The 115343-nt window shown below is 50.2% G+C and carries 108 protein-coding genes and 2 tRNA genes (2 of these 110 running past the window's edge); 46 read left to right on the top strand and 64 right to left on the bottom strand.

Annotated features, from left to right (window positions below):
- The 4 genes from gpmI to MET42_RS0103885 all read left to right on the top strand — a co-directional run.
- Positions 1 to 1080: the 3' portion of a 2,3-bisphosphoglycerate-independent phosphoglycerate mutase gene (gene gpmI, locus MET42_RS0103900; protein WP_019881485.1), read on the top strand. It extends 471 nt beyond the left edge of the window; the window shows 1080 of its 1551 coding nt (coding positions 472-1551); its start codon lies beyond the left edge, outside the window; the stop codon is at positions 1078 to 1080.
- Positions 1081 to 1190: 110 nt separating this feature from the next.
- The gene (locus MET42_RS0103895; RefSeq protein WP_232411289.1) at positions 1191 to 2480 is read left to right on the top strand and encodes a murein hydrolase activator EnvC; all 1290 of its coding nucleotides are present in this window, start codon (positions 1191 to 1193) and stop codon (positions 2478 to 2480) included.
- A 264-nt stretch (positions 2481 to 2744) separates the two neighbouring features.
- Entirely contained in the window at positions 2745 to 3953 is a 1209-nt protein-coding gene (locus MET42_RS0103890; RefSeq protein WP_019881483.1) for a C2 family cysteine protease, read from the top strand.
- Positions 3954 to 4096: 143 nt separating this feature from the next.
- Positions 4097 to 4525: a hypothetical protein gene (locus MET42_RS0103885; RefSeq protein ID WP_019881481.1), complete on the top strand. Its 429-nt coding sequence runs from the start codon at positions 4097 to 4099 to the stop codon at positions 4523 to 4525.
- Between the two features lie 9 nt (positions 4526 to 4534).
- On the opposite strand, the gene MET42_RS0103880 is transcribed toward MET42_RS0103885, so the two are convergent.
- From MET42_RS0103880 to MET42_RS0103860, 5 genes are all read right to left on the bottom strand, one after another.
- Entirely contained in the window at positions 4535 to 4789 is a 255-nt protein-coding gene (locus MET42_RS0103880; protein WP_019881479.1) for a hypothetical protein, read from the bottom strand.
- A 29-nt stretch (positions 4790 to 4818) separates the two neighbouring features.
- Positions 4819 to 5238: a secondary thiamine-phosphate synthase enzyme YjbQ gene (locus MET42_RS0103875; protein ID WP_019881477.1), complete on the bottom strand. Its 420-nt coding sequence runs from the start codon at positions 5236 to 5238 to the stop codon at positions 4819 to 4821.
- Positions 5239 to 5300: 62 nt separating this feature from the next.
- Positions 5301 to 5822: a hypothetical protein gene (locus MET42_RS0103870; protein ID WP_019881476.1), complete on the bottom strand. Its 522-nt coding sequence runs from the start codon at positions 5820 to 5822 to the stop codon at positions 5301 to 5303.
- Positions 5823 to 5914: 92 nt separating this feature from the next.
- Positions 5915 to 8497 carry an ATP-dependent chaperone ClpB gene (clpB, locus tag MET42_RS0103865; protein WP_019881475.1) on the bottom strand — a complete coding sequence of 861 codons (2583 nt, stop codon included), beginning with the start codon at positions 8495 to 8497 and terminating at the stop codon, positions 5915 to 5917.
- A gap of 119 nt (positions 8498 to 8616) precedes the next feature.
- A complete protein-coding gene (locus MET42_RS0103860; protein WP_019881474.1) occupies positions 8617 to 9801 on the bottom strand; it encodes a glycoside hydrolase in 1185 nt (394 codons plus the stop codon).
- Between the two features lie 144 nt (positions 9802 to 9945).
- On the opposite strand from MET42_RS0103860, the gene MET42_RS0103855 reads away from it, so the two are divergent.
- Both MET42_RS0103855 and MET42_RS0103850 read left to right on the top strand, forming a co-directional pair.
- Positions 9946 to 12888: an EAL domain-containing protein gene (locus MET42_RS0103855; RefSeq protein ID WP_019881473.1), complete on the top strand. Its 2943-nt coding sequence runs from the start codon at positions 9946 to 9948 to the stop codon at positions 12886 to 12888.
- A complete protein-coding gene (locus MET42_RS0103850; RefSeq protein WP_019881472.1) occupies positions 12881 to 14164 on the top strand; it encodes an HD-GYP domain-containing protein in 1284 nt (427 codons plus the stop codon). Before MET42_RS0103855 ends, MET42_RS0103850 begins: the two co-directional genes overlap by 8 nt.
- 60 nt (positions 14165 to 14224) lie before the next feature.
- On the opposite strand, the gene MET42_RS0103845 is transcribed toward MET42_RS0103850, so the two are convergent.
- The 4 genes from MET42_RS0103845 to MET42_RS0103830 all read right to left on the bottom strand — a co-directional run bounded on the left by MET42_RS0103845 (position 14225) and on the right by MET42_RS0103830 (position 18665).
- A complete protein-coding gene (locus MET42_RS0103845) occupies positions 14225 to 15736 on the bottom strand; it encodes a PepSY domain-containing protein (RefSeq protein WP_019881471.1) in 1512 nt (503 codons plus the stop codon).
- Positions 15737 to 15814: 78 nt separating this feature from the next.
- Positions 15815 to 17881 (bottom strand): TonB-dependent receptor, encoded by a 2067-nt coding sequence (locus MET42_RS0103840; protein WP_019881470.1) that lies wholly within the window; start codon positions 17879 to 17881, stop codon positions 15815 to 15817.
- 73 nt (positions 17882 to 17954) lie between these two features.
- Positions 17955 to 18203, bottom strand: a complete 249-nt coding sequence (locus tag MET42_RS0103835; RefSeq protein WP_019881469.1) for a helix-turn-helix transcriptional regulator — start codon at positions 18201 to 18203, stop codon at positions 17955 to 17957.
- A gap of 63 nt (positions 18204 to 18266) precedes the next feature.
- On the bottom strand, positions 18267 to 18665 hold the full coding sequence (locus tag MET42_RS0103830; protein ID WP_232411285.1) for a DUF2946 family protein: 399 nt from the start codon (positions 18663 to 18665) through the stop codon (positions 18267 to 18269).
- Between the two features lie 98 nt (positions 18666 to 18763).
- On the opposite strand from MET42_RS0103830, the gene MET42_RS0103825 reads away from it, so the two are divergent.
- A complete protein-coding gene (locus tag MET42_RS0103825) occupies positions 18764 to 19660 on the top strand; it encodes a DUF808 domain-containing protein (protein WP_019881467.1) in 897 nt (298 codons plus the stop codon).
- A 47-nt stretch (positions 19661 to 19707) separates the two neighbouring features.
- A complete protein-coding gene (locus tag MET42_RS0103820; protein ID WP_232411283.1) occupies positions 19708 to 22041 on the top strand; it encodes a bifunctional diguanylate cyclase/phosphodiesterase in 2334 nt (777 codons plus the stop codon).
- Here MET42_RS0103820 and MET42_RS0103815 read toward each other — a convergent pair.
- The 5 genes from MET42_RS0103815 to murJ are packed head-to-tail and all read right to left on the bottom strand — an operon-like array spanning position 22013 to position 28185.
- On the bottom strand, positions 22013 to 22330 hold the full coding sequence (locus MET42_RS0103815; protein ID WP_019881464.1) for a DUF1905 domain-containing protein: 318 nt from the start codon (positions 22328 to 22330) through the stop codon (positions 22013 to 22015). The genes MET42_RS0103820 and MET42_RS0103815 overlap by 29 nt on opposite strands.
- Before the next feature lie 20 nt (positions 22331 to 22350).
- Positions 22351 to 22827 carry a signal peptidase II gene (gene lspA, locus MET42_RS0103810; protein ID WP_019881463.1) on the bottom strand — a complete coding sequence of 159 codons (477 nt, stop codon included), beginning with the start codon at positions 22825 to 22827 and terminating at the stop codon, positions 22351 to 22353.
- A complete protein-coding gene (gene ileS / locus MET42_RS0103805) occupies positions 22820 to 25678 on the bottom strand; it encodes an isoleucine--tRNA ligase (RefSeq protein WP_019881462.1) in 2859 nt (952 codons plus the stop codon). The genes lspA and ileS overlap by 8 nt, the downstream gene beginning before the upstream one ends.
- A 52-nt stretch (positions 25679 to 25730) precedes the next feature.
- Complete coding sequence (locus MET42_RS0103800) at positions 25731 to 26624, bottom strand: bifunctional riboflavin kinase/FAD synthetase (RefSeq protein WP_019881461.1); 894 nt, start codon at positions 26622 to 26624, stop codon at positions 25731 to 25733.
- Positions 26625 to 26640: 16 nt separating this feature from the next.
- Positions 26641 to 28185 carry a murein biosynthesis integral membrane protein MurJ gene (gene murJ / locus MET42_RS0103795; RefSeq protein WP_019881460.1) on the bottom strand — a complete coding sequence of 515 codons (1545 nt, stop codon included), beginning with the start codon at positions 28183 to 28185 and terminating at the stop codon, positions 26641 to 26643.
- A gap of 207 nt (positions 28186 to 28392) precedes the next feature.
- On the opposite strand from murJ, the gene rpsT reads away from it, so the two are divergent.
- On the top strand, positions 28393 to 28764 hold the full coding sequence (gene rpsT / locus MET42_RS14325; protein WP_019881458.1) for a 30S ribosomal protein S20: 372 nt from the start codon (positions 28393 to 28395) through the stop codon (positions 28762 to 28764).
- Positions 28765 to 28900: 136 nt separating this feature from the next.
- Here rpsT and MET42_RS0103785 read toward each other — a convergent pair whose 3' ends face one another.
- From MET42_RS0103785 to MET42_RS0103755, 7 genes are all read right to left on the bottom strand, one after another.
- Complete coding sequence (locus tag MET42_RS0103785) at positions 28901 to 30049, bottom strand: 5-(carboxyamino)imidazole ribonucleotide synthase (RefSeq protein ID WP_019881457.1); 1149 nt, start codon at positions 30047 to 30049, stop codon at positions 28901 to 28903.
- Positions 30046 to 30540 carry a 5-(carboxyamino)imidazole ribonucleotide mutase gene (gene purE / locus MET42_RS0103780; RefSeq protein ID WP_019881456.1) on the bottom strand — a complete coding sequence of 165 codons (495 nt, stop codon included), beginning with the start codon at positions 30538 to 30540 and terminating at the stop codon, positions 30046 to 30048. Before purE ends, MET42_RS0103785 begins: the two co-directional genes overlap by 4 nt.
- Before the next feature lie 35 nt (positions 30541 to 30575).
- Entirely contained in the window at positions 30576 to 31697 is a 1122-nt protein-coding gene (proB, locus tag MET42_RS0103775) for a glutamate 5-kinase (protein ID WP_019881455.1), read from the bottom strand.
- A gap of 5 nt (positions 31698 to 31702) precedes the next feature.
- A complete protein-coding gene (gene cgtA / locus MET42_RS0103770; RefSeq protein ID WP_019881454.1) occupies positions 31703 to 32755 on the bottom strand; it encodes an Obg family GTPase CgtA in 1053 nt (350 codons plus the stop codon).
- A 118-nt stretch (positions 32756 to 32873) separates the two neighbouring features.
- On the bottom strand, positions 32874 to 33131 hold the full coding sequence (rpmA, locus tag MET42_RS0103765; protein ID WP_019881453.1) for a 50S ribosomal protein L27: 258 nt from the start codon (positions 33129 to 33131) through the stop codon (positions 32874 to 32876).
- Between the two features lie 28 nt (positions 33132 to 33159).
- Positions 33160 to 33474, bottom strand: a complete 315-nt coding sequence (gene rplU, locus MET42_RS0103760) for a 50S ribosomal protein L21 (RefSeq protein WP_019881452.1) — start codon at positions 33472 to 33474, stop codon at positions 33160 to 33162.
- 135 nt (positions 33475 to 33609) lie between these two features.
- On the bottom strand, positions 33610 to 33954 hold the full coding sequence (locus MET42_RS0103755; RefSeq protein WP_019881451.1) for a hypothetical protein: 345 nt from the start codon (positions 33952 to 33954) through the stop codon (positions 33610 to 33612).
- A gap of 116 nt (positions 33955 to 34070) precedes the next feature.
- On the opposite strand from MET42_RS0103755, the gene MET42_RS0103750 reads away from it, so the two are divergent.
- Positions 34071 to 35480 (top strand): PLP-dependent aminotransferase family protein, encoded by a 1410-nt coding sequence (locus MET42_RS0103750; RefSeq protein WP_019881450.1) that lies wholly within the window; start codon positions 34071 to 34073, stop codon positions 35478 to 35480.
- 101 nt (positions 35481 to 35581) lie between these two features.
- Entirely contained in the window at positions 35582 to 36991 is a 1410-nt protein-coding gene (gene ccoG, locus MET42_RS0103745) for a cytochrome c oxidase accessory protein CcoG (RefSeq protein WP_019881449.1), read from the top strand.
- A 46-nt stretch (positions 36992 to 37037) separates the two neighbouring features.
- Here ccoG and MET42_RS0103740 read toward each other — a convergent pair whose 3' ends face one another.
- Complete coding sequence (locus MET42_RS0103740; RefSeq protein WP_019881448.1) at positions 37038 to 38429, bottom strand: 3'-5' exonuclease family protein; 1392 nt, start codon at positions 38427 to 38429, stop codon at positions 37038 to 37040.
- Between the two features lie 306 nt (positions 38430 to 38735).
- On the opposite strand from MET42_RS0103740, the gene MET42_RS0103735 reads away from it, so the two are divergent.
- Positions 38736 to 39146: a MarR family winged helix-turn-helix transcriptional regulator gene (locus MET42_RS0103735; protein ID WP_232411281.1), complete on the top strand. Its 411-nt coding sequence runs from the start codon at positions 38736 to 38738 to the stop codon at positions 39144 to 39146.
- 119 nt (positions 39147 to 39265) lie between these two features.
- On the opposite strand, the gene MET42_RS0103730 is transcribed toward MET42_RS0103735, so the two are convergent.
- Complete coding sequence (locus MET42_RS0103730) at positions 39266 to 40894, bottom strand: inorganic phosphate transporter (RefSeq protein ID WP_019881445.1); 1629 nt, start codon at positions 40892 to 40894, stop codon at positions 39266 to 39268.
- 153 nt (positions 40895 to 41047) lie between these two features.
- Here MET42_RS0103730 and ppk2 point away from each other — a divergent pair, with 153 nt between their 5' ends.
- A complete protein-coding gene (gene ppk2 / locus MET42_RS0103720; RefSeq protein WP_019881443.1) occupies positions 41048 to 42022 on the top strand; it encodes a polyphosphate kinase 2 in 975 nt (324 codons plus the stop codon).
- A 63-nt stretch (positions 42023 to 42085) separates the two neighbouring features.
- On the opposite strand, the gene MET42_RS0103715 is transcribed toward ppk2, so the two are convergent.
- The 12 genes from MET42_RS0103715 to rlmF all read right to left on the bottom strand — a co-directional run bounded on the left by MET42_RS0103715 (position 42086) and on the right by rlmF (position 55849).
- Positions 42086 to 42313 (bottom strand): hypothetical protein, encoded by a 228-nt coding sequence (locus MET42_RS0103715; RefSeq protein ID WP_228519697.1) that lies wholly within the window; start codon positions 42311 to 42313, stop codon positions 42086 to 42088.
- A 40-nt stretch (positions 42314 to 42353) separates the two neighbouring features.
- The gene (locus MET42_RS0103710; RefSeq protein ID WP_029512310.1) at positions 42354 to 42623 is read right to left on the bottom strand and encodes a hypothetical protein; all 270 of its coding nucleotides are present in this window, start codon (positions 42621 to 42623) and stop codon (positions 42354 to 42356) included.
- 13 nt (positions 42624 to 42636) lie between these two features.
- Positions 42637 to 42849, bottom strand: a complete 213-nt coding sequence (locus MET42_RS0103705) for a hypothetical protein (protein WP_232410995.1) — start codon at positions 42847 to 42849, stop codon at positions 42637 to 42639.
- A 193-nt stretch (positions 42850 to 43042) separates the two neighbouring features.
- Entirely contained in the window at positions 43043 to 44263 is a 1221-nt protein-coding gene (locus MET42_RS0103700) for a nidogen-like domain-containing protein (protein WP_019881439.1), read from the bottom strand.
- Between the two features lie 231 nt (positions 44264 to 44494).
- The gene (locus MET42_RS0103695; protein WP_232411645.1) at positions 44495 to 47050 is read right to left on the bottom strand and encodes a bifunctional diguanylate cyclase/phosphodiesterase; all 2556 of its coding nucleotides are present in this window, start codon (positions 47048 to 47050) and stop codon (positions 44495 to 44497) included.
- Positions 47051 to 47255: 205 nt separating this feature from the next.
- Positions 47256 to 48071 (bottom strand): HD-GYP domain-containing protein, encoded by an 816-nt coding sequence (locus MET42_RS0103690; protein WP_019881437.1) that lies wholly within the window; start codon positions 48069 to 48071, stop codon positions 47256 to 47258.
- A gap of 140 nt (positions 48072 to 48211) precedes the next feature.
- Positions 48212 to 49357: a GGDEF domain-containing protein gene (locus tag MET42_RS0103685; protein WP_019881436.1), complete on the bottom strand. Its 1146-nt coding sequence runs from the start codon at positions 49355 to 49357 to the stop codon at positions 48212 to 48214.
- Positions 49358 to 49601: 244 nt separating this feature from the next.
- Positions 49602 to 50192, bottom strand: a complete 591-nt coding sequence (locus MET42_RS0103680) for a PEP-CTERM sorting domain-containing protein (RefSeq protein WP_019881435.1) — start codon at positions 50190 to 50192, stop codon at positions 49602 to 49604.
- Between the two features lie 237 nt (positions 50193 to 50429).
- The gene (locus MET42_RS0103670; protein ID WP_019881433.1) at positions 50430 to 50915 is read right to left on the bottom strand and encodes a YaiI/YqxD family protein; all 486 of its coding nucleotides are present in this window, start codon (positions 50913 to 50915) and stop codon (positions 50430 to 50432) included.
- Complete coding sequence (locus tag MET42_RS0103665; RefSeq protein WP_019881432.1) at positions 50915 to 52417, bottom strand: DEAD/DEAH box helicase; 1503 nt, start codon at positions 52415 to 52417, stop codon at positions 50915 to 50917. Before MET42_RS0103665 ends, MET42_RS0103670 begins: the two co-directional genes overlap by 1 nt.
- Positions 52418 to 52643: 226 nt before the next feature.
- Complete coding sequence (locus MET42_RS0103660) at positions 52644 to 54842, bottom strand: OsmC domain/YcaO domain-containing protein (protein ID WP_019881431.1); 2199 nt, start codon at positions 54840 to 54842, stop codon at positions 52644 to 52646.
- An 89-nt stretch (positions 54843 to 54931) separates the two neighbouring features.
- Entirely contained in the window at positions 54932 to 55849 is a 918-nt protein-coding gene (rlmF, locus tag MET42_RS0103655; RefSeq protein ID WP_019881430.1) for a 23S rRNA (adenine(1618)-N(6))-methyltransferase RlmF, read from the bottom strand.
- Positions 55850 to 56010: 161 nt separating this feature from the next.
- On the opposite strand from rlmF, the gene MET42_RS14320 reads away from it, so the two are divergent.
- Together MET42_RS14320 and MET42_RS0103645 are read left to right on the top strand one after the other, a co-directional pair.
- Complete coding sequence (locus tag MET42_RS14320) at positions 56011 to 56223, top strand: hypothetical protein (protein WP_157380504.1); 213 nt, start codon at positions 56011 to 56013, stop codon at positions 56221 to 56223.
- Positions 56224 to 56283: 60 nt separating this feature from the next.
- Entirely contained in the window at positions 56284 to 56715 is a 432-nt protein-coding gene (locus MET42_RS0103645) for a lysozyme inhibitor LprI family protein (RefSeq protein ID WP_019881428.1), read from the top strand.
- 141 nt (positions 56716 to 56856) lie between these two features.
- Here MET42_RS0103645 and MET42_RS0103640 read toward each other — a convergent pair whose 3' ends face one another.
- Both MET42_RS0103640 and MET42_RS14765 read right to left on the bottom strand, forming a co-directional pair.
- A complete protein-coding gene (locus MET42_RS0103640) occupies positions 56857 to 57495 on the bottom strand; it encodes a PEP-CTERM sorting domain-containing protein (RefSeq protein ID WP_019881427.1) in 639 nt (212 codons plus the stop codon).
- 210 nt (positions 57496 to 57705) lie between these two features.
- The gene (locus MET42_RS14765) at positions 57706 to 58062 is read right to left on the bottom strand and encodes a hypothetical protein (RefSeq protein ID WP_157380503.1); all 357 of its coding nucleotides are present in this window, start codon (positions 58060 to 58062) and stop codon (positions 57706 to 57708) included.
- A gap of 633 nt (positions 58063 to 58695) precedes the next feature.
- On the opposite strand from MET42_RS14765, the gene MET42_RS0103635 reads away from it, so the two are divergent.
- From MET42_RS0103635 to MET42_RS0103625, 3 genes are all read left to right on the top strand, one after another.
- A complete protein-coding gene (locus MET42_RS0103635) occupies positions 58696 to 60957 on the top strand; it encodes a nitric-oxide reductase large subunit (RefSeq protein WP_019881425.1) in 2262 nt (753 codons plus the stop codon).
- A gap of 26 nt (positions 60958 to 60983) precedes the next feature.
- A complete protein-coding gene (locus MET42_RS0103630) occupies positions 60984 to 61187 on the top strand; it encodes a hypothetical protein (RefSeq protein WP_019881424.1) in 204 nt (67 codons plus the stop codon).
- A 144-nt stretch (positions 61188 to 61331) separates the two neighbouring features.
- Complete coding sequence (locus MET42_RS0103625) at positions 61332 to 61517, top strand: hypothetical protein (RefSeq protein ID WP_019881423.1); 186 nt, start codon at positions 61332 to 61334, stop codon at positions 61515 to 61517.
- A 399-nt stretch (positions 61518 to 61916) separates the two neighbouring features.
- Here MET42_RS0103625 and MET42_RS0103615 read toward each other — a convergent pair whose 3' ends face one another.
- The 3 genes from MET42_RS0103615 to MET42_RS14905 all read right to left on the bottom strand — a co-directional run bounded on the left by MET42_RS0103615 (position 61917) and on the right by MET42_RS14905 (position 63514).
- Complete coding sequence (locus MET42_RS0103615) at positions 61917 to 62189, bottom strand: hypothetical protein (protein ID WP_019881420.1); 273 nt, start codon at positions 62187 to 62189, stop codon at positions 61917 to 61919.
- A 123-nt stretch (positions 62190 to 62312) separates the two neighbouring features.
- On the bottom strand, positions 62313 to 62690 hold the full coding sequence (locus MET42_RS0103610) for a hypothetical protein (RefSeq protein ID WP_019881419.1): 378 nt from the start codon (positions 62688 to 62690) through the stop codon (positions 62313 to 62315).
- A 152-nt stretch (positions 62691 to 62842) separates the two neighbouring features.
- Positions 62843 to 63514, bottom strand: a complete 672-nt coding sequence (locus tag MET42_RS14905; RefSeq protein ID WP_232411278.1) for a hypothetical protein — start codon at positions 63512 to 63514, stop codon at positions 62843 to 62845.
- 125 nt (positions 63515 to 63639) lie between these two features.
- On the opposite strand from MET42_RS14905, the gene MET42_RS0103595 reads away from it, so the two are divergent.
- From MET42_RS0103595 to MET42_RS0103585, 3 genes are all read left to right on the top strand, one after another.
- Positions 63640 to 64356 carry an RNA polymerase sigma factor gene (locus tag MET42_RS0103595; RefSeq protein ID WP_369751513.1) on the top strand — a complete coding sequence of 239 codons (717 nt, stop codon included), beginning with the start codon at positions 63640 to 63642 and terminating at the stop codon, positions 64354 to 64356.
- 52 nt (positions 64357 to 64408) lie between these two features.
- A complete protein-coding gene (locus MET42_RS0103590) occupies positions 64409 to 65257 on the top strand; it encodes a FecR family protein (RefSeq protein ID WP_232411277.1) in 849 nt (282 codons plus the stop codon).
- An 88-nt stretch (positions 65258 to 65345) separates the two neighbouring features.
- Entirely contained in the window at positions 65346 to 67739 is a 2394-nt protein-coding gene (locus tag MET42_RS0103585) for a TonB-dependent siderophore receptor (RefSeq protein WP_019881414.1), read from the top strand.
- Positions 67740 to 67963: 224 nt separating this feature from the next.
- Here the strand turns inward: MET42_RS0103585 and MET42_RS0103580 are convergent, their stop codons facing one another.
- The 9 genes from MET42_RS0103580 to ffh form a co-directional block, all read right to left on the bottom strand.
- Entirely contained in the window at positions 67964 to 68515 is a 552-nt protein-coding gene (locus tag MET42_RS0103580; protein ID WP_232411275.1) for a hypothetical protein, read from the bottom strand.
- Positions 68516 to 68784: 269 nt separating this feature from the next.
- The gene (locus tag MET42_RS0103575; RefSeq protein ID WP_019881412.1) at positions 68785 to 69093 is read right to left on the bottom strand and encodes a hypothetical protein; all 309 of its coding nucleotides are present in this window, start codon (positions 69091 to 69093) and stop codon (positions 68785 to 68787) included.
- A 353-nt stretch (positions 69094 to 69446) separates the two neighbouring features.
- Positions 69447 to 69818 (bottom strand): hypothetical protein, encoded by a 372-nt coding sequence (locus tag MET42_RS0103570; protein WP_232411274.1) that lies wholly within the window; start codon positions 69816 to 69818, stop codon positions 69447 to 69449.
- A gap of 400 nt (positions 69819 to 70218) precedes the next feature.
- Entirely contained in the window at positions 70219 to 70512 is a 294-nt protein-coding gene (locus tag MET42_RS0103565) for a hypothetical protein (protein WP_019881409.1), read from the bottom strand.
- A 36-nt stretch (positions 70513 to 70548) separates the two neighbouring features.
- A complete protein-coding gene (locus tag MET42_RS0103560) occupies positions 70549 to 71724 on the bottom strand; it encodes a hypothetical protein (protein WP_232411269.1) in 1176 nt (391 codons plus the stop codon).
- A gap of 81 nt (positions 71725 to 71805) precedes the next feature.
- Positions 71806 to 71884: transfer RNA gene (locus MET42_RS14760), tRNA-Met, on the bottom strand.
- Positions 71885 to 72010: 126 nt separating this feature from the next.
- Entirely contained in the window at positions 72011 to 72496 is a 486-nt protein-coding gene (locus MET42_RS14755) for a hypothetical protein (RefSeq protein WP_157380502.1), read from the bottom strand.
- Positions 72497 to 72743: 247 nt separating this feature from the next.
- Positions 72744 to 72819, bottom strand: a tRNA-Lys gene (locus MET42_RS0103555).
- Positions 72820 to 72957: 138 nt separating this feature from the next.
- A complete protein-coding gene (gene ffh, locus MET42_RS0103550; RefSeq protein ID WP_019881406.1) occupies positions 72958 to 74319 on the bottom strand; it encodes a signal recognition particle protein in 1362 nt (453 codons plus the stop codon).
- 141 nt (positions 74320 to 74460) lie between these two features.
- Here ffh and MET42_RS0103545 point away from each other — a divergent pair, with 141 nt between their 5' ends.
- Positions 74461 to 75294, top strand: coding sequence for an inner membrane protein YpjD (locus MET42_RS0103545; protein WP_019881405.1), 834 nt, complete (start codon positions 74461 to 74463; stop codon positions 75292 to 75294).
- 135 nt (positions 75295 to 75429) lie between these two features.
- Positions 75430 to 76524, top strand: coding sequence for a porin (locus tag MET42_RS0103540; protein ID WP_232411267.1), 1095 nt, complete (start codon positions 75430 to 75432; stop codon positions 76522 to 76524).
- A gap of 5 nt (positions 76525 to 76529) precedes the next feature.
- Here the strand turns inward: MET42_RS0103540 and MET42_RS0103535 are convergent, their stop codons facing one another.
- From MET42_RS0103535 to pssA, 4 genes are all read right to left on the bottom strand, one after another.
- Positions 76530 to 77198 carry an HAD family phosphatase gene (locus tag MET42_RS0103535; protein ID WP_019881403.1) on the bottom strand — a complete coding sequence of 223 codons (669 nt, stop codon included), beginning with the start codon at positions 77196 to 77198 and terminating at the stop codon, positions 76530 to 76532.
- A gap of 35 nt (positions 77199 to 77233) precedes the next feature.
- Positions 77234 to 78127, bottom strand: a complete 894-nt coding sequence (gene yedA, locus MET42_RS0103530; protein ID WP_019881402.1) for a drug/metabolite exporter YedA — start codon at positions 78125 to 78127, stop codon at positions 77234 to 77236.
- A 91-nt stretch (positions 78128 to 78218) separates the two neighbouring features.
- The gene (locus MET42_RS0103525) at positions 78219 to 79751 is read right to left on the bottom strand and encodes a 2-isopropylmalate synthase (protein WP_019881401.1); all 1533 of its coding nucleotides are present in this window, start codon (positions 79749 to 79751) and stop codon (positions 78219 to 78221) included.
- Between the two features lie 139 nt (positions 79752 to 79890).
- Positions 79891 to 80679 (bottom strand): CDP-diacylglycerol--serine O-phosphatidyltransferase, encoded by a 789-nt coding sequence (pssA, locus tag MET42_RS0103520; RefSeq protein ID WP_019881400.1) that lies wholly within the window; start codon positions 80677 to 80679, stop codon positions 79891 to 79893.
- Between the two features lie 157 nt (positions 80680 to 80836).
- On the opposite strand from pssA, the gene tgt reads away from it, so the two are divergent.
- Positions 80837 to 82027, top strand: a complete 1191-nt coding sequence (tgt, locus tag MET42_RS0103515) for a tRNA guanosine(34) transglycosylase Tgt (protein WP_019881398.1) — start codon at positions 80837 to 80839, stop codon at positions 82025 to 82027.
- 746 nt (positions 82028 to 82773) lie between these two features.
- On the opposite strand, the gene MET42_RS0103510 is transcribed toward tgt, so the two are convergent.
- On the bottom strand, positions 82774 to 83421 hold the full coding sequence (locus MET42_RS0103510; protein ID WP_232411265.1) for a hypothetical protein: 648 nt from the start codon (positions 83419 to 83421) through the stop codon (positions 82774 to 82776).
- 191 nt (positions 83422 to 83612) lie between these two features.
- Here MET42_RS0103510 and yajC point away from each other — a divergent pair, with 191 nt between their 5' ends.
- From yajC to MET42_RS0103455, 11 genes are all read left to right on the top strand, one after another.
- Positions 83613 to 83927 (top strand): preprotein translocase subunit YajC, encoded by a 315-nt coding sequence (gene yajC / locus MET42_RS0103505; RefSeq protein ID WP_019881396.1) that lies wholly within the window; start codon positions 83613 to 83615, stop codon positions 83925 to 83927.
- A 45-nt stretch (positions 83928 to 83972) separates the two neighbouring features.
- Positions 83973 to 85802 (top strand): protein translocase subunit SecD, encoded by a 1830-nt coding sequence (gene secD, locus MET42_RS0103500; protein ID WP_019881395.1) that lies wholly within the window; start codon positions 83973 to 83975, stop codon positions 85800 to 85802.
- Positions 85803 to 85846: 44 nt separating this feature from the next.
- Positions 85847 to 86791, top strand: coding sequence for a protein translocase subunit SecF (gene secF, locus MET42_RS0103495; RefSeq protein WP_019881394.1), 945 nt, complete (start codon positions 85847 to 85849; stop codon positions 86789 to 86791).
- Positions 86792 to 86889: 98 nt separating this feature from the next.
- Positions 86890 to 88161, top strand: a complete 1272-nt coding sequence (locus tag MET42_RS0103490; RefSeq protein WP_019881393.1) for an HlyC/CorC family transporter — start codon at positions 86890 to 86892, stop codon at positions 88159 to 88161.
- Between the two features lie 82 nt (positions 88162 to 88243).
- The gene (clpS, locus tag MET42_RS0103485; protein ID WP_019881392.1) at positions 88244 to 88555 is read left to right on the top strand and encodes an ATP-dependent Clp protease adapter ClpS; all 312 of its coding nucleotides are present in this window, start codon (positions 88244 to 88246) and stop codon (positions 88553 to 88555) included.
- A gap of 328 nt (positions 88556 to 88883) precedes the next feature.
- Positions 88884 to 91139 carry an ATP-dependent Clp protease ATP-binding subunit ClpA gene (clpA, locus tag MET42_RS0103480; RefSeq protein ID WP_019881390.1) on the top strand — a complete coding sequence of 752 codons (2256 nt, stop codon included), beginning with the start codon at positions 88884 to 88886 and terminating at the stop codon, positions 91137 to 91139.
- A gap of 205 nt (positions 91140 to 91344) precedes the next feature.
- Positions 91345 to 91680, top strand: a complete 336-nt coding sequence (locus tag MET42_RS0103475) for a hypothetical protein (RefSeq protein WP_019881389.1) — start codon at positions 91345 to 91347, stop codon at positions 91678 to 91680.
- Between the two features lie 106 nt (positions 91681 to 91786).
- Positions 91787 to 93037, top strand: coding sequence for a TolC family protein (locus MET42_RS0103470; RefSeq protein WP_232411262.1), 1251 nt, complete (start codon positions 91787 to 91789; stop codon positions 93035 to 93037).
- 10 nt (positions 93038 to 93047) lie between these two features.
- The gene (locus MET42_RS0103465) at positions 93048 to 94199 is read left to right on the top strand and encodes an efflux RND transporter periplasmic adaptor subunit (protein ID WP_019881387.1); all 1152 of its coding nucleotides are present in this window, start codon (positions 93048 to 93050) and stop codon (positions 94197 to 94199) included.
- Between the two features lie 3 nt (positions 94200 to 94202).
- Positions 94203 to 97304, top strand: a complete 3102-nt coding sequence (locus MET42_RS0103460) for an efflux RND transporter permease subunit (protein WP_019881386.1) — start codon at positions 94203 to 94205, stop codon at positions 97302 to 97304.
- A gap of 38 nt (positions 97305 to 97342) precedes the next feature.
- Entirely contained in the window at positions 97343 to 97675 is a 333-nt protein-coding gene (locus tag MET42_RS0103455; protein WP_019881385.1) for a P-II family nitrogen regulator, read from the top strand.
- Positions 97676 to 97688: 13 nt separating this feature from the next.
- Here the strand turns inward: MET42_RS0103455 and MET42_RS0103450 are convergent, their stop codons facing one another.
- The 3 genes from MET42_RS0103450 to dapA are packed head-to-tail and all read right to left on the bottom strand — an operon-like array spanning position 97689 to position 100644.
- Complete coding sequence (locus MET42_RS0103450; protein WP_019881383.1) at positions 97689 to 98456, bottom strand: MBL fold metallo-hydrolase; 768 nt, start codon at positions 98454 to 98456, stop codon at positions 97689 to 97691.
- A 12-nt stretch (positions 98457 to 98468) separates the two neighbouring features.
- Positions 98469 to 99725: an outer membrane protein assembly factor BamC gene (bamC, locus tag MET42_RS0103445; RefSeq protein WP_019881382.1), complete on the bottom strand. Its 1257-nt coding sequence runs from the start codon at positions 99723 to 99725 to the stop codon at positions 98469 to 98471.
- A 40-nt stretch (positions 99726 to 99765) separates the two neighbouring features.
- A complete protein-coding gene (gene dapA / locus MET42_RS0103440) occupies positions 99766 to 100644 on the bottom strand; it encodes a 4-hydroxy-tetrahydrodipicolinate synthase (protein WP_029512309.1) in 879 nt (292 codons plus the stop codon).
- A gap of 178 nt (positions 100645 to 100822) precedes the next feature.
- Here dapA and MET42_RS0103430 point away from each other — a divergent pair, with 178 nt between their 5' ends.
- From MET42_RS0103430 to MET42_RS0103390, 9 genes are all read left to right on the top strand, one after another.
- Positions 100823 to 101491, top strand: coding sequence for an RnfABCDGE type electron transport complex subunit B (locus MET42_RS0103430; protein ID WP_019881379.1), 669 nt, complete (start codon positions 100823 to 100825; stop codon positions 101489 to 101491).
- 29 nt (positions 101492 to 101520) lie between these two features.
- A complete protein-coding gene (gene nth, locus MET42_RS0103425) occupies positions 101521 to 102180 on the top strand; it encodes an endonuclease III (RefSeq protein ID WP_019881378.1) in 660 nt (219 codons plus the stop codon).
- A gap of 2 nt (positions 102181 to 102182) precedes the next feature.
- Complete coding sequence (locus MET42_RS0103420) at positions 102183 to 102632, top strand: DUF1841 family protein (RefSeq protein WP_019881376.1); 450 nt, start codon at positions 102183 to 102185, stop codon at positions 102630 to 102632.
- Positions 102633 to 102652: 20 nt separating this feature from the next.
- A complete protein-coding gene (locus MET42_RS0103415; RefSeq protein WP_019881374.1) occupies positions 102653 to 103195 on the top strand; it encodes a sigma-70 family RNA polymerase sigma factor in 543 nt (180 codons plus the stop codon).
- Between the two features lie 25 nt (positions 103196 to 103220).
- The gene (locus MET42_RS0103410; protein ID WP_019881373.1) at positions 103221 to 103469 is read left to right on the top strand and encodes a zf-HC2 domain-containing protein; all 249 of its coding nucleotides are present in this window, start codon (positions 103221 to 103223) and stop codon (positions 103467 to 103469) included.
- 37 nt (positions 103470 to 103506) lie between these two features.
- A complete protein-coding gene (locus MET42_RS0103405) occupies positions 103507 to 103851 on the top strand; it encodes a hypothetical protein (RefSeq protein ID WP_019881372.1) in 345 nt (114 codons plus the stop codon).
- An 18-nt stretch (positions 103852 to 103869) separates the two neighbouring features.
- Positions 103870 to 104748, top strand: coding sequence for a DUF692 domain-containing protein (locus MET42_RS0103400; protein WP_019881371.1), 879 nt, complete (start codon positions 103870 to 103872; stop codon positions 104746 to 104748).
- On the top strand, positions 104748 to 105509 hold the full coding sequence (locus MET42_RS0103395) for a DUF2063 domain-containing protein (RefSeq protein ID WP_019881370.1): 762 nt from the start codon (positions 104748 to 104750) through the stop codon (positions 105507 to 105509). Before MET42_RS0103400 ends, MET42_RS0103395 begins: the two co-directional genes overlap by 1 nt.
- Before the next feature lie 176 nt (positions 105510 to 105685).
- The gene (locus tag MET42_RS0103390) at positions 105686 to 106153 is read left to right on the top strand and encodes a MarR family winged helix-turn-helix transcriptional regulator (protein WP_029512308.1); all 468 of its coding nucleotides are present in this window, start codon (positions 105686 to 105688) and stop codon (positions 106151 to 106153) included.
- 73 nt (positions 106154 to 106226) lie between these two features.
- Here the strand turns inward: MET42_RS0103390 and MET42_RS0103385 are convergent, their stop codons facing one another.
- The 3 genes from MET42_RS0103385 to MET42_RS0103375 all read right to left on the bottom strand — a co-directional run bounded on the left by MET42_RS0103385 (position 106227) and on the right by MET42_RS0103375 (position 110281).
- On the bottom strand, positions 106227 to 106412 hold the full coding sequence (locus MET42_RS0103385; protein WP_019881368.1) for a DUF1289 domain-containing protein: 186 nt from the start codon (positions 106410 to 106412) through the stop codon (positions 106227 to 106229).
- A 68-nt stretch (positions 106413 to 106480) separates the two neighbouring features.
- Complete coding sequence (gene secA, locus MET42_RS0103380) at positions 106481 to 109213, bottom strand: preprotein translocase subunit SecA (RefSeq protein ID WP_019881366.1); 2733 nt, start codon at positions 109211 to 109213, stop codon at positions 106481 to 106483.
- Between the two features lie 135 nt (positions 109214 to 109348).
- Positions 109349 to 110281: a M23 family metallopeptidase gene (locus MET42_RS0103375; RefSeq protein WP_019881365.1), complete on the bottom strand. Its 933-nt coding sequence runs from the start codon at positions 110279 to 110281 to the stop codon at positions 109349 to 109351.
- Positions 110282 to 110389: 108 nt separating this feature from the next.
- Between MET42_RS0103375 and MET42_RS0103370 the strand changes: the two genes are divergently transcribed.
- Both MET42_RS0103370 and MET42_RS0103365 read left to right on the top strand, forming a co-directional pair.
- Positions 110390 to 110836, top strand: coding sequence for a DUF721 domain-containing protein (locus MET42_RS0103370; RefSeq protein ID WP_019881364.1), 447 nt, complete (start codon positions 110390 to 110392; stop codon positions 110834 to 110836).
- Between the two features lie 163 nt (positions 110837 to 110999).
- Positions 111000 to 113030, top strand: a complete 2031-nt coding sequence (locus tag MET42_RS0103365) for a sodium-translocating pyrophosphatase (protein ID WP_019881363.1) — start codon at positions 111000 to 111002, stop codon at positions 113028 to 113030.
- A 65-nt stretch (positions 113031 to 113095) separates the two neighbouring features.
- Here MET42_RS0103365 and ppa read toward each other — a convergent pair whose 3' ends face one another.
- The 4 genes from ppa to gap form a co-directional block, all read right to left on the bottom strand.
- On the bottom strand, positions 113096 to 113644 hold the full coding sequence (ppa, locus tag MET42_RS0103360; RefSeq protein ID WP_019881361.1) for an inorganic diphosphatase: 549 nt from the start codon (positions 113642 to 113644) through the stop codon (positions 113096 to 113098).
- A gap of 71 nt (positions 113645 to 113715) precedes the next feature.
- Complete coding sequence (locus MET42_RS0103355; protein ID WP_019881360.1) at positions 113716 to 114012, bottom strand: YkvA family protein; 297 nt, start codon at positions 114010 to 114012, stop codon at positions 113716 to 113718.
- A 43-nt stretch (positions 114013 to 114055) separates the two neighbouring features.
- Entirely contained in the window at positions 114056 to 114955 is a 900-nt protein-coding gene (locus tag MET42_RS0103350) for a phosphoribosylaminoimidazolesuccinocarboxamide synthase (protein WP_019881359.1), read from the bottom strand.
- 102 nt (positions 114956 to 115057) lie between these two features.
- Positions 115058 to 115343, bottom strand: the end of a protein-coding gene (gene gap / locus MET42_RS0103345; RefSeq protein WP_019881358.1) for a type I glyceraldehyde-3-phosphate dehydrogenase. 776 nt of this gene lie beyond the right edge of the window; only the last 286 of its 1062 coding nucleotides appear in the window; its start codon lies off the right edge, out of view — the gene reads right to left on this strand; its stop codon occupies positions 115058 to 115060.

Here is a 115343-nt window from a genome sequence, read left to right as displayed (position 1 = left end):
AAGAGTGCTCAACCCTATCTGCAAGTACTGGAAGACCACCTGAGCGCACTGGGTGTGGGCAAAGTCGCCACCGTTGGCGGCCGTTTTTATGGCATGGACAGGGACAAGCGCTGGGAGCGTGTATCAGTAGCTTATGAACTGCTGGTTAATGGCACTTCTGACTATGTCGCGCCTGACAGCCTGACAGCTTTGCAACAAGCCTACGCACGTGAGGAAAGCGATGAGTTTGTAAAATGCACCGCCATCCGTGCAGTGGATGCAGCACCGGTCCGGATGGAAGATGGTGACTGCCTGGTGTTTATGAACTTCAGGAGTGACCGTGCCCGCCAGCTGACAGATGCCCTGCTTAACCCACAATTTAGCGGTTTCGAACGTAGCCGCGTGCCGCGCTTCAGCCACTATTTTACGCTGACACAATATGACAAAAACCAAACCTTGGCCGAACCAGTGTTTGCGCCATTTACGGTGCCTAACACCTTTGGCGAATACGTGTCTAATCTTGGGCTGAAACAGCTGCGTATCGCCGAGACTGAAAAATATCCGCACGTGACATTTTTCTTTAACGGCGGCGAAGAAACCGTATTTACCGGCGAAGACCGCATTCTGGTGCCGTCGCCTAAAGTCGCGACTTATGACCTGCAACCGGAAATGAGCGCTTACGAGCTCACCGACAAACTGGTGGCGGCGATTGAATCCCAGCAATACCAGGCAGTCATTTGTAATTATGCCAACGGCGATATGGTAGGCCATACCGGCAACCTGCAGGCAGCGATTAAAGCGGTAGAAACCCTGGACACCTGTGTTGGGCGCGTAGTCGCTGCGGCACAAAAAATGGGCGCAGAAGTTATCATTACCGCTGATCATGGCAATGCCGAAAGCATGTTTGACCACGCCAGCGACCAGGCACACACCCAACACACTACCAACCTGGTGCCGTTTATTTACATTGGCCGGGCCGGGCAGATTACCCCCGAAGGGGCGCTGTCTGATATTGCACCGACCTTGTTGTCATTAATGGGGGTACCGCAACCGGCCGAAATGACAGGTAAAAACCTGATCACCCTCAATGCAGTGGCCTAAACTGGCCCGCTTGGTGCATGCCTGATTTCAGCGTAATTGCTTATCCACAGCCCAAACGACTGTGGGCAGCCTTGGCTGCTTGCCTTGCCTTGTGTGCAAGCGGCTTACCCATGCCTGTGCACGCAGCGGCCAATGACAAAACCGAAACCACCAAGGGCGACCTGGAGCAAGTCAAAGAGAAAATCCAGCAGTTAGCCAATGCACTCAAAGCTTCTCGCGTGGCCAAGCAGGATGCGCATGAGGCGTTAAAAGCCTCAGAAACCGCCATCAGCAGCTCACGTAAAAAGCTGCGCGAAATTCAGGATGCGCAACAGGACAATCGCGGTAAGTTGCAAGACCTGCAAAAGCAATTGTCATTATTGCAGCGCCAGGTCAATCAGCAGCGCCACGCACTGAGCGAACAGCTTAATCAGCAATACCGCCATGGCAATAACAGTCCGCTGCAAATGTTATTACAGCAGCAAGACCCGGCTAATACCACGCGCAACCTGAAATACCTGGGCTACCTGACGGCGGCTCACCAGCAGCAAATCCAATCATTGCAAGACAATCAGGAAGCGATAGACCGCGTACGCTCGGCCACCACAGAGCAACTACACGAAACCGAGCGCCTGGCGAATCAATACAGTGAAACGACGCAAAAACTGGAAGGTGAAAAATCACGCCGGACTGAAGCCTTAAACGAGCTTTCCAAACAAATTGAAACGCAAGAGCAGCAGATGGTGCGTCTGAAAAAAGACGAAGAAGCCTTGTCACAATTGTTCCAGCGCCTGCTGGCCGAAGCGAAAAAGCGTGAGCAGGAAGCGCTGGCCAAAGCCAAACGCGAAAAAGAAGCGGCCGCGAAAAAAGCCGCTGAACTGGCACGCAGCAAGAAAAAATCTGGCGGACGCACCTTTGAACGCGCACCACAGACCAATGTTGATGACAGCGACAGCAGTACACCAAACAACACAGTCGTTGCTAAAAATGAAACCTTACCCGAATACAACGCCAATAAAGAAAACTTCTCGCAATTGCGCGGTCGCTTGCGCTTGCCGGTACGTGGCGATGTCATTAACCGCTTCGGCACCGCACGCGCAGACACGGGCGTCAGCTGGAAAGGCATTTTCATCCGCGCCAAAGAAGGCGGCGAGGTCAAATCCGTGGCGGGCGGCCAAGTAGTCTTTGCCGACTGGATGCGCGGTTTTGGCAACCTGATCGTGATCGATCACGGCAACGGCTATATGAGTTTGTATGGCAATAATGAGGCTTTGTATAAGTCTTCTGGACAAAGCGTCAAATCCGGCGACACCATTGCCGCCGTCGGCAATAGCGGCGGCAATGCCGAAAACGGCGTCTACTATGAACTGCGTCGCAACAGTATTCCTTTTGATCCGCTGCAATGGAGCACTGTGCGCTAGCACCCTCCCCCCGTAAATCAGCGCCCATGTAAATAACCACCTGAGGTAAGAGGTGGTTTATTTTTGTCTACAGGCTATCTCCAGCTAAATACTCAACCCAAAAATGATAAATTAATTTAAATTTAATTATTATTTATTAACATATTCATATACCATCAAATGTCCGGAAAACATCCGGAAGGCGATGGGCGCACCAGCGCTCATGACCCTAGCAATCAACTTAACCTCGTTCGTTTATACAAACAGTCGTTTAGGAGAATAGCCATGGAAGTGAATATTGGAGTCATTAATCCGTATGCCGCCGCAGAAGTGATTGCGCAAAAGAAAATCAACTGGGAGCAAGTCGCCGAACCTGAAGTCATGCTGGCGGAGATTTTAGGCGTCAGCGCAGAAAAAATCTTTGACCTGCGTAACCCCATCCTCAGGCCAGATGCTGAACTTTCCGCCGACGGTAGTCTGAAGGTGCTATCTGAAGCACAAACTGCAGACAGGATTAACCGTTTCTATCAAACCCAAAGTCCTGTTGCCACCAGATCTATCGGTGCACAACGTTTGCGCCTGGGCACCATCAGAAAATCGGTGGTGTTATCTGAGATCATGATTAATACCGCCGTGTTACGCACGGCCATTGCCAGTACGCCATGGACACCTCCAGACAAAGACTGGGTAGATATGGGCGACTACTTTGAAGATGTGGCCGAGCTCAACGACCCAATACAAGGCGTATTGGGCGACTGCTATTTCATAGCCGCCATGGCGTCGGTCGCCTGGGCCAGACCATATGCCATCGTCAATATGACCCGCCCTTCAGCCTGGGGCAATGAGGAACAGCCGATACACAAGGTCAATTTTTATAAAAACGGGGCCGGGGAGGCACAAGCCGTGGAAGTGACAGAGTTGGTGCCAGTCAGCAAGCCTGCGCACAACTGGGTCTACGCGCGCTCACTGGATGCAGGCGAAACCTGGCCAGCTGTGATGGAAAAAGCCTACGCAAAATGGCGGACCAATAATAGTACAGACTTTCCCAACTATCCGGCCATCGCCGGCGGCGACCCGGTGAATGCCTGTGCCGAAATCATCAGCGGTGAAAAGACGTATGTCAGTCATAGTGGCAAAACCGGCGATGATTTGTGGACATTTGTCCGTAGCCATTCGCTTAGCAGACGTACGGTTAACCCGATGGTAGCCTGGACCTATGGCTCCTCCCCCGCCGGGACCAATTACAGCACAGCCAAAGTGGTCGGCAATCATGCGTATTCGATTCTGGGCTGGCAATATGTTGACGGTGAAAAATACATCGTCTTGCGCAATCCGTGGGGCACGCATCATGCCGTGCTGGATACGCTGTCAGGCAACTGGTCTGCCTACCAGATATCGTTCTCGGCCAGTATCCCACTCAATAGCAACGGTGTGTTTGCCATGAAGGCGAGTACCTTCCAGCAATATTTTGCCGGCTCAGGTGTCGTGGTATAAATAATGAAGCATGCCTTTACCAGCCACGTGCAACCAGCGTGGCTGGTAAAGGCCATCATCCCCAGACCATCATTTTGCGAATCGTAACCACCCTGTTACTGCTAACACTGCCATTGCTGCCGGGTAGCGAAAGGAAGCCGTCAATGACACCGCAAATCACACGCTTGATTTACCACTATCAGGGCGCATCCGTGCCACCGCCCTACCATCGCAGCTTCGCGCTGACGGTTGATGCCGAAAGGATCCATTTGGTTATCACCAGCTATGACGAGACACTAGCCGACGTAGAGCAGGAGCCAGCAGCAGATATCATGCTGCAACTGACACAATGGATTCAAGACTACCACCTGGTGGCCATGCCACGGCAGGCCATCCGCCCAGCGCTATCTGCAGATACCGGCGCAGGCATCCATTCATTGATGCTCTATGCCGGGCAGCAAAAGATCATGGATGCCAGTACGGCTAAACACGCTGACAGCACAACTGCAATATTGACCGGGGATGTGGAGTCTTTCGCCAGGCAACTCACGCAATGCGTCGACCACTATGAAACCTATATGCACACGCCCTAATATGGGTGCCTAGCGCGCGTCCTCGGGGATCACCGGCAATGGCATGTTACGCCTGGCTTCGGCATAAATTTTATCCAGTTCTTCTTGCGACATGGTGATACCAGGGACGCGCTCATCTGCGCTAGGCTCATAGCCGCCAGCGGATGAGGGTTCGGCATTTGCTGACGGCTTCACAGCCTGCTCGGCTGTTGAAGCCTCATGCTCACAACCCACCAGGCAAACAGCACACAAAAAAGACAAGACAACGATAGAGCTATATTTCATCACAACATTTCTAACACAATAAAAACGAATTACTCACCCATCACATGCATCAACACGCGACGGCGGGCGGGCAAATGACGGTGCTCAAACAGGAAAATACCTTGCCACTGGCCAAGGGCAACCCGACCCTGCAACACAGGGATGGACAGGCTGGTTTGCGTGAGCGCCGTACGCACATGCGCAGGCATATCATCCGGGCCTTCCACGGTATGTATAAACAAATCATCGCCATCAGGCACTAGTCGATTAAAAAACGCTTCCAAATCAACCAGTACATCACGGTCATAATTTTCATTGATCAGCAGGCTGGCAGAAGTGTGTTGAATATAGAGCGTGAGCAATCCGCTCCCGATGCCGGACTGCTGTACCCATTGCAAGACTTGCGGCGTGATATCGTACAAACGCCGCCCTTGCGCATCGATAGAAAGTGTTTCGTGATGCTGTCGCATAGCGGATTCCCGGAACAAAGAACTAAACCTGCATTATACCGGGTTCAGGTCACGAGCCAGTATTACCAGTAGCGCCAGCCACCGCCCCAATAAGGTCGGTAACCCCAAGGGCCACCGTAGAAGCCTGGGCCGCCATAAAACCAGGGGTCCATGCTACGCAACCTCGCCATGTCACGCTCGCGCTTCAGTTTTGCCTCAGACTCCACGCGCGCTTTTTCGCGCTTGTTAATTTCGTCAGCAATGGCATTCTGTTCAGCCAGCGCGTTGGCCTGCTGCATGTAATTGAGCACGCCTTTGGAGATGCCTTTTTGATGCCAGTCCAGCACATCAGACGGCGTCAGCGAATAGCGTGACTGCGATTGTTTGATCGCCTCAATAATCTCGGCATCGGTTTTGCCTTGCTTGCTCATAGCCACAATCTGCTCCAGGGTCAACGTGGATTGGGCAGGTGGCACCAGCGCAGCAAGCTGCTCAGGCGAAATGCGGTCAATTTGCAAAGGCTGTGGTGGCTGCGAAGCGCAGCCAGCCAGCACGCCCAGCAAAAAAGTCGCAGAGATTAAACGCAAAGATTGTGAATAACGCATAGTGCTTCCATTCTACACCCGATAAAAGTAAAGGGTCACACCCGGTATGACCCTTTTATTGCAATCAAGTTTCAGTGAGCTGATCACTGTGTTTAGCCTTTGCGAAACTGCATCTTCCCGGCCTGGAAGTCGACGCGAATCGTGTCTTTGGCGGCAAACTGCCCAGCCAGAATTTCACGCGCCAGCGGATTCTCGATTTCACTCTGAATAGCCCGTTTTAACGGCCGCGCGCCATACACCGGATCAAAGCCGGCGTTGGCAATTTCAGCCAAGGCGGCATCACCGATCTCCAGTTGCATATCCATCGCGGCCACCCGTTTGGCCAGCAATTGCAACTGGATACTGGCAATCGATTTCACATGTGTTTCGCCCAGAGAATGGAACACCACGACTTCATCGATACGGTTGATGAACTCAGGACGGAAATGCGTTTTCACTTCGCCCATCACCGCCAACTTGACCACCTGGTAATCTTGGTCGGCCATACTTTGTATCATCTGGCTGCCCAGGTTGGAGGTCATGATAATCACCGTGTTTTTAAAGTCCACCGTGCGTCCCTGGCCATCGGTCAGGCGACCATCATCCAGCACTTGCAACAACACGTTAAACACATCCGGGTGCGCTTTTTCCACCTCATCGAGCAACACTACAGAGTAAGGCTTGCGACGGACGGCTTCGGTCAGCGTACCACCTTCTTCGTAACCGACGTAGCCAGGCGGCGCGCCAATCAGGCGGGAGACTGAATGCTTCTCCATAAACTCACTCATATCAATACGCACCAAGTGATCCGGGCTATCAAACAGAAAGTTAGCCAGCGCTTTGCACAACTCGGTTTTACCCACGCCGGTAGGCCCCAAAAACAAGAAGCTGCCATATGGGCGGTTAGGATCACTCAAGCCGCTACGCGAACGCCGAATCGCGTCTGACACCAGGCGCACCGCTTCATCCTGTCCGACCACGCGCTCATGCAAGCGGCTCTCCATATTAAGCAACTTTTCACGCTCACCAGTCATCATTTTGCTCACAGGAATGCCCGTCGCGCGGCTGACCACTTCGGCAATCTCGTCAGCGCCCACTTCGGTGCGCAGCATTTTATGTTTGACCGCACCATTAGCTTCTGCCGTTGAAGCATGCTTTAACTGTGCTTCCAGCTGTGGCAGTTTGCCATATTGCAACTCAGAGACTTTTTGCCAATCGCCCTTGCGCTTGGCGGCTTCCATGTCCAGCTTGATCTTTTCGATCGCCTCTTTAACGCCAGCAGAGCCTTGCACGGCGGCCTTTTCTGCTTTCCACACCTCTTCCAGGTCAGCGTACTCTTTTTCCAGCTTACTGATTTCGTCCTCAATCAGGCCAAAGCGTTTCTGGCTGGCTTCATCCTTTTCGCGACGCACCGCTTCACGCTCGATTTTAAGCTGAATCAGGCGGCGGTCGAGCTTATCCATCACCTCAGGCTTGGAGTCGATTTCCATCTTGATGCGCGAAGCCGCCTCGTCAATCAGGTCAATGGCTTTGTCTGGCAAAAAACGGTCAGTAATATAGCGATTAGATAACTCAGCTGCCGCCACAATGGCCGGGTCAGTGATCTCTACGCCATGGTGCAGCTCGTATTTTTCCTGCAAACCGCGCAAAATGGCAATCGTCGCCTCAACACTCGGTTCATCGACCAATACCTTCTGGAAGCGACGCTCCAGCGCCGCATCTTTTTCGATGTATTTGCGGTATTCATCCAGCGTGGTCGCACCCACACAGTGCAGCTCACCACGCGCCAGCGCTGGTTTCAGCATATTGCCCGCATCCATCGCACCCTCGGACTTACCCGCGCCGACCATGGTGTGAATTTCATCAATAAAGACAATGGTCTGGCCTTCGTCTTGCACCAACTCTTTGAGCACAGACTTTAAACGCTCTTCAAATTCACCGCGGTATTTGGCTCCGGCCAGCAAGGCGGCCATATCCAGGCTCAGTACTTTTTTGTTTTTGAGCGAATCTGGCACTTCGCCATTCACAATCCGTTGCGCCAGGCCTTCGACGATGGCCGTTTTACCGACACCAGGCTCACCGATCAGCACCGGGTTGTTTTTGGTACGACGTTGCAATACCTGGATCGCGCGGCGAATTTCATCGTCACGGCCAATCACCGGATCGAGCTTGCCGGCACGCGCACGCTCGGTCAGGTCCAGGGTGTATTTTTTCAATGCTTCACGCTGGCCTTCAGCTTCCTGGCTGTTAACTGAGTCATTTCCGCGTACCGCCTTAATCGCCTGTTCCAGCGCAACCTTATTCACGCCGTGCTGCTTGAGCAATTTGCCTGTGTGACCTTTGTCATCGGCCAGGGCCAGCAAAAACATCTCGCTGGCAATATAGCTATCGCCACTCTTTTGGGCCAGTTTGTCGGTGACATTTAACAGGTTGTTAAGGTCGCGCGAAACCGCGACATCGCCGCTGTTTTCACTGACTTTGGGCAAGGCGTCAATTGCTTGTTGCAAGCCGGATTTCAGTGCACTGACTTGCGCACCCGCGCGTGACAACAAGGCAGCAACACCGCTATCGTCCTGGTTGAGCATCGCCAGCAACAAATGTGGCGCTTCAATAGTAGGGTGGTCGGCACCCACAGCCATGCTCTGGGCATCGGCCAGTGCCTGTTGAAATTTGGTGGTGAGTTTATCAAAACGCATGCAAACCCTTTCATTATTTAAAGTCATGCCGCAGCGCGCGGCTGGATAACCCTATAATGCGGCGGGTTTTTGCGTTTTCAATAGATACAGATCAAATTGGCGCGACTTTAGTCTGTGGTTTAATGCGTAAACGGCACCAGTTGCAAGCCCTTATCGGCGCTGTTCACTGCCAGCGTTGCTTGCCCTTGCAGATAAAGCCATTGTGGATAATCGAGCTTGCTGCTGTGTACGATCACGACCTGCGCGCCCCAAGTTCTACCGCCGTCTGATGACGCCATCGCCACAATATCAGCGCCATTATGATCATGTTCTTGCCAGGCTAGCCAAACCTGATCGCCGACGCTCAATAGTGCCGGATGACCTGCATTCCTTTTCGTGTCACCAAAGCGTCGCGGCGGCGAAGTCACCCAGGCCTGGCCATCCATACGCGCAATGCGCAAACCAGGTTTGTCACCCGCACCATCAAAATAAGCCAGGTGATAACCAAACCCTTTACCCACCGCCAGGGCCGCGCCATGATGCGGGCAACCTTCTATTTTCCAATGGCCATAACTGGCACGCACCAGCACAGGCTTACCCACAGGGCCAATTTCGGCCATGGCATGATCGCGCTCACTCCCTTCAAACACATGCCGCCACAATACGGCCACAGTACCATCCGGTTTGCTGGTCATGGCAATGCGGCAACATTCACAACTGTTATCGGCCAGCTTCTGCTCAGGGCTAAAGCTTTTGCCTTGATCGGGTGAAACCGTATAATAAATCGCTGCGCCGTCATAGGCTTTAGCTGCGGCTTTGGCTGCCAGCATATCCCGCTTATCCAGCCAGGCAACGGTAATCGTGCCATCTGCCGCCACTTGCAAAGCATCATAACGATGGGTGATTTGTTCACGGTGCTGATGCACGATATAGGGTGCTTCAAACCTTTTGCCGCCATCCAGTGATCGTGCAAACCAGATATTGCCCGCATGGTTCTTTTTCAGCGCCTCGGTCCAGCTGACATAGACGGCGCCATTGGCATCTGCTGCAATATTTGGCCGCGCTTCTGCGTCTGCCGCAATCTGCATCGGCGCAGGATTCACAGCGACTTCGGTGCTAAAATGCTTGCCGGTATCGTCACTGGCCGACACCCAAACCTGCCCCTGTCTGACCTGCGCCAGCAACACACGCCCGGCATGGTCTACCGCAACACTGACGGCCAATTGACTGGCGGATGGTTCGTGATGGGACTCATGTGCTTGCACCACCTGTATCGATAGAAAAAAAGCCAGCCCCCACACCAGATTTGCCCACTGTTTGACCATCAATCGCCAACCCATCGCTTAATCAGAAACACCTTTAAATTTACCTTAATTATCAAACGTTAATGTCGCTAAAGTTTGCTTGCATTCGCGCCGATAACCACTTATCCGCACTACAACGCACACCGGACCGAAACAGATTTAACTATGTCATTACCAACCGTTTTTGATCATCATAGCACAGCATGGTTGCAGCCCCTGGCCGTCACCATGCCGGATACGCCTATGCTGGCCATCAATCGCCGTGCCCAGTGTCTCGCCATCAGCGCCGCAGCAAAAAACCTGCTGGGCGAACTCGCCGACGAGTTGCCCAAAGAGATTCGCCAGATGCTGGTTGAGGCCATACGCGAAGGCAAAACTGAATTAAGTATCAGCACGCAGATTCATGGCGCAAAACGCGATTTCAAATGCCGCGTCTTCTATCCACAATCCGGCCGCCACGCCATTGGCCTGATGCTGGAGGAGGAAGAACGCACGCTGGTCGATCAATTGCTGCACATGCAATCAATTGTGCACTCACTGATCGAGATAAGCCCGGACCTGATTTGCATTAAAGATAACGACAATCGCTGGATGATGGCCAACCAGCACATGCTGAACACCTTCCAGATTGACAGCTTTGACTACCAGTTCTTAAACAATTTGCAAATTGCGGATACCTTGCATCCGGTGTTCCGCAATAGCTTCGAACATCACGAAAAATCTGACCAGCAGGTCTGGAAATCGCGCCAGGCGTACCACAACGAAGAACTGGTGCATTTGCCGCAGGGTGGTTACAAAACGCTGGAAGTGAATAAAGTCGCCTACCACGACCAGAAAGATCAACCCAGCCATCTGATTACCGTCGCGCGTGATGTTAGCGAACAGAAATTCATTCAAACGCAGCTGCTTAACCGCAGTGCGGTATTGGACACGCTGATTTCCTGCGACTGGATGTTGCACTCGGCCGAACGCTGGCAGAGCGTGGCGGAAAATGTCTTGCAGCAATGCTGCCTGTCTTTCCGCTTTAGCCGTGCCGTATTACTGCAACACGAAACCATTTCCAGCCGCAAGAAAACCGACATTCGCTCTAAAGCCTTGTTCCACTGGGCAATGAACGGCTTTCATGCCACCTACGAGCATTGGGAAAAGATTTCTTTCCTGTCGCCTGAACTGCAACGCTGGTATAGCCTGCTGTCCAAAGGCCAGCCGGTGATGTGTGACGCGCTCACGCTGCCAGCGTCAGAACGCGCCTTGCTTAAATCGCATGACACCGTCAACCTGGTGATTGTGCCGCTCATGATTGATGATGAGTGGTGGGGATCCATGGTGATTGAACGTTGTTTCGATGCCGAAAACACCAGCTCACAAGAGCTGGGCTCGTTAATGGCGATTGGCCGTACATTAAGTGTGGCGATTGACCGTGAACAAACCGGCAAACATCTCAAGCTGGCCAAAATCGCCTTTGACAGCACCACCGAAGGCATCATGATTGTGAACCCGGCGGGCGAGCTGGTTGGTATCAACCAGGGCTACACCCTGATCACCGGCTTTGAAGAAGCGGAAGTGCTGGGCACCAAGCCGCAGATTTTCAGGCAGCGTCCGCGTGGTCTGTTTGGTGCGCTCAAACGCCATGGCAAATGGTCAGGCGAAATTGAGAATATGCGCAAGAACGGCGACACTTATACCGAGTGGATGACCATTACCGCCGTGCGCAACCATGCCAATGCCATCACCAACTATGTGGGCGTGTTCGCAGACATCAGCGAAATGAAGCGTTCGCAAACGCAGTTGAACTCACTGGTCAATCATGACCCGCTGACCGGGCTGCCTAACCGCAGGCTGATTAACCATTTGTTTACGCATGCGATTCAGCGCGCCAACCGCAATGAACAACAGGCAGCCGTACTGTTTATTGACCTGGACCGTTTTAAGAACATTAATGACAGCCTGGGCCACTATTGCGGCGACCAGTTATTGCTGGGCGTCACCGAGCGCCTGCGCGCCACCTTGCGTGAGTCTGATATTGTAGGTCGCCTGGGTGGCGACGAATTTATTATCCTGCTGGAAAACCTGCATGGCAAAGCCGATGCCGCGCAAAAAGCACATGACATCCTGGACGCGCTGAGACGCGAGTTCATGATCGACCACCATGAAATTTTTGTTGGCGCCAGCATCGGCATCTCCATGTATCCACACGATGGTAACGATGTAGAAAGCCTGATTAAAGCGGCTGATCTGGCGATGTACCAGGTGAAAAATAACGGGAAAAACCACGTCTCGTTTTATGACGTGGCCCTCAGCCGCGATGCCGTAGAGCACTTCCAGTTGGAAACCGAGTTACGCCAGGCGCTGACCAAAAACCAGCTCAAGATGTTCTATCAGGCACAGATCGATTTAAATACCGGCATGATTATTGGCGCCGAGGCCTTGATACGCTGGATACATCCGGTGCAGGGCATTATTTCACCAGCGAAATTTATCCCGCTGGCAGAAGAAACCGGCTTGATTTTAAGCATAGGCGAATGGGCATTGGCACAAGCAGTGCGCCAGGCACACGCCTGGCACAAGAAGCATCCTGAATTCAAGAAAATTGCCATCAATGTCTCTGGTGTGCAAATCATGAAGAGCAAGTTTGCCGACACCGTGTATGGCATCCTGATGGAAAGCGAGTGCGACCCTTCTATTATTGAGCTGGAAATCACCGAAAGCACGCTGATGCAGCATACCCAGCATGTGGTCGACACCTTTAACCAGTTAAAACTGCTGGGGGTCAGCATTGCCATTGACGACTTTGGCACCGGCTACTCCTCGCTATCGCACCTGAAACGCTTGCCGCTGGACCAGATCAAGATTGACCGCAGTTTTGTCAAAGACCTGCCAGATGATAAAGACGATGCCGCCATTACCAGCGCGATCTACGCGATGGCGACACAGTTAGGATTCACCGTTGTTGCCGAAGGGGTCGAAACCGAAGAACAGGAAAAGTTTTTACAGCGACTGGGCTGCCAGACAGCACAGGGCTATCTGTATGCTTATCCGGTGAACTCGGACGACTTTTTACAGTTACTAGTGTTAAATAATCAAAGAAAAATAAAACGCCATGCCTAATCACGCCTCAGATACCTACTATATCGACATAGACCAGCTTCAGATCGGTCTCTACATCCACCTCGACCTGGGCTGGATGGATCATCCATTTTCGGTGAGCAACTTCAAGATCACGGATGAATCACAGATTGAGACCATCAAGTCCTTGGGATTGAAGCAGCTACGTTATGACCCCAGACGCAGCTCCAGCATGCCACTGAGGATCGCCCCTCAACAGAACGTGGTTGAGTTTCCGCTGAAAAAAGCCGCTTCACCCAAAGTGGAAATCATTGATGCCGCACCGGAGTTGAGCGCCGCGCAGAAGAAACAACTGGCGCTGAGGCAGGCAATTGCGGAAAGCGAACAGAAGTTCATGAAAACCAGCACTGAAGTAAGAAACATTCAGAAGCTGTCGACGGAACATCCCGAGCAGGCCTATGGCATCGCCTCCAGGCTGGTAGAAGACCTGGTCACCAGCACCCTGACCGAGAGCGACATTGCGATTCATGCCATGAATGGCCACCGTGTCAGTGACCAGCACTTCCAGCATGAATTGAACACGCTGGTGGTGGCGATGTTGCTGGCTAAAAACCTGGATATCACTGATGAAGATGTCGTCATTTTAGGCATGTCAGCCATACTGCACGACATTGGCAAACGCCAGATCAGTGACAAAATCCTGCTGAAAAAAGACCCGCTCAGCGTGCGCGAAACCGCTATTTACCAAACGCACGTGTTGCTGGGCATGAATATGCTGCGCGACGTCGCCGTCCCTAAAAAGATACTGACACTGATTTCACAGCACCATGAGTTTGCGGATGGCACAGGCTACCCGAAAGGCCTGCATTGCGACCAGATTGATCCGTTATCGCATATTCTCATCATTGCCAATATGTACGACAACCTGTGCAATCCGTCCAACCCGGCATTCACCAAAACACCTTACGAAGCCTTGAGTGTGATGTTTGCGCAACAACGACACCAGTTTGACCAAACCATCCTGCGGCGCTTTATCAAATGCCTGGGCATTTATCCACCTGGCAGCGTGGTTCGCCTGTCAGACCAGAAACTGGCTACGGTGCTGTCGACCAACCCGCAACAACCTTTGCGCCCGTTTATTCAAATGCTGAGTGATGACCGCGAAGAAGAAGGCGATATTATCGACCTGCGGGAAGCGCTGGATATCAATATTATCCAGTGCCTGAAACCTGAGCAGCTGCCTACTATCCTGCAAAACAGGCTGCGTTTAAAACAGCGTACCAGCTATTTCCTGGACAAGATTTACGCCACGTCTTAAAGCGCTGCGCCTTGGAAGAGATGCCCGCTGGGCATCCGCTTCCAGTCGCATAGCGACCTGTTAGCTGCGTTTTCTGGCAAACAGGTAAGCGCCTAGCAAGCCGGTCAGGCTCACGGCCAATGCAGCAAAGATCGCCAGCAAATCGCGCACATCTTTATTCACCGACTGAAAACTCCATTTGTGCAGATAGGCAAAAATAAAGCCTTCCATGCCATCCGTGTCATCTATATTGGTCGCCAGCGCTCCTGTGGCAGGCTCCAGGTAGAATCGCGCGTGATGTGCCTGTGTGGTTTGTACTTTTAACACGGGCAGGCGTTTAAAAATAAACCCATATTCATTGGCAAAGGTGGTGATCCACTGCACTGATGCAATCGCTGGTAATGTGTTTTCGGCCATGATGGTCAGCCATGCCGATGCATATGCCTCGGGCGTCAGTGCCGTCACCTCATGCGGCCCGGTCAGCCATAACGCAGGCGCAGCCGGGGCATGTGACATGGCTGCATGATGTTGGTCATGCTGGTGTTGACCTTGTTGTTGGTGATGCATGGCCGCCACCTGCGCAGAAGGCAAACCTTGCGTGCCAGAAGAAACGGGAATGATTTGCCAGAACAACGTTGAGCCGCGGCCATAAATATCCAGTTTCAATACCGGGCCGGTTGCCAGCTGTGACCAGGCAGTTTCACTGAGCGCGGCGCTGTCACTGGCAAACACCGTGCGCAATATTGGCCTGCGCTGTTGAATATCAGACATCCACAAATGAAATAAACCTGTACTGGCGAGCAACAGAATCACCAGAGACACCCATAAGCCGAACTCACGGTGCCACCATTGCAAGCCCCAGCGTTTTAAGCGATAAGGTGCCGTTTTGCGTTGCTTGATGTAAAGAATGATACCGGTCACCGCCGACGCCAGAATTAACGCCAGCACCAGGGTCGCCACGGCCAGTTGCAGCGTAGAACAGGCCTGCAAAAATGACCAGTTATGGCCGAACTGAAACACTTTAGTCAAGAATGCACGCCGGTCATCCACCAGCGTCGCCAGCCTGGATTGCTCGGTATCCACATAGGCGCGCAAACCTGCAGCGTCCGCGTAGGCGACTTTCCATACTGGCAGTAAACGATTGACCGGATGATAATCCGGCTCAAACTCGATCACGGCCTGCACTGCACGGATGGATTGCGCCTGCAGCCCGGTATAGTAAGTAGCCAGGCTCTTTGCCGCGGCCTGTTCGGCGCCGACACGCTCTGCACCACTGGTCACAGAAAAGTATCGAGGATCCGCATTTGGCAAGGCAATACGGTAATAGCCCTGCCCAGCTAACGAAACCAGACTAATGTGCTGAAATTGCGTGATCGCCTGTTGCTGTAAAATCGCGGGCAACGGCACTGCCTGACGGAGATCCACCGCTTGCAACGGCGGCATAAATTGCCGGGGCGCCGGCTGCAAGCGGCTCATCATCGGGTGCGAAGCCCCAGAGAGGCCCCACAACACCATACCGATACAGGCGATCACCCCTATCCATTGATGCCAAAACAACCAGCCACGCTGGATCTTTCTCTGTTGATTACTCATCTCTGTTTCCATATTGCCGCTACACACGATGCTTTAATCATGCCGGACAGCCCGGCAAACCATTGCCGGGCACACTCGTTAATAAGTCCAGGTCACCCCTAGGTAAGCCGTGCGGCCATCGCCTGGGAAAAACTGGGCTTGGCTGGTAAAGGCACGCGTTGCATCGGCAACGACCCCGGTTGTCGCCGCATATTTCTGGTTAGCCAGATTACGTCCTTCAATAAACCATGACCAGTGCTGGTTGATTTTCTGACCGGCCTTCATCCCCCACAGGAAATAGCTGTCGGCATACAGGGTTTCTGCAAAATCGACGTTATAGCGCTGTGGCGACCACTCTATGGTCGGGCCGATGTAGAAGTTTTCGAGTACATCACTGCCACGGTAAACCAACTCGGCACGCAGTAAAGAGCGCTGAATACCTGGCAGGCGATTGCTGCCGAAAGTCGGGTCATTATCCAGTTTGAAATCGTTAATCAGCAAGCTGGAACGCCATTGCAAACTGTAAGGCAAACGGGCTGTCAGGCCGAATTCGAGACCACGATGGATGGTTTTTCCCGCATTAATGGTTTGGCTGGCAAATGGCGAACCGGCTGCGCCGACCTGTAGCAACTCATCCTGCAAGCGTGCCTGATAAAACGCCACATCCCAGTCAACAAACTCACTATTACCGCGTGAGCCAATTTCAAAGGTAGTGCCTTTTTGTGCCTTGAGGCTGCTCACTACCAGGCTGTTCAGCTCGCCAAAACTCGGCGGCTCAAAACTACGCGAGGCATTGGCAAACACTTGCACCTGTGGCTGCAACTGATACAGCACGCCCAGTTTCGGGCTAGTCTGGCTATAGGTTTTATCCACGCTCTGGTCACCGCTGGCAGTGATCATCTGGTCTTGAGAGTCGCGCTTGGATTTTGCATATTGCAACCCGGCAATCACCGTCCATTGCTCATCCAGGCTCAGGCGATCTTCGAGATAGGTTTCGAAGTTAGTGGCTTTCTGGTCGAAATCATTGAGCAAGGCACCGCGTCTGGCATTGACGTTTAAATAGTTTTTTGCATCAGTGCGTCCACGTGTAGGCGACAGCCCGGCCACAAACTCGTTTTTGAGGCCAAACAACTCGCCCTGGTAAGCCCAGCGCGCAGTCAAACCAATATCGTATGACTCTTGATCAATCACGCCGGTGGTGTCACCAAAGTTGCCAATCGGGTGGAACAAGCCCTTGCGCGCATAATAAGCCCCCAGTTCCAGCTTGCTCTGGTCAAACAAAATAGTGGTCTTGTTTGCCACGCGGGTGACATTGATATTACGTTGGTTAATGCCTTGACCAGCAGTCACGGTCGCCTGTTTCGGATCATCTTTTAACTGCGCTTTGGTCAGGCTACTTGAAAGTTGTGAGTCATTATTGACGTAGCCAAAGAAGAAGCGGGTTTCCACCTGCTCATTGAGCCGGATGCCCACATTCCCGGTCAGGCGGTCTGCACCTTGCTGTGCGTTATCGCGGAAACTGTCTGAATGGTATTTGCTGGCACTGACAAAGTAGTCCACGTTATCTTTGACGCCGCCCGTGCTAACACCGAGTCGATAATAGCCGTAACTGCCACCCTCTGAGCGCACTTCCAGCGCAGGCGCCGTGTAACCGGTGCGGGAAATAAAGTTGATGCTACCACCCAGGTTGGTCGAACCATACTGCAAGGCATTGGCGCCACGATAGACTTCAATATAATCCGTTGCCATCGGGTCAATCGCTGGAAAATCAAAGCCGCCATCGGCCAGGTTAACGGCGATCCCATCTTGCATTAACTTCAGGCCACGGCCATGAAAGGTACGCTGCAAGCCAGAGCCTCGGATAGATAAACGTGTTTCTTCTGCACCAAAGCGAGATTGTGCCAATACACCCGTCGCCATGCCCAGCGTATCCTGCATATTACTGGTACGGCCTTCGCGCACGGTTTCCATATTGACCACTGTGGTGCCGCCTGCGGTTTTTGACAGGTTTTCTTTTGCCGTTTCAATATCCGGCTGTGTCAGTGACGCTTTGTTTTTCTTTGCTACCACTTTAACTTCATCGAGATGTACTGTGCCCTCATGCTCGGCCTGTGCCAGGTAAGGCATCGCCGCCAAAATAGCCAGGCAGATTTTTGTTTTATTCATGTTGTATTCCCTTATTCTTTCTACGCAATATGCACTGCCTGTCATCAGACAAGCAGTGCTACCGTCCTAAAGATCAAGCTGCAAACACTTGCCTGACAGCACTTTCTGGCTGCCAGCGGATCAAGGCGCTGATGTCGCAAGCGAAATAAGTGCATAGCTTGCCCAAATGCTCGGTGCATGCGTTGTAGGTAGGGTTCTTGACCATGCGGTGCAAAGTCATGCGGCTGATGCCAGTGGACTCGGCAATTTCTTTGAGGGTGATGTGGCGTTTCCACTCCACCTGCTTGGCAAATATCATTGCCTGTAGGTTGATAATAATCATGAGATGACTCCATTCATGCCTGGATCACAGGCAGACGCTAAACCCGTCAAATAATTGACGGAACTAGATTGCGCGTGGAGTCAGAGGGGGCGCGCGACTGGTGTGCGCAGTGGGGTAAAAATTGGAAACAACCGGGGCGCGATACTCGCTTAGTGCGATATCGGCCTGGGCTTGCTGAAACAGGATATAGGCCGGGCTGGGTGATGGCACGACCACATCATCCATTGCCATATGACAGAATGGGCAATGATTGAGGTGATGGCTAAGGGACACCGGCTTTTGAGACGGCTGGTAGTCTATCAGCGTGGCGCGTAACTTGCCTTGCGTAGTGAGCACCTGAATTACCAACTTGCCGCCCTGCGAAGAACACACTTCCTGTACAAAGGTTTTGCCACTCTGCATGGGAAAAGCCAAACTCAAGCTAGGGACGAGCGCTGCCAGCATGATTGCCATCAAGGCCATGCGTGCCATCCACCGTTGAAATCTGCGCGTTACCATGCCGCTATTCTAACGGGAATCCTTTAGAATAAACAACTATTCCCATTGATACAGGACAAACCATGGCCGGATCCAGCCTGCTGGCATTACTCGATGACATCACTACCATGCTCGACGACGTGTCGGTGATGAGCCAGTTAGCGGCAAAAAAAACGGCCGGCGTGCTGGGTGATGACCTGGCCCTCAATGCACAGCAAGTCACCGGTATTGCGGCAAACCGTGAGTTACCTGTGGTATGGGCCGTGGCGCGCGGCTCGTTCATTAACAAGCTGATTCTGGTGCCTGCGGCTTTACTGATCAGCGCCTTTTTACCCTGGCTGATTACGCCCTTACTCATGCTTGGCGGTGCTTTTTTGTGTTTTGAAGGCTTTGAAAAAGTCTGGCACAAACTGCGTCACAACACCAAAGAAGACGCACATGCACAAGCCTTACATGCCGCCATGCAGCAACCGCAGACTGACCTGGTGGCGCTGGAGCAAGAAAAAATCAAAGGCGCAGTGCGCACTGACTTTATCCTGTCGGCCGAGATTATCGTCATTGCCTTAGGCGTGGTGGCCGATGCTGCGCTGACGCAACGCATCCTGGTGTTGTCTCTGATTGCGGTGGTCATGACCATAGGCGTCTATGGCCTGGTGGCCCTGATCGTCAAAATGGATGATATTGGTTTATGGCTGATGCAACGCCCAGGTACACACCTGCCGTCGCAGGCGACGCGTAAACTCGGCTGGGGCATGGTGCAAATCGTGCCGCATTTAATGCGCTTACTCAGCGTGCTGGGCACGGCGGCCATGTTTCTGGTGGGCGGCGGCATCATCGTGCATGGCATACACCCACTACACGCATTGCTTGAGCAGTTTTCACAATGGTCATGGCTGATGAACGCCGCCGTTGGCGTACTTGCTGGTGCACTGTGTGTTGGATTAATGCATATCGTGAAATTAATTATCAGCAGGGACTAGTTTTTTTCTAACCCCTTGTTAGAATTGACAAAAAACAAGGGGGCTGCATGACACTTTCGCGTAAAGTTATTGTTGTTGCTGTATCTGTTTTACTGCTTTGCCTAGCGGCCTCCTTCAACGCGACGCCTAAAACAGCGCTATGGCTGGACAACGTCCACTGGATGGCCACCATCAGTGCCTGCCTCATGCTTGCCCTCCTGGGTTATTTCCGCGCCAACCCCGCACATCGGGCCTGTAAACGCTGGTTTGTCATTGGTGCCATCGCCTACTTTACCGGCGGCGTATTATGGATATTTCAAGTCCTGACGCATCAAACCGCCTTCCCGGCACAATCAGATATTTTTTACCCATTATTGGGCCCCTGCCTCATCATTGGCTTTATCACCGCCCTGCGCAGCCAGCTCTCGCGCTCAAAAACCTGGGCATTTACCATCGACGCCGCTTCATTCAGCATTGCCATCCTCGGCTACGTGCTGATTTCTTATTTACCACAGTCGGCAGATGTCAGCCTGTTACAACTGGCCGTGCTCACTGCCTACCCGGCCAGCATGCTCAGCGCCGCCCTGGTTTCGCTGCTACTCATTCCTTATTTAAGACCGGCCTGGATGATGCCCTGGCTGCTACTCAGTGCCGGGCTCGCCCTGCTAGGCATCTGCTGGATGCAATGGAACCTGAATGCACTCAATCACAGTCCGCAAACCAGCCTCTGGATTAACTATGGCTTCTCCGTCGCAGACCTGCTCATCGGCAGCGGGCTTTACGGCTGGCAAGTGCGCATCGCCAAAAAAACCGCATTCCATCGCCAATGCCGCCGCTTACGCAGCTGGATTCCGGTGATTGCCGTGGTATTCAGTATCAGCACCCTGCTGCTGATCTGGTGGCAAAGCGGCCCGCATCCTTATGCTTACCATATTGCGATCGGCTCGGTGACATCGATACTGATTTTCTCCGCCGTCAGGCAAAGCATTTTATTGCGCGAAAGCGAGAAACTGCTACGCGCCGAAAAACGCCTGGCCGAAAAAGAGATGGAGTACCTGCAACTATCGCGCAGTGACCCGCTCACGCGCCTGCCCAACCGGCTGGCCATGCTCAACCTGCTCGAACATGCCATCATTAACGCCGCCAACGACAGCGGCATGGTGGCCCTGCTGATGGTTGATTTAAAGCACTTTCAAAGTATTAATGACAGTTTTGGCCACCGAACCGGCGACCTGTTCCTGCTCGAAGTCGCGCAGCGCCTGCAATACATCACCAATGAATGCGGTGAACTCGGTCGTGTGCATGGTGACAAATTTGCGCTAATCGTCACCCGCCACAAAACCGACGCCGAGCTGGTGCACTTGGCGCACAACTTATGCAAAATCGTGCACAAACCCGTCTTGGCAGAAGGCCATGAATTAATCCTCGACGCCTGCATTGGTATCAGTATTTACCCGCGCGATGCCAGCAATGCAGACCAGCTTGCGCGTAACGCTAATACCGCTCTTGCCCACGCTAAACGCTCCAGCCAACACCTGTTTTTATTTTATTGCAAAGAACAAACCAAACTGGCGCAAAACCGTTTCCGGCTGGATGTACAGTTGCGCAAAGCGATTAAAAAACAGGAATTCTTTTTACAGTTTCAGCCTATCTTCAACCTGAATCATCAGGCGCAACCGCGCATCGCTAATATTGAAGCCCTGATCCGCTGGCGAAACAACAAAGGCGACATTATTTCCCCGGCCGAATTTATCCCTTATGCCGAGCAATCCGGCCTGATTTTGCATATTGGTGAATGGGTCATCAGCGAGGCTTTTCGTCATTTATCCGTATTGATGCAGCAAAGCGGTCAAACAGTAGGCTTATCCATCAATATTTCACCACGCCAGTTCCGCGACCACAGCCTGCCCTTGCGCATTGGCCAACTCCTGCAACAATATGCCATTCCACCTGGACTCATCACGCTGGAAATCACCGAAAGTGCCGTCTTTGAACACGAGGAACAGGCGCTGGAAATTCTCAAGCAACTCAAAGAGCTCGGCGTGCGTGTGTCACTGGATGATTTTGGCGTCGGCAACTCATCGCTGTTTAAACTCAAGCACTTGCCGATTGATGAACTGAAGATAGACCGTGCGTTTATGGTCGATGTGCCAGACAGCACCGCTGACAGTGAGATTGTCAGCACAATAGTGAAAACAGCGGGCATCCTGGGGATTTCGGTGGTGGTTGAAGGTATAGAAACCCAGGCCCAACTCGACTTTTTACGAGACACCGGCTGCGACTGCATTCAGGGATTTTTGCTGGGCAGGCCGATGCCTATAGAGGACATACACAAACTATTGACCGCCAGCCAGCCAGGCGGCGGGTTGATGTCTAAAACAGAACTGTTAATGACACGCTAACTTCACTGCCCACCGTCACAGCCAGGCGCTTACGGACGTCTGCCTTTAAAAACAGCGCATAACGTTTACCCTCAAACGCCGGGAATATAGAGGTTTGCCACTGCTGGTCACCCATGCTTACCGCCACTTTCACCGCACCCCAGCCACGGCGCTTGGTCTGGTGATATTGGCTCAGCGTGTGAATTTCATCTGACATGGCCGCCGGTAAGCTGACATAGTGCCAGGTACTTTTACTGCCTAACCACTGTTTGATGATATCGCTAAAGGTATATTGCAGCCCATCCATCATGGCCTCGCTTCTAGCTACAATTATGTGTTCGGCTGTTTAAAACTATCCAGCATCAACAGGCCCACGCCGATACAGATGGCGCTATCGGCGACATTAAATGCCGGCCAGGCCCATTGCTGGTAGTAAAACAACAGAAAATCGACGACATAGCCCAGCGTTAAACGGTCATACAAATTACCCAAGGCACCACCCAATACCAGCGCCAAGCCAAAGCAAAACAGCTTTTTCTGCGGATGCTTGACCAGTAAATACACCATCACTGCAGAGGCCAGCGTAGAAACCGCGGTAAAAAAGCCATGCTGCCAGCCACCGGCATTGGCCAGAAAGCTGAAGGCCGCGCCAGTGTTGTGGTAACGCACCAGGTCAAAAAAGCCCGTGACCGGTAGGTGTTCGCCGTAGACAAAAGCCTGCTGCACCAAATGCTTGGTGTACAGGTCGAGAACGATCACAACCGCGCTCAATATCAACCAAGGCAAAGCCGAACGCAGTTTAAGCATATGTGCGCACTTCACCACTGCCAAACAGGTTGCTTACGCAGCGGCCACAAATGGTCGGATGCGCCGCATCACTGCCGACATCGGCACGGTAATGCCAGCAGCGGTCACATTTCTGGTGTGTACTAGGTTTGACCAGGATTTTCTGCGCAGTTGCATCGGCCACTTTATAAGTAATCGCGCTGGAGGTGATCATGACAAACCGCAAATCATCTTGCAGACTGCTCAATGCGTCGAATGCTTCAGGGGCGACATGAAACTCCAGCTCCGCTTGCAATGAAGAGCCGACTTTGCCCTCACCACGCAACACCTCGATTTCTTTGGCGGCTTGCGCGCGCAAGGCAATCACGGTTTGCCAATGTTGCAGTTGGCTGTCGCTCAAACCACACTCCGGCAAGCCATACCAATCCTCTTCAAACACGGTTGCCACGCTATCCAGACCAAGTGTCTGCCAGATTTCATCGGCCGTGAAACTCAAAATCGGCGCCATCAGGCGCATCATGGCATGTGTGATGTGATGCAAGGCGCTTTGTGCCGCACGGCGTGCATGTGAAGCTTCACCGCTGGTATACAGGCGATCTTTGAGGATATCGAGGTAGAAACCACCTAAATCTTCAGAGCAGAAACCAACGAACTTTTGCACCGCCAAGTGGAATTCGTATTTATCGTAATCAGCCAGGATACCGTTTTGCAATTGCTGCGTCAGGTGCAGCGCATAGCGGTCAATTTCCAGCCATTGATCGACGGGCAGCAGGTCTTTGCTGGCATCAAAATCAGCCAGGTTTGAGAGCAGGAAACGCAAGGTATTACGGATACGACGATAGCCATCAGCCACCCGCTTGAGGATCTCGTCGCTGATGGTCAGCTCGCCGGAATAATCGGTCGAAGCCACCCACAGACGCAGAATATCGGCGCCATAGGTATCCATCACCTTTTGTGGCGCGACGACATTGCCTTTGGATTTACTCATTTTATGGCCCGCGCCATCGACCACAAAACCATGCGTCAGCAAGGCTTTGTATGGCGCGTTGCCGTCAATCGCGCAACCGGTCAATAAACTGGACTGGAACCAGCCACGGTGCTGGTCTGAGCCCTCGAGGTACAGGTCAGCCACTGGCTGGTGCTGAGCCTCACGCAGTTTGGCGGTAGCGGACAAAGTAGGATGTTGCTCGGAGCGCACCACGGCATAATGTGTCGCACCAGAGTCAAACCAGACGTCCAGCGTGTCAGTCACTTTTTTATACTGCTCGGCATTCGCCGGTGCGTGTTGCGCCAGAAAAGCAGCGCCGTCTAAGCTAAACCAGGCTTCGATGCCCTGTTGCTCCACTTGCTTGCACACGGTTTCCAGCAATTGCGCAGTGTCAGGGTGTGGCTCACCGGTTTCTTTATGCACAAAAAACGGCATCGGCACGCCCCAGTTACGCTGACGTGACACGCACCAGTCCGGGCGGTTCTTGATCATGGCTTCCAGGCGTGCACGGCCCCAACTCGGGAAGAACTGGGTCGCATCCACGGCGGTATTCGCGTGCTCACGCAAGGCCTTGCCATCTGGGCCGACCGAGTTCATGCCGATAAACCACTGGTGCGTCGCCAATTGCATCAGTGGCGTTTTATGACGCCAGCAATGTGGGAAGCTGTGGTTCAAGCGCGCAGAGGCAAACAGCACAGCGTTTTCCTGCAATTTAGCCAGGATGATCTTGTTAGCATCCTGACGGCTCAAGCCGCGAATCTCGGCCAGCTCAACCAACTCACTGCTAAAAAACTTGCCATCACCACCAATGAGGACGCGGGGTTTCTCGTTAGGGAAATTGGCGCGCATCACTAGCCAGTCATCGTTACCATGTGCCGCAGCGGTATGCACCAAGCCAGTACCGGCATCGGTAGTCACGTGGTCGCCAGTGATCACAGGCACCTGACGGTGATCGAACGGATGTTGCAACAACAAGCCGCGCAAAGCGGCGCCCTTGCAACTGGCGATGACAGAAGTATTTTCTTCGGCATATCTGGCCAAGGTTTTTTCTGCCAGGTCACGCACCAGGATCAGCAAGCCTTTGCTGGTCTGGATCAAGTCATAATCCAGCTCGGCATTCACGCTTACCGCCTGGTTAGCAGGTAGCGTCCATGGCGTTGTGGTCCAGATCACGGCATAAGCATCACCATTCACGGCCTTACCAAATGCTTTGCTCAAGGCAGCGTTATCCACCACCTTGAAACCGACATCAATCGCAGGCGAATTGACGTCTTCGTATTCCACCTCGGCTTCAGCCAGGGCAGAGCCGCAGTCTACACACCAGTGCACCGGCTTGGAGCCTTGATACAGATAACCATTCTGGTAGATATCACCCAGGGCGCGCATGATATCGGCCTCGGTATTAAACGCCATGGTCAGGTAAGGATGATCCCAGTCACCCAATACGCCCAGGCGGATAAAGTCTTTTTTCTGCTTCTCGACCTGCTCGGCAGCGTAGGCACGGCACAGCTCGCGGAACTTGGCCGGATCAATATTCTTGCCGTGATTTTTCTCTACCACCAGCTCGATCGGCAGGCCGTGGCAATCCCAGCCCGGCACATAAGGCGCGTCAAAACCACCCATGGTTTTGGCCTTGATGATGATGTCCTTGAGGATTTTATTGACGGCATGACCAATGTGAATATCACCGTTGGCGTACGGCGGGCCATCATGCAGGATAAAGGCTGGCGCGCCTTTACGTTTGGCACGGATGCGCTCGTACACCTTGCGCTCTTGCCAGCTTTTTAACCAGGCGGGTTCGCGCTTGGACAAATCACCGCGCATGGGAAAACTGGTTTCAGGTAAATTCAGTTTATATTTTGAATCTTTGGTTTGGTCAGTCATTTAAATATCCAAAAAATCAGCCACAGATTGATGGCTGATTGATGTTCAGCGTTTATCCGTGGCTAAAATATTGTTTCGCCTGCAAGGCATCCAGCGCAATTTGCGCCTTCAATGCATCCAGCCCGGCAAACTTTTGTTCGTCACGCAGTTTATGAAAAAACTGCACATGCACATGCTGATCGTAAAGATCACCATTAAAATCAAACACATGCACTTCAAGCTTGAGTTTGGGGATGCCTTCCAGAGTCGGCCGGTTACCCAAATTGGCAACCGCCGGTAAATTGTTCAATTTTACCGCATAAACCCCGGTCAGTGCAGGCCGTTCGTGGCGCATATGTACATTGGCTGTCGGGTAACCTAACTGGCGTCCGAGCTTGGCGCCATGTACCACCTTGCCGCTAATGCTGTATGGGCGATCAAGCAAAGTATGCGCCTTGACCAGTTCGCCTGCCGACAGCGCATTACGTACCAGGGTGCTGGAAACGCGCTCGCCATGCAATTGCACTTCAGGCAGCGGGATCACGTTGAAGCCGTGTTCAATCAGCGTTTGCACCGTGCCTGCGCGCTTGGCACCAAAGCAGAAATCTTCGCCGACCATGACCACATTGGCATTCAGTTGCTGACGCAACACCTGCATGAACGTGGCCGGGCTTTGTGCTGCAAATGCCTGATTGAAGCGCTGCACATACACATGCTGCACGCCGCATTCGGCAAAATACTCCAGTTTTTCGCGCATCGACGCCAAACGGGCAGGCGCCTTTTGTGGCATGAAGAACTCACGCGGATGCGGTTCAAAAGTCATCACTGCGGGTGTGATTTTGTAGGTGTGTGCATAAGCGACCAGTTGGCGCAACAAAGCCTGGTGCCCCAAATGCATGCCATCAAAATTACCGATCGCAATCGCTTGCGGCGAGGACGCAGCTGGAATATGGCGAAATATCTGCATTACCTAGTCATCCGTTTCATTTAGCCACCCGTTTCATAAAGTCTCTTGGCCTGAAACCGAGCAAGCCGAGTGCGGCGAAGTACACACTCATGCCCAGCACCACGATACCCGCCAGATGCGACATACGCGTTAATGTCGCCATCGCCAGCCAATCGCCGGACCAGGTCGCCGCCGCATGTAACACCAGCGCCATCACCGTCACCGCAATCAGCAGTTTAAGCAGGAATAATAGCCAGCCAGGCTGCGGCTGATAAGCATCCGTTTTCTGCAAAGTAACCCATAGCAAGGTCGCATTGAGACAAGCACCAAGACCAACAGACAGCGCCAATCCGGCATGCTGCAAAGGCGTCAACTGTAAGAAAGCCACGTTCATGACTTGCGTCACAACCAAGGTAAAGATGGCGATCTTAACCGGCGTTTTCACGTTCTGGCGCGCATAAAACCCCGGCGCAAGGACCTTGACCATAATCAAGCCCAACAGGCTGAGGCTATAGGCAATGAGTGCGCGCTCGGTTTGCAACACGTCCATAGCGGTGAATTTACCGTAATAAAACAGGCTGGCAACCAAAGGCTTGGAAAGCACGGCCATCGCCACCGCTGCCGGAATGGCCAGCATAAAGGTCAGGCGCAAGCCCCAGTCCAGCAACAGTGAAAACTCGGCGCTGGATTTATCGACGTGCGCCTTGGATAAACTCGGCAACAAAATCGTGCCTAATGCCACGCCCAATACACCGGTCGGAAACTCCATCAGGCGATCAGCGTAATATAACCAGGACACGCTACCGGTAGGCATAAATGAAGCAAAAATATTATTCAGCACGATGGAAATCTGCGCCACAGACACGCCAAAAATAGCCGGCCCCATCAACTTGAGAATACGGCGCACGCCTTCGTCCTCAAAGTTAAGCGCATAGCGCGGCAACATGCCTATCTCTTGCAGGTAAGGCAACTGATACAGCAACTGGATAATACCGCCCACAAATACTGCCCAGGCCAAGACATAGACGGAGTTGTGGAAATGCGGCGCAATAAAAATCGCCGCCGTGATAAAACTCAAATTGAGCCAGACCGGCGTAAAGGCAGGCACCTGGAACTTGCTAAAAGCATTGAGCACCCCGCCTGCCATCGATACCAGCGAAATAAACAGGATGTAAGGAAAGGTGATGCGCAACAGCTCAGTGGTCAACGCAAACTTGGCCGGGTCATGCACAAAGCCCGGTGAGGTCAGGCGCACAATCAGCGGTGCCGCCAACATGCCGACAATAGTAATCGCCACCAGAAACAGGCCAAGCAAACTGGCCACATGGTTAATCAGCGCCTTGGTCGCCTCCGGCGTACGCTGCTTGCGATACTCGGAAAGGATAGGCACAAAGGCCTGGCTAAACGCGCCTTCGCCAGAAATACGGCGCAACAGGTTAGGGATTTTAAACGCCACAAAAAACGCATCGGTGGCCATGCCCGCGCCAAAAATACGGGCGATCAGCGTGTCACGTACAAAGCCGAGCAGGCGCGAAATAAACGTCATGCCACCCACAGTGGCCAGAGCTTTGAGCAAATTCATAAATGATGGAAAATACGCGCCTTAGTCTATTTTTGGCAGCTTATCGCTAGCAGCGGACTGTCAGCAGATTGAAAAGTTGGCCGATTTTACCATGCAGCAACAATCAATCGACTAAATGCGTTTTTAATCTTGCAAAAACAAAGCAAAAACAGTATGATGCACGGTTTCGTATCACACCCCTTTTGAAAGTTACAGGATAAAACGAATATGGCAAATACCGCACAAGCTCGCAAACGCGCGCGCCAATCCGTCAAAGTAAACGCGCACAATGCTGCGTTGCGTTCTACTTTGCGTACTGCGATCAAAAAAGTAATCAAAGCGATTCAAACTGGTGATAAAGCTGCTGCAGTAGCTTCTTACCAAGAAAACGTAAGCGTGATCGACCGCATCGCTGACAAAAAAATCATCCACAAAAACAAAGCTGCTCGTCATAAGAGCCGTTTGACTGCTGCGATCAAAGCATTGTCCGGTGACACACCTGCGACTTTGGCTTCTGTGAAAAAAGCAGCTGCACCTAAAGCCGAAGCGGCACCAGCTAAAAAAGCTGCTAAGCCTCGCGCGAAAAAAGCTGCTGAATAATTTCAGTAGGGGTGCATACTAAAAAAGCCGGGCGGATGTCCGGCTTTTTTATTGCCTAACATCCGCCACACAGCAAAAACCAGACACAAAAAAGCCCGGACATGCCGGGCTTTTCTCTTTGAAGCGTTACACCTTCTTACTCACCAATATGCAACTCACTGCGCGCCACTTTAGCGGCATTGAGCACAGCTTGCGCATCCTCGCCAATCACTGTGAAATGCCCCATTTTGCGGGCCTTGCGCGGCTCATGCTTGCCGTACAAGTGCATTTTGAGGTTGCCATGCGCAAAGGCTTTATCCCACGCAGGCTCAACCTGCTTGCCGCTATACAGCCAGCTATCGCCCAGAATATTCACCATGACTGCGTTGCTATGCAAATGCGGGCTGCCTAATGCCTGGCCGGTAATCACACGCACCTGCTGTTCAAACTGGTTGGTCACACAAGCATCCAGCGTGTAATGACCAGAGTTATGCGGACGCGGTGCAATTTCATTGACCAGCAACTGGTTGCCGACCACAAAAAACTCCACGCCCAATACACCGACATAATTCAGGCTATTGGCCAGCTTTTTCGCCAATTCTTGCGCATTGGCTTTAATCACTTCGGAGCAACGTGCAGGCGCGATACTGATATCGAGAATACCGTTCAAGTGGCTATTTTCAGCAGTGGGGAATGCAGCAATATTGCCATGCACATCGCGCGCCAGAACCACGGACACTTCCAGGTCCAGCGGTAACATTTTTTCCAGCACGCAGGTTTCCTGCTTAAAGCCCTGGAAAGCGGCCACAGCTTGTTCGCGGTTGGCGACACGCGCCTGACCTTTACCATCGTAACCAAAGCGCGCTACCTTGAGCACCGCCGGATACATATCACCATCTTGCGGCAAATCGCTTTCAGCCGTCACCGGCACAAACGGACCTATCGGCAAGCCAGAATCTTTAAAGAAGGTTTTTTCTTTGATACGGTGCTGCGCAATCGCTACGGCATCTGCGCTTGGATGAACAATGGTCGATTTTGCCAAGGTTGCCAACGTTTCAGCGGGCACATTTTCAAATTCAGTCGAAATTGCCTGGCAGGTGTCAGCCATGGTTTTCAAAGCGGCTGCATCGTCGTATGCCGCACACAAATGCACATCAGCAATCATGCCCGCCGGGCTATTTTTGTCCGGGTCCAGCACCGTGACTTTGTAGCCCATTTCATGCGCAGCAATGACAAAGAAACGACCTAGCTGGCCGCCGCCCAACATACCCAACATGGCAGAAGGTTGAATCACGAATGATGTCATGGTTGTTCGCTCAACACCATTGCATGGACTTTTTCGGCTTGTTTTTTGCGGAAAGTCGCTAATTTCTCAGCCAAGCCAGCATCCTGGTTCGCCAGCACGGCCACGGCAAACAACCCGGCATTGGCAGCCCCTGCGTCACCAATGGCAAACGTAGCCACCGGAATCCCTTTAGGCATTTGTACGATAGACAGCAATGAATCTTGCCCTTGCAGATGCTTGGAAGGCACAGGCACACCCAATACCGGCAAGGTGGTTTTCGCCGCCACCATGCCTGGCAGGTGCGCAGCACCACCAGCACCGGCGATAATCACCTGAAAACCATTGCTTGCAGCTGACTCGGCAAACTGGAACATCAGATCCGGTGTGCGATGCGCAGATACGACGCGCGCTTCATAAGCCACCCCAAAATCTGCCAGCATTTGCGCGGCATTTTTCATCACTGGCCAGTCACTGTCCGACCCCATAATAATGGCTACCAAAGATTTACTCATCACGTTGCCTTGCACTCTCTTCGTCTTGTTGGCAATTAAACCAATACCAGATTATCTCTGTGTATCAACTCTTTTTCTTCCACATAACCCAGCACACTTTCAATCTCGTTACTGGGTTTACGCTTAATTCTGCGCACTTCATTGGCATTGTAATTGACAATGCCACGCGCCCACTCTTTCCCTTGTGCATCGACACAGGCAACCACATCGCCACGCTCAAACTGGCCCAATACATCCACCACACCAATCGGCAGCAAACTCTTGCCATCTTTGCTCAGCACATTGACAGCACCATCATCCAGCACCAATTTTCCGCCCACGCGCAAATGATCAGCCAACCATTGTTTCTTGGCCAGCGTTTTCATTTTGCCCGCTTTTAAATGTGTACCGATAGCTTCACCCTGGCTTAAACGCATCAGCACCTGCGGCTCACGGCCAGACGCAATCACGGTGTGCGCACCACTACTGGCCGCGCGCTTGGCCGCCAGAATTTTGGTCAGCATGCCACCCGTGCCCACCGCGCTACCAGCACCGCCAGCCATGCTTTCCAGCGCGGGGTTACCAGCAGTTTCAAAATTGACAAATACCGCAGCAGGGTCTTTGCGCGGATCAGCCGAATACAGGCCTTGCTGGTCAGTGAGGATAATCAGCGCATCGGCTTCGATCAGGTTTGCTACCAGCGCACCCAAGGTATCGTTATCCCCAAAGCGGATCTCTTCGGTCACCACCGTGTCATTTTCGTTGATGATAGGAATCACGTTTAAATCGAGCAGCGTACGCAGCGTCGTCCGCGCATTCAAGTAGCGCTTACGGTCTGCCAGGTCTTCATGCGTCAGCAGCAATTGCGCAGTGTGTAAGCCGTGCTGCGAGAAGCACTGCTCATACATCTGTACCAGGCCCATCTGGCCAACGGCGGCAGCGGCTTGCAATTCATTCACTTCTACCGGGCGCTTTTTCCAGCCAAGGCGCTGCATGCCTTCGGCGACTGCACCACTGGAAACCAGCACCACTTGCTTGCCCTGCTTGACCAGCGCACTGATTTGCTCTGCCCAGGCGGCAATGGCAGTTTTATCCAAGCCCTGGCCATTATTGGTGACCAGGCTGGAACCCACCTTCACAATCAGGGTTTTACTGTCTTGTATGAGAGAGACACTCATAAAACTTATTCTGCCGCGGGCTGAGGTTGCGCTTCTTCTAATTCGCGTTGTGCACGCGCTTGTTCAATATGGTCCATGATAGCGTAAGTCAGCGTCTGGCAACCGATGCCGCTAATCGCAGAAATCGGGAATACCGGGCCCTTCCAGCCATAGGCTTTCACAAAATCAGCGACTTTCTGTGCACTGTCTTCCAACATATCAATCTTGTTCAATACCAGCCAGCGCGGTTTATCGAAAAGTTCCTGATCGTATTTTTTCAGTTCGTTCACGATGGCTTTGGCTTCCTGGACCGGGTCTACCGCATCATCAAATGGCGCCAAGTCGACCAAATGCAGCAGCAAAGAGGTACGCTGCAAATGGCGCAAGAACTGATGGCCCAGGCCAGCCCCTTCAGCGGCGCCCTCGATCAAACCAGGCACATCAGCAATGACGAAGCTACGATTGCTGTCGACACGCACCACCCCCAGGTTGGGATGCAGCGTGGTAAACGGATAATCGGCCACCTTTGGTTTAGCCGCAGAGACTGAGCGGATAAAGGTAGATTTACCGGCGTTAGGCATGCCGAGCAAGCCGACGTCCGCCAAAACTTTCAACTCCAGATACAGCTCGAACGCCTCACCTGGATCACCCTTGGTACATTGACGCGGGGAGCGGTTAGTACTGGTTTTAAAGTGGATATTACCCAGGCCACCATTGCCGCCTTTGGCCATCATCACTTTTTGGCCATCCGCACTCAAGTCCACCATCATCTGTCCGGTGGCTTTGTCACTAATAGTGGTGCCGACGGGCACGCGCAGGATCATGTCATCGCCACCTTTACCGTAGCAATCGGAACCGCTGCCGTTTTCACCGCGCTCAGCTTTAAAGGTACGCGTATAGCGGTAATCCACCAGCGTATTGATATTACGATCGGCCACCACGAAAATAGAGCCGCCGCGACCACCATCACCACCGTTGGGGCCGCCCATAGGCTCATACTTTTCGCGGCGGAACGTGGCAACGCCGTTGCCACCGTCACCGGCGTAAACTTTGATAGTAGCTTCGTCAATAAACTTCATGATTCAATTTGCCTTTTAAGCGCATGGCTGCGTTATGGTGAACAAGGCTGCATGCAATCTGCGAACTATAAAGTAAAAAGCCCCGTCAAGCGACAGGGCTTTTTACATACAACTTTGATTAAACCGCTTCGATGCTCACGGTATGACGCTTCAACGCGCCTTTGATTGCAAATTTAACTTTGCCTTCTACCAATGCATACAGTGTGTGGTCTTTACCCATGCCGACGTTTTCGCCAGCGTGCATTCTAGTACCACGTTGGCGAACGATGATGCTGCCAGCGTTAACTACTGTTTCACCGAAAGCTTTAACGCCCAGGCGTTTTGCTTGTGAGTCGCGGCCGTTACGTGAACTACCGCCTGCTTTTTTGTGTGCCATGTTTGATTCCCTCTAGCAATCTGCTTAATTATTTAGCAGAAATAGTGTCGATTTGAATTTCGGTATAGCTCTGGCGATGACCTTGAGTCTTACGGTAGTGCTTACGACGACGCATTTTAAAAATCATCACTTTGTCGCCACGGCCATGTGATACCACAGTCGCACTCACTTTAGCACCGGCCACCAAAGGTGCACCAATCGTAGTTGACTCGCCGTTAGCAATCAACAACACTTTGTCGATCACAACAGTAGAACCAACGTCACCAACCAATTTTTCTACTTTTAATTTGTCACCAGCGGCTACTTTGTACTGTTTGCCACCTGTTTTAATCACTGCGTACATAATGATGCCTTAAACGTCGCCTTTTAAAGAACCCGCAATTATACGCAATTTATTGCAGAATGCAAATATATTTGCGCATGTTTTTCACGGCTGCCCAGCCCACTGGATTAACAGCCTGACTTACCATCCAACACCTTATTTTACAGCGTTTCGCCAGGGCCGGATACTGCCATTGGTGTAATAACGATACACCGCAAACACGCATTCCAGCAATTCGGCAGAGAGCTGGGTATCCTCGCCCGTCGCCGTGCGTAGCGAAGCCACGCGGTAAATTGGCTGCATTTCAATATTATTCAATGAGCTCAGCGGTTGAAAATGCACACAGGCAAGCGGATGATCCTGCTGCAACAAGTGCACGTTAAACATATCTGCGACCTTCAGTTGCAGCGCCTGTCCGTCATGCAATGTTAATGCATAGTGTTTTTTATTCTGTTGCGCCACGCTTTTCACTGCCGACGTCAGCAATTCAGAGATATGCATGCCTAGCCTTTTTCACAAAAGATAGCAGCTTATCGCGGCCAGGCATTGCCGAACAGCGGCAGTTTAGATTAAATTAACCATATCAGATTATGTGCTTAGCGGCAGCAAGGCTAGTTGTGAAGAAATACGAAATCATTGCCGAAGAAATCGCCAGCGCGATTCAGCAAAGCCTGCTCAAGCGTGGTGACAAACTGCCCTCTATCCGCCAGATCCAAACCAGCAAGCAGGTCAACGCTTCTACCGTATTCCAGGCCTATTACCTGCTGGAAGCTCGCGGCCTGATTGTGACGCGGCCGCGCTCCGGCTATTACGTCGCCGGACCGCTGCGCAGTGAACGCCTGTTACCACACACCGCCAGCGATGAAGGCACGCCTACCACACTGCAAGTCAGCGACCTGGTGTTCAACCTGCTGGAGCGCATCAAAGACCCGCAGCAGATTCCTTTCGGCTCAGCCTTTCCCAGCCCGTTGCTATTCCCGCTGTCAAAACTGGCCGACCATATGGCCAGCACCGTGCGCCGTATGCAACCGCAAGATACAGTCAGTGACATTGGTCAGGGCGATGTCGCCCTCCGGCGCCAGATTGCATTGCGCTACCAACTGGATGGCAAACCCACCGACCTCAGTGACATTGTGATTACCAATGGCGCACTGGAAGCACTCAACCTCTGCCTGGCCGCCGTGACCCAGCCTGGCGATAGCGTGATTATCGAGTCGCCCAGCTTTTATGCGGCTTTACAGGCAATTGAGCGCATGGGCCTGCGCGCAATTGAGGTGCCCAGCCACCCCGAGCAAGGCATAGACCTGGCGGCACTGGAGCGCGCCATTATTCAGCACCAACCCAAAGCCTGCTGGTTGATGACCAACTTTCAGAACCCGACCGGCAGCCTGATGCCGGAGCAAAAAAAGCAGGCCTTGGTCGAGTTGATCACGCGCTATCAATTGCCCATGATAGAAGATGATGTGTACCGCGAATTATATTTTGGCAAACAGCGTCCGCTACCTGCCAACACCTGGGACAAAGAGGGCTGGGTGATGCATTGCAGCTCTTTTTCCAAAGCGCTGGCACCGGGCTACCGGGTCGGCTGGGTATCCGCCGGGCGCTTTGCCGAAAAAATCACCCGCTTAAAAATATCCACCACCCTGGCCACCTCGATTCCGGCACAACTGGCATTAGCGAGTTACCTGGCCAAAGGCGGCTATGACAAACACTTGCGCCAGCTGCGGCACCAGCTCATGTTACAGCAATTACAATTCTCGCAAGCCATCCACCAGCACCTGCCGCCACAAGTACGTTTTACCTTGCCGCAAGGCGGCTATTTCTTATGGCTACAGCTACCCGATCAACGCGATAGTTTGCAGCTGTTTCAACAAGCGATTGCTGAGAACATCAGTCTCGCCCCCGGCCATATGTTTTCGTCACAACAGCAATACGCCAGCTATATCCGGCTCAATTACGGGCATACCGTTAATCACGTGCATTTGCAGGCCATTGAACGCCTGGGGCAACTGATCAAGCAGGCGTGAACATTGTGCATCTGATATGGTTTTTTAACAAAAAACTGAATCTGTTTTAAACTGACTTTCTCTTTTACACTGCACTTGTCTTATTGATACCGAGTGCTTGTATGACATCTTCACGCAGCAAACCTGTGATCCCGATTGTGGCAGCCCCAGTCGCCGGGCAAACTATTTCGCTTTACCAGAAAACACCCAAGGTGTATCCACGCTCGGTCAGCGGCTATTTTAAAAACTGGCGCTGGCTGATGATCTGGCTGACACAATTAGTGTTTTACGGCATGCCCTGGCTGCAATACGGCGGCCGTCAGGCACTGTTGCTGGATATCGACACCCATCGCTTTTACCTGTTTGGCCTGGTGATTTTTCCGCAGGATTTGTTTTACCTGGCACTGCTACTGATCATTAGCGCCCTGGGCCTGTTTTTATTTACTGCCGTGGCAGGCCGCCTCTGGTGCGGGTTCTCCTGTCCGCAATCGGTGTATACCGAGATCTTTTTGTGGATGGAGCGCACGATCGAAGGTGACCGCATGGCCAGGCAAAAACTGGACAGCCAGCCTTGGGGCGCGCACAAAATCGGCATCAAAGTGAGCAAGCACTCCGCCTGGCTGGCTTTTTCATTGGTCACCGGCTTTACCTTTGTCGGTTACTTCACGCCGATACGCGAATTATGCAGCGACATGCTGCAATGGCAAATGGGCGGTTGGTCCTGCTTCTGGCTAGGCTTTTACGGACTGGCCACCTATGGCAACGCCGGTTTTCTGCGCGAACAAGTATGCAAACATATGTGCCCCTATGCCCGCTTTCAAAGTGCGATGTTTGATAATCACACCTTGATTGTGGCCTATGACAGCGCACGTGGCGAACCGCGTGGTGGCCGCAGCAAAAACCAGGATTACCAGGCAGACGGCCTGGGCTCATGCATAGACTGCAATATCTGCGTGCAAGTATGTCCGGTCGGCATCGATATCCGCAATGGTTTGCAATATGAGTGCATCAGCTGCGGCTTGTGTATTGATGCCTGTAATGACGTCATGGACAAAATGCAGTACCCACGCGACTTAATCCGCTTTTCCGCGGCTGGCCTCAGCGAGCAACACAAACTGCGGCAACATCTGCTGCGGCCACGCGTACTGATTTATAGTGGATTATTTGTATTGATGACCGCCTGGTTAGGCTACGGGCTGTTGCATAAACCCGATTTCAAGGTCGATATCATGCGTGACCGCAATATCATGTACCGCGAAACCGGCCATGGCATTGAAAACCCTTACCAGTTGCACCTCACCAATGCCACCGAGCACAATCAGCGCTACCAGGTGCGTGCCCGCGGCATAGACGGCTTGCGTGTGGAAAGTGAGCAGATACTCACAGCCGCTTCTACTGAGGAAATATTAGTACCTTTAAGCTTGTCTGTACCTGCGAGCGATTTGCAGGGCAGCCATCGCATCCAGATTGAGGTAACAGCGCTCTCGAATGGCGAGCAAGTATCTACCAATAGCACATTCTACCTGCCCTGATACTTACCCTACCCCTTACCCGTGTACCCGGTTGGTGAACGCTTTCCTAACCAGCCAGATCCAGTACACGGGTCTTTTTCTGCGACAGCATTTTCAACAACAGCTTATAACTATCAAGATCAAACTTAAGCACTGTTTTTTGCTCGCGTAAAGCCAGCAAACTCTCGTCATCCACCGCCACGCCCACATACACCCAGTGCTCAAACACGTGAATCTGGCGTAAATCATTTTCGAGGTTATATTCTTCAATACCGATCTTGCCGCGATACGGCCAGGCTTTGAGCTTATGTGCCATCAGTGCTTGCTGCACACGCAAGGCATGCATCTCGGCAGATTCCTGGCCGCAACAGACGCCTTTACAGCGTTTAAGTTGATAAGCAAAACACGGCCCGTCACGCCCCGTTTCCAGCCCCAGTGTTTTGGCACACAAATGACTCAGGTCAGCAATCTTGCGCAAGGTCTCAACGGCTTGCCGCTTGCTTCTAAACGTACCGAACAAATGGGCCATTTGGCTAGGGTCAATCTCATCCTCATTCACCAGCCTGACTATCGGTTGTGCACCAGTCACTAACTGCCAGCTACACAACTGGCGCTCGCGCCGCAATTGCCGGTTATAAATCGGCATGCGCTCTTTTACCAGCCGTGACTCCAGCAACAAAGCGCTAAATTCGCCTGCGGCGGGTATCCATTCAAAGCGTTTCATTTCCTGTGTCATGCGCATCTCTTTGCTGGAGGCATGATCACTACTGAAGTGCGATAGCACGCGTGCGCGCACATTGACACTTTTACCTATATATAAAGGCAAATCGTTCTCGCCATAAAACAGGTAAACGCCGGGCGCCTCAGGCAACTCACCGACCAGGCTGGCATCGATATGTGGCGGCAAGGCCGGTGCGGCCATTAATTTGAGCGCAGCGGCCTGCACCACCTCTGCGCCGAGGTCACGCCTGGCATCATTCAACATAATCAATATCGCCTCGACATCGCCCATGGCGCGGTGACGTGCCAGGCCGGTGATCTGGTGACGGGCGACAATGGCATCTATACCGTGACTATAATGCTGCGGGTATAGCAGGCGCGAGAGTTTGACCGTACACAGCACTTGTTGCCGCAAAGTAATATTCAGGCGTTTGAATTCCGATTTTAAAAAGCCATGGTCAAAACGCACATTATGCGCAGCCAGCACCGAGCCTTCCAAAAACGCTAATAATTTATCCGCCACTTCGGCAAACAGAGGGGCATCGGCCACCATGGCGTCGTTAATGCCAGTCAATGATTGAATAAACGGCGGGATAGGCTGTTGCGGATTGACCAAGGTTTGCCAGCGCAAAGTTTCAACACCGTTGTCAAAGCGCACCAGCGCAATCTCGGTGATACGGTCACGTAAAGGGGTCGCCCCGGTGGTTTCGAGGTCAAGAAAAGTCACGGAAGGCAACATAACGCGGAAGGCTTTCTACTGCACATCAATTCGGCTGGGATATCCATCCATTTTAACGCACTTTAATCTATTCGCCGCCATCCTCAAACACAGCCATTCCCCGCTTCATATCAGGGTCTTTCACCTCGAAATGGCTATTAATACCCAGATTTACACTGTGAGGTCTCATATCTTATACAAAACCAGTGTTTCTCCTACAAAACAGCTATAGACACTCACCCCGATTGATGCTGTAATGATTAATGATTCCTATTAATGACAATATAATTTTTAAAGCTCATGCCTAACCTCTATTTGGAAAACCAATTGTGCTTTTCGCTCTACTCGGCAACCCATGCCTTGCTACGCTCTTACAAGCCCGATCTGGACAAACTCAACCTGACTTATCCGCAATATCTGGTATTGGTCGCCCTCTGGCAATACAAACAATTGTCGATTAAACAAATCGCCGAAAAACTGATGCTGGAACCAGCCACCATCACGCCAGTGGTCAAACGCCTGGAAGTGAAAAAACTGACTAAACGCACACGCCAGAAAGATGATGAGCGCGTGGTGATTGTCAGCCTGACCGAAGAAGGCCAGGCCTTGCGCAGCAAGCTGTCAGATGTACAAAAACGTGTGGCCTGTGATACCGGGCTTAACAACAGCGCGTTTGATACCCTGAATCAAACGTTGAATACCCTGACCAAAAATGTAACGGCTAAAATCCCTGATTAGCCGTTAGGTCATTCCAAGCGACTCTCGCCGCAGTCACAAGCAGCCTCAGCCAGACAAAAGAAATGTAGCGTATTAGCGCTTGTACATTTCTTTTGTCATTAGCATCCGCTTAAACACCTTTAAAACAAATGTGTGAACAGCCAGTACAAACTGCCTGACAGCACCATCGCCATAGGCAAGGTCAGCACCCAGGCCATCAGCAGGTTGCGGATGGTAGACATTTGCAGGCCTGATTTGTTTGCGGCCATGGTCCCCGCCACGCCTGAGGACAATACATGGGTGGTCGATACCGGCAGGCCATACATATCCGCGGCACCTATCATGGTCATGGCGACCAGCTCGGCCGATGCACCCTGGCCGTAAGTGAGGTGTGTTTTACCAATTTTCTCACCCACCGTGACCACAATACGTTTCCAGCCCACCATGGTGCCCAGGCCCAGGGCAATCGCAACCGCCACTTTTACCCACAGCGGAATAAATTTGGTTGCGCCATCAATTTCCTTTTTGAACGCTGTCACATTGGCTTTGGTATCAGTGTCAAATTTAACGCTTTCATCCTTGTCCAGAAAACGAATGGCCTCAGAAACCAGGTACATATCGTTACGCACGTTACCTACCTGCTCGGCAGGCACTTCAGCAAACGTACCATGCGACTTCACCTGCTCACCTATGCTGCCAGTCATGGCGGCCAAGGCAGGCACAACATCAGGTGTAACAGTCTTTGTGCGCACATACTCAGTCAGCACATGGCGCGCAGTTTCGCTGCTGGCAGGCGGAGTTAAACTGGTGCTGTGCGCCAGGGATTGCTGAGTGACTTGTGCCACGGCAACAAACTGCGTCATTTGATCCACCGGCATAGCACGGTTTAACGCGTAGGCCATCGGCACTGTCCCCACCAGAATCAACATAATGAGTCCCATGCCTTTTTGGCCATCATTGGAGCCATGCGCAAACGAGACGCCGGTACAGGTCAAAATCAACAAGCCGCGTATCCACAACGGTGGTGGTTTATTGCCTTTAGGTTCTTGATACAACTCTTTGCTTTTGACAAATGCTTTCAGGGCAAGCAACAATAAAGCCGCAAAAAAGAAGCCGATTAACGGTGAAAGCAATAAGGAATAACCGATTTTGGTCGCCTGCGCCCAATCGACACCACTGGTACCATCACGGCCATGCATCAAGGCATTGGCAACCCCCACGCCGATAATAGAACCAATCAAGGTATGCGATGAGGAAGCCGGCAAGCCCAGCAACCAGGTGCCTAAATTCCACATAATGGCGGCGATTAACAAGGCAAACACCATGGCAAACCCGGCGCCCGAGCCCACTTGCAAAATCAGCTCGACGGGCAACAGGGAAATAATGCCGAAAGCCACGGCACCGCTAGACACCAACACGCCCAGGAAGTTAAAGGTGCCCGACCAGATCACCGCAAAGTTAGCAGGCAATGAATGGGTATAAATGACGGTGGCCACCGCATTCGCCGTATCGTGAAAACCATTCACAAACTCAAAACCGAGCGCAATTACCAGCGCCACACCGAGCAAAATAAATGGCACCCAGGTGGTTGTCTGCGCGCCGGTATCCGTCACATCGTGCATCAGGCTAAAGCCGGTATACACCAGGCCAATCAGCAATAAGCCAACAAATACCGCAATGGTCAGCGCACCAGATTTCTTATCGAGATTAGGTTTAGAGGAAGACGCAGTATGTAACAGCGTCGAATGACTAGCCGCTGAAGTATCCATCAATATTCTCCGGATGTTCTATTAAGAATTCAGAGTATTGTTTTGAAATATGTCACATTGATGACAAAAAGACGTGGCAAGCGCGCAATAGTCATCAAATTGTCATGCTGCAACTCTAAATTAGAGTTCTGCATATCCATACCGGAACACTCCATGACCACCGAAAAATCTGCTGAAATTGAATCTGTTGATGAACGTTTGTCTATGGATGAACGCTTCAACAATGAAATGCTGGATAGTTTTGATGAAGAGCTGGAAATGGAACTGGACGACGAACGTATGGAGCAGATTCTGGCCGAATTTGCGGGGGCAACTCATATCGATGGCCTGCAATCAGCGCGCAGTCAATCTACCCTGTCGGATCGACAAACCTACTTTAAAGAGCTGTTTCGGCTACAAGGTGAGCTGGTCAAATTGCAAGACTGGGTCGTGCGTAACAAACTGAAAGTGGTGGTGCTATTTGAAGGTCGCGATGCTGCCGGTAAGGGCGGCGTCATTAAACGTGTCACGCAGCGCCTGAACCCGCGCGTTTGCCGTGTGGCTGCACTGCCTGCCCCCAGTGAGCGTGAGCGCTCACAGTGGTATTTTCAGCGCTATATTTCGCACCTGCCGGCAGGCGGTGAAATCGTGTTGTTTGACCGCAGCTGGTATAACCGTGCCGGGGTCGAAAAAGTCATGGGCTTTTGTAACGACGACGAATACGAAGAGTTTTTCCGCTCAGTGCCGGAGTTTGAAAAGATGCTGGTACGTTCCGGCATTATTTTAATTAAATACTGGTTTTCGATCACCGACGACGAACAGCATTTGCGCTTTATGACGCGTATTCACGACCCGCTCAAGCAATGGAAACTGAGCCCGATGGATCTGGAATCCCGCCGCCTGTGGGAGCAATACACCAAAGCCAAGGAGGTCATGCTGGAACGTACGCATATTCCCGAAGCACCGTGGTGGGTCATCGAGGCCGTCGACAAAAAGAAGGCGCGCCTTAACTGCATCAGCCACCTGTTGAGCCAGATTAACTATGGAGAAGTAGAGCACGCACCTGTCGTACTGCCCAAGCGCGTCTACAACGCCGACTACATCCGCGAACCTGTCCCCAAAGAAATGTTCGTACCCGCCAAATATTGAAACTGAAAACAGGCGGTGATGCGAGCATCACAGCCTGTGTAGTTTACGCTTTAGGCCAGCGCCTTAATCCGGCATATTCAATTGCCGCATAAATGCCTGAAAAGAGCCTTTGGTCGCATGCAAGGCCTGCAACTTGCTCACAGACTCATCCAAAGCATCACTCATCACTTCCAGCGCGTCTTCATCCAGCCGCAAGCTCATGGCGCCGATCTCAAGCTCTATCGTGCGATGTGTTTCACAATAATGCACACGAAAACCAGCCTGGCCGGACAACAGAATTTTCTTACACATACTTTCCTCACTCATATTCAAGCCCTAAACACGGTTGTTTTTATATTGCCAGTGGCGTTTCAGCCTGCTCATGCTCATTGACCAGCAGGGTCCACTGCACACACATGCGACGCGACACACTGCAAATCAGGTCTGAATCCGCATACTCGGGCGCAGTCAGTGTTTCGGCCAGGCGCAAGGCCTGCTTGGCCAGATCATAGGTTGGTTTCTTGATATACAAGGTCGCAATATAGAGCAATGACGCCATCACCGATTCAGCATCGGGCAAGCTGGGGTCATAACGCATCGCGTGGATATTCATTGTATTCATGGCAATCTCTCTTTCAAACACTCATCTCTATTTCAGTCTGCATCACAATACGGGCCGCCGCCTTGCGTAGCATTTCGTTAATCACGATAAAGCTGTCGGCCTCAAACTTGAGTGTGGTCCCGCCGACTTCCAGCTCCACCGTGTCTGAAGACTGGTGATAAAGCACTTTGCAGGCGGTTTTTCCAGCCAGCATGGTTTTTCCAACCACCGTATGACGTTTCATCATGACTCTCCTTGGCTAAACTGTTTTCAAATGATAATAATTATCATTTACAGTGTCAAGAAAAATAATGCATCAATGAAAAGACTTTAAAGAAATATGTGTGCCCACAACGATTGTGAGGCACCACACTGTTGCCTGTGTCATGAATGCAAAAACCCTGCAAAAGCAGGGTTTTTGAGATCAGCCTAATAAAGACTTAGGCGCGCGTTTTTCTGCGCACAACAATCAATCCCGCCAGACCACATAACAGCATGGCATAGGAGGATGGCTCAGGCACTTGTGCCACCAATGTGGTAATTGGTGTTTGCGACATCTGCACCACACCTGCATTCAAAAAAGTCAGCCCGGTAACAAATGCGGTCGTATTCGCCGGATCCAGCATGGCCGCAGCATCAATACCAGCCACCGTGAAACCTGTCAGTGGCGTCGCAAAATTAAACACGGTGCCACCAGTTACGGTGCCTAACAGGCCACCTGGTGTCAGATTACCTAAAGCATAAATTGCGTAACCATCTGTGTCAGCTGCCAGAAGCGGTAACAATACAGAGGTAAACTGATTACCGCCTGTGACTTCGTAGTCATAGCCAACAGCCACCAGCGGGTCAATAAACACACGTTGATTCAATTGCACATTAAACTCGAATTGATACGCGCCATCGACCACCACCGGTAAAAAAGCATTTTCGGCCGTTTGTCCTGGCAAGGCGCCGTTATTAAACGAGAATCGCCATAAACCAGGCGTCGCCGTAGAAACATTACTCAAATTGACCAGGTTCAGCACCTCGTTAGAACGAGAGCCAGGCAGGGTTTCGTAATTGATATTATCACCGGCATCATAGCCAGCTTGCGCAGGTGTGCCGCCCAAACCATTGACGCCGCCACTGGCGTCGCCTGTCGTCCACTCCAGTCGGTCATAGCGAAACTCGGCACTGAAACTACCATTAGAAGTGCCTGGTGTTTTTTGCAGCACTAATTGAAAGTTATTCTGTTTATTGTTTTGCGCTGGATAGTAACCGACGTTATGCCAAGTCACCACCACGGTCTCTGCGCTGGGCGAGGCCACATACACACTATTACTGCCGAAAGCAGTCGGTGTTTGCCCAACACGCGTATCTACATCTGCCCAGTAAGGGGCGATCATGGGCTGCGTCGCCACCGGGAAAGCTTCTGGTGTAAATGTAGACAAATCGCTCAAAAAGCTGATATTGCCGTTATTGTTAATAAAAAAACGATTGAATTCCTGGCCAAAGAAATTAATACCAAACGGCAAATTTAAGGCGTTGCTTGAATCATCATCATTGGCTAACATGGCCAGCTCACCAAAACCGGCATCGCCGCCAAACCCGCTCAACAACTCAATCGCGTGCAGATTCGCGGACAAACCAGCCAGCATCACGGCCAGGCTGATTTTCTTCATTCCGGATAAAACGACTCCCTTGCTATACATTGTGTAACTCCTCACTTTGATTTATTAAGATGTATTCGTGAGTTATTTTAACAATATTTATATTTTATTAACATAAAAATATTGTGATGCGTATGCGAAAAAACACCATCGTCAGCAATGCCGCGGCCCACCGTGTGCGGTCAAGATGAAACGCGTAGAAATTGGGGAATAAACAGCCGGGATATAAACAACCGAAGTGAATTAATAAGACAGCAGGAAAGTCGTGGCGTCTTCACTACTCATGGGTTTACTCAGCAGATAGCCTTGCATCTCGTCACAGCCTTGTGCTTGCAAGAAAGCTTTCTGCTCCGGGGTTTCCACCCCTTCGGCAATGGTTTTCATGCCCAGGCTGCGCGCCAGTTGAATAATCGCGATGACAATGGCCTTGTCTTCATCATCGGTGGTGATGTCACGGACAAACGTCTGGTCTACCTTGAGTTTGTAGACTTTAAACTTTTTCAGGTAACTGAGTGAAGAATACCCGGTGCCAAAATCGTCAATCGACAAACGTACGCCCAAGCCGCTGAGGGCATCCATCATGGCCACCGCCCCTTCCGGGTTTTCCAGTGCGACGCCTTCAGTCAGCTCCAGTTCAAGGCAGTGCGGTGACACCTGATAACGCTCGAGAATACTCTTCACCAGGGCAGGCAGTTTTGGATCCCTGAACTGGATACTGGACAAGTTAACCGATACCGAAATATCTTGGATGCCCGCCAGTTGCCAGGTGTGAATTTGCTGCGTGGCCTGCTCCAGCACCCAGCTGCCGATGGAAATAATCAGGCCGCTGGATTCCGCCAGCGGAATAAATTCGGCTGGCGAAATAAAACCTAATTGCGGATGCTTCCAGCGCAGCAAGGCCTCTACGCCGACCAGGCGACCAGAGTCGAGTGCGACCTGCGGTTGGTAATACACCGCCAGCTGTCCCAGCGCAATGGCCTGGCGCAAGGCATTGACCAGTTGCAGGTTACGCGCGGTCTGCACTTGCATATGGTTACTAAAGAAGCGGTAACTATTACGGCTCTCTTTTTTGGTGCGGTACATGGCGACATCAGCATTGCGTTGCAGACTTTCCATATCCAACCCATCATCCGGGTAAATGGCAATGCCGACCGACGCGGTAATGGTCAGCTCGTACTGGTCGATCAAAAATGGCTGCTCAACAGCCTTTAGCAGGCGCTCTACCACCTCTTTGGCAATGGTGTGATCTGCCTCTGCCAGTAAAAACACGAATTCATCACCACCCAGGCGGCAAATCGTATCCTGCGGTCGCACCAGGCTTTGAAAGCGATGCGTCAATGCAATCAGCAGATTATCGCCGTAGCGATGTCCCAAACTATCATTCACATCTTTAAAGTGATCAAGATCGAGGAACATCAACGCAAACTGTCCATCCTGGTCCCAGGCTTTCTCAATTTCGACAATCACGCGTTCATTCAGCAGGTGACGGTTAGGCAGGCCAGTTAAAGAATCATAATTGGCCAGAAACCGTATGCGCTCTTCTGCCTCTTTACGGGTAGTGATATCGCGAATAAATGCGCTGTAATAATGCTCATGGTCGCGCTTGATTTCCACAATCGTCAGTTCAATGGGAAACTCGCTGCCGTCCCGGCGCAAAGCAGTAATTTCAATCAACTTACCTAACAATCGCGAGTGCCCGGATTGCTGCAAACGCTGCATGCCTTGATGATGCGCCTCACGATACGCAGGCGGCACAATCACATCCTCTAGCATGCGCCCAAGCACCTCCGCCCGCGTATACCCAAACATATGCGCCGCAGCCCGGTTCCACTCCACAATAGAGCCTTGCAGGTCGATATTCACAATGGCATCCAGCGCGTTTTCCAGCACCAGTTGTGCGCGCTGCTCGCTCATCAGCAAATTGGTTTGAAACAGGCTGTTCTGCGCTTGCACCTCAAAGCGGCCCAGGGCGAAATCAATATTCGCGACCATGTCCTGCAGTAAACGCTGGATATCTGGTTCAAATGCATGCTCATGCTCTGCATACAATGACAAACAGCCGATGACTTTGCCTTCAGCATGCAGCGGTAAAAAAGCAGCGGCTTTCCAGGCAAACTCCGTGGCCTTGTCATGCCACACCGCGCTGATAGGATTGGTTTGGAAATCATGCACCCAGTACGGGTGGTCTGACAGCATGCTTAAACCGCACGGCCCTCTGCCGCTTGCGGCGGCCGGGTCTGCTGAAATCAATACTTCGTCCAGATAGTTAATGCCAGAACCAAATGCACTGGCGACCAAAATCTGTTTACTGTCTCTATCCAGCTCACCAATCCAGGCCATATTGGCATGGCCAAGATTCACGATAATCCGGCAAATCTGTTCAAACAAGCTATGCTTGTCCTGGCTCTGCACAATGGCCTGGTTACATTGGCTCAAGGCCAGGTAGAGCTGATTCAGTTGTTGATGATGTTGCTTGACTGAGGCGCCATCGCTGTCCAGTTGCGCCAGTTGTGTACGCAGTTGTTGCCAGCCACTCTCGACGCTGGCAGATGCGGTCGGAGAAAACACCACCGGGGTAAACGTGTCACTGGCATAAACATCTGCCAGCACCCGGTTAAAGGTTTGCAGGTCTGCGGCTTGCGTGCCCAGTGCGGTGCGTTGTTGATGCCAGATGAGTACGGTTAACACCCCCCATAAGACGACCCCCAGGGCGAGTATCAAAACAATCAGGCGATGCGTGGTTACAGGCAGGCTAGCCTGCGTGAACGTGAGGCAAATTAATAGCGCAAACAAGACCATCAGCCACAAACGTCTGATTAGCTTGCCCCGCCCTGCAGATATGAATTGTTGTGCAGACATGGATGTTTAGCCTAAGCCCCCGTCCACTACTGTAAGGGATGCGATTAAAATCAAATCCCCAAATACCTGTATAAATGCCCGGCAAATTACCTGATACCGGCATCCAGCAGGTTACCTCCCCCTCACCCAAGCCATTGCACTCAAACTATTTTTCACTATAAGACGCACTGGCGGCGTCCTTGATCACATCATAATGGGCAAAAAACGCATCCACGGCGGCCGGATCGAAGCGGATACTGGATTCACTGCGAATATAGTCCAGCACTTTATCTTCCGGCCAGGCCGGCTTGTACACCCTCGGGTGCATCAAGGCATCCCACACATCAACAATCGAAAAAATTCGCGCAGCAAATGGAATTTGCTCACCTTGTAAACCGAGCGGATATCCCTGGCCATCCCAGCGCTCATGATGACCATAGGGAATATCCATACAGTTGCGCAGAAAATCAATATTTGCCAGCAAGTCGCGCGCAATCTGCGGATGTGTGCGCATCAGCTGCATTTCTTCCTCATCCAACTGGCCGGGCTTGATTAACACCGCATCGGGAATGCCGATTTTGCCTATATCGTGCAAAATGGCGCTGCGCTCAATCAGCTTCAGGGAGGCTTCGTCAGTGACGCCCATTTTGCTGGCCAGCGCCACCGTCATGGCCGCGACGCGATAAGTGTGGTCTTTGGTTTCCTTGTGTCGTAAATCGAGCACTTGCACCCAGCCACGAATGGTCTGGTCATAACTGTGAATCAGTTTTTGCTGGTCTTGTGCAGCATCTGCGAGCGCACGCTTCACCAGAAAAAACAACAACACGGCCGTGACCAGAATAAACAGCCAGCCTTTGATATCCTGTACCGTGGTCAGGTCACGCGGGTCCGTAAACAGCTGCGCAACGACCTTGTCGGAAAAGAATATCCAGGCGGCGCCCACCAATACATACACCATCACAATCTTATACTGCGGCCGCATGATTACTCTCGCATGACAATCATCAAAGTATGAATTCTTATCGCAAAAGCTAATTTATGCAATTGAAAATCGACACAGATTTTCAATCCTGGCAGACTTGGGCACCTCTACGCCTCAAGCTGTATGTAACCCGCGACGGCTTAAACCGCCCAGGATATTTGCCCGCAACCCAGTAACTTTGCCTGATACATGGCCTTATCGGCTGCAGACAGCAGTTGATCTATGGTCTGACCGTCTTTGCACACGGTTAAGCCTATCGACGTTCCCAGACGGCAAACAACGCCCTGAATCTGGAAATCCCGTTCAAACACCATCAGGCATTTTTGACCGACCATTTCCACCGAGGACCTTCCCTGTTCAGGCAAATCAGACAGCACGATCACAAACTCATCACCCCCCACGCGCGCCAGCGTATCGCTACCGCGGATCACCTTGCTCAGGCGCTGCGACACTTCGATCAAGGCCAGGTCGCCCGCCTCGTGCCCCCACTGGTCGTTCACGGCTTTAAAACCATCCAGGTCCAGGTACAGGATCGCCGTACCAGTTTTCTTCACCCGCCCCAGTTCTATCGCCTGCTGCAGGCGCAATGACAACAATTTTCGGTTAGGCAAGCCGGTGAGCGTATCATGGTGCGCCACATGATTAAGCTCCTGATTCTGCGCAGAAATCTTGTGATAAGCATCCTTTAAAGAACCGATTAAATCTTCGTTCTCGAAGCTGATGCGTGTGGCTTGCCGCAATGACTGGTTAAAACGGTAGGCGATGCCTATCATCAACAAGTAAAAAATCACGCTAAACACGGCCATGATAAAGCTCGACAAGTTTTCACTAAACGAGAACACCAGCACCGTCGGCAACATCGCCGGTAAACTAAAGGCAAAAAAAGCCGGGATACAGGACGCCATGGTGACCACGCCACCCATCACCATCGCCTGAATGGCCGTGATGACGATAATCACCGTCATGGGCGGCGCATCTTTCACCAGAAAGCCCAGCGCGCCCCATGCCAGCCCGGAGAGCGCCAGGGTCAGGCAATATCTATACGCCAAAGAATAATTAAAGCCATGCTTGGCCAGCATCTGGTGACAACGTTTCAGGCAAAATACGCGGAACACAATCACCGCATAGACCATACCGCACCAGAGCAGGAACAGATCACTTTTTTCAGAGCCGAGTTGCGAAAACGCAATCAACAGGCCACCGAACGCACTCCCGATTAAAGGAATGCGTGCTCCCGATAACAGCCTGTGAAATAACGCCTCGTCAATCCGAGTCTGCAAACTCATTAACTGATGACCTCTTCTTTTTATTCTTACAGACAGCTTTATATACGCTGTTTTAACTCATGCTAATGCAAGCCCTTAAAAATAACCAGTTAAATCAAAGGGGTTTTCAATTCATTACAATCAAAACGTAGCGCTTGATGCGCACAATAGTTGCTCTTAAAGCTGCCTTGACCAGCGCGCACAAACAAAAACGGCCTGCATCAATGCAAGCCGTTTGTTGATAAAACTTAAGCGTTAAGCGTGATTACGCACGACGCTTACGCATGCTGCTGGCAACGCCCAACCCTACCAGCAACAATGCCCATGAAGCAGGCTCAGGCACAGGCGTAGTAACGACTGAATTCAGATACCAGGCACTGTCACCTTGCGCCTTGGTCAATCCTTGCACGTGCAGTGCATAGTCATCAATGCTCACATTAGACGCAAATGTTGCCGTCCAGGTGACTGACTCGTTTGCCAACAGTCTGTCGTTAGCGCCTTGACCAAGCACAAACCTGAAATCCCAATCGCCACCAGGACCGCCGCCATTGCTGGCTGCCAGGTTGGTCACGCCGCCGGAAATACCACTCACAGCAATTGTGTTTGCCTTCACATCTGGCGATACCTTGACGGCAATTGAGCCAATAAAGGCTTTATTGGTAAACAAGGCATTCAGGTCGTAGGCGGTTAAGGTAAAAGTGTACACATTGCCTGTGCCGCTGACTGAAAGCGATGCAAAATCAGTCGCCGGCTGGTAACTGCCAGACAACAAGGTGCCATAACTTTCAACTGCCGCTTGTGAGGACACTGACACCAGCATGGTCATCGCAAGCACTAAGGTTTTAAAAAAGCGCATTTACATATCCTTTTAAATTAGATTATCGCAATAATATTTTTGCGAATTATCTATTATTACAGCGTTCATTCTAGCAAAAACAAAACAGCCGCCAATAGCCCACACCGACCATTTTCAAGGATTAACATGTGTGACAAAACAGTAACTTAGCATCACGCTGATGCCAATAAAAACGGCTGGCATCTCTGCCAGCCGTTTACACTTGCTGCAAGCCCTGCTGACTTATCTGCTATCGATTTAAGGCTGGCTCGAATCGATGTTTACGCTTGCACCCTTGCGCTTCTGGCGCGCCAGAAACTGGTCAAGCTGTGATGCAAAGGTATGGCGATCAGAGGACTGCATTGCACTTGGGCCTTGCGTTTCTACGCCACTGGCGCGTAACGACTCCATAAAGTCGCGCATTGCCAACCGCTCTTTGATATTTTCAGTCGAATAAAACTCACCGCGCGGATTGAGCGCATGGCCGCCTTTGTCTATGACTTGCGCGGCCAAGGGGATATCCGCCGTAATCACCAAATCCCCCGCCACCAGCGCAGCAACAATGGCATTATCTGCCACATCAAAGCCTTTATCGACCTGCATCGCACGCAAATACGGCGATGGTGGCACCCGCAGCAATTTGTTGGCGACAAAGGTGGTGGTGATAAGAGAACGCGTTGCCGCCCGGAACAGGATTTCTTTAATCACGACCGGGCAAGCATCTGCATCCACCCAAATATGCATTAGCGCGCTTTCGGCGGTGTTTTATTGGCCGAATTCGCACCTGGCTTAGGCGTAAACAACGCGCCTTGAGGCTTGTTGCCGCCCTGGCGATGTTGCGTCTGATGACCGTTGCGTTGGCCAGGATTCGCATGCCCGGACTTGTGCGGATTCGGCTTGCCTGGCCCAGGCTTATTGGCGCCGGCCTGCGCTTGCGGCTGGCTTTGTCCTTGGCGGGGTTGTGACGGCTTCTGAGCCTGACCCTGTTTCTGTGGCTGTCCTTGTTTCTGAGACTGCCCCTGGCGTTGACGGCCCTGGTTCTGCCCACGTGGTGGGCGGTCAGGCTCTTCGCTGTTTTTCTCAGGCGCGACAAAACCTTCTACCGGCACCCGCGGGATATCGCGCTTAATCAGCTTTTCAATATCCTTGAGCATGCCAAATTCTTCACGGTCTACCAGTGAAATAGCAGCGCCACTGGCACCGGCACGGCCAGTACGGCCAATGCGGTGCACATAGTCTTCAGGTACATTCGGCAATTCAAAATTCACCACTTGCGGCAACTGGTCAATATCCAGTCCGCGCGCAGCAATATCCGTCGCCACCAGCGCCGTGATGGTGCCCGCTTTAAACTGTGCCAGCGCTGCTGTACGCGCATTCTGGCTTTTGTTGCCATGAATCGCCATCGCCGGGATACCATCTTTCACCAGCTTTTCTGCCAGTCGGTTGGCGCCATGCTTGGTACGCGTAAAAATCAGCACTTGTTGCCACTGATGGTGCTTGATCAAATAGCTGACCATTTCGCGCTTGTGCGCCTGCGGCACCATGTGCACGCTCTGCTCAATCAGTGCATTGGATGCATTGCGACGTGCCACTTCCACCAGGTCTGGCGTATTAAGCAAACTATCCGCAAGACGCTTGATGTCATCAGAAAAAGTGGCCGAGAACAGCAGGTTCTGGCGTTTTTTAGGCAGCATGGCCAATACTTTTTTAATGTCGTGGATAAAGCCCATGTCCAGCATACGGTCGGCTTCATCCAACACCAGGATTTCAATGGCAGATAAATCGAGCGCTTTTTGCTGCACCAGGTCGAGTAAACGGCCAGGCGTCGCCACCAGGATATCCAGTGGTTTGCTTAAACGGTTGATTTGCGGATTGATGCTGACGCCACCAAACACCACCATGCTTTTAAGCGGCAAATATTTGCCATAAGTAGTAACAGACTCACCAATCTGCGCCGCCAACTCACGTGTCGGTGACAAGATCAAACAACGCGGCTTGCCCTTTGCCGCCTGCACCAATGGTGCTTCAGACAAGCGGTGCAGAATCGGCAAGGTAAATCCGGCGGTTTTGCCGGTACCAGTTTGCGCACCAGCGAGCAAATCGCCTCCACGCAGCACATAAGGAATCGCCTGTGCCTGAATCGGCGTTGGTGAGGTATAGCCGGCATCGGCAATCGCGCGCAACACCGGCGCGCATAAATTTAAATCAGCAAACGTGATGTTTGCAGGGGTATTTTCTTGTGACAAAGTAATTCAACTTATAGAAATTGCATGGCATCACCATGCAATAAATTAATTAGGCGCTGGTCTGTTGCCTGCGGCAACACCAATCTGGACTAACGAGGTAACAACTTGAGGTATTTCAGAACCGCTGCGTTGATTGGTAGTGCGCAGGGTATGGCTATTATACGCGTGATTCGACTATTTCTAATCTATTGAATATATTTGGATTTTCACGCCTATTTGCCACCACTCACCCGGCTGCCACTTTAGCCCGTGCCGCATGTATTTTTCTATAGCTGTCGATCAGGCGCTGGTGCCTGTCCAGACCTTCCAGTTGCATACTGGTTGGCGTCAGGCCATAAAAGCGCACGCTGCCATCGACTGAACCGATCACCGCATCCATGCGTGTATCACCAAACATGCGGCGGAAGTTGGTTTCGTAATCGGCAAGTGCTAGTTCGTCATCCAGCAATACTTCCAGTACCACATTCAAAGCCTGGTAAAACAATCCGCGCGCCAGTGAGTTGTCGTTATATTGCAAAAAGGCACCCACCAGGTCATGGGCTTCTTCAAACTGCTGTAAAGCGAGCTGAATCAGCAGCTTCAGCTCCATTACTGTGAGCTGGCCCCAGTCAGTGTTCTCGTCAAACTCAATGCCAATCAGGGTAGCAATGTCGCCGTAATCATCCAGCTCATTATTTTCCAGGCGCTCCAGCAAGGCTTCCAGGCGGTCATCGTCCAAGGTGTGCAGGTTGAGGATATCTTCGCGAAATAGCAGCGCCTTGTTCGTGTTATCCCAGACCAGATCTTCTACCGGATACACTTCCGAATACCCCGGCACAAGGATGCGGCAAGCGGTCGCGCCTAATTGGTCATACACAGCTACGTAAGTTTCTTTGCCCATCTCGGCCAGCATGCCAAACATGGTCGCGGCTTCTTCGGCATTAGCATTTTCGCCCTGGCCGGAAAAATCCCACTCCACAAACTCATAATCCGCTTTGGCACTGAAAAAGCGCCACGACACCACGCCACTGGAATCAATAAAGTGTTCAACAAAGTTATTCGGTTCTGTCACCGCTTCGCTGGCAAAGGTCGGCTGCGGCAAATCATTCAGGCCTTCAAAGCTGCGGCCTTGCAGCAACTCAGTCAGGCTACGTTCGAGCGCCACTTCCAGCTTGGGATGCGCACCGAATGAAGCAAACACGCCGCCGGTGCGCGGATTCATCAAGGTAACGCACATCACAGGATATTCACCTCCCAGCGACGCATCTTTCACCAGCACCGGAAAGCCCTGCTCTTCCAGCCCTTGAATGCCAGCGACCACACCAGGGTATTTCGCCAGCACGTCCTGCGGCACATCTGGCAAGGCAATTTCACCCTCAATGATTTCACGTTTGACTGCACGCTCAAAAATCTCGGATAAACATTGCACCTGTGCCTCCACCAGCGTATTACCCGCACTCATGCCGTTGCTGACAAACAGGTTTTCCACCAGATTGGTTGGGAAATACACGGTTTCGCCATCCGACTGGCGTACAAAAGGCAATGAACAGATGCCGCGCTCAGCATTGCCGGAATTGGTATCTATCAGGTGTGAACCACGCAGCTCGCCATCCGGGTTATAAATCTCCAGGCAATAGTCGTCCAGAATTTCTTTCGGCAGGGCATCCTTGCGGCCAGGCTTAAACCAGCGCTCGTTCGGGTAATGCACAAATGGAGCATTGGCAATCTCTTCACCCCAGTAAGATCCAGCATAAAAGTGGTTGTTACTCAGCCGCTCAATATACTCGCCCAAAGCCGACGCCAGCGCGCTTTCCTTGGTCGATCCTTTGCCATTCGTAAAACACATCGGTGAATGCGCATCGCGGATATGCAACGACCATACATTGGGAATAATATTGCGCCACGACGCAATCTCAATTTTGATGCCCAGGCTCGCCAGCAAGCCAGACATATTGGCGATGGTTTGCTCCAACGGTAAATCTTTGCCAGTGATATAAGTCTGTGACTCTGTGCCCGGATTAACGGTGAGCAAAGCCTGCGCATCGGCATCCAGGTTCGCGACCTCTTCAATGATGAAATCGGGGCCAGCCTGCACTACTTTCTTCACTGTGCAGCGGTCTATCGAACGCAAAATACCGACACGGTCTTTTTCAGAAATATCGGTCGGCAACTCAATCTGGATTTTGAAAATCTGCTTGTAGCGGTCTTCGGGGTCAACGATATTGTTGTGCGACAGGCGGATATTGTCGGTTGGAATATTGCGTGTGCTGCAATACAGTTTGACAAAATAAGCTGCACACAACGCAGAAGAAGCCAGAAAGTAATCGAACGGGCCAGGGGCCGAGCCATCGCCTTTATAGCGGATAGGCTGGTCAGCAATCACCGTGAAGTCATCAAACTTGGCCTCAAGACGTAGCTTATCGAGAAAGTTGACTTTGACTTCCATGGCGAAACTCCAAATGCTGCAAAAAAGATAAGGGCGCTATTATCCCTCACAACGCCTAAGCCACCTAAGGGTAAATGGCAAGCTGCTGATTAAATGCGCTTTTTAGCAGGCATAGGCTGAAACGTCCACGCCACAAATCGGCTTTGTTTCTGGCCCTGCGCCATCTCCACCGTTTTCACCGTCACTGCCTGCACTTTCTTCAGCTCACGGTAGATCAGCGGCAAATTGCTGGCTTTAGAAACCAGCGTGGTGAACCACACACACTGCTTGGAGAATTGTTTGCTCTCGCTAATCATGATGCTTAAAAATGCCGCCTCACCACCCTCACATACCAGCTCATTCGATTGCCCGCCAAAATTCAGTGCCTGCGGAGGCCGCTTGCCCAACCCGCGCCATTTGCGCTGCGACCCCGCCTGTGCTTCTGCGGCTGACGCATGAAAAGGTGGATTACATAACGTAACGGTAAATTGCTCGCCCGGCAAAATCACTCCCTTGAAGATTGATGCAGGGTTAGGCTGCTGACGCAAAGCGATCTGTTGCTGCAAGCCATTTTCCTCAACAATCTGCTGCGCATTACGCAAGGCTTTGGCATCAATATCCACGCCTAGACATTCCCAATGATAAGCATGCGCCGCAATCAGCGGATAAACCAGATTGGCACCCGTGCCGATATCCAACAGGCGTACTTGTTCGGGGTTTAAATCTGGATGGCTTTCTGCCAATAAATCCGCCAGATAATGCACATAATCCGCCCGCCCCGGGATAGGCGGACATAAGTAATGCTTTGGAATATCCCACTCAGCGACGCCGTAATACTGTTTGAGCAAAGCCTGATTCAGCGCCTTCACCGCTTGCGGGTTGGCAAAATCGATCGACGCATCGCCGTAAGCATTAGGCCGCACAAAACTGGCCAGAGGCGGATATGCTTGCACCAGCACAGCAAAATCATAACCCGCGCGATGCAGGTTACGCGGGTGCAAGGTAGAGGCGGTGTGGTCAGGCTTCATGAAGTCAGAGCAGAAAGAATGTGGGCTAGCGTAGCAGACCAGGCATTATTTCACACCAGGTTATAAAACGGATGCCTAGTTGTTATACTTGTTTGAACTATTAGCCCACAATATTCTGGACTCAATATCAATTGGGCAGCCAACGCCGAAAGCGACTAACCATGAAAACAACATCATCCTTAATGCTTATCCTGCTTATTGTTTTAAGCGTCACTATGACTGCCTGCACCAATAAAGCCTGGTACGAAGGCGTGAAAGAAGGCGCAAAAAACAACTGCCGCAGCCAGCCCCCAGGCGAAGTTGAGCCATGCTTAGAGCGGCTGAATACCAAAACATATGAAGACTATGAAAAAGAGCGCTCTGGCCAGAAATAATCATAAATCGCTGTAGATTTAGATACACAGTTACTTCAACAGACTATCAGCCAGGTACATATGCATTTATTAAAACGCTTACTCATCGTATGGATTAGCATTTTTTCAGTATCTGCCTTTGCAGACATGGCAATCGAACCAACGCAACACGCCATTGACGCATGGTATGAAGAGAAAATGGCCGAAGAGACCGTGAACTCTACTGCAGACATGCGCAATATTACCAATCAAGCGCGCATAAAGTGGGATGCAGAGATGAACATTGTGTATAAACGCTTGATGAAAAAATTGAGCCCCTCTCAACAAGCTGCGCTGCGCAAAGCCCAACAACAATGGCTTAAATACAGAGATGCTGAAGGCAAGGTGATCAGTGAGATTGTTTCATCACAACAAGGCACGATTCATCAGTTGTCCGGCACCAACCTAGGCATGCAGTTAGTGCGGGCACGGGCCTTGAGCTTAATCGCATACGAACAAGCGCTTGAAAAATAACTCGGCGCATTTACTTTTTCTGCTACAGATCACACAACACTGAGCTTTAAATTTTAAATCGCCAGGCACCAGAGATATGAGGATGGAAGCATCAACAAAAAAGCCGACCATAAAGTCGGCTTCTTAACTGGGTGATTCAAATTACTGGCGATTACGGCGTACCGAAAGTCCTGCCAAGAATAAACCAGCCAACAACATACCGTAAGTTTCAGGCTCAGGTACAGGTGCAGCCACAGCAGGAGCTACAGATAAATTATCCAGCGTTGGATAAGGTAGCCCGGTAATAGAAACCGTGTTGAAAGCTGCAGTGGAGATTGCACCAAAAAATGAATAGGTCGTACTACCAAGCAGCGTGAAAGTGTCACCATTGCCCAGCTTTACCGTAAAGGTTTCCGCATCGCCATAAAACTGCCCAAAATTAAACCCGACAGCATTAGTGTAAGAGGCCAAAGTAATGGTCAAAGTGTTGGTTGGGATGCCCGATTGCCACTCAAGGTAATTTGATTTGTGATAAGCCGCATCGTAATCTAAGTTTTTATTGACACCGTACAATTGACCATCATTATCAAGCTTGTAAGTGATCCCCCCTAGCGTCGTACCACTGCCATAAAAGACATTATTAGTACCACCGCCAGTAAAGTCATACTCGTTGTAAGTTTCAGTCGTAATAATCCCAGCAACATCATCAGACCAACTTGAGAAGTCTGCGTACTCAGTTGTGGCGGCAAAGGCAGAGTTTGCTGCAAAAGATAGCAAGCCCGCAATAAATACTGATTTCATGCTCATAGTAGCCTTGTAAACATTAAAGAATTTTTTAGTTTTCGCAGATTATCACCACGACCTTATCTCATCAATAGTAATTATGGGCTATTTCCAGACATACATGACGACTCTTGCGACCGACTCCATGCTCGCTTTCACAACAAGCCAACATCACGGCCAACAATTGCCACCGAGATTACGTCGCCCCCCTGATTGCCTGCCTATTGCTCAAAGTGTGTGTCTATGGGCAGGGTTTGGGCTGTGAAACGAGTACTTAGCCAGCAATCTTTGACTTACCCATTGCATTACTTTTTCTTTCCCTGAAGGCGAGTAATAACTGAAATGTGGAAATCCAATAATATCAACCTCTCGCCCATCAATACTCGTCTTGAATGCTTTTATCTGCCAGTCACCGTGACCAGATTCGCAATATTCAATTTGACCTTGGTATTTATTGTGTAAATATAAGAATGGTGAAGGATTGCTATTACCAAAGACCAAAATAGCTTTTGGTTTTACAATGCTAATAATTGCTTCATGCACAGGCCAACACACATCGGCTAGGGAATGTTTTACCCCGCTCAAAATAAGTCACCTCATTTCAAACGGTCCTAGTGGCAAACCATGCCCTGAACAGAATAATGAAGGATCAGATCCCAACCGCATATGGGATTTCTTCCTAATATTAATGGGAGTGTCAGGTCTTCTTTGACAGCTGGATTACGAGTACTTATATTGAATAAACATCCATCCTTTCCCGAGGAAACCGATGATTAAAGCCTGGCATTCCTCCGAGTGTTGGGCTTTTTCTTTATCTATCGCCAACCCCTTTGTATGGATAACCCCCACACCCAGTCAACATAACGGCCAACAACTGCCACCGGGATTACCGCCGTATCAGCTAGCCCCTGATTACTTGCCTATAGCTCAAGACGAGCGACTATAGGCAGGGTTGAGGGCTCCGAATAAGTAATTTCCAGAGGCTCGACTCGTCGACCTTACGGTCCCGATACTGTCCAGCTATTCGAGAGCGCTGGAGGACTATCAAACATCTAAATATTGTTTTTTTAAGAATCCATTTATTGATCTATCGCAAGCTCAAAGAGGGACATATTTTATAGTCTAGACTTGCATCATCGTCACGGTCACATTAATAATGCACTGTGCAAATTGTATTTATTTTGTACAGCAGCCTCCATATAAGAAAGAGAGCGTTTCATGGGTATATATAAAAAGTTTTGGCTCATCCTCATTGCAGTACTCATAGTTACATTTACTATTCTGGGCTATATGGGCGCCGAGGTTTATCGTTCAGCACCACCGATTCCCAAGAGCGTGATGAGCAATGACCATCAACTTGAATTTAAAGAAGCTGACATTCTGACGGGGCAATCACACTGGCAATCAATTGGTGGAATGCAAATGGGCTCAATATGGGGACATGGCGCTTACCAAGCGCCAGACTGGACTGCCGATTGGTTACATCGTGAATTGATCGCTTGGCTGAATTTAGCAGCTCAGGAAACCTATAGTTCAAGTTATGACATGCTGGATCCTGTTAAACAAGCAGGCCTGCGTGAGATGCTCAAGCAAGAATATCGCAGCAATCGACTGGATGACCAAGGCATCTTGTCACTGACACCACGTCGCGCTAAAGCGGTGCAACAAACCGCCGCATATTACGGAGCATTGTTTTCTGATGCACCAGAGCTTAAGAAAACCCGTATCGCATATGCCATGAAAGACAATACATTGCCCGATGCGAAGGCCAGGAAAAAGATGGCATATTTCTTTTTCTGGACATCGTGGGCAGCAGCAACCGAGCGTGCCGAGGGAGCGGTAACATACACCAATAACTGGCCTCATGAGCCCTTGATCGCCAACAAACCGAGCAGCGAGAATATCCTTTGGTCCATGGGCAGTATTGTATTTTTGTTGGCTGGCATAGGGCTGCTAATTTTAGGCTGGACAGCATTACGCAAAGAAGATGATGTACCTCCCAAAGCAGGCAAGCTTGATCCTATTACCAGTTTCGCATTAACACCCTCGCAGCAAGCCCTAGGAAAATACCTGTTTATTGTGGTTGCCTTGCTGATATTCCAAGTGTTTATTGGTGGGTTTACTGCACATTACACGGTAGAAGGCCAAGAGTTTTATGGCGTTGACGTATCACAATGGTTTCCCTATTCACTCACCCGTACCTGGCACATCCAGAGTGCTTTATTCTGGATCGCCACCGGCTTTCTGGCCGCTGGATTATTTTTGGCACCGATCATTAATGGCGGCAAAGATCCTGCATATCAAAAACTAGGGGTGAATATTCTGTTTATCGCTTTACTGATTGTGGTCACAGGTTCTTTCCTTGGCCAATATTCAGCGATCGCTCACCTAATACCAACTGCATTTAATTTCTGGTTTGGGCATCAGGGCTATGAATATATAGACCTTGGCCGTTTCTGGCAGATTGCATTATTTGTTGGCCTGTTATTGTGGCTAGGTTTAATGCTTCGCTGCATGATCCCCGCGCTTAAGGCAAAAGATAGCGATAAAAATCTACTGGCATTATTGACCGCTTCGGTGATTGCGATTGGTTTATTTTATGGCAGTGGCCTGTTCTATGGTGAACATAGCAATCTCTCGGTGATGGAATACTGGCGTTGGTGGGTTGTGCACCTGTGGGTGGAAGGTATTTTCGAGGTATTTGCCACTGCAGCGTTGGCCTACATTTTTATGTCACTTGGCCTGGTATCTAGGTCTGTTGCAACAACCACTAGCTTGGCATCAGCATCGTTGTTTATGGTTGGTGGCATTCCGGGTACGTTCCATCACCTTTATTTCTCTGGAACGACTACGCCAGTTATGGCAATCGGCGCCAGTTTCAGTGCGCTAGAAGTTGTTCCTTTACTTGTGCTCGGTCATGAAGCGTGGCATCACTGGCACTTGCATAAACGAGCAATATGGCTTGAGAACTTACGTTGGCCTTTATGTTGCTTTGCAGCGGTCGCTTTCTGGAATATGCTGGGCGCAGGCGTATTTGGTTTTCTAATCAATCCACCTATTTCTCTATATTACATTCAAGGGCTCAACACGACAGCGGTACACGCTCATGCTGCACTGTTTGGTGTATATGGCTTCCTTGCTATCGGCTTCTGCCTGCTAGTGTTACGATATATCCGCCCGCACGTAATCTTTAACGAAAAGCTAATGAGAACAGGCTTTTGGGCGCTCAATATCGGATTATTGTTAATGATATTTACCAGCCTCTTGCCGATTGGTTTTATGCAATTCCAAGCCAGCTTTAACGAAGGCCTCTGGTACGCACGTAGTGAGGAGTTCATGCAACAACCATTATTGCAAACCCTAAGATGGGTAAGAACCTTTGGGGATGTTGTCTTCATTATTGGGGCCTTATCCATTGCAAGCCAAGTTACACTGAGTCTTTTGGATAGGAAGCCGCACCATCATATAAGTACTGTTTAATTACAATTGAGCAGAAGGGTTTCCATATGAGCATTCAACACTACGCGCCAGGTGAAGTGATCAACATTAGTCCTGATGGCGCCAAATTTGAGTCTGCCAAATCGGAAACCTTAATACGCGAAAGCCATATTGAGGTTTTCAGGTTTATTTTAAACGCAGGCAAAACCACACCAGAGCATACAGCAGCCGGTGCTGTCACTATTCAGTGTATGAAGGTGAGGTTGAATTGAATCTGGCAGGACAAATCAGAATTCTGAAAGCAAATACTCTGGTTTATTTGAGTGCGGGTGCCAGCCATACAGTTAAAGCTCTTTCGGACAGTACGCTACTGATTACGATCTTACTGCAACGCGAATAATAGAAAGGAAGCCACGATGGCAGATAAATTACAAACCAACGTCAACAACCCTTCTGATCAAGAGGCAAACACGCATGCAGACAAGAAAAAAACTAAAAAATATCACCTAGGCATAGAGCAGGCGCTTGAAGAAGAAATTGGGTTAGAGGTTGAGCATGGCCTGCTCTCTGAAAGCGAGCTTAATAGCGGGAATGACATTTAACCTCTCCCTGTTGCGAACCACAAAAACAAAAAAAACCTAAAGCGTTGACCTTAAGTCTCTTTATAAACCACTCTTGTAAGCCGAACACGGCACACGCACAATTGGAATGGGGGAGCAGATATCTTTGCACTATTATTTACTCAAACAAGAACACCCATCCGAGAAAGCTTGCTAACAACAATCCAATTACCGGGAAGACTTTTAACAGCAAATAAATAACCCATATAACTCTGACTATTACAAGAACCCCTGTCCAATACAATATTCTGATGATTAAATTTATATACTCAGACATAAATACATTTCTTTGGCGCCTAACAAACAGAATTATATTGCAAGCATCCACATAGGGTAGACTATCTGGTGGTAGCGAGGAGGCTAGCTAATTAATAACTCAAGTTATTTTTTACTGTAGGGCAACCCAATATTATTGCTTTTGCAGATTGCTTCATAATGCACCAGAATCTCAAATAAATGCTCCTGCATCTCTTCGATTTCAGCCCTTAGCTCGCTAACATCTTCTTCATGCAGTAATTTATTCATTCGCTCGACTCGCTGCAGCATTGAGCTTAGGCTATCCCCTTGAAACACAACGCCCGGATATTTTCTGTCTCTGAGTTGGACGACAGCAAAGTTAGTTGGCTCGCTTAATAGTTTTACGTCTTCGCTCATGCTCACTCTTAAAGCTAATAAAAATATCTAGTTAGTTTACCTCACTACAAAACAAAAAAGACCCAAGGCGTTAACCTTGAGTCTCTCTATAAATGGCGACCTCTCTGTGAGTCGAACACAGAACTAGAATATTTCCATAACATGAGATTCCCCAATAGGTGGAAAGTTAAATATAACCGATTCATATTGACCCTCAACTGTTTCAATATCGACTGAATCACCACTATCAAACGTAATATTCAGAGAATATGGAGAGTTTAGCTTAGCTTTGTTCGGTATTTGTCTAACAAGCAATCCCCACGGACTTGAGTTTGGAAATTCATTCCACTCGTAAACCGTCCCGCCTATTGTGGCAAACATTCGCTCTGTACACTGAATATTGAAGTTAGAAAAATTAATATTCAACACATAAGTAGCTAGTAAAATTGAGTCGACATACTCTTCACCACTTGAAAAATGGCCATTAAGAATTTCGACGATATCTTCAGTATAACTAATCATTTTTTATTCCATTGATACATGAATTTTTTAAATTAGTGAGTTCAAGACAATCTTCAAGCAATTACAACTTACCTTACCATAAAACAAAAAGACCTAAGGCGTTAACCTCAAGTCTCATGATGTTCTATTCTCCTAGCAATCGAAGTTGATTATCATCCTTTCAGCTTGAAACTCTTGAGCAGATTTTGGATTGATTGCCGCATACCTGACATAACCACTTCATGTTTTCTTAAAACTCCAGATGCGTTGGCAAATAGTTCAGGCTGAAGAAACAATAAAGGTAGATCAGCAACTACCACACCACGATTTTGGCGCGAAAGAATTTCATCAGCATAAGCCAGAGCATTCTCCACAGACTTTCTTAATCGAAATGAACTAGTTTCTGTAATAAGAGACTTCAGAACCATTTCGTACTCTATTATGGAAGGGGCATCAGGTAATGTAGCAGCGGCTATCTGCGCTAAGGGAGACATATTTGGTGCTGGTGCTCTATAAGCAATCAAAGTATCAAGAGCCATTAGTTGTTTGGCTCCATCAGAAGACAACCAAAGCTTTATTCGTGACCAAGGTGTTCCTAACAAAGCAGCCCCTTCTCCCCAATGTGTAGAAACAGGTGAATTTACTGTGGCTTCAAGCCAGTCAATAGCTTCTGTACATCCTGTGTATGCGACTAAATAGGAGTTGGATGAACGCAAACCAGGAGACTGACTGTAAAGCACTTCAATCAACCACGAAAGTGCAATTTGTGGACCACTTTCACGGAGCTGTAGTGCAAATGGTTCATGGAGCAAACGTGAATCTGCTTTTTGAAGGCCTATATTCATAAAAGCTCAACAGTAGTTTAACTTGAGAGCTAGTTTACCCCACCCCAAACAAAAAAGACCCAAGGCGTTAGCCTCAAGTCTCATAATGTACTGCCCACCTAACAATCGAACCTGATTATCAACGCTTGTCACTCCCGCCTGGAAAACTCCTAATTACCACGCCAAGCCAACATAGCGGCCAACGATTGCCACCGAGATTACCGTCGTATCAGCTAGTCACTGACTGGTTAGTCGCGACTCAAAGCAGAAGGTATTTTGAATTTATTGCAAATGGGAATTATTATCAATATACTCCAAAAACTATTGAATGCGTTTCTAAGACCTCCATCTTGCAGACACACCCCGCACAAACTAAGCTACTTTCATCGTTCGTCCTCCATTACGACGGACTAGTTAAATATATACATCGCTATTTTGGAAACTATCAATTTGCTAACGATGTTGTCCAAGATGTTTGCATTCATTTAATGGAAAACCCCATTTCAACTGAAATTGAATTCCCATTATCTTATTTACGTAAAGCCAGCTTCAACCAAGCACTTGATAAGCGAAAGTACATTAAAGTATGCGAAGAATATGCTGCAACTGTAGAACCCGATTCAGAAGCGCATTATCACGATGGTGCAGCGGCATTAGAGCTCAAACAAAAAATTGAACAATTCAAACGCATCATCGATAATCTTCCCCAGAAACAAAGGCTGGTTTTCCTGATGCATCAGTTGCACGAAATGCCACATAAGGAAATTGCAACCGAAATGGGGATTTCTCCTAATATGGTTTCACGCCACTTCAATAAGGCAATGGACAGCATTACCATTGCCAGAAAACAATTAGGTCTTTAGAATCCATCAACCCTTGCCTAACAAGGCGCTGTATTTCTTTAAGAATTACATTGTGAATCACACTCCCCAACCCTCAGAAAAACCAGAGCCATCATCTGCAACCCATACAGAAATGACTTACCTTTCTGCCGGGAAAAATCACTATCCAACAAAATCAGAACTCATTGCCGAAGCTAATCTGCTTCGAGAAAAGTCTGCCCACCGTAAGAATACCCTCAAAGGTACAGTTGCTCTAGCTTGTACATTGCTGGCCATTTGGGGCATTAACCCGGAAATTGGGTCTGAAAGTTTTTCAACCAACTATTCAGAACGCTTGAATATCACCCTGAAAGACGGCAGTGCTGTTCTTTTAAATGCTAACTCCAGTTTGATCTCATCCAATAGACTCAGGTCTAGAGAGGTATTACTTGTTAAAGGCGAAGCATCATTCACGGTCAAGCATGAGATTCGGCCATTCATAGTAAATGTTGATCGCGCAAGTATCCTGGATATTGGTACAGTGTTTAACATTACAAAATGGAACAACTCGTTCGTTACTACTGTGACGAAGGGCGAAGTTGAGTTTCGTATGGGAGAAGCTAAACAAAGACTAATCACTGGTCGTTCAATTCAGGTGACAGGAGATGTTGCTAGTGCCCCATATCAAGCAGACCTGGAAATGATTACAGCGTGGCAATCCGGCAAGATTATGTTCAATGGCACGCCATTAAAAGAAGTGATTTCACAAATACAACGATATCGGAAAGAACCCATTATCCTGGATGAGCATATTCAAAATGTAAGAATTACGGGGATCTACGACATCAACAAAATTGAGACTCTTTTAGACAGTTTACCTTCAATATTTGCCATTAAAGTTAATCGTCTTGCAGATGGCGAAATAAGAATTTCAAAGAAATAATTCAAATAGACGTGCTAATTTCATTTAGATGAATCGTTTATAGATATGTAGCGCATTTACTTAAGCGCTAATTATCTTTGAGGGAAATATGAAATTAGATAACACGCTTCTACCGCACAAGCGCAATCAGCTTATTCGTTTTTCAATTGCAGCAATATTGTCATGCAGTATGTTTGCGCATGCTGCGACAACCAATCTTGATATTCCAGCTCAACCGCTTGATCAAGCTATTTATTCATTAGCCAAACAAACAGGTCAAAGTATTGCATTCTCCACTGAAATGACAAATACGCTGAGAGCTCCTCCGGTCAAGGGGAATTACAGCATAGAACAAGCCTTAGAAATTATGCTTACAGGCTCTGGCCTCACGCTTCAAAAAAACGCGGGTGGATATGCCATCATTAAGGCAGTAGACAGGAAGGTCGAAACGCTTCCAGAAGTAAATGTGTCCGCGGTTAAAGACAAAGCTGAGGAAACCGCTGCAACACCGATAAAAGGCTACGTCGCCAAACGTGCTACCACAGCAACAAAAACTGACGCTTCAATTCTTGAAACACCCCAAGCCATTTCAATCATTACCCGTGATGAATTGGATATGCGAAATGTGCAACGCGATGGAGATGCTCTACGTTACATGTCTGGAGTCATCAGCGAAAACTATGGCGCTGATATCCGGCCTGGGTATGATATTGGTACGATTCGAGGCTTTGATGCTTCTACGACTGGGATGTATCGAGATGGTCTACGTGAAACCAACGGTTTGTGGTCACGTGTCTCTACCGACATTTCAACAACAGATCGCATTGAAGTACTCAAAGGGCCATCGTCTGTACTTTATGGTCAAAGTGAACCTGCGGGGGTCATAAACAAGATCACAAAAAAGCCCACTGACTCCCCATTACGACAAATTGAACTGCAGGCAGGTAATTTCAATCGCTATCAAGGTTCCATCGACGTAGGTGGCCCAGTGAATGATGACAACACTGTACTTTATAGAGTGATAGGTTTAGTTCGCGACAGCGAGTCCCAATATAAATACAACAATAATCATAGAAGCAAAGATGACCGTGAGGTATTTGCGCCATCCATTACACTAAAACCAACCGACAAAACTACTCTGACATTGCAGTTGGACTATTTGCACGCGAAAACCGGAGTTCCTTTTACTGTAGGCACAGCAACCTCATCAACTCACACCATGCTTGGTGATTACACTTATGACAAGAACGAACGTACACAGATAAATTACGGTTATCTATTCGAACATATTTTTAGCGATTACTTCACTGTGCGCCAGAATTTACGCGTCAGCAATGTTGATTTCCAATATAAGCGCATGGGAGCAGATGCCATGGTTGGTAACTTGATAGCACGCTCCAGAAGTATTATTGATGAACAGCTAAATGGCGTTGCTTTGGATAACCAGGCACAAATCAAATTTGACACAGGCTCAATCAAACATACCGCACTTGCTGGTGTTGATTTCCAGAGATCATCTTACACGAACCGCAGTGGTGATGCCGCACCAGCCACTGCTGATGACTTGCTCGATCCAATCAATCCTGTATACGGATTGCACTTTTCCAATCCGGCTTATACAAGTAAAAACTATCAGTCCATTCGTCAGGTAGGCCTTTATTTACAGGACCAGGTCAAATTTGACGACCATTTGGTACTCACTTTGAGTGGCCGCAAGGATTTAGCTGGCATTGATACCAAGAACAAACTGACAGGCACTAAGCATGATCAGAATGATGATAAATTCACTTATCGTGCTGGCCTTGCCTATGTATTTGATAGTGGTTTTGCACCGTACATCACACATGCAACTTCTTTCAATCCATCTATTGGCATAGATGCTGCTGGTAGATCTCTGAAACCGACTACGGGTAAACTTAACGAAATTGGCCTTCGATATATTCCTCCAGGTCGCAATGACTCTTACACATTCTCGTTATATGAGCTAACTCAGAAAAATGTGGTTGTCTACAATTCCGTCACCTTTGATGCGCTCCAGGCTGGTGAAATTCGTTCGCGCGGCATGGAGTTCGAAGTCAAAACTAATCTACTGCAAGACCTCAATCTGATTACAGCATTCACCTTACAGGATGTTGAGATTACAAAAACTGGAAATAATATTGGTCTAGGTAATAAAGGCGATAGCCCCATCTATGTCCCAAAGAAATCCGTATCATCCTGGCTTGATTATAGACTCTCGTCAGGAGCATTATCAGGGCTTGGGATTGGCGGCGGTGTGCGCTATGTGGGGCATAGCAACGGAGGAGACCCGTGGGGTGGGGTGACCTATGAGAGTGAGTCATATACAGTATTTGATGCTGCAATTAATTACACCAAAAACCAATGGCGCTTCGCTCTTAATATTAATAACTTGTTCGATAAGCAATACACCATTTGCGGTTATAGCGGTTGCACTTGGGGCTATGAACGTACGGCTATTGCTACGGCAAGATATAACTTCTGATCTAAGTTAATCAACGCAAGTTAAAGCATTATAGAAAAACCAAAATAAAAAGCTGGCATCGTAAGAGCCAGCTTTTTTGGTTAAGCACCTAATCTCGAACATCCAAGCCAACATAACGGCCAACGATTACCAACCGGGATTACCGTCGTATCAGCCAGCCCCTGGTTATTTGGCTATGGCTCAAGACGTGCGACTATCGGCAAGGTTGGGGGGCTGCGGGTAGATCAATCTCGTTGACTTCCAAGCACTTCAAAAGAGGTTACATAAGGACCAATAATCGTTTGATTGCCATCTAGCTTAATCTTATCGCCTACCTTTAGATGTCGATAATTGAACAGTCTAGAAGTTAAAACCAAATAATATGACTGCTTAGTTTCTACATCTTCTAGCTCCAAAGACACATTATGAGATTTGTAGAAGTTTGTTTTTTTGATCACCACCTGCTCCTCAAAGTGAGAGCTAGGCAACACTTTCGTAAACATTCCTAAAAAAATTGGGCTATCCCATGCAATCATGAAGGAGAAAAAGATAGCTCCCAATGTAATAGCAATTCGATCGCGATAATTAGTGTTTTTTTCAGATGAACGATTGATAGATAAAAAAAATAAAACACTACAAATAAACAGCATGTTTATCAATGAAATTAAAAATCTCGATCCAATATTGAGGCTGTGCATAAATGGAAGAATACCAATCACCACCTGAATCAACATAGGTATAAATAAAGTTAAGAGGAAATAAAGTGCAATGAACCAACCAATGCTTTGCTTCCACACAGGGACCTTATTAGATCTAGATCGCTTCATTTGTTCTTTTCATTGATACTTAAACATAAGCAACAAGTTTACCTCACCACAAAACAAAAAAGACCCAAGGCGTCAACCTTGAGTCTCTCTATAAATGGTGGTCCCTCTGTGAGTCGAACAAAGCACCAACGGGTTATTAGTCAGGCTCTAATCCAGCATGAGCTAAGGGGCCGGAATTGGCCTTAACATCAAAGCTCAACGGCACTGAATCCATTAGCTGGAGGATCTTATTAGAACGCTTACCGGATCTTTGAGCCATTGGGATTTACTGCTTCCTCATCGCGGCGAGTAGTGTAGTACTGCTTCTTGTGATCAAGTTCGTAGAAGAGGACGCCATGGATGCCCATCGCCTCAGGTTTTCGCACACGACGCTTCCAAATTTCTGAGAACGCAGCATCAAGCTTCTCAACCGGCCCTCGTGCCATGACCTCATTAATAAAGGCTATGTCTTGGTTTGGGGGAAAGATAAGCCAGAATTCCTCGTCTGTCGCCGCAAAAATGTCGTACACGCAGTTGTCCGCGCCATCGATGACCTGAATGTTTTTCATGTGCTCAAATTTAATTATTACAGTCAGCAAAACTATAGTTTACCTCACCACAAAACAAAAAAGACCCAAGGCATTAACCTCAAGTCGCATCTTGCACTGCCCACCTCTTTTATCTAACTTTCCACTCCACGCCAAGCCGACATAACGGCCAACGATTTCAACCTGGATTACCGTCGTATCAGCCAGCCTCTGATTGCTTGGCCATGGCTCAAGGCGTGCGATTATGGATAAGATTTGGGCTGCGAGTGGGTGAGTTTCGTGGTCGATTCGAGGGTGGCAGTTTGAAAATCTAAAAATAGCGGAATGCTGAAAAGCTGAGATTGCCAGTACATCCTCACTCTTGAATAGTGAGTTTAATTATCCTCAGTACAAAATTTTGGAGGTGCTGTAGGCCCGATAAACCCACCACATTGGGCACAAACTCTACCACGCTTCCAGATTTGCGGATCATCAACTAAGGTTTTTTCTGACTCTTTAAAAGTAATTATTTCAGCATGTATTTCATCGTTATTACGTGTTGATAATCGAACCTCTTTTACGTCAAAGCTAAGGTTTTTTCCTATCCAATTTAACTTATAACTTTCTCTGGGTTCAAGAATTAACATGTCTTCGACTGTTTTCCAAGTTCCATTGCCACCGTTATTATAATCGCAGCCATTCAAACGCCATCTGAAAGTGCCAGTCTTATTAATTTGCAAATTGATTGCATCCCATGTTTTTGGCAAGTGAAATACTCCATTAAAGCTTGCTGACAACTCTTCCTGAGCCAAAACAAGCAATGAATATAGTGCAATAAATATCAACAACGTAAAACGGATCATAATTTGGACGGGCTATAGAATATTGTTAATTTAACTTAGTTTACCTCACCCAAAACAAAAAAGACCCAAGGCGTTAACCTTGAGTCTCGTCTTGAACCGCCCACTTGAGCATCGAACTTTAATATCACCGGTAGACGCTTTCACTTGGAAAACTCCAAGTTCCCACGCTAAGCCAACATAACGGCCAGCGATCTCTAACGGGATTACCGTCATATCAGCCAGCCCCTGATCATTTGGCTATGGTTCAAGGCGTGTGACTATGTTTGGGGCAGCGCGTGAGCGAATTTTGGCAGTTTACTCACACTCACTTTTTGATAGGCTGATTTCTCCAACGGAATCGCCAAAGCAAACCGCATGCAGTAATGATACTTACAGTAAATGAAATAATGAATGTTGCTAAAACTTGTCCCAAGCCCTCTAAACCAAATGCAAAATCATCAGCTAGCTCAGCCCTATCAGTTATGTGATGCTGAAGCATATATTGATTAACGAAATAGTCATCGGAAATTTCAGTGGCTATAAGTGCAATCGCCAAGGCAATAACAACAACTAGAATACTTCTCCCAACAAATCTCACGACAAACTTTATGGAAGGCATATGAGCAGGGTCTCAGTTAAGAATGGGTAAGTTGAATTATTCATTTAGTGATGTATTACATTGACTCTTACAAGGCTTCAGTTGCTGATCACGACTCACTTTTAAGCTGCCAATATAATCAGATTTCTTACTATTAGAATATACGATATGCAGATCCCTTCCATATGGCGCTTCGTCAAAGTCCCAAGCCCAATAAGTTCGACCTTTATTTGCATTGAATAAGAAAAACTCTCCACTTTCTGGCAGCTTAACTTTCCGTTTAAGCTCCACACTGAGAACTTTGCTTTGTTGATCTAATGTATTTCTCAAACGATCATGTTGCTCATTGGGCAATACACTTTTCATTGTCACACTATCCTCTTTCGGTTGAAGACTTGGATCAATTTGAGATTCATTCACGTCCAGGCCAAGTAAACTCCAATAAATATCTTGATAGATATATCCTCTTCTCCCGAATCTAGAGATTACACTTTCCTTTCCTGAATTATCAAAGTCTCCTGTACTCCAGCCGCTAGAATAAAAAACCTCGAGTCCTGCAGGTGGTAAATATTTGTGCGGCCATGCAACATTTATAAAGAGGGCGTTATTATCGTTATCTTGAATCAATTCTCTTAATTTCCTACATGCCGGATGTCTACAAGTTGTGTCGGCTTTTGCGATTGTTTGCATGAAACAAACATTTTGCTTTTCATATTTATTATCAGTAATCCTTTTAATCCGGCTTACCAATAAACCGTCAGAATCTCCCGTATCTGTATAAACAAAATAGTTATGTCCTTCAAATCTTACTAATTGAGGATCTCTAAGAACGCCGAGGTCTAGCGAAAATTTTAAAATAAGGTCTTTACCATCTTGCAGACTCCCTTCAGCAAGAGCATAAACTTCAGCATTTGTATACCTACCACTTCCTTCAACATTCCAAACAAGTAAATCATCAACACTATCGTCATCAACATCTACAATCATGGCTCCATCAGAGTAATAATGATGTTCAAGTAAATCAAGATTAGCTTTATCAAGAATTTCTTGCTCTAGATTGTTAAGGTATCTGCTGGGATTAATTGTTTTTGCGACTGAGTCGGCTAATAAAGGTGCAAGCTGAGCACAAATATTTTGATTGGCTTCAGTCGCTGCTAATGTGAAAACAGAATAGACGAGAGAAAAGGCAGAGGCGATTAAATTAATTACTCTTAGAGACATGTCTTCAATCAAGATTGGAATTTTGACCCTAATATATCTCACCAGCACAAAACAAAAAAGACCCAAGGCGTTAACCTTGAGTCTCTCTATAAATGGTGGCCCCTCTGTGAGTCGAACACAGCACCAACGGATTATGAGTCCGCTGCTCTAAACTATGATTCCCCACTAAACCAGCATAATAGTCAACGATTTCCGCTGTGACTAACGTCGTATCAGCTTAACATCTGATGGTTTTTTAAAGATGCCCTTTGTCTTACCTTTATACGCAAGGCTGGTAAGTATAAACATACCATACTGCTTAAAAGCATTTGCATGGCCCACGATTTCCTTCGCCCTGACTTACAACTTTAGTAACAATCTTACCCGAGTCAGACTCGTCAAAAAAACGAAACTCTGTTCCAGCATTAACAATAGTACCAAGCTCATGACAAGACACAGTGTAGTTATGTCTAGCAGCCACATCTAAATCTAACGTTCCGTGAGTTACACCAGCGGTATCTGCGTATTCACATATCAGATTTAAGGTGTGCCTTCCAGGTGTAAGCTTTATTGGCAAAGGTTCTCTTGGCCCTTTAGATACGTAATATCCATCTATTCCTATTAGACGAGCACGGCTTGTATTAAATAAATTCTTTGTTAACAATCCGCGAATAGTTGATATGTGCTCAATTGGTAGTGATGGCTCAACATAAAAACCTGACAGCTTAGGAGGAGGTTGCACACTAGCGCACCCAACTGTAGCAAGAGTGGTTATGATTAAAGTCGCCAAAGTTAGTTTATTCATAATTACATAGCCCTACATGATATTGAAAATATTATACTTTCCTTGATGAATATTTTGCAGTGGCAATGTTTTGAAGCAACGAGCTGGTGAATGTGTGGAGGGGGGAAGGCTAACAGGTCAATCGGCAAAGAATCCTGAAATGCCGGAATTCTGAAAAACTGCAAACACCAGTTATGCGCGGAACATTGAAACCTGGAATACTGAAAAGAAAAACGGCTCACATTTCTGCGAGCCGTCTTTTGTATTTTGGTAGGGTGTGCGGGGATCGAACCCACGACAAACGGATTAAAAGTCCGCTGCTCTACCAGCTGAGCTAACACCCCATCTGTTTCTTGTCTGCCGCTTGTTTTGCGTCAAATTTGAAAGAACGCGATTATGGGGGATGAATTAAATTTGGTCAATGCTGTTTTTGCTTTTTTTGTATAAAAAGTTTATTTTTTTATTCATCCCGTTTTTTCGCTTTACATTCCGGGAAATTTACCGCCCATCATGCTGCCCATCCCGCGCATCATTTTTGCCATGCCGCCTTTGCTGAACATCTTCATCATCTTTTGAGTTTCTTCAAACTGGTTGAGCAGGCGGTTCACTTCTTGCACTTGCACGCCGCTACCAGCCGCAATGCGTTTTTTACGCGTGGCTTTAATCAGCTCAGGTTTGCGGCGCTCTTCTGGTGTCATGCTATTAATAATGCCTTCGAGGCGACGCAGCGATTTATCGACGTCGTCAGTATTGATCTTTTGCGCCATGCCTGAGATTTGCGAGGGCATTTTGTCCATGAGTGAGGCCATGCCGCCCATCTTTTGCATTTGCATCATTTGCGCTTTAAAGTCTTCGAGGTCGAACTTGGCGCCGGACTTAATCTTATCGGCGACTTTTTGCGCTTCGGCCATGTCGACCTTTTTATGCGCTTCTTCAATCAGGCTAAGCACATCGCCCATACCTAAAATACGGCCCGCCATACGGTCGGGGTGGAAAGGTTCCAGGCCATCCACTTTTTCGCTGACACCGATAAACTTGATTGGCTTGCCAGTCACGTGGCGCACAGAGAGTGCCGCACCGCCGCGCGCATCACCGTCCAGCTTGGTGACGATGACGCCGGTGAGTGGCAAGGTTTCGCCAAAGGCTTTGGCAGTGTTGACGGCATCCTGGCCTTGCATGGCGTCAACCACGAACAGGGTTTCAGTCGGCTTGAGGTAAGCATGCAGGTCCTTGATTTCGGCCATCATGGCTTCATCAATCGCCAAACGGCCCGCCGTATCAAAGATCACTACATCGTAGTAACTCTTTCTAGCCTGGTCCATGACCTGCGCAGCAATATCGAGTGGCTTTTGCTGTGGATTGCTGTCAAAGCAGTCAATCTCCAGCTGTTTGGCCAAGGCTTGCAACTGCGTGATTGCCGCCGGACGATAGACGTCTGCACTAGCCAGTAACACTTTCTTCTTTTGTTCTTTCAGCAGTTTGGCCAGTTTGCCGGAGGTGGTGGTTTTACCAGCGCCTTGCAAACCTGCCATTAAAATCACTACCGGTGGCACCGCTGCCAGGTTAAGGCCTTCGTTGGCTTGCCCCATGAGCGCAGTCAGCTCCTGGTTGACCACCTCGATCACGGCCTGGCCCGGAGTCAGGCTTTGCAAGACATCGCGACCATTGGCCCGCTCTTTGACGCGGGTAATGAAGTCTTTAACGACAGGCAACGCCACATCAGCTTCAAGCAAGGCCATGCGTACTTCGCGCATAGCATCGGCAATATTTTCTTCGGTCAAACGTGCTTGGCCGCGCAAATTTTTAATCACGCCCTGCAAGCGGCCGGTCAGGTTTTCCAGCATGGAATGCCTTTCTTTCACAACAAGTGAATATTCGATGACCTGAATTTTACCTCATGCCAGCCCAACCCTAAAATAAACTAATGCTAAACATCGCGCGCACCACTGTTACCGCGCTGGTCGAATGCAGCGAGTTTTGCCATAATGCCAGGCATGACTCAACACCTGCTTCCTTACCTGATTGTCGCGTTTGTCTATATGGCGGTGGCGCTGGATTACTGGCGTATTGCCACACAGGGCAAACCAGTCGATGAAAAAGCCTTTCCGTTTCAGCTACACAGCGCGATGGTGGCGCTGGGCCTGGCCATGCATGGCGGGCTGCTGTACCGCGACATTTTTGCCATTGGCTCGCTGAATCTTGGCGTTTACTACGCGCTCTCTGCCATTCTATGGCTGACCGTGCTGATTTACTGGCTGGCAGATTTAAAACACTCACTGCGTAGCCTGCAAGCCTTTGTATTACCGCCTGCCGCCCTGTTTGTGCTGATGCCCGGCTTTGCGGTGAAAGACTACTATGTAGATACGCACGGCTTCACCTTGTTTAACCTGCATATCCTCATCGCCATTGTGGCGTATAGCCTGTTTACCTTTGCGGCGTTGCATGCCTGCCTGATGCGCATGGCCGAGCGCGCCCTGCACCAGAAAAACAGCTGGCTGGCCTTGCCTGACTTTCCGCCACTGATGGTGCTGGATGCCCTGCTATTTAAAGTATTGCATGTTGGCTTTGTGTTGCTGACCATCACGCTGATTAGCGGCATGCTGTTTAGCGAAGAGATTTTTGGCAAACCCTTGCAGTTTAACCACAAAACTATTTTCTCCATTGCCTCGTGGCTGATTTACGCCTGGCTCTTGTTTGGCCGCTTTAAATACGGCTGGCGCGGCAAAGTCGCCACACGCTGGACGCTGCTGGGTTTTGCTTTATTACTGCTGGCCTATATTGGTAGCCGCTTTGTGCTGCACGTAGTGCTGGGTCGCTAAACGGCTGCACCACCAGAACTACCCTGCTTTCCCCTTGCTGTCCGGCACAATCACATACAACACATTGCGCTATGTTTATGTGATTGATAGGTGCAGCCCTTTATTCTGCTGGCACCTGTTGTTTGGATGCTCAGCATGAAACCCTCTTTATTATCGATTACGCCTTTATTCTGCCTGGCGCTGACTGCTCAGGCAGACGAGGTACAAACCCCTGCCAGCCATAGCCCGGTACAGCTAAGTGCTTACCTTGAAAGCTACCTGATCCACGACTTTAACGACCCGGCCAATAACAGGCGGCCGAGATTCGTCTACAGTCACAACGTCACCGACAGCCCCAGCATCAACCTGGCCATGCTGAAAGCTGCGCTGACGACTGAACGCTTACGCGGCAACCTGGCGCTGGGCAGCGGCACCTATATGCGCGCCAACTATGCCGCCGAGCCACATGGCTTGCGCAATATTTATGAAGCTAACCTGGGCCTCAAACTTTCCAGCGAACACGATCTATGGCTGGATATCGGCGTCATGCCATCCCATATTGGTTTTGAGAGTGCAATCGGCATGGATAACTGGACGCTGACGCGCAGCCTGATGGCAGATAACTCGCCCTATTTTGAAACAGGCGCGAAACTGAGCTACACCACCGAGGATGGTAAGTGGCTGGTCAGTGGCCTGCTGCTCACCGGTTGGCAGCGCATACACCGCCCGGATGGCAACACGACGCCAGCCATCGGCCACCAGCTCACCTATAAGCCCAGCGATAAACTCACCATTAACAGCAGCTCATTTATCGGCAACGACAAATCAGACGCACAACGCCAGATGCGCTATTTTCATGATTTTTATGTGCAGTGGCAGCTGAATGAGCAATGGGGATTGATCACAGCATTGGATATCGGCGCCGAACAGGCTGCGCCCGGCAGTGATCGTTACAACGTCTGGGTCAGCCCGAATATGGTGCTGCGCTACACCTACTCAGACCGCCTGCAATTTGCAGCGCGGCTGGAACACTACAGGGACAAACATGGCGTGATCATCAGCACAGGCACCAACAACGGTTTTCAGACCACCGGCTATTCAGTCAATATGGATTACCGACTTAATACACGCATGGTGTGGCGTAATGAACTACGCCAACTAAATAGCCGCGACGCCATCTTTGATAAAAATGGCTCGCGGCTGGTGGACAATAACTTGATGGCAGTGACCGCACTAACCATCAGCTTTTAGAAATATTAACGCAGGCTGATTAATGGCCAGCCATGTTCGCTGGCATAGGCAGTTAGTGTCGGGTCAGCATCCACTGCAACAGGATTAGTCACCAGTTTCATCAATGGCAAGTCGTTATGTGAATCGCTATAAAAATAACTGGTTTCAAAATCTGCCAGGGTTTGGCCGCGCACCGCCAGCCAGTCATTAAGACGCGTCACCTTGCCTTGCTGGAAGCTGGGCGTGCCACTGACGCCACCAGTAAATTGGCCGTCAACCATTTCCGGGTCGGTGCCAATCAGGTTTTCAATGCCATAGGCAGTGGCAATCGGCTTGGTGACGAAGCTATTGGTGGCCGTAATCACCATGCACAAATCGCCATTGGCTTTATGCTGGTTGACCAGGTCTTGCGCTTTCTGCGTCATCATTGGGCGAATTACGGTGTCCATGTATTTTGTGTGCAATTCGTCCAGAAACGACTTGGGATGTTGCGATAACGGTTGCAACTGGAACTTGAGGAAAGCATAAATATCCAGGTTACCGTTTTTATAGTCTTCGTAAAACTGCTCGTTGCGCGCCTTGTGTTGCTCAGCATCCAGCAGGCCTTCGCTGATCAGGAATACGCTCCAGTTATAGTCACTATCCCCCGCCAGCAGGGTGTTGTCCAAATCAAATAACGCCAGGTTTTGCTTCATACAATCAGTTTCTTTAGATAATTAAACAATGATGATTAAACGATTTGTTCGTCGGGCACCGCTTCTTTGGTCGCAGTTAGCACCAGAAACACGCCGACCAGAATCACGGCCAGCGCAATATACTCCATCAGGTGAATCTGCTCATCGGCAAACCAGACGCCGACCACAAAGGCCACAATTGGATTGACAAAGGTATTGCTGCTGGCAACCATGGGCCGCACGTGGTGTAGCAACCAGTGATAGGCAGAAAACGCCACCATGGAGCCAAGCACGATCAGGAAAGCAATCGCTGCCCATGACCGCGGCGTGACTTGTGCTGGCCATTGCTCGCCAAATATCAGGCTAAATAGCAAGGCAATCAGGCCGCCGCACAGCATCTGGCTGGCAGCGCCCATCAGGCCTTGCGGCATGGCCATATGCTTGCTCCATACCGAGCCCAGCGACCACGAAGCGGCGGCAAACATCAACAGGCCAGCACTGAGCCAATCCCCTTGCAGGCTACCACGCGTATTCAGCAATAAAATACCGCCCAAGCCAATGCCAATCCCCAACCACTCGCGGCGGCTGATTTTGTGCCCCCACGCGCTAGAGAAAATCGCCATCCAGATTGGTGCAGTGGCAATGGCCAAGGCGGCAACACTGGATGAGACATGCAATTGCACATGTGACACCGTACCATTACCCAGCACAGGCAATAGCAGCCCCACCCAGGCCGCACCACGCCATTGTATGCGCGTGGGCGCCGCATGGCCAAAACCACGCAAGATGATATAAAGCAAAGACCCGGCAATCGTAAAGCGTATGCCCACCATCGCAAACGGTGGAAAGCTCTCAATCGCATACTTGATTGCGAGATAAGTAGAACCCCAGATAAAGTAGGTACAGGTCAGCGCAATGATCACCAGCAACCAATGATTTCTCTGCGTCATTGCGACTTGCCCAACCTTTCATCCACGAATATTAAATACAAAAAGAAAACGCTTGCCACCCATCAGCAGCAAGCGTTAACTCAGAGCCTGCTTACACCTGCGGGTTCAATTTTTCTGCTTTGGCATACAGCTTGTTCAAGCCGTTCAAATAGGCTTTGGCTGAAGCGACCACAATATCGGTATCCGCGCCCTGGCCATTAACGATGCGGCCACCTTTAGACAAGCGCACCGTCACCTCGCCCTGTGCATCGGTGCCGCTGGTGATGTTATTCACCGAATACAGCAACAGCTCAGAGTCACTTTGCGCCACATTTTCAATCGCTTTAAAGGTTGCATCTACCGGGCCACCGCCATCGGCTTCTGTGCGCTGCTCCACCCCGTCGACACTCAACGTCAGGATCGCATGTGGAATCTCGCCAGTTTGCGACGCCACTTGCAGGTAAGACAATTTGAACATCTCGCGCGTATCTTGCACCACCTCGTCACTCACCAGCGCATGCAAGTCTTCATCGAAGATTTCAGACTTTTTATCGGCCAGCTCTTTAAAGCGCGCAAACGCAGCGTTCAAGGCATCTTCACTTTCCAGTTCAATGCCCAGCTCTTTCAAACGGGTACGGAAAGCATTGCGGCCAGACAATTTACCCAGCGTGAGCTTATTGGCACCCCAACCCACGTCTTCGGCCCGCATGATTTCATACGTTTCACGGTGCTTGAGCACGCCATCCTGATGAATGCCGGACTCATGCGCAAACGCATTGGCACCGACAATGGCCTTGTTCGGCTGCACCGGGTAGCCGGTAATGGTAGAGACCAGCTTGGAAGACGGCACGATTTGCGTGGTATCAATGCGCGTGCTCAGGTTGAAAATATCGCTGCGGGTTTTAATCGCCATGACAATTTCTTCCAAGCTGGCATTACCTGCGCGCTCACCCAGGCCATTGATGGTGCACTCGACCTGGCGTGCGCCATTCATTACCGCTGATAGCGAGTTGGCCACGGCCATGCCCAAGTCGTTATGGCAGTGCGTAGACCACACTACTTTGTCCGCGCCCTTAACGCGCTTGAGCAAAATGGCAAAACGCTCGCCCCACACTTCCGGGATGCTATAACCCACGGTATCCGGCACATTGATGGTTTTGGCACCGGCCTCAATCACGGATTCAAACACACGCACCAGAAAATCAATCTCGGAACGCACGGCATCTTCGGCAGAAAACTCTACGTCTTCAGTATATTCGCGTGCCCATTTCACCGCTTGCACCGCGCGCTCGACCACCTGGTCTTCGCTCATGCGCAACTTGTTTTCCATATGGATCTTGCTGGTGGCAATAAAGGTATGGATACGGCCCTTAGCCGCATGCTTGATGGCCTCACCGGCACGGCGCACGTCATTTTCACTGGCACGCGCCAATGAACACACCGTAGAGTTTTTGATAACTTTGGCGATTTCTGAAATCGCATCAAAATCGCCTGGGCTGGCTGCCGCAAAACCGGCTTCGATCACATCTACGCCCAGCTTTTCCAACTGGCGCGCAATGCGGATTTTTTCTTCTTTGGTCATCGCCGCGCCCGGGCTTTGCTCGCCATCACGCAACGTGGTATCAAAAATAATAATGTGTTCCATGAGTTTTCCTAAACCTAACAAGCGAATTTTACTCGCTTGTCCTACAAATGACCATCATACTGCGAGGCACAACCGCCTGGCGACTCGTCCATAAAAAAACGCGCCAGAAACAGCGCGTTTTTATCAACCTAACAATCACTTAAGCAGCGTTCTTTGCTTCCAGCCGTTCACGCGCCCACATGTAATATCCAGACAAAGCGTACACAAACACCACGCTGAATAACACTTCTGGCGGACTGTATGAAATCAGCACAAAGGCCAGCACCACCGCCAAAATAGCGACAAACGGGACGGAGTGTCTGAGGTTAATATCTTTACCGCTATAAAACTTGAGGTCAGACACCATGGAACCAGCAGCAAATACGGTCAGGAACCAGGCGATCCACTTCACTTGCAAGGCGCCAAAGAAAATTTCACGGCCATCAATATTGTATTCATAAGACACCCAGACAAATCCGGCAATGAGCGCTGCCGCAGCTGGACTAGGCAAACCCTGAAAGTAGCGCTTGTCCTGAAACGGGTCGTCCAGCTTGGTATTAAAGCGTGCCAGACGCAAGGCCGCACAGGCGCAATAAATAAAGGCTGCAATCCAGCCCAATTTATTCATCGGCTGCAAGGCCCACACATACATAATCAGCGCAGGCGCCACGCCAAACGACACCATATCGGCCAGGCTGTCATACTCAGCCCCAAACGCACTCTGCGTGTTCGTCATGCGCGCGACACGACCATCCAGGCCATCCATCACCATGGCAATAAAAATCGCAATCGCTGACTGCTCAAAATGCAGGTTCATCGCCTGCACAATGGCGTAGAAACCACCAAACAGTGAGGCAGACGTAAACAAGTTAGGCAGCAGGTAAATGCCACGCTGGCGCAGACTGGTGTGCTGCTCGCGACGTGACAGGCGGTTTTGTGGGTCAACCATAAAGGACTTTTTCAGAATTGCGGAATAGCAGCATTGTTGCGGGCAATCACAAAAAATGCAAGCGCATCCGGCGATTGCAGGCGCCCGCGCAGCGTCAGAAGCTGGTCACACAGCTGTGGTAAAATAGGCGTTTATTTCAGCCAGTTATCGCCCTTTCATGCAGTTTTCCTTACACAATACCGACGGTCTTGCCAGACGCGGCACCGTTAGCCTGCCACATGGCGAGGTACAAACCCCGGCATTTATGCCAGTCGGCACATACGGCACGGTTAAAGCCATGTCGCCGCAAGAGCTCAACGAGATTCAGGCGCACATTGTGCTTGGCAACACTTTTCACCTGTGGCTACGCCCGGGCTTGGAAGTCATTGCCGCGCATGAAGGCCTGCACAAGTTCATGGGCTGGGATAAGCCACTCCTGACTGACTCTGGTGGTTTTCAGGTGTGGAGCCTGGGTGACTTGCGTAAAATCAGCGAAGCAGGCGTTAAATTCAAATCCCCTATTAATGGTGATAGCTGTTTTCTCACCCCTGAAGAATCCATGCGCATCCAGCGCGTGCTCAACAGTGACATCGTCATGATTTTTGACGAATGTACACCCTACCCGGCCAGCCACGACCAGGCACGCAAATCGATGGAACTCAGCCAGCGCTGGGCACAACGCAGCCGTGATGCGTTTAATGTCTACCAAACGCAAACCATAGCACACACCCTCACCATGCTCGGCGGCCCTGAAGAAGTGGCGCAATTACGTTCAGACAATACACCTACCAATGGCAATGCATTGTTTGGCATCATCCAGGGCGGCATGTACGAAGACCTGCGCGATATTTCGCGGCAAGGCCTGGAAGCCATCGGTTTTGACGGCTACGCCATCGGCGGCCTGTCGGTTGGTGAACCTAAAGAAGATATGCTGCGTATTCTGGCGCACACCGCGCCGCAAATGCCCAAAGACAAACCACGCTATTTAATGGGCGTCGGCACGCCAGAAGACCTCGTCGACGCCGTCAGCTACGGGATTGATATGTTTGACTGCGTGATGCCTACGCGCAATGCACGCAATGGCTGGTTGTTCACACAATATGGCGATGTCAAAATCAAGAATGCTAGCTATAAAACAGATACGCGTCCGCTGGATGCCGACTGTGAATGCTATACCTGCCAGAACTTCAGCCGTGCTTACCTGCACCATTTATACCGCATAGGAGAGATTCTGGGCGCGCGATTAAATACCATTCATAATTTGCATTATTACCAAGTGTTAATGCAAGGCATGCGGGCAGCAATTGAAGAAAATCGTTTTGAGACGTTTAAAGCGGAGTTTGCTCGTAAACGGGCGGAAAAGCGTTAGCCTCCTCATTTAGCATTAATGTAAAAGATCGCTCTTCTCGCCGTACTGGTGGATTGACTAAAATTCTTTTTCGCCTCTCGGCGAGTCACTTTCTGATGCTTGCCCCTCAGAAAGTAACCAAAGAGGAGGGCACCCAGCCATCACGGCCTTCGGCTTCCTTGCGTTGCTCGACAAAACAAGCGGTCACGAAACTCGCCCTAGCAGCTTGCACACGACGCAAACTGCCGCGGAGCTCAAACAGTCGCTCCCTTCTCTCTTGTTTTGTCTCCGCTACTCAGCGTGATGGAATGGGATTTATCTCGCCAAACTCACATCGCAGAAATGCGGACGGTTCAAAAATCAGATTTTTTTGTTAAATCCGCTAAAGGATGGCGCTCGTAGGTTTTCGGGGCCCCCATCTGCCGCGCCGAGTAGCGCAGGCAAAATAAGGAGAAAGGGAGCGACTGTTCGAATCCCGCAGTAGCTCACGTTGTATGTGAGCTACCAGGTTGAGTTTCGTGACCGCTTATTTTGACGAGCAACGCAGGAAACAAGCGGGAGCTGGGGTGCACTTTCTTTTGGTTACTTATTCTTTGTGCAAGCAAAGAAAAGTAAATCGCCGAAAAGGCGAAAAGCAACCGTCAAACCAAAGAACAACCTTTTATTGCAATCACTACACCTTCGCCATCCACACCCAATAAAAAAGCCAGCACGCAAACAGGTGCTGGCTTTTAAACGTTGACTGACATCACTAACCAAATTGCAAATCAGGCTTTTTTGCGCAGACGCAACCAAAGCGGCACCAGGCCAACCGCAAACAAGGCCATTGGTTCAGGTTCAGGCACCATGGTCGCCGTACGGAAAATCACTTCACCTAAACCAGGCTGTGGACCACCATCAGTGGTCAGGATTTCCATGTGTACGTAACGGGTAGAAACGTCACCGAAAGTAAATGCCTGACCAGGGTCTGCCGCAGTGTAATTCGAACCTACCGCAGTAAAGCCACCCAGTAAACCGCTATTGCCATTGCTAAAGTCATTGTCATTATCGGCATATAAATTAAATTGCAATACCGAGCCAGTATTGGCGGTCGCCCATAACCCGATGGCATCGATATTGTACACAGCCCCCAGGTCATAACTAAAGCTGCCAAAAGCGCCTACACTGAAACCTGAGTTTAATGCGGACAGGCCATCGTGCGTCGTACCGGCGACAAAGCTGTCAAAGTCTGTCACACCTGCAATATAGCCTGCAGATAAGCCCGACTGGTTGATCTGATTCACCAGTGCATACGAGCCACCAAAATCAGATGTTGACGCGCCCACTGTCGCTGGCTGCACAATCACCCCTGCTTGCGCCAACTGGCAAGACATCGCCAAAGAAACTGCTGCCAAACACTTTATATAATGTTGCATACGCTCCTCCAATTTTTTAAAAATAGTCATGAACTGCCTTTGGTCGCCAACCACAATAGCGACCAACCATTAAAATACTTTTACAATTCACAGTCAAGCGTTATTGCGCAGTCATACAGATCGCTGATGACAGATTAACAAGGCTCTATGATAGAATCATGCGTTATTTTCAGTATGACTTAGGAATAGATATGTTTATCAGCAACGCCTACGCAGCTGGCGCCCCAGCCACCGACATCATGAGCTTTTTGCCTATGGTGGTGATTTTTGTCTTGTTTTACTTTATGTTGATCCGTCCGCAGATCAAACAGGCAAAACAGCATAAATCCATGCTGGAAACCCTGAAGGCTGGTGATGAAGTGGCAACCACCGGTGGTATCGTTGGCAAAGTGACTAAAGTGAGCGAAAACTTTGTCAGCATTGAAATCGCTGCCAATACAGTGGTCAATGTGCAAAAACACACGGTGCAGACCCTGTTGCCAGCGGGCACATTGAAGTCCATTTAACCCACACAAGACGCGCTTGTCTTTCATTCTGAACTAGAGTTTGTTATGAACCGTTATCCGATATGGAAATTCGTGCTGATCGGCACAGTGTTTATCATTGGCCTGCTGTACACGATCCCCAACTTTTTTGGTGAATCGCCAGCGGTGCAAATCAGCCCGGCCAAAACCTCACTCAAAGTAGATGAGAGCCTGCTACAGAGAGTGGAAGACACGCTGAAACTGGCCAACATCCCGTTTGACGGTTTGTTTATGGATGCCAGCGGCGTGAAGGTGCGTTTTGCCAACACGGATACGCAATTGCTGGCTAAAGACAAACTGGTTGGCAACCTGGGTAAAGACTACACCGTGGCGCTCAACCTGGTACCACAAACACCAAACTGGCTGCAAAGCATAGGCGCCAAGCCGATGTATTTGGGCCTGGACTTGCGTGGTGGTGTGCACTTTCTGCTGCAAGTGGACATGAAAGCGGCGCTGGATAAAGCTGCAGAAAGTACGGTTGGCGACTTCCGCATGTCTTTGCGCAAGGAAAAAATCAATTACTACGGCATTGAGCGTCAAGGCCAGGTGGTGGTGATTAAATTTGAATCAGAAGCGGAAGCAACCAAAGCACGTAATCTGTTAGCCAAAGACTTTTCTGACCTGACCTACAAAATTGCAGGCAGCGATAAAGACTTTAGCGTCACGGCCAGCATGAGCGCGGTAGCACAAAAACGCATCCAGGAATTTGCGCTCAAGCAAAACTTGCAAACCCTGCATAACCGGATTAACGAATTGGGCGTGGCTGAGCCTATCGTGCAACAACAAGGCGTGGACCGCATTGTGGTGCAATTGCCTGGTGTTCAGGACACGGCCAAAGCCAAAGAGATTCTGGGCCGCACGGCAACGCTGGAAATCCGCATGGTGGATGAAGAAAAATCCGACATGGCAACGCTACAAAAGGCGCAAGCTGGCCAGGTGCCCTTTGGTGACGAATTGTTTTCTGACCGTGAAGGCCGCCCGGTACTGGTGAAAAAGAGCGTGGTGCTGACTGGTGACCGCATCACCGATGCAGGCCCTGGCGTGAATGGCCAGAATGGTTCTTCCGTGGTCAACGTGACCCTGGATGGCCGTGGTGCAGGCATCTTTAAAAACGTGACCCGTGAAAACGTCGGCAAACGCATGGCGATTCTGCTGATTGAAAAAGGCAGCACCGAAGTGGTCACGGCGCCGGTGATTAACGAAGAAATTGGCGGCGGTCGCGTACAGATTTCCGGCATGGCGAATGCCCAGGAAGCCACCGACATTTCACTGCTGCTGCGTGCGGGTGCACTGGCGGCACCGATGGAAATCATCGAAGAACGTACCGTTGGCCCAAGCATGGGTGAAGAAAACATCAAACGCGGCGTGCATTCTACGCTGTGGGGCTTTGCTGCGATTGCAGTGATGATGATTGTTTACTACATGGTCTTTGGTGGTGTTTCTGTCATGGCACTGGGCGTCAACCTGTTGTTGCTGGTGGCAATTCTCTCCATGCTGCAAGCGACACTGACCTTGCCAGGCCTGGCAGCGATTGCGCTGGCACTGGGGATGGCCATTGATGCCAACGTGCTGATTAACGAGCGTATCCGTGAAGAGCTGCGCAACGGCAACACGCCACAAGCCAGTATCCACGCGGGTTACGACCGCGCATTCGATACCATTCTGGACTCCAACGTCACCACACTGATTGCGGGTTTGGCCTTATTTATGTTTGGTACCGGCCCAATCAAAGGCTTTGCCGTGGTACACGTGTTAGGCATTATGACCTCCATGTTTAGTGCCGTGCTGGTCTCCCGCGCGCTGGTCAATTTGTTGTACGGCTACCGCCGCAAGATCGAGCATCTGCCGATTGGTTAATCGCCATCGCATCGCCGCTGACAACGCATAAAAGAGAATAGATTATGGAATTATTCAGAATTAAAAAAGATATCCCGTTCATGAGTTACGGGCGTCTGACCACCTCGATTTCGCTGATTACCTTTATATTGGCGATCTTTTTCCTGCTGCATCGCGGCCTGAATTATGGCGTCGACTTTACTGGCGGCACGGTCATGGAGGTGCACTACCCGGCTGCGGCCAATATTGAGCAGATCCGTCAGGTGATGGATGGTGTTGGCCTGAAAGATGTCACCGTACAAAACTTTGGCTCTAGCCAGGATGTACTGATCCGCCTGCCGGTGAAAAAAGAGCTGTCAATCGCGCAATTGTCCGAAAAAATCTCAAGCGCATTAAAGGCGGCAGATGCGGGTGCAGAAATTCGCCGCGTTGAATCCGTCGGTTCACAAGTCGGTGAAGAGCTGTATGAAAACGGCGCACTGGCCTTGCTGCTGGTGTGTGCGGGTATCATGGGCTACCTGGCATTGCGCTTTGAATGGCGCTTTGCGGTGGCCGCGATTATCGCCAATATGCATGACGTCATTATCATTCTCGGCTTCTTTGCCTTCTTCCAATGGGAGTTCAACCTCACGGTACTGGCGGCGATTCTCGCGGTATTGGGTTACTCCGTGAATGAATCCGTGGTGGTGTTTGACCGCGTGCGTGAAAACTTCAAAAAGATGCGTAAAGCGAGCGCGGTGCAGGTGATCGACAATGCGATTACGCGCACCATGTCGCGCACCATCATCACCCATATGATGACGCAGACCATGGTCTGCTCCATGCTGTTCTTCGGTGGCGAAACCTTGCATAACTTCTCACTGGCACTGACTATCGGCATTTTGTTTGGTATTTACTCGTCAGTACTGGTCGCCTGCCCGATTGCCATGTGGCTGGGCGTGAGCCGCGCCAACCTGATTGGCGACACCGAGAAAAAACCGAAAGAAGATGAGGCGGCCGTTGCGCCTTAAGTCATTGCCTTTTAAGCGGCATCGATAAACTGTCACGATGCTTGATTTTTAGCCACTGGTGGGTACACTAGTGGCTTCTTGTTTTCAACTCCACTCTTTTGGACAACATCCCATTAAGCTGGCAGATTGGTCTGCTCTTGCTACTGCTGTCACTGACAGCCTTTTTCTCCATCGCCGAAACCAGCCTGATGTCGCTCAACCGTTACCGGATGCGGCACCTCGCCAAAGAAGGTCATCGCGGTGCCAAACTGGCCAGCCGCCTCATTGCACAAACCGATAAAACACTGGGCGCCATTCTATTAGGCAATACCTTTTGTATCGTTGGCTCCTCTACCTTAGAAGTCGTGATTTCAGAGCGCCTGTTTGGCGAAGGCGACTACGTCCTGATGTTTGGCTCGTTGGCCATCACCTTTGCCATCCTCGTCTTCAGTGAAATATCGCCTAAAGTCATCGCCGCCGCACATGCCGAAAAACTTGGTTTTGCCAGCAGCTATTTACTCTACCCCATTCTCTGGCTGTTCACGCCTGTGGTCTGGTTTGTCAACTTATTCGTCAAAGCCTTCCTTAAATTGCTGGGTGTACGCGTCAATTTTGACGAGCAGGCGCAATCAGTTACCACCGAGGAGTTACGCAGCATTGTCAGCGATGCCGGGCAATATATTCCTTCGCAAAGCCGCACCATTCTGCTGAACCTGCTAGACCTCGAAGACATTATTGTTGACGACGCGATGACCGCGCATACCATGGTTGAATTTATTGACCTCGACCATACGATAGACCAGATTATGGAACAACTGGCGCGCAGCCATCACTCGCGCCTGCCGGTGAGGCAAGGTGACCACGAAGACATCGTCGGTATTTTGCATGTGCGCAAGGTGCTGCCTCTGCTGCGTGATTTTCACATCGGCAAAGCACCAACCAAAGCACTGCTACAGGCGGCCATGAGCCTGCCTTACTATATTCCGTCCGGCACTCCGCTTTACACGCAATTGCAACAGTTTCAGAAACGACATGAACGCATTGCGCTGGTCGTCGATGAATATGGTGAGTTCAAGGGCTTGCTGACACTGGAAGATATTCTAGAAGAGGTGGTGGGGGAATTCACCACCCAGTCACCCGAGCATGCCAGCCATTTCCATCAACATGAAGACGGCAGCTGGCTGGTCGATGGCGGCAGCCTGCTGCGAGATCTCAACCGTAAATTGAAACTCTCCCTGCCTACTGACGGTCCACGCACATTGAATGGTTTAATTCTTGAGCACTTTGAAGGCATTCCGGAACCCGACACCAGCTTTAAAATCGGTGAACATAAGCTGGAAATCCTCGACGTACAGGACCGTATCGTCAAGCGCGTCAAAATTTATCTTTAAAAAGCCGGACTTCTCCTGCATCAGGCCCTTGAATTTTTCAATACAAGGCGCAAAATAGGTTCTAAGACAGGTATACAAAACTATGGTACGACCCAAGCGTGAAGGTGATCTGGCTCTCGAATCCCAGGTTGCCAAACCCAAGCCTCCAGAGTTATATAAGGTGTTGTTGCTCAACGACGACTACACCCCCATGGAGTTTGTCGTCGCCGTCATTGAACGTTTTTTTAACAAGTCTCGTGAACAAGCGACACAAATCATGCTCCAAGTACATACAGAGGGCATGGGCGTATGTGGCGTTTACCCACAGGATATTGCAGAAACCAAAATGCATCAGGTCTTGGAATCTGCCCGCGAAGCACAACACCCTTTGCAATGTGTGATTGAAGCCGCTTGAAACGCGACCGCCAGATGCCAAAGATGCGAGATTGAAACGGTTCCAATCGGATGGCTCACGGTGATGTCCAGTCGTAGCATCCTGAGAATATCGGGCAAATACACTGACATACTTGCGGTTCAAGTCAGATTGCACAGTGGTAGCATGGTAATGAGGTGATTCTGGCGAGCTTGACTCATATAAAAGTGAGCAAAAAGCAGCGACGGTACATTGAATTTTTTGGAAAAAAGCACGATAACAATAAACAGACAGGTTTTACCGGTATTGCATGAAGTTACGTCTGTGAATGAGGCGTTTTTTGTAGTGTAGTGTATTAAGGAAAGTCATCATGATTGCTCAAGAACTTGAAGTTAGCCTGCACATGGCGTTTATGGACGCGCGACAAAAGCGTCACGAATTAATTACGGTTGAGCATCTGTTACTGGCTATGTTGGACAACCCAACTGCCGCAGAAGTCCTGCGCGCTTGCGGTGCCAAATTTGACACACTGCGCAGTGAACTGAGTCAATATATCGAAGAACATACACCGACTGTGGCCGGGACTGAAGAGGTTGACACGCAACCGACCCTGGGCTTTCAACGGGTGATTCAGCGTGCCATGCTGCACGTACAGTCTTCCGGCAAAAAAGAAGTCACCGGCGCCAATGTGCTGGTTGCGATCTATGGTGAAAAAGATTCCCATGCCGTATTTTTCCTGCATCAGCAAGGCGTCACTCGCCTGGATGTGGTTAACTTCATTTCTCATGGTGTAGCTAAAATCCAGGAAAATGAACCCAAGGCATCCAGCACTGAGCAGGAAACTGAAGGCGAAAGCGTCAGCACCGGCGCACTGGAAAGCTTTACACTCAACCTGAACGCGCAAGTGATTGCCGGCAAAATCGACCCATTGATCGGTCGCAGCCAGGAACTGGAACGTGTGATCCAGACCTTGTGCCGTCGTCGCAAGAACAATCCTTTGCTGGTAGGCGAAGCCGGTGTGGGCAAAACCGCCATTGCGGAAGGCCTGGCGTCGCGTATCGTCAGCAATGACATTCCGGAAGTATTGGAAAATGCCACAGTTTACTCACTGGATATGGGCGCCCTGCTGGCTGGCACCAAATACCGTGGTGACTTTGAGCAGCGCCTGAAAGCCGTCATGAAACAGCTGGCCGAGAAGCCTGATGCAATTCTGTTTATTGACGAAATCCATACACTCATTGGTGCAGGTTCGGCCAGTGGCGGTACGCTGGACGCCAGCAACCTGCTGAAACCGGCGTTATCCAATGGCTCACTCAAATGCATAGGCGCGACGACTTATCAGGAATATCGCGGCATCTTTGAAAAAGACCATGCCTTGTCACGCCGTTTCCAGAAAATCGACGTACAAGAACCTAGCGTGGCCGAAACCATTGAGATTCTGAAAGGCCTGAAAACCAAATTTGAAGAGCACCATAGCGTGAAATACAGCGCCAGTGCCTTAACGGTGGCGGCTGAGCTGTCAGCCAAGTACATTAACGACCGCCATTTGCCAGATAAGGCAATTGACGTGATTGATGAAGCCGGTGCTGCGCAACGCATTCTGCCTAAGAGCAAACAAAAGAAAATCATTGGCAATAAAGAGATTGAAGAAATCATTGCCAAAATTGCGCGTATTCCGCCCAAAAACATTTCCAGCGATGACCGCAATGCACTGAAAACACTGGAGCGCGACTTGAAAGCAGTCGTCTTCGGTCAGGACAAAGCGATTGAAGTGCTGTCTTCTGCTGTCAAAATGGCGCGTAGCGGCCTGGGTAACAGCAGCAAACCGATTGGTAGCTTCCTGTTTGCGGGCCCGACCGGAGTGGGTAAAACCGAGGTAGCCAAACAATTGGCTTATGTGCTCGGCATTGAGTTGCTACGTTTTGACATGTCGGAATATATGGAGCGTCACGCAGTGTCGCGCCTGATTGGTGCGCCTCCGGGCTATGTTGGTTTTGACCAGGGTGGCCTGCTGACCGAAGCCGTGACCAAGCAACCTTATTGCGTGCTGTTGCTGGACGAAATTGAGAAAGCGCATCCGGATATTTTCAATATCCTCCTGCAAGTGATGGATCATGGCACCTTGACTGATAATAATGGCCGCAAAGCAGATTTCCGCAATGTGACGATTATCATGACCACCAATGCGGGTGCGGAAAACCTGTCTAAATCGAGCATAGGCTTTACCAACAGCAAAGACAGTACCGATGAAGCGGCTGACCTCAAGCGTTTCTTCAGCCCTGAATTCCGTAACCGTCTGGATGCGACGGTATCATTCAGCGCACTGAATCAGGATGTCATTCTGCGTGTGGTCGACAAGTTCCTCATGCAGCTGGAAGATCAATTGCATGAGAAAAAAGTGGATGTCACCTTTAGTGACGAGCTCAAGGCCTACCTGGGTAAAAAAGGCTTCGATCCGTTGATGGGTGCACGCCCAATGGCCAGACTGATCCAGGATACGATACGCAAGGCACTGGCGGATGAGCTACTGTTTGGTCGCCTGAACGACGGTGGCCTTGTCCATATCGACATTGATGACAACGATCAGATTAAACTGATTTTTAAAGAAGAAACCATTTCGGCCTAATCTGGCTGGAACTTTGACACCACGGTGACATCTACTATAATGTCACCGTGGCTTTCCTGCACCAGTTTGGTGCAAAAAATCCCCAACGCGCTACCAGATCTGCCTACTTAGGTCACGGATGACATAAAATCAATACGTTAGGTGTGTTCATATTGCTGGTATAGTTATTGCTGTAAATGTATTGCCTGACAGATATGATTTTGTAATGCAAAAGCTATTTTATTTTCTACATGTGTTGTGTTTGCTGTTTGCTTTGCAGACAACGGCTGCCGAACCGACGGTCACAACTTCGCTATTAGAAACCGGCATCTCGGCGGCAAGCCTCTCCAATGCCATTGATGACAGTTTATCTGCCGACTTTGGCCAAGGCAGTTGTTGCGTCGACATGCTGGAAATCGCCGAAGTAGATGTCGACAAAATCCTGCTACCTGGGTTTAGCTACCCGCTGCATAAAACCACCTACCTCGCCCCTGAGCATCACCTATCCTCCTATCACCTGCAACTCGGCTTCTGGCTTGACCGGCCGCCTCAACTCGCTTAACAACTTTCCCAACCTTTTAGCTTTATTGGCTGAAAGCGTCATTTTAATTATTAGTTAAGGTGGCTGTGACATTATGATATGAACAGTCACCTGAAAAAGGATCGTTATGTTAAGTTCGACCCGCTGGCGGAAAGCATGCAGGCTATTGTGGCTATATTGCTGCATTACCCCAGTTGCATTTGCAGAAACCACTTTTGACCTGAAAACCCTGCTGGATAAAGCCGTGGCCGAAAACCCGATGATGGCTGTCAGCAAAGCACAAATTGAAGCGGCTGCGGCAGGCATCACCGTAGCAAGATCTTTCTATAACCCGGACCTGGAAGTGATGGCAGGACCAGCCAGATACCGTGGTGTGCCAACGCCAGGTGCCAGCGAAAGAAACTATGGTGTCACCATTTCGCAACCGCTGGAATTTCCCGGCACACGTAGCTCGCGCCGTGAACTGGCTGAACAGCAACTGACTTACGCTGAAAAAGGCATCCAAACCACGAGCTTCGATCTGCGCAACCTGATCAAACAGGCCTATCTGACCGTGCTCCTGCGCCAGCAGATTCTGCATATGCTGGGTGCGAACCTCAGCATCTTGCAGGAAATCCAGACCAAAATAAAACGCAAGGTAGATGTGGGTGAGGCTGCAAGATATGAGCTGATCAAGGCGGATACTGAGGTGCTGGCAGCAGAACGTGATTATGCCAGTGCACAAACCCGTATTGATGAAGCCAAAGCGATTTTGCGCGGCATGATAGGCAATATGCCAGACACGTTCGAAGTCAAATCTGAACTACCCACGATCTCAACCCTGCCCAGCATCATCGACTTACGCAAGTCTGCCGAAAACAACCCTTACCTGCAACAGCTGATCACGGCAAAAGACAGTGCGGAAGCCAAACTCAAACTGGAGCAATCCTTACGCTTTCCTGGCCTCACCTTGAAATCCGACTTTACCCAAGATCCTGACCTCAACACATTCAGAGTCGGTGTCGTGGTGCCATTACCGGTCTGGAACCGCCGTGACGGCCAGATTGCACAAGCCGCCGCAGGGATTGAGGAGGCAGATGCCAATATCAAGTTGCAGCACCAGTTGCTGCGTAAAGAGATTGATAGCGCCTACCAACGTACCGTGATCGCCAGCAACCAGCTCAAAGTATTTGAAAATGGCTTGCTGCAACAATCAGAAGCGACCCTCGGTCGCGCAGAAGCCGCTTATAAATTCGGAGAACGCGGCATCCTGGAATACCTGGATGCGCAACGCGTCAATCGTGATGTCAAACGTGACTATCTGATTGCCAAATTCGATTATTTTTTCAGTGTATTGCAAATCGAACGCTTCATCGGTTCGGATTTGGTTCAACCTTAAGGGGATGGTCATGTCTCGTGTTTTATTTTCAACTTTGCTAGCTGCCGCGCTGGCTGTCATGTCTACCGCGTGCACAGAAAAAGCTGCCCCGGCCCCAGAAACCAAAGAGGTCGTGGACCCAAGCCTGGTCATGCTGACCAAAGAGCTGGCTGCTAACGTCAGCATCGGCCCGGTCGCCGAACTCGCTTTTGTCGATACCTTGCGTATTCCTGGTCGCATCCAGGTCGATGAGCAATATGAGTCCAGAGCTGGCGCATCCATCACCGGCCGTATCAGCACGCTGGATGTCAACCTGGGCGATGAAGTGAAAGCGGGCCAGCGACTGGCCGTGATTAAGAGTACAGAGCTGGCGCAATATCAACTGAGCTACATCAAAGCCAGCCAGCAGATGCAATTGCAAACCAAAGCGGTCGACCGCGCCAAACAGTTGCTGGAAGCTGATGTGATCAGCCTGGCTGAATTGCAGCGCCGTGAAGGTGAGCTCAATGCCGCCAATGCGGAATTGAATGCCGCCCGTGACCAGTTACTGGTACTCGGCATGCCGCCTGCCAGCATTTCCCAGCTGGGTTTGCATAACAGTGGCATGTCAACCAGCCAGGTGAACTCTAAAATCACCGGTACGGTGATTGCACGTAAAGCCAGACTGGGCCAGGTCGTGGCACCGGCAGAAGAACTGTTTGTGATTGCTGACTTGTCGCATGTATGGGCAGTGGCAGAAATCCCGGAGCAGCAAATTGCGCACATTAGAGAAGGCCAGTCGCTGGATATTGAAGTACCGGCACTGGATGATGCTGAACTGACTGGCACGCTGGCATTTGTAGGCGATATAGTGAATCCAGCCACGCGTACCGTGATGGCACGCGCCAATATCAGTAATGAAAAAATGCTGTTAAAGCCGGATATGCTGATCACCATTTTGCTGGAAGCCAAACCGGAGAAAGTCATTGCGATTCCGTCCACCGCTGTGGTGCGTGAAAACAATGCCGACCATGTGTTTGTACAAACCCTAAAATCCACCCAGTATAAATTGCTGCCAGTCACCCTGGGCCGGACTTATCAAGGCAACAGAGAAGTACTGCAAGGCTTGCAACCAGGCGATCAAATCGTGCTCGATGGCGCGTTTCATGTCAACAATGAACGCAAGCGCAAAGAGATGGAGTAAAGCATGATTGAATCCCTAATTCGAGGCGCGCTTAAGCAGCGCCTGATTGTGCTGGTCCTGGCTGTCGGATTTATCCTTGCTGGCCTGTTTGCAGTTAAAAAATTGTCTGTCGATGCTTTCCCGGATGTGACTAACGTCCAGGTCATGATTGCCACACAGGCCACCGGCAAGTCGCCGGAAGAAGTCGAACGCTTCATCACCGTACCGCTGGAAATCGCCATGACGGGCTTGCCCGGCCTGACCGAAATGCGCTCGGTGAATAAAAATGCCTTGTCCCTGATCACGCTGGTATTTACCGACAGCACCGACGTTTACTTTGCCCGGCAACTGGTGATGGAACGGCTGATGGAGGTGATGGAGCGCATGCCGCAAGGCGTGACACCTATCCTCGGACCGGTGTCTACCGGTCTGGGCGAGGTCTATCAATTCACGCTGGATAAACCGGATGACGGTAAAAAGGCATTGACGCAAGCTGACCTGACAGAGCGTAGAGCGATTCAGGACTGGGTGGTACGCCCATTGCTGCGCGGCATCCCAGGCGTGGCTGAAATCAACTCGCAAGGCGGCTACGTCAAGCAGTACCAGGTGCTGGTCAACCCAGACCGCATGACGCATTTTTCGATCAAGCTCAAAGATGTGTATGAAGCACTGGCGCGTAATAATGCCAATAGTGGCGGTGGCATTTTGCCGCATTATGCCGAACAGTACCTGATTCGTGGTGTCGGCCTGGTGCAAAACCTGGACGACATCCGTAACATGGTGCTAAAAGAAGAAAATGGCACGCCGGTCTATATCCGCGACGTCGCAGAAGTCACTATCGGCCATGAAGTACGTGTGGGTGTGGTGCTCAAAAACGGCGATACGGAATCTGTCGGTGGCATTGTCATTATGATGCGTGGCGGCAACGCCAAAGAAGTAGTGAGCCGCATCAAAGCCCGTGTGGAAGAAATCAACAGCAAAGGCATGTTGCCACATGGCCTGCAGATTGTGCCCTACTATGATCGCAGCGAGTTAGTCGATGCAGCCTTGCACACCGTCACCAAAGTGCTGATTGAAGGGATTATCCTGGTGATTGTGATTCTGTTCCTGTTCCTAGGGGATGTGCGTTCCAGCCTGATTGTGGTCGGCACTTTGATCCTGACGCCTTTAATCACCTTTATGGTCATGAACCACTACGGTATTTCTGCCAACCTCATGTCATTGGGTGGCCTGGCCATTGCCATTGGCCTAATGGTCGATGGCTCTGTCGTGGTGGTGGAGAATACCTTTCACCATTTAGGACATCGCAAAGATGAAAGCCGCATCCGCGTCGCCCTGGAGGCGGCGACGGAGGTAGCCACACCAGTATTGTTTGGCGTTGGCATCATCATTCTGGTGTTCTTGCCCCTGATGACACTGGAAGGCATGGAAGGCAAAATGTTTGCGCCTTTGGCCTACACCATTGCCATTGCGCTGTTTGTGTCACTGGTATTGTCGCTGACCCTGACACCAGCGCTGTGCTCCTATATGCTCAAAGGCGGCAGTGGCGACGATACCAAGCTGATACAAGCCATTAAACGACCATATTTATCAGCACTGAACTGGGTGCTCGATAATGAGAAGAAAACCATCCTGGCCTCGGCCCTGGTCTTTGTTGGCACGATTGCGCTGTTTCCATTTTTGGGCACCTCATTTATCCCGGAAATGAAAGAAGGCTCTATCGTCCCCGGCATTAACCGCGTGCCTAATATCTCTCTGGAAGAATCCATGAAAATGGAGAGCAAGGCGATGAAGCTGATCATGGAGCAAGTGCCTGGTATCAAGTCGGCCATCTCCGGACTGGGTCGCGGTGAAAGCCCGGCCGATGCACAGGCACAAAACGAATCTACGCCGATTATTAGCCTCAAGCCGCGTGACCAGTGGCCCGAGGGGTGGACCCAGGATGATATCGCTGAAAAAATGCGTCAAGTACTAGAGAAGTATATTCCAGGTGTACAAATCATCATGGCACAACCGATCTCTGACCGTGTCGATGAACTGCTGACCGGTGTGCGTGCGGATGTAGCGGTGAAGATTTTTGGTGAAGACCTGGATGCACTCAAGCAAAAAGCGGATGAGATCGCCAAAATTGCCGGCTCGGTGACAGGCGCCACTGAAATCAAGGTAGAGAAAGTCTCAGGGCAGCAATACCTGAATATCACGATTGACCGCCAGGCCATTGCCCGTCATGGTATCAATGCATCTGATGTACATGATGTGATTGAAACCGCCATAGGCGGCAAAATTGCGACTGAGATTTTTGAAGGCCAGCGCCGTTTCTCAGCGGCGGTGCGTTATCCGGAATCCTTCCGCAATAATGAAGAAGCTATCCGCAACATTATGCTGACTTCGCCCAATGGCTCACGTGTCGCGCTGGAAGATCTGGCCGATATCGAGATCAAGGATGGCCCGGCGCAAATCAGTCGTGAATTGGCCAAACGCCGTATCGTGATTGGCGTCAATGTCAAAGACCGCGACCTCGGTGGCTTTGTGGCTGAGTTGCAACAGGTGCTGGGGCAAAAACTGCAGTTGCCGGATGGGTATTATCTGGAGTACGGTGGCCAGTTCCAGAACATGGAACGCGCCATGGGCCATTTGATGATCATTATCCCGGTGACCATTGCGGCCATTTTCTTCCTGCTGTTCCTGTTGTTCCAGTCTTTGCGGTTTGCCACCATGATTATTCTGGTGCTACCCTTTGCCTCAATTGGTGGTGTGATTGCCTTGTTTGTCACAGGTGAGTACCTGTCAGTTCCGGCATCGGTAGGCTTTATTGCCTTGTGGGGGATCGCAGTGCTCAACGCGGTGGTACTGGTATCGTATATCCGCACCCTGCGTGAAGAAGGCCTGAGTCAACTCGAAGCTATCCGCAAAGGCTGCGCCCAGCGCTTCAGGCCGGTGATGATGACCGCCACGGTGGCCATGCTGGGGCTGGTGCCATTCCTGTTTGCGACGGGTCCAGGCGCCGAGGTACAGCGACCATTGGCGATTGTAGTGATTGGTGGCTTGATTACCTCTACCCTGCTCACGCTGATTGTGGTGCCTACCCTCTATCGTAAGTTTGAAGAAAGTAAAATAGAGGCATAATGCTGCCCCAGTGAGTCTATGCTCTAAAGGATATTTTTATGAAAGAAATCAAAGCAGTCATACAACCGGCGAGATTGGCAAAGATACGCTCTGCACTGCGGAATATCAAAGGCTTTCCCGGCATGTCAGTCAACAAGATGGAAGGTTGCGGCCCACATTTGCAAAAACCGAGTGTGGGCGTGCGTGAAGAGCTGACCGATTACAGCCCCAAAGTCTATATATATATGGTGGTGCCAGATGAACTGGTGGAAGGTGTTTTGCAGACCATCGTTGAAGTAGCCCATACCGGCAATGTCGGCGATGGCATCGTCTGGGTGACGCCGGTTGAGCGCATGATCCGCTTGTCAGAACAGATCATGGTGCTGGATTAGCAACATAGATCAACTATAAATCACGCCAGCCCAGCCCATCGTGCTGATGGGCAATTTGTACCCAGTCACTGGCACAGTTTAGTACTGCACTCAACGCCTGCTTAGCCAAAGCAGGCGTATTATTTTTCTCGCTCAGATGCGCAGCCACCAGATGCTTGAGCTTACTGTTATCCAGCTGACCAAGTAATTGCGCACTGGATTGATTATCCAGGTGCCCCAGCCAGCCGCCCACGCGTTTTTTCAATGAGTGTGCATAAGTGCCTGTTCGCAGCATTTCCAGGTCATGATTGCATTCAAGCAACAAACCATCACAGCCTTGCAGCATCATCACAATATGTGGCGTGACGCTGCCGACATCCGTCAACACACCGAATTTGCGTGCTCCATCACCAAACACAAATTGCGCCGGTTCGCGCGCATCGTGCGGCACCGGATAAGGTAATACTTCGATCTCGTGTAAAGCAAACACCGTATGCGCATCAATGATATTGATCGTGACCGCTTGTGTCGGCAGGTAGCGCTGGCACATGCTGTAAGTGCCATGCGTCAACCAGACAGGAATCTGATAACGTGCTGCCAATTTGAACGCCCCGCGCGCGTGGTCGTCATGCTCGTGCGTGACCAGGATGCCCGAGAGTTGTTCAGGTTGCAGATCCAGGCGCGCCAAGCGCTGCACAGTTTCTTTCACGCTAAAGCCACAGTCAAGCAAAAGCCGGGTTTCCCCGGCTTCTACCACAGTGGCATTGCCTGCGCTGCCACTGCCTAAAGATGCAAATCGCACACCTGGCCTCTGTTATTTCAGTTGCTCATACAGCAGGGAAATAATACGGTTAGCCGTGGTCGACGTATTGCGCTTGTTATCCACCGTCAACACATACACATCGGTGGTGTCATCTGCATTTTCCAGCACCTGAATACGATACTGCTTGCTGGACTTGTCACCGTCTGAAGTGCCTTTCCAGAACTTGGTTTTATCGCCAGGTTTGACTTCAACCGGTGCTGCCGATTTTTCGTCTTCATCACTGCCCCAGAACTTCAGTCGCTCCAGCAAGCCTTTTTTCTGCTTGATAGGATCTTCTGCATCTGTATCGGCATAACGCACGTAAAAGATGCCTTCGGAACGGTTTTTATCTTCTGTGACAAAACCAATACGATCCAGCGCCAACCCCACACGACGCCAGGCGCGGTCGAATGGCTCATTGAGTTTCAAAGTCACGCTCTGGTCAGGCTCTTTAATCACGTCAGCGCGCTTGTCTGAAGCCACTTGCGTCATGACCTGATCAGCTTTCTGCTCATCCAGACCCAGCTTCACCATCATGCGGCGCAATAATTCAGCATCCAGGTCAGCATCAAACTCCTGCCCGGCATTGTTTTTATTATCTGCCGCATTGGCGCGATAACCAGTGTCGATTTTACCCAACTGGGTATTGACGTAATTCTTACCATCATCCGGCGCACCTGCCACCGTCCGATGCGTCATATAAATCTCAGTGGTCCCGTCTTTTTCACCACGCTCCAGCCGGGTACGGAATTTACGTCTGTCGGCAAAGCCGGAGAGTTTATCCAGCCAGGCATCAAACTTCTCGCCATAGCCACGATTATCTTCTTTCGGCTTGATCGCATCCGACCGCAACCACTCGGTTTCAATCACACCGAGTTCCGGATTTTCTACTTTGACCGCAAAGCCCTGATCCAGCCAGAAATCACGCACAATCGGCCAGATTTTTTCAGCCGGAGCATTCACCACCAACCAGCGCTGTTGTCCGGCCTTAACCATGCGCACGTTTTTCATATCGGCCAGCACCGGCTGCGGGCCGTTTTGCTCTTGTGCATCCTGGTTTTGGCTATAGGCAGAATAGCTGGTGCTGCCAGGCACATTATAAGTGCTGCTGGTGCGCACGGCAGTCAGGTCAGGGGGAACTTCCAGTGGTTTGGAACGGCCTGCACCTTTGTAATCAGAGCTGTTATCGATAAACGGGATAGAGTCGCACGCAGCCAGCACTGTCACCAGGCTGACCAGCACGGCCCGTTGTAACCAAACATGATTCATGTATTTCACTTATTTCACCCTAAATTTAGTCTTAGCTCAATCAAGCGGCAATATCAGCCTGCTTCATGGCACTGCGTAATACTTCATGATATTGGCTGGATAAGTTCACCAGCGGCAAACGAATGCCGGTGGCAATCAAACCCATTTGCTGCAATACCCATTTCACCGGAATCGGGTTCGCCTCTACAAACAATTTCTGATGCAGGGCAAACAATTTGGCATTCGCCGCCTTGGCCGCAGCGATGTCACCATTCAAGGCATGTTCACACATTTCGTGCATCAATTGCGGTGCCACATTGGCAGTCACCGAAATCACGCCTTTGCCACCCAGCAACATCAACGCCAGCGATGTCGCATCATCACCGCTATACACGGCAAAGTCGGCGGGCACGCGCAACAGCAAATCCGTACCGCGCTCAATGCCACCCGTCGCATCTTTAATGCCGACAATATTAGGCACTTGCGCCAAACGCACGACCGTATCATTGCTTAAATCGCAGCCAGTACGGCCTGGCACATTGTATAAAATTTGTGGGATAGCAACCGCCTCGGCGATCGCTTTAAAGTGCTGGTACAAACCCTCTTGTGAAGGCTTGTTATAGTAAGGCGCAACCAGCAGGCAAGCATCCGCACCCAGGCTTTTTGCTTTCGCTGTCAGCTCAATCGCTTCAGCAGTCGAGTTGGCCCCTGTGCCTGCAATCACGTGCACACGCCTGGCCACATACTCAACCGTGGTTTTAATCAGCAAGCAATGTTCGTCAACATTGACAGTAGGGGATTCGCCGGTAGTACCGACGATGACAATGCCATCTGTACCGGCGTCGATATGAAAATCGATCAGCTTTTTGAGCGCGTCCAGATCCAAACGACCATCTTCAAACATCGGGGTCACGATTGCGACCAAACTGCCCGTAAACATACCTAGCGCCATTCAATAATAAAGCGAATATTTTAACTGATTATGCGCCTGAACGCCAAAGAACCCGCTTAGCCACCAGACAAGGCCTGCCAAGCCATCGTCAAACATGGTTTCAGTTATAATGTCAGCCTTTGCAACAGGGATTAAATAGCGTTCTTGCCAAGGTAACATGCAGACAATGGACCAACTCAAGCAGCACACATTGATTGCGCAGATTGATGCTCTGCTGCCGCAAACACAATGCCGCCAGTGTGGTTATGACGGCTGCAAACCGTATGCGGCAGCAATTGCCAATGGCGAGGCCAATATCAACCAGTGTCCGCCAGGCGGTGAGCCAGGTGTTCGGGCATTGGCCGACTTACTGCAGCGCCCTTACCTGCCGTTAAATCCCGCCCATGGCATGACTAAAGCCAAAGCAGTGGCGGTGATTGATGAAGAGACTTGCATAGGCTGCACACTGTGTATCGCCGCCTGCCCGGTCGATGCTATCCTTGGTGCCGCCAAATTCATGCATACCGTGATCAGCCAGGAATGTACCGGCTGTGAATTATGCCTGCCACCCTGCCCGGTCGATTGCATCAGTATACAAACTTTGGCTGGCCGTGCATTGGCGATGAATACAGAGGAATCCGACCTGGCAAGACGCCGTCACGAGCAGCGACTCAAGCGACAGGCATTTGAAACACACAACAAAGCCCAAACCTATCATCAACGCCCCGCTGCATACGCTGGCACCGCGCAAACGGATACGGCAGACATCAGCGCAGCGGCTCCTTCAGCAGACACCCTCAAACAAGCCGCCCTTGCCGCCGCGATAGCGCGTGTAAAAGCACAAAAAGCAGGTTAGCCCTTGCTGTCATCAACGAAATATTTGTTATGAATGCCCAAAAAAGACTGGCGATTTTCGAGAGACTGGCACAAGCCATCCCCAACCCGACCACCGAACTGGAACACGGCTCGACCTTTGAGTTATTGATTGCGGTCATATTGTCGGCGCAAGCGACTGACAAAGGCGTGAACATCGCCACGCGCAAACTATTCAAAGTCGCCAACACACCACAAGCCATTCTGGATCTCGGCCTGGAAGGGTTAGAAAGCTATATTAAAACCATAGGCCTTTATCATGCCAAAGCCAATAATGTGTTCAAATGCTGCCAGCAACTGCTCACTTTGCATGGCGGAGCAGTGCCCGATACCCGCGCAGCGCTAGAAGCGCTGGCTGGGGTGGGCCGAAAAACCGCCAATGTCATCCTCAACACGGCATTTGGCCAACCCACCATTGCTGTCGACACACATTTGTTCCGCGTCGGCAACCGTACCAAATTGGCACCTGGCAAAAACGTGCTCGAGGTGGAGCAGCGCTTTTTGAGCACGACGCCAAAACAGTTTTTACAAGACGCCCATCACCTGCTGATTTTGCACGGGCGCTATACTTGCACGGCACGCAACCCTAAATGCGGTGAATGCTGCATTGCTGATTTATGTGAATTCCAAGACAAGCAAATACACCCGGTGAAACCACCGGTAGAGAGTTAATCATGGCCTTATTTAATCCCAGCCGCGATGAAGTGCGCCAGTTTTTCTTTGATGCCTGGGCCAAATTCAAACAGCAAAACATATTGACCGACCTCGAAAAAATGGCGGTGGGTATTATGCATCTGCATCCCGAATACCACGCGATTCTGGACCATCCCGAGCAATATCTGGAACAAGCCTATTACCCGGAAATGGGTGAAACCAACCCGTTCTTGCATATGAGTCTGCACCTGTCCATCCAGGAGCAAATCAGCATCAACCAGCCCATCGGCATCACACAAGCCTACGGCAAACTGTGTACAAAGTTCCAGCAAGAACATGAAGCGCAGCATGCCCTGCTCGAATGCCTGGCCGAAACCATCTGGCTGGCACAACGCAACCAGACCGGGCTGGATGCTGCGCATTATTTAAGCCTGATCGAGCAACGCGCCAGCATTGCTCCGTCTACCTGAATTATGCTTCAATAACCGTCATGAAATCTAATCCGCACGACTGGCTTAACGAACATGGCAATTATTTGTATCGCTTTGCGCTAACGCGGCTACGCGATCCGCATCAGGCAGAAGACGTTGTGCAGGAAACCTTGCTGGCTGCGATCAAAAATCCCAACTATGCAGCGCAATCCAGCCCACGCACCTGGCTCACGGGCATCCTGAAACACAAAATCATTGACTGTATGCGCAAGCAGGTACGCGAAATCCCGGCCTCGGAACTCCTGACCGAAGAAGATGCCAATATGGATGAGTTTTTTGACGAAACCGGCCATTGGGCAGAAAAACCGCAAGCCTGGGATGTGCCACATGACGCCTTGCAGCAAAAACAGTTTTTGCAGGTATTACAGCAATGTATGGCGCGTTTACCGCAAAAGCTGGCCGCCATTTTCACCATGCGTGATGTGGATGAAATGGAAAACGAAGAAATTTGTAAGGCATTGAATATCACCGCGACCAATGCATGGGTAATGTTATACCGTGCCCGTATGGGACTGCGGAAATGTCTTGAAATGCACTGGTAACACGTAATGTGAAACGGACAAAGAGATGCTGAATTGCAAACAAACCAGCGTGCTGGTATCGCAATCACTTGACCGCCCGCTCACCTGGCGTGAGCGCTGGGCGGTCAGGTTGCACCTGGCTATCTGTATCTATTGCCGACGTTTTACGCAACAGCTTAAATGGATTCGCGACGCCATGCAGGTTTGGCAGCAGCAAGTAACGAATGACAGCGAAATTGCGTTGTCACAGGCAGCACGGGAACGCATTACGCAACAATTGGACAAATTTTACTGATGTCCACTTTTAAACCCTGTTTGAAAAAGGAAGCAACATGACGACACATAAAATGGCTGTGATTACTGGTGCAGTAGCGTTATCCATTGCAGCAGCCGCTGCCCATGCAGGCAGCAATCCGTTTGAATTGAAAACACTGGGCCAAGGCTATCAGGTAGCAGATGCGACTGACAGCAAAGCCAAAGAAGGTAAATGCAGCAGCGGAAAATGTGGGGCAAACAAGCAGAAAGCGAAAGAAGGCAGCTGTTCAGCCGAAAAAATGAAGGAGGGCTCTTGCCATCATGACAAAGCCAAAGAAGGTTCTTGCTCAGCAGACAAGATGAAACAAGGCAGTTGCTCAGCTGAAAAAATGAAAGAAGGCGCCTGCCACGCCAGCAAATAATCGTCGGCAACCATATTCATGGCACAGCTATCGGACATTCGCGGTGCGGGCCTGGGGCTAAAGCGTGAGCTGCTACCCCAGCTGATGCAGCAATATGGTCAGCCATTGCTTGCACAGTTGCAGTTTCTGGAGATCGCTCCCGAAAACTGGATTCAGGCCGGTGGTAAATATGCTGCCGAACTGGACTGGTTGGCCCAGCATTACCCGATAGCCTGTCATGGCTTATGTTTATCTTTGGGCGGGCCTGACCCACTCAATGTCAGCTTTCTCAAGCAGGTAAAACAGTTTCTGGCTGATTTTGAGATTCCCCTCTATACCGAACATTTAAGCTATTGCAGCGATACTGCCAATGGCTATATTTACGATTTACTGCCCATCCCGTTTACCGCAGAGGCGGTTAAATATGTGGTGCAACGTATCCGTCAAACCCAAGACATTCTGGAGCGCCGCATTGCGGTAGAGAATGCCTCATTCTATGTGGCAGCCCCTATCTCCGAGATGGATGAAATCAGCTTTATCAATGCTGTACTGTCCGAAGCCGACTGCGATTTGCATCTGGATATTAATAATGTCTATGTAAATAGTGTCAATTTTGGCTTTGACGCCTATGCCTTCCTGGAGCAAATTCCGGCCGAGCGTATTGTGTATGGTCATATGGCAGGGCATTTGCAAGTCGAACCAGATTTACTGGTGGATACACATGGCGAAGCGATTATCGACCCGGTGTGGCAGCTTTTAACATATGCCTACAACAAGCTGGCTGTGTTCCCGACCTTGCTGGAGCGCGATAGTCATATTCCCCCGCTGCCTGCCCTGATGCAGGAAGTCGACCGCATCGCAATCCTGCAACAGCAAGCACAGCCCGCCCGTACACAGAACGTACATAAGGTAGCCTGATGCCTGCATTTCAAGCATACCAAGCGGCATTTACTGCCCACCTGCGGCACCCGGCCCGGCATGCCAAACCGGCAGGGGTCAGCGATAAGCGCATGCGTGTCTACCGTGAAATCGTGTTCAACAACTTTGAGGCCAGCGTCAGCGCCTGTTTTCCGGTGCTACGTGACATTCTGGGACAGCGCCGCTTTAGCAAACTGGTGCGGCAGTGTTTCTTTTCACAGCAATTTAACAGTCCGCTGTTCAAGGATATTCCCGGCAGTTTTGTCGCTTTTCTGCACGCAGAAATACCAGCGGACTTGCCCGCCTACACAGCGCAACTGGCGCACTACGAATGGATAGAGCTGCTACTTGGTCAGCAAGTGGATGCCGCGCCGGCTGATTCAACTGTCGAACACTTTACGCAAGGGCATGCACTGTTGCATCGCGTTGTGCAGCTGTGTGGCGTGCACCAATTGTTGCATTACGATTATGCGGTACACCTGCTCTCAAAAAAACAGAATACGGTTGAGACAATACCTACGTTTTTACTGGTGTATCGTACGCCCGAGTTTAAAGTCTGTTTTATCCAGCTCAATGCGATCACCTACCAACTATTGCAACAGTTGCAAACACAAACGGCCACCTCACATCACCATCTGCTGCAATTAGCGCAAACAATCCCGCATTTTTCCTCCGAGGCTGTCATCGAATTCGGCTTAGAAACGTTACTCTCTCTTCATCAGCAACAAGCTATCACAACCGATAGCCTGCGATCGAAATAGTCACAAAAATAAGACAGACCGGTCTGCCAAACCGGGCTAGCGTTTGTGGCTAAAAACGACTTTTTTGTCTAAAACCACCGATAGAAACGGGAATTTTTATCGCGATAAACATAGCGAAGCCATGTTATCTGGTGGAAACTGGTAAAATGAACATAAATATTTACATTAAATTAATCATGCAAAACTCCCTCGCAAAAGAAGCTTTAAAACAATTTCGAATTATTTTCGGTACCGTCAGACAACATTTTAGAGAAATTGAAGCTTCGTGCGGCATCTCAGGTTCACAGCTTTGGCTCTTGCATGAAATCGCTACTCATCCAGAATTAGGGGTCTCCCGCCTGGCAGAAAACCTTGCCATTCATCAATCCACCTGTAGCTTACTGGTAGAAAAACTGGTCAAAAGACAACTGGTAGAAAAACAGCGTCTGAGCCAGGATCAACGCAAAGTCGGGCTGATTGTGACCGAAGCGGGCCACGCAGTGCTGTCCAAAGCGCCTAAACCGGTCGATGGTATTTTGCCGCAAGTACTGGCCACCCTGGACACCGATTCTTTACAAAGCCTGAACGCCTCACTCAAAATGGTGATCGGTAAACTGGACGCACAATCGAATACCTTGGGTGATCAGCCACTCGCAGATCTATAGCACTACTCCGAATATCTGAATATAAAAAAGCCGGCGATTGCCGGCTTTTTACTTTGTTACTTGAGGCGAGTCACTATTCACCAAATACCGCAGCTTCACGCGCATTAGCCAGTTTGATCACTTCCGCTTTACCCGCGCGATCAAGATCCCACCACTGGCGGATTTCGTCTATGGTTCTAAAACAGCCCTGGCAAAAACCGTTACTGTCATCAATACTGCATACCCCGACACACGGGGATGGAATTTCCTGATCTGACATATTGAATCCCTTTCGCTGTCTAGTTCAATACAATGTTAGTTCAATACAATGTTAGTTCAATACAATGGTTAGCTTAATGCGCCATGGCAGTTTTTAAAACGCTTGCCTGATCCGCACGGACAAGGATCATTACGGCCAACACGCACGCCTTCTGGCAAGCCCTGTGCTGGCTGTGCTGCATCCCCGCTATTGGTTAATGCAGAGTCATAATCTGTGTGCTGATATTGCAAGTTGCCCACATCCGCTGCACGCATGGCCTCTTCGGCACGGCGCTCCTCCTCTTCCAGCTCTTCGCGAGAACGCACCTGCACCTGCATGGTAATCTTGGTGACTTCGCTTTTGACGGTGTTCAGTAACGACTCAAACAACTCAAACGCTTCACGCTTGTATTCCTGCTTGGGGTTCTTTTGTGCATAAGAGCGCAAATGGATGCCCTGACGCAGATGATCCAACGCTGCCAAGTGCTCGCGCCAATGGTTATCCAGGCTTTGCAACATGACTGCGCGTTCAAAATTGCGCATATTGTCATTGCCTGCCAAGGCTTCTTTTGAGCCATAGCTTTCGTTAGCCGCATCCAGAATGCGCTCACGCAAAGTTTCTTCATGCAAGTCAGGGTTGTTTTCCAACCACTCAGCGACCGGCAAGCCGATGCTCAACTCGTCCTGTAATGCTTGTTCCAGCGCAGGCACTTCCCACTGCTCTTCCACGCTGCCTGGTGGCACATGGGTATTAAACAGGCTGTTAATCACATCCTCACGCATGGCACGTATGGTTTGGCCCACATCGACCGACTCCAGCAATTCATTACGTTGCTCGTAAATCACCTTGCGCTGGTCGTTAGACACATCATCGTATTCTAGCAACTGCTTACGGATATCAAAGTTACGGCCTTCGACCTTGCGCTGGGCGTTTTCAATCGCACGCGTCACCATGGCATGCTCAATCGCCTCGCCTTCCGGCATATTGAGGCGGGTCATGATCGCCGCCACACGTTCACCAGAGAAAATGCGCAGCAATTGGTCTTCTAAAGACAAGTAAAAACGGCTGGAGCCTGGGTCACCCTGACGTCCAGAACGACCGCGCAACTGGTTGTCGACGCGGCGAGACTCATGGCGCTCAGTACCAATAATATGCAAGCCGCCTGCAGCCAGCACGGCATCGTGGCGCTGTTGCCATTCGGCTTTCAGCAGGGCGATTTTGCTTTCTTTGTCAGCATCGCTCAAATTGGCATCATTGCGAATCGCATGAATCTCACCTTCTGAGTTACCGCCCAAGACAATGTCGGTACCACGACCGGCCATATTGGTCGCAATCGTGATCATGCCAGGACGGCCTGCTTCGGCAACGATGGTCGCTTCACGCTCATGCTGCTTGGCGTTTAACACCTGGTGTTCCAGCTTGGCTTGCGTGAGCAATTGCGAAATCAGCTCAGAGTTTTCAATCGAAGTCGTACCAACCAACACTGGCTGGCCTTTGGCCTGGCATTGTTTGATATCTTCAATCACCGCTTTGTATTTTTCCATGCCGGTGCGATACACCTTATCCATCGCATCCAAACGCTGCACCGGTCTGTGCGTAGGAATCACCACGGTTTCCAGTGCGTAGATCTGGTTAAACTCATACGCTTCGGTATCCGCCGTACCGGTCATACCACTCAGTTTCTGGTACATGCGGAAGTAGTTCTGGAACGTGATGGACGCCAGTGTCTGGTTTTCTTTCTGGATCGCCACGCCTTCTTTGGCTTCCACTGCCTGATGCAAACCATCGGACCAGCGACGGCCCGGCATCATACGGCCAGAAAACTCATCCACAATCACGATTTCATTATTGCGCACCACGTAGTGCTGGTCGCGGTGGTAAAGATTTTGCGCACGCAGGGACGCATACAAATGATGCACCAGGGTAATATTGGCTGGCTCATACAAGCTGGAACCTGCCGTTAGCAAACCTGTTTGCTCCAGCAATTGTTCCGCGTGCTCATGACCCGCTTCACTCATGGTCACGCTTTGCGCTTTTTCATCGACCCAGAAATCGCCTTCGCCGTCTTCCACTTGCTGGCGAACCAGTTGTTTGGCGACTTCGTTGATGGCGCCGTATAAATCAACGCTGTGCTCGGCCTGGCCAGAAATAATCAGTGGCGTACGTGCTTCATCAATCAGGATGGAGTCGACTTCATCCACCAGCGCATAGTGCAAAGGACGCTGTACGCGTTCCTCTTTACTGAACACCATGTTGTCACGCAGGTAGTCAAAACCGAATTCGTTATTGGTGCCGTAGGTGATATCAGAAGCATAAGCTTGCTGCTTGGCATCGTGTGGCATTTGTGACAGGTTGATGCCGACGCTTAAGCCCAAAAAGTTGTAAAGCTGCCCCATCCACTCCGCGTCACGTTTGGCCAGGTAATCGTTGACCGTCACCACATGCACGCCTTTGCCAGTCAAGGCATTCAGGTACGTTGGCAGTGTCGCTACCAGGGTTTTACCCTCACCGGTGCGCATTTCGGCAATCTTGCCCGCATTCAGCACCATACCGCCGATCAGCTGTACGTCAAAGTGGCGCATGCCCAACGCACGCTTGCTGCCTTCGCGCACCACGGCAAATGCCTCTGGCAACAATTTTTCCAGAGACTCGCCATTGCTATACCGCTGTTTAAACTCTTCGGTTTTTGCACGTAGCTGCTCGTCGCTCAAGGCTTGAGTCTCTGGCTCTAACGCATTGATTTGTTTGACGGTTTGCTGATACTGCTTGACCAGTCGATCGTTACGACTGCCAAAAACTTTTTTAAACAACGAGGCTAACATGAGTCACACCGATTTCCGCATGTGCGGCGTTAAATTGAAATAGACCGAGATTGTATAAGATATAGAGGGGAATTGTCTCAATTATTGCACGTCGGCAAACATTCCCTTACGCATTGACTACTCCAGAGGCTTGCTTCAGGAATGGCTTCTGAGATATTCACGCGGATCCAGCGGGTTGCCGTTAAGACGAATTTCATAATGCAAATGCGGACCGGTTGAACGCCCCGTACTGCCAATCAAGGCAATTTTCTGCCCCTTCATCACACGCTCACCGGATTTCACCAGCAATCTGGAATTGTGCGCGTAGCGGGTTTCCAGGCCTGATCCATGATCAATTTTAAGCAGGTTGCCGTAATCTGGCGTTTGCACGGCCGTGGTCACAATGCCATCCGCCGCCGCATACACTGGCATGCCAACGGAGGCTGGAAAATCCAGCCCTTCATGAAAGGCGCGATGCCCATTTAATGGATCAATCCGCCAGCCGTAGCTGGATGAACTGTAAGCCGCAGCAACCGGGCTACTGTTAGGCAACATTTCGCGCAGCACACTCTTTTGCAACAATTTCGCTTCAATCTTGCCTTGATACTCATCCCTGAAATCCAGGTCCGCCGACATTTGCTCAATCGTGGCTTTCAAGTCTTCTTCGCTTAACGGCGAGTCCTTGACCAGCGGCCCGCCCTGGCCCAATGATTCACTGACCGGCGGCTCAGTCGCGGGCACTTCATTCACCGGCGTTCTTTCATTAATTGGCTCTGCGGTCGATTTAACCCCGGCCAACTTTGACAATCGCTGATTTTGCGCATCCAGACGTAAAATGCGCGCCTGCAACTCGCCAATTTGCTTGGCATAGGCATCAAGGTGATTCTGGGTAGACAACATGGCGCCACGCAAATGCGGTGGCAACATGGCTTTCACGCCCTGCGATTTGATCACTTGCTGCGGCGTAATAAACAATAAGATTAATACGACAGGCACCAGGATCAGCGCCAGGAGCAAGCCAAGACTTTCAAACACACCCAGTGTTTTTGGCTTGGCCATTTTTTCTGAAACAATAATGATATTAATCATGCTAAGAACTCTCGCTATTCACCGGCTAGCAATGATGACCCAACGGGTGACTCAACGCTTTCTGGCCTGGTGGTGTACAATATTCACGCATTCTGTGGACAATCCGCCATGTTCAAAATCAATCAGATTTTCAAGCATCATCACGATCTCAAGCCGCTGTTACAAGAAGCGGATGATAGGCAGCAATTACAGCAATGCTGGTCAGCAGTTGCCCCGGAATTCTCCAGGTTTTCGCATGTACTGGCGCTACATGATGGTGCACTGACGATTGCCGTACAATCAGGCGCAGCGGCCAGCAGAATCAAGTTAATGGAAACCCAACTCCTGCAAAAAATCCGGGATTTCTGTCAAAATTCCAGGAAAATCAAAGGCTTAAACCTTAACGCAATTAAGGTCAAAGTGCAAGTAAAATCTCGCCCGCAAAGCAAGCATAAACGCATCAAAGCCCCTTCAAATCAGGCTTTAAACACACTCGAAGCCTATGCTAACGAAGCCAACAATCCGGCGCTGGAAGCTGCTTTACGCCACTTTATTGACCAGCAACGTGACGACTGAGTGACGCTTTTTCCGCCCTCAAAATAGCCCTGAAAACGCGCTTGTAGACGCACTTTAATAGTGCAATAATGGCCCAACCTGTTACATTTTATTTACAAATTAAGTAGCAGGGGTTTAAGCAGTCATTACGTTTAACGCAGTTTCATCAGGAACAGGAGAAGTCATGTCAGTCGCATTAATGTTAGCGCTCGGTGCTGCAGTGTTGGCGGTGCTCTATGGCGTAGTAATGAGTCAATGGATTTCAGGGTTACCCGCAGGCAATGCCCGCATGCAGGAAATTGCCGGGGCCATTCAACAAGGCGCAGCCGCCTATTTATCCCGGCAATATAAAGCCATCGCACTGGTCGGCATCATACTGGCTATATTGATCGGCTTATTTTTAAGCCTGCAAACCGCTATCGGTTTTTTAGTCGGTGCGATCTTATCAGGCGCTTGCGGCTTTATTGGCATGAATGTGTCGGTCAAAGCCAATGTGCGCACAGCCCAGGCAGCCACCCATGGCATAGGTGCAGCACTGGATGTGGCCTTTAAAGGCGGTGCGATTACTGGCATGCTGGTGGTCGGCTTGGGCCTGCTGGGCGTCGCTGGCTTTTACATTTACCTAGGGGCAGAGCAGGCGACTGACCTCAACCCACTCATCGGCCTGGCTTTTGGCTCTTCGTTAATTTCCATTTTTGCACGACTGGGTGGCGGTATTTTCACCAAAGGCGCAGATGTCGGCGCTGACCTAGTGGGCAAGGTCGAGGCCGGTATCCCGGAAGATGACCCGCGCAATCCGGCCGTGATTGCTGATAACGTCGGTGACAATGTGGGTGACTGTGCTGGCATGGCCGCCGACTTGTTTGAAACCTATGCCGTGACGCTGATCGCCACCATGGTTCTCGGCGGTCTGATGGCCGCAGAAGCAGGTGCCAATGGTGTCATTTACCCCTTGCTGTTAGGTGCGGTCTCCATCGTCGCCTCCATTATTGGCTGCTTCTTCGTCAAAGCTTCACCTGGCATGAAAAACGTGATGCCTGCGCTGTACAAAGGCCTGGCCGTCGCTGGCTTGCTGTCACTTATCGCTTTTTACTTTGTCACGCAATATGTGTTTCCGCAAGGCTACACCCATGGCGAAGTGACCGTCTCCAGCCAGGCATTATTTGGCGCGTGCGCGGTAGGTTTAGTCTTAACTGCTGCCCTGGTATGGATCACCGAATACTATACCGGCACCGATTACGCGCCAGTGAAACACGTGGCACAAGCCTCAACCACCGGCCACGCCACCAATATCATCGCAGGCATAGGCGTGTCCATGAAGTCGACTGCTCTACCGGTCATTTCGGTCTGTATCGCTATCTATGTAGCATTTCACCTGGCCGGTCTTTATGGCGTAGCGATTGCTGCCATGGCTATGTTGAGCATGGCAGGCATTGTGGTCGCGCTGGATGCATATGGCCCGATTACCGATAATGCTGGCGGCATCGCCGAGATGGCCGAGTTACCCAGTAGCGTGCGCGATGTCACTGACCCATTGGATGCTGTGGGCAATACCACCAAAGCCGTGACCAAAGGCTATGCCATTGGCTCAGCTGGGCTGGCTTCATTGGTGCTGTTTGCCGATTACACACACAAACTGGAAAGCGCAGGCATTACCGCCAGCTTTGATTTAAGCGACCCGAAAGTCATTATTGGCCTGTTTCTTGGCGGCCTGATTCCCTTCCTGTTTGCCGCCATGGCGATGGAAGCCGTTGGTCGTGCCGCAGGCAGCGTGGTTGAAGAAGTGCGCCGCCAGTTCCGCGAAATCAAAGGCATTATGGAGGGTACGGCCAAACCGGAATATGGCAAAGCAGTGGATATGCTGACCAGCGCGGCGATCAAAGAAATGATGCTGCCTTCATTGCTCCCCGTCGCTGCGCCCATCCTGGTAGGATTATTTCTGGGCCCGGTCGCACTAGGTGGCTTGCTTATGGGCACGATTGTCACTGGCCTGTTTGTCGCGATTTCGATGTGTACTGGCGGTGGCGCCTGGGACAACGCCAAGAAGTATATTGAGGACGGCCATCATGGCGGCAAAGGCTCTGACGCACATAAGGCTGCCGTCACAGGTGACACCGTCGGCGACCCTTACAAGGACACGGCTGGCCCGGCAGTCAACCCATTAATCAAGATTATCAATATCGTGGCACTGTTGATTGTCCCACTGCTTCATTAACAGAAGCTGCGCTTCAGCAAATAAAAAAGTCGGCCTAGGCCGACTTTTTTGATGCATCGCTCACATTAAAACGCTGGCTTCACTTCTGCTTCGTTATAACGTACCACACCATCATTAATTTCCTGATGTGCATCTTCAATGCCGACCCAACCTTCGATCTTCACCCATTTACCTTTGTCCAGGTCTTTATAGTGCTCAAAGAAGTGGGCAATCATGTCCAAACGCCAAGGCGAAACATCGCTCAATGTTTTCTGGTAAGCATACAGGCCGCATACTTTTTCAATCGGCACGGCTAGCACTTTGGCATCACCACCGGCTTCGTCGGTCATTTTCAACATGCCTAAAGCACGGCAACGTACAACGACGCCTGGCAATAATGGCACTGGCGTAATCACCAGCACATCCACCGGGTCTCCATCATCGCCCAGCGTGTGTGGAATATAGCCGTAGTTACATGGATATTGCATGGATGTACCCATGAAACGATCCACAAACAGCGCACCACTTTCCTTATCTACTTCGTATTTAACCGGGTCGCCGTTAGCCGGAATTTCGATAATGACGTTAAAGTCGTGGGGCAAATCCTTGCCGCTTGGCACCAAATTCAAAGACATCTTCTCAAACCCATTTCAACAAAAAAGCGCCATTATAGGCGAATAATATGAACATTTGCTGTCAAACAGCACTATTTTTGATCCGGCACAAGCGGCACAGAATCGCGACACGCCTGCCGCACCGCGACTGGCGTCAACTTGAGTGCCAGGTAAAGCAATAATGGAATAATCACTAACTCATCCAACTGACCGATCACCGGAATAAAGTCCGGAATCAGGTCAAACGGTAACACCAGATAAGCCAACGCCAGCCATAACAAGCCTTTGGCCAACTTGGGCGTCTGCGGATGCGCATGCAGTGCGCGGTAAAACGCAACCTCCTGCTTGAACCGGCTGGCGAGTGTCGCCAATTGTGCGCGAAAGCCCATAGTTGCAGTGAGTAATGGTGACAGTAATTAATAGTTGCCGTGATTAATCGACCAGCAAGGTACGCCCGGTCAATTTGGCAAACGCTTCCATATATTTATCAGAAGTACGTTGCGCTACCTCTGCCGGCAACTCAGGGCCGGGTGCGACTTTGTCCCAGCCGCAGCCCTCCAGCCAGTCACGCACATACTGCTTGTCAAAGCTGGGCGGGTTACTACCAATCTGGTATTGGTCCGCTGGCCAGAAACGGGAAGAATCCGGCGTTAAGGCTTCATCCATCACATGCAACACGCCATGCGCGTCGACGCCGAATTCAAATTTGGTGTCCGCAATGATAATACCCTTGGTGCGTGCATATTCCGCCGCACGTGTGTACAAGGCAATGGCGGCTTTTTCCACCTGTGCCGTCAGGTCTTTGCCTATCAGCGCTTCCACCTGGGCGACACTGATGTTTTCATCGTGCTCGCCAACTGCGGCCTTGCTTGAAGGCGTGAATAGCGGTTTAGGTAATTGTTGCGCCAATTGCAGACCGGCTGGTAAAGGAATGTCGCAGACAGTGCCCTTGGCTTTGTACTCTTTCCAGCCACTACCGACCAGGTAGCCACGCACAATCGCCTCCAGCGGCAAGGCTTTGAGTTTCTTCACCACCACGGCACGACCTTTTACCTGCTCGACTTCATCCGGCGTGACCACAGACTCAGGCGCAATGCCAGTCAAATGGTTAGGCACCACATCCTGCAATTGCTCAAACCAGAAATTAGCCATTTGCGTCAGCATGGCCCCTTTGTGCGCAATGCCGGTGGGCAAAATCACATCAAAAGCACTTAAACGATCAGTGCTCACCAGCAGCATGGTGTGGGCGTCGATATCGTAAATATCACGCACCTTGCCCTGGTGCAGTTTTTTCAGGCTTTTGATGGAGGTTTCGAGCAAAGGCGCACGCATAATGTCTATCACACAAGTAAAAATAGCATTATAAATGCGCGACGCCGTTGCAGGCGAGTAAATTGTCTATCAGCGCCAAACTGCCCAATTCCACACTCAGGATCAAGCGGCCTCGGCCACCTCTTCTTCCGCCGCGGGCAAATCTGTCATCGACAATTTTGCATAGCTCACGTAGCGGGTTAACCGTAACAAATTGCAGGTATAGCCATATTCATTGTCATACCAGCCGATCAATTTGACGAAGGTCGGATCCAGCATGATGCCAGCCCCCGCATCGAACACACTGGCGGCCGGGAAGCCGCGGAAGTCGCTGGAAACCACGGGCTCTTCGGTATAGCCAAGCACACCTTTCAAATCACGCTCCGAGGCATATTTCATGACGGCGCAA

The sequence above is a fragment of the Methylophilus sp. 42 genome, assembly GCF_000384155.1.
Lineage (GTDB): Bacteria > Pseudomonadota > Gammaproteobacteria > Burkholderiales > Methylophilaceae > Methylophilus.
Note: the sequence above shows the minus strand (reverse complement) of the source record. Positions and strands in the feature narration are given on the sequence as shown.

Coding starts and splice junctions, on each gene's coding strand:
- MET42_RS0103545 (WP_019881405.1), top strand. CDS start 74,461: ATGCCAGGCATGACTCAACACCTGCTTCCTTACCTGATTGTCGCGTTT.
- clpA (WP_019881390.1), top strand. CDS start 88,884: ATGATTGCTCAAGAACTTGAAGTTAGCCTGCACATGGCGTTTATGGAC.
- MET42_RS0103455 (WP_019881385.1), top strand. CDS start 97,343: ATGAAAGAAATCAAAGCAGTCATACAACCGGCGAGATTGGCAAAGATA.
- MET42_RS0103365 (WP_019881363.1), top strand. CDS start 111,000: ATGTCAGTCGCATTAATGTTAGCGCTCGGTGCTGCAGTGTTGGCGGTG.
- yajC (WP_019881396.1), top strand. CDS start 83,613: ATGTTTATCAGCAACGCCTACGCAGCTGGCGCCCCAGCCACCGACATC.
- MET42_RS0103800 (WP_019881461.1), bottom strand. CDS start 26,624: ATGCAGATATTTCGCCATATTCCAGCTGCGTCCTCGCCGCAAGCGATT.
- MET42_RS0103610 (WP_019881419.1), bottom strand. CDS start 62,690: ATGATTAGTTATACTGAAGATATCGTCGAAATTCTTAATGGCCATTTT.
- rpsT (WP_019881458.1), top strand. CDS start 28,393: ATGGCAAATACCGCACAAGCTCGCAAACGCGCGCGCCAATCCGTCAAA.
- MET42_RS0103710 (WP_029512310.1), bottom strand. CDS start 42,623: ATGAATACAATGAATATCCACGCGATGCGTTATGACCCCAGCTTGCCC.
- murJ (WP_019881460.1), bottom strand. CDS start 28,185: ATGAATTTGCTCAAAGCTCTGGCCACTGTGGGTGGCATGACGTTTATT.
- MET42_RS0103820 (WP_232411283.1), top strand. CDS start 19,708: ATGACACTTTCGCGTAAAGTTATTGTTGTTGCTGTATCTGTTTTACTG.
- MET42_RS0103890 (WP_019881483.1), top strand. CDS start 2,745: ATGGAAGTGAATATTGGAGTCATTAATCCGTATGCCGCCGCAGAAGTG.
- MET42_RS0103510 (WP_232411265.1), bottom strand. CDS start 83,421: ATGCAACATTATATAAAGTGTTTGGCAGCAGTTTCTTTGGCGATGTCT.
- ileS (WP_019881462.1), bottom strand. CDS start 25,678: ATGACTGACCAAACCAAAGATTCAAAATATAAACTGAATTTACCTGAA.
- secF (WP_019881394.1), top strand. CDS start 85,847: ATGGAATTATTCAGAATTAAAAAAGATATCCCGTTCATGAGTTACGGG.
- MET42_RS0103680 (WP_019881435.1), bottom strand. CDS start 50,192: ATGCGCTTTTTTAAAACCTTAGTGCTTGCGATGACCATGCTGGTGTCA.
- MET42_RS0103815 (WP_019881464.1), bottom strand. CDS start 22,330: ATGATGGATGGGCTGCAATATACCTTTAGCGATATCATCAAACAGTGG.
- MET42_RS0103420 (WP_019881376.1), top strand. CDS start 102,183: ATGGCCTTATTTAATCCCAGCCGCGATGAAGTGCGCCAGTTTTTCTTT.
- proB (WP_019881455.1), bottom strand. CDS start 31,697: ATGAGTGTCTCTCTCATACAAGACAGTAAAACCCTGATTGTGAAGGTG.
- MET42_RS0103460 (WP_019881386.1), top strand. CDS start 94,203: ATGATTGAATCCCTAATTCGAGGCGCGCTTAAGCAGCGCCTGATTGTG.
- MET42_RS14905 (WP_232411278.1), bottom strand. CDS start 63,514: ATGAATATAGGCCTTCAAAAAGCAGATTCACGTTTGCTCCATGAACCA.
- MET42_RS0103645 (WP_019881428.1), top strand. CDS start 56,284: ATGCATTTATTAAAACGCTTACTCATCGTATGGATTAGCATTTTTTCA.
- MET42_RS0103875 (WP_019881477.1), bottom strand. CDS start 5,238: ATGCGACAGCATCACGAAACACTTTCTATCGATGCGCAAGGGCGGCGT.
- MET42_RS0103830 (WP_232411285.1), bottom strand. CDS start 18,665: ATGGCCTTGATGGCAATCATGCTGGCAGCGCTCGTCCCTAGCTTGAGT.
- MET42_RS0103700 (WP_019881439.1), bottom strand. CDS start 44,263: ATGAAGAAAATCAGCCTGGCCGTGATGCTGGCTGGTTTGTCCGCGAAT.
- MET42_RS0103885 (WP_019881481.1), top strand. CDS start 4,097: ATGACACCGCAAATCACACGCTTGATTTACCACTATCAGGGCGCATCC.
- MET42_RS0103715 (WP_228519697.1), bottom strand. CDS start 42,313: ATGTGTAAGAAAATTCTGTTGTCCGGCCAGGCTGGTTTTCGTGTGCAT.
- MET42_RS0103635 (WP_019881425.1), top strand. CDS start 58,696: ATGGGTATATATAAAAAGTTTTGGCTCATCCTCATTGCAGTACTCATA.
- dapA (WP_029512309.1), bottom strand. CDS start 100,644: ATGTTTACGGGCAGTTTGGTCGCAATCGTGACCCCGATGTTTGAAGAT.
- MET42_RS0103565 (WP_019881409.1), bottom strand. CDS start 70,512: ATGCCTTCCATAAAGTTTGTCGTGAGATTTGTTGGGAGAAGTATTCTA.
- MET42_RS0103370 (WP_019881364.1), top strand. CDS start 110,390: ATGTTCAAAATCAATCAGATTTTCAAGCATCATCACGATCTCAAGCCG.
- MET42_RS0103705 (WP_232410995.1), bottom strand. CDS start 42,849: ATGATGAAACGTCATACGGTGGTTGGAAAAACCATGCTGGCTGGAAAA.
- ffh (WP_019881406.1), bottom strand. CDS start 74,319: ATGCTGGAAAACCTGACCGGCCGCTTGCAGGGCGTGATTAAAAATTTG.
- MET42_RS0103415 (WP_019881374.1), top strand. CDS start 102,653: ATGAAATCTAATCCGCACGACTGGCTTAACGAACATGGCAATTATTTG.
- MET42_RS0103730 (WP_019881445.1), bottom strand. CDS start 40,894: ATGGATACTTCAGCGGCTAGTCATTCGACGCTGTTACATACTGCGTCT.
- MET42_RS0103385 (WP_019881368.1), bottom strand. CDS start 106,412: ATGTCAGATCAGGAAATTCCATCCCCGTGTGTCGGGGTATGCAGTATT.
- MET42_RS0103585 (WP_019881414.1), top strand. CDS start 65,346: ATGAAATTAGATAACACGCTTCTACCGCACAAGCGCAATCAGCTTATT.
- MET42_RS0103670 (WP_019881433.1), bottom strand. CDS start 50,915: ATGCATATTTGGGTGGATGCAGATGCTTGCCCGGTCGTGATTAAAGAA.
- ccoG (WP_019881449.1), top strand. CDS start 35,582: ATGACATCTTCACGCAGCAAACCTGTGATCCCGATTGTGGCAGCCCCA.
- MET42_RS0103855 (WP_019881473.1), top strand. CDS start 9,946: ATGTCATTACCAACCGTTTTTGATCATCATAGCACAGCATGGTTGCAG.
- MET42_RS0103410 (WP_019881373.1), top strand. CDS start 103,221: ATGCTGAATTGCAAACAAACCAGCGTGCTGGTATCGCAATCACTTGAC.
- bamC (WP_019881382.1), bottom strand. CDS start 99,725: ATGAATCATGTTTGGTTACAACGGGCCGTGCTGGTCAGCCTGGTGACA.
- MET42_RS0103840 (WP_019881470.1), bottom strand. CDS start 17,881: ATGAATAAAACAAAAATCTGCCTGGCTATTTTGGCGGCGATGCCTTAC.
- MET42_RS0103755 (WP_019881451.1), bottom strand. CDS start 33,954: ATGCATATCTCTGAATTGCTGACGTCGGCAGTGAAAAGCGTGGCGCAA.
- rlmF (WP_019881430.1), bottom strand. CDS start 55,849: ATGAAGCCTGACCACACCGCCTCTACCTTGCACCCGCGTAACCTGCAT.
- MET42_RS0103430 (WP_019881379.1), top strand. CDS start 100,823: ATGGACCAACTCAAGCAGCACACATTGATTGCGCAGATTGATGCTCTG.
- MET42_RS0103690 (WP_019881437.1), bottom strand. CDS start 48,071: ATGCGGCCGCAGTATAAGATTGTGATGGTGTATGTATTGGTGGGCGCC.
- MET42_RS0103390 (WP_029512308.1), top strand. CDS start 105,686: ATGCAAAACTCCCTCGCAAAAGAAGCTTTAAAACAATTTCGAATTATT.
- MET42_RS0103860 (WP_019881474.1), bottom strand. CDS start 9,801: ATGGTCAAACAGTGGGCAAATCTGGTGTGGGGGCTGGCTTTTTTTCTA.
- tgt (WP_019881398.1), top strand. CDS start 80,837: ATGCAGTTTTCCTTACACAATACCGACGGTCTTGCCAGACGCGGCACC.
- secA (WP_019881366.1), bottom strand. CDS start 109,213: ATGTTAGCCTCGTTGTTTAAAAAAGTTTTTGGCAGTCGTAACGATCGA.
- MET42_RS0103355 (WP_019881360.1), bottom strand. CDS start 114,012: ATGGGCTTTCGCGCACAATTGGCGACACTCGCCAGCCGGTTCAAGCAG.
- nth (WP_019881378.1), top strand. CDS start 101,521: ATGAATGCCCAAAAAAGACTGGCGATTTTCGAGAGACTGGCACAAGCC.
- MET42_RS0103625 (WP_019881423.1), top strand. CDS start 61,332: ATGGCAGATAAATTACAAACCAACGTCAACAACCCTTCTGATCAAGAG.
- MET42_RS0103835 (WP_019881469.1), bottom strand. CDS start 18,203: ATGATTATTATCAACCTACAGGCAATGATATTTGCCAAGCAGGTGGAG.
- MET42_RS0103400 (WP_019881371.1), top strand. CDS start 103,870: ATGGCACAGCTATCGGACATTCGCGGTGCGGGCCTGGGGCTAAAGCGT.
- MET42_RS0103740 (WP_019881448.1), bottom strand. CDS start 38,429: ATGTTGCCTTCCGTGACTTTTCTTGACCTCGAAACCACCGGGGCGACC.
- MET42_RS0103375 (WP_019881365.1), bottom strand. CDS start 110,281: ATGATTAATATCATTATTGTTTCAGAAAAAATGGCCAAGCCAAAAACA.
- MET42_RS0103660 (WP_019881431.1), bottom strand. CDS start 54,842: ATGGAAGTCAAAGTCAACTTTCTCGATAAGCTACGTCTTGAGGCCAAG.
- ppa (WP_019881361.1), bottom strand. CDS start 113,644: ATGTCTTTGAATTTGGTGCCAAGCGGCAAGGATTTGCCCCACGACTTT.
- MET42_RS14755 (WP_157380502.1), bottom strand. CDS start 72,496: ATGAATAAACTAACTTTGGCGACTTTAATCATAACCACTCTTGCTACA.
- rplU (WP_019881452.1), bottom strand. CDS start 33,474: ATGTACGCAGTGATTAAAACAGGTGGCAAACAGTACAAAGTAGCCGCT.
- MET42_RS0103475 (WP_019881389.1), top strand. CDS start 91,345: ATGCAAAAGCTATTTTATTTTCTACATGTGTTGTGTTTGCTGTTTGCT.
- secD (WP_019881395.1), top strand. CDS start 83,973: ATGAACCGTTATCCGATATGGAAATTCGTGCTGATCGGCACAGTGTTT.
- purE (WP_019881456.1), bottom strand. CDS start 30,540: ATGAGTAAATCTTTGGTAGCCATTATTATGGGGTCGGACAGTGACTGG.
- MET42_RS0103465 (WP_019881387.1), top strand. CDS start 93,048: ATGTCTCGTGTTTTATTTTCAACTTTGCTAGCTGCCGCGCTGGCTGTC.
- MET42_RS0103405 (WP_019881372.1), top strand. CDS start 103,507: ATGACGACACATAAAATGGCTGTGATTACTGGTGCAGTAGCGTTATCC.
- rpmA (WP_019881453.1), bottom strand. CDS start 33,131: ATGGCACACAAAAAAGCAGGCGGTAGTTCACGTAACGGCCGCGACTCA.
- lspA (WP_019881463.1), bottom strand. CDS start 22,827: ATGCTTAAACTGCGTTCGGCTTTGCCTTGGTTGATATTGAGCGCGGTT.
- pssA (WP_019881400.1), bottom strand. CDS start 80,679: ATGGTTGACCCACAAAACCGCCTGTCACGTCGCGAGCAGCACACCAGT.
- MET42_RS0103695 (WP_232411645.1), bottom strand. CDS start 47,050: ATGGTCTTGTTTGCGCTATTAATTTGCCTCACGTTCACGCAGGCTAGC.
- MET42_RS0103540 (WP_232411267.1), top strand. CDS start 75,430: ATGAAACCCTCTTTATTATCGATTACGCCTTTATTCTGCCTGGCGCTG.
- MET42_RS0103575 (WP_019881412.1), bottom strand. CDS start 69,093: ATGAAAAACATTCAGGTCATCGATGGCGCGGACAACTGCGTGTACGAC.
- MET42_RS0103395 (WP_019881370.1), top strand. CDS start 104,748: ATGCCTGCATTTCAAGCATACCAAGCGGCATTTACTGCCCACCTGCGG.
- MET42_RS0103685 (WP_019881436.1), bottom strand. CDS start 49,357: ATGAGTTTGCAGACTCGGATTGACGAGGCGTTATTTCACAGGCTGTTA.
- MET42_RS0103785 (WP_019881457.1), bottom strand. CDS start 30,049: ATGACATCATTCGTGATTCAACCTTCTGCCATGTTGGGTATGTTGGGC.
- yedA (WP_019881402.1), bottom strand. CDS start 78,127: ATGACGCAGAGAAATCATTGGTTGCTGGTGATCATTGCGCTGACCTGT.
- MET42_RS0103895 (WP_232411289.1), top strand. CDS start 1,191: ATGCCTGTGCACGCAGCGGCCAATGACAAAACCGAAACCACCAAGGGC.
- MET42_RS0103825 (WP_019881467.1), top strand. CDS start 18,764: ATGGCCGGATCCAGCCTGCTGGCATTACTCGATGACATCACTACCATG.
- clpS (WP_019881392.1), top strand. CDS start 88,244: ATGGTACGACCCAAGCGTGAAGGTGATCTGGCTCTCGAATCCCAGGTT.
- MET42_RS0103870 (WP_019881476.1), bottom strand. CDS start 5,822: ATGCGTTATTCACAATCTTTGCGTTTAATCTCTGCGACTTTTTTGCTG.
- MET42_RS0103845 (WP_019881471.1), bottom strand. CDS start 15,736: ATGAGTAATCAACAGAGAAAGATCCAGCGTGGCTGGTTGTTTTGGCAT.
- MET42_RS0103880 (WP_019881479.1), bottom strand. CDS start 4,789: ATGAAATATAGCTCTATCGTTGTCTTGTCTTTTTTGTGTGCTGTTTGC.
- MET42_RS0103350 (WP_019881359.1), bottom strand. CDS start 114,955: ATGCGTGCGCCTTTGCTCGAAACCTCCATCAAAAGCCTGAAAAAACTG.
- ppk2 (WP_019881443.1), top strand. CDS start 41,048: ATGACCACCGAAAAATCTGCTGAAATTGAATCTGTTGATGAACGTTTG.
- clpB (WP_019881475.1), bottom strand. CDS start 8,497: ATGCGTTTTGATAAACTCACCACCAAATTTCAACAGGCACTGGCCGAT.
- MET42_RS0103535 (WP_019881403.1), bottom strand. CDS start 77,198: ATGAAGCAAAACCTGGCGTTATTTGATTTGGACAACACCCTGCTGGCG.
- MET42_RS0103630 (WP_019881424.1), top strand. CDS start 60,984: ATGAGCATTCAACACTACGCGCCAGGTGAAGTGATCAACATTAGTCCT.
- MET42_RS0103525 (WP_019881401.1), bottom strand. CDS start 79,751: ATGGAACACATTATTATTTTTGATACCACGTTGCGTGATGGCGAGCAA.
- MET42_RS14320 (WP_157380504.1), top strand. CDS start 56,011: ATGAAAACAACATCATCCTTAATGCTTATCCTGCTTATTGTTTTAAGC.
- MET42_RS0103470 (WP_232411262.1), top strand. CDS start 91,787: ATGTTAAGTTCGACCCGCTGGCGGAAAGCATGCAGGCTATTGTGGCTA.
- MET42_RS0103640 (WP_019881427.1), bottom strand. CDS start 57,495: ATGAAATCAGTATTTATTGCGGGCTTGCTATCTTTTGCAGCAAACTCT.
- cgtA (WP_019881454.1), bottom strand. CDS start 32,755: ATGAAGTTTATTGACGAAGCTACTATCAAAGTTTACGCCGGTGACGGT.
- MET42_RS0103850 (WP_019881472.1), top strand. CDS start 12,881: ATGCCTAATCACGCCTCAGATACCTACTATATCGACATAGACCAGCTT.
- MET42_RS0103615 (WP_019881420.1), bottom strand. CDS start 62,189: ATGAGCGAAGACGTAAAACTATTAAGCGAGCCAACTAACTTTGCTGTC.